Here is a 114,837-nt window from a genome sequence, read left to right on the forward strand (position 1 = left end):
TACATCATCGCGCTGCCGTTCTTCGGCATCATCTCCGAGGTCATCCCGGTCTTCTCCCGCAAGCCGATGTTCGGCTACATGGGCCTGATCGGCGCGACCATCGCCATCGCCGGTCTGTCCGTGACGGTGTGGGCGCACCACATGTACGTCACCGGCGGTGTGCTGCTGCCGTTCTTCTCCTTCATGACGTTCCTCATCGCCGTGCCAACCGGCGTGAAGTTCTTCAACTGGATCGGAACGATGTGGAAGGGGTCCTTGAGTTTCGAGACCCCGATGCTCTGGGCGACCGGCTTCCTGATCACCTTCACCTTCGGTGGTCTGACCGGTGTCATCCTGGCCTCGCCGCCGATGGACTTCCACGTCTCGGACTCGTACTTCGTGGTGGCGCACTTCCACTACGTGGTGTTCGGCACGGTCGTCTTCGCGATGTTCGCCGGGTTCCACTTCTGGTGGCCGAAGATGACCGGCAAGATGCTGGACGAGCGGCTCGGCAAGATCACGTTCTGGACGCTGTTCATCGGCTTCCACGGCACGTTCCTGGTCCAGCACTGGCTGGGCGCCGAGGGCATGCCGCGTCGTTACGCCGACTACCTGGCGGCCGACGGCTTCACCGCCCTGAACACGATCTCGACGATCAGCTCGTTCCTGCTCGGCATGTCGATCCTGCCGTTCCTCTACAACGTGTGGAAGACGGCCAAGTACGGCAAGCCGGTCGGCGTCGACGACCCGTGGGGCTACGGACGCTCGCTGGAGTGGGCGACGTCCTGCCCGCCGCCGCGGCACAACTTCCTCACCCTTCCGCGGATCCGCAGTGAATCCCCGGCGTTCGACCTGCACCACCCGGAGATCGCCGCTCTCGACCAGCTCGAGAACGCGCCTCACGGTGAGAAGGCTCTGGCCGGTGGCAAGGAGGCTGGCAAGTGAAGGTCCAAGGCTGGATGTTCATGTGGCTGAGCGTCTTCGTCCTCGCCATGGCGGTCGTCTATGGCGTGTGGTCGAAGGAGCCGGCCGGTACCACGGCGCTCTTCCTGGCCTTCGGTCTGTGCATCATGATCGGCTTCTACCTCGGCTTCACGGCCAGGCGGGTCGACGTAGGCGCCCAGGACAACAAGGAAGCGGACGTCGCTGACGACGCCGGCGAGGTCGGGTTCTTCAGCCCGCACAGCTGGCAGCCGCTCGCCCTCGGCATCGGCGGCGCGCTCGCCTTCCTGTCGATCGCGATCGGCTGGTGGCTGCTGTACTTCTCGGCCCCGATCCTCATGGTCGGCCTGTACGGCTGGGTCTTCGAGTACTACCGCGGTGAGAACCGCACCCAGTAGCACGCCCGGCGCGTTCTGGAGCCCGGACACTCCGTCAGGAGGGTCCGGGCTCCTGCTTTTGCCGCACTTCCGGTCCCCCGTAAGAGTTACTCGGCGCGCCGCCGCTGACATACGTCCATAACGTGACGGTATGAACCACTCTCCGCGCACCCGCACCGTCGTCAGCTGCACGCTGCTGGTGATCGCCCTAGGCGCGGGCGGTACCGCTTGCGGCAGCGGCGGCAACCCGCTCTCCGCGAAGCCGTACGACGCGACGGACCAGATCTCCTTCAACGGCCCCACCGACGACGGCAAGAAGGTCGACCCGGACAAGCCCCTGGAAGTGACCGCGTCGGACGACGACGGCCGCATCACGGACGTCACCGCCATGGACGCCCAGGGCCGCTATGTGACGGGCGAACTCAGCGCCGACGGCACTCGCTGGCACAGCACCTCCCCGCTGGCCGCCAGCGCCCACTACACGGTCCGGGTGAGCACCGAGGACGACGACGGCGCGCCCGGCCGCAAGGTGCTCGCCTTCGACACCAGCAAGCCCACCGCCAAGAAGCCCCTGACGGTGAAGTTCGGGCCGGAGGGCGGCAAGTACGGCGTCGGACAGCCCGTCACGGCCGAGCTGAACAAGCCGGTCAAGGACAAGGCGCAGCGGGCGATCGTGGAACGCGCCCTGCGGGTCGACTCCGTACCCGCCGTGCAGGGCGCCTGGTACTGGGTGGACGACAAGGAACTCCACTACCGGCCCAAGGACTACTGGCCCACCCACGCCACCGTGAAGGTCCGCAGCGAGCTGGACGGCGTGAAGATCAGCGACCGCCTCTGGGGCGGCGCCTCCAAGCCCCTGAAGCTCAGCATCGGCGACCGCGTCATCGCCGTCACGGACGCCTCGTCACACTCCATGACCGTCTGGAAGAACGGCAAGGAGATCAACGAACTCCCGGTCACCACGGGCAAGCCCGGCTTCGAGACCCGCAACGGCGTCAAGGTCGTACTGGGCAAGGAGTACTTCGTACGTATGCGCGGTACCACCGTCGGTATCGCCGAGGGCTCCTCGGACAACTACGACCTGCCCGTCTACTACGCGACCCGCGTCACCTGGAGCGGCGAGTACGTCCACGCGGCTCCCTGGTCCGTCGGCTCCCAGGGCTACGAGAACGTCAGCCACGGCTGCACCGGCATGAGCACCAGCAACGCCGAGTGGTTCTTCGACAACATCCGCCAGGGCGACGTCGTCAAGGTCGTCAACTCCGACGGCAACGAAATGGAGCCCTTCGGCAACGGCTTCGGCGACTGGAACGTCAACTGGAAGAAGTGGCGGGGCGGCAGCGCCCTCATCGCCAACACCCCGGACGCACCGAGTCCGGAGGACACGGCACGTCTCAGGCCGGCAGCGGTGTGACCCACCTGGGGGCGCGGGGCTGTGACATTTGCGGCTCCGCCGCGTGGGCGCGACAAGCCACAACGGGCCCGCAGCCGCCGTACAACCGCGCCCCCGAGCTCCTAGGCGCTCAGAGCCTTCTTGTCACGCAACAGGGACGCCAGAGCAGCCGCGAACTCCACCGGGTCCACAGGCAACGTCACAGCCGCCTCGGCCCGACTCCACGTGGCGAGCCACGCATCCTGAGGCCGCCCGATCAGCAGAAGCACCGGCGGGCAGTTGAACACCTCGTCCTTGATCTGCCGGCACAGCCCCATGCCCCCCATCGGCGCGGACTCACCGTCGAAGACACAGACGTCGATCCCGCCCTTGTCCAACTCCGAGAGGACCGCCGCCGGGGTCGCACACTCCAGGAACGAGACCAACGGCGCATCCGGAGCCGGCCGCCGGCCCACCGCGAGCCTCACCTGCTCGCGCGTGTTGGAGTCGTCGCTGTAGACCAGCACCGTGGCAGTCGACTGCATTGTTCCTCCGCGTCTTCGATCGGGAACCCGGGGGGCCGCTGCGGCGGATGCTACTCCCTTGAACACGCCGTCAACACCTGTTGGAACACCGCTTCGATGGGCCATACGGGCAGTACACACGGTGCGGACACTCCGAACGGCACCCCCCGGAGTGAGGGCGGGATAAGCGACCGACATAATGTCGGTCGTGGCGACAGCAACGACAGTAGAAACCGGGCACGCGCACCCGTCGGTCAACCGGCCGAACCTCACCAGCGTCGGAACCATCATCTGGCTGAGTTCCGAGCTGATGTTCTTCGCGGCCCTCTTCGCGATGTACTTCACCCTGCGATCGGTGACCGGTCCGGATCATTGGAAGGAGATGGCGAGCCATCTCAACCTTCCGTTCTCCGCGACCAACACCACGATCCTGGTGCTCTCCTCCCTCACCTGCCAGCTCGGTGTCTTCGCCGCCGAGCGCGGGGACGTGAAGAAGCTCCGGGGCTGGTTCATCGTCACGTTCGTGATGGGTGCGATCTTCATCGGCGGTCAGATCTTCGAGTACACGGAGCTGGTGAAGGAGGACGGACTCTCGCTCTCCTCGGACCCGTACGGCTCGGTGTTCTACCTGACCACCGGCTTCCACGGCATGCACGTGACGGGCGGCCTGATCGCCTTCCTGTTCGTCCTCGGCCGCACCTACGCGGCCAAGAGGTTCACGCACGAGCAGGCGACCGCGGCCATTGTCGTGTCCTACTACTGGCACTTCGTCGATGTCGTCTGGATCGGCCTCTTCGCCACGATCTACCTGATCAAGTAGGCGGGCCCGCTCCCGCGTGCGTCCCGTGGACGCACTTTCCAGAAGCATCGACGCAGAAGATCCTGACACCGGGGTAATCCGTGAAAAAGCTCTCCGCACGACGACGCCATCCGCTGGCGGCTGTCGTCGTCCTACTCCTCGCGCTGGCGGCCACTGGGGGGCTGTACGCCGCGTTCGCTCCCGCGAGCAAGGCGCAGGCCGATGAGACCGCCCAGTCCCTTGCCATCGACGAGGGCAAGAAGCTCTACTCCGTAGGCTGCGCAAGCTGCCACGGCACCGGCGGTCAGGGCACCTCCGACGGTCCGAGCCTGGTGGGCGTGGGCGCCGCCGCGGTCGACTTCCAGGTCGGCACCGGCCGTATGCCGGCCCAGCAGCCGGGCGCGCAGATCCCGAAGAAGAAGGTCATCTACACGCAGGCCGAGATCGACCAGCTCGCCGCGTACATCTCCTCCCTCGGCGCCGGCCCGTCCGTTCCCACGAAGGCCGAGTACGGCCCCGACGGCGCCGACATCGCCAAGGGTGGTGAGCTCTTCCGCACCAACTGCGCCCAGTGCCACAACTTCACCGGCAAGGGCGGTGCGCTGACGCACGGCAAGTTCGCGCCGGACCTCGAAGGTGTCGCCCCCAAGCACATCTACGAGGCCATGCAGACGGGCCCGCAGAACATGCCGTCCTTCCCCGACACCACGCTGTCGGAGAAGAACAAGAAGGACATCATCGCGTACCTGAACGCGGTCAACGGCGACGACACCGAGAGCCCTGGTGGCCTCGAACTGGGTGGCCTCGGGCCGGTCAGTGAGGGCCTCTTCGCCTGGGTCTTCGGACTCGGCGCGCTGATCGCGGTCGCCGTCTGGGTCGCCGCTCGGACCGCAAAGGCCAAGAAGTCATGAGTAGCCAAGACATTCCAGAAGAGAACCTGCCCGCTGAGCAGGACGCGCACGGCGCGGTAGGCGTCGCGAACGAGCAGGACCCGTTCGCCGACCCCGGACTGCCGCCCCACGAGCACCGGGTGCAGGACATCGACGAGCAGGCCGCCAGGCGGTCCGAGCGCGTCGTCGCCTTCCTGTTCACGGTGTCCATGCTCGCCACCGTCGGCTTCATCGCCTCCTACGTGGCGATCCCGCACGACAAGGCGATCTTCGTCTTCCCGATCGGTCACATCAACGCGCTGAACTTCGCGCTCGGCCTGACCCTGGGCCTCGCACTGTTCTCGATCGGCGCGGGCGCGGTCCACTGGGCCCGCACCCTGATGTCCGACGTGGAGATCGCCGACGAGCGGCACGCGATCGAGGCCACGCCCGAGGTCAAGGCCAAGGTGCTGGCCGACTTCAAGCAGGGCGCCAAGGAGTCCGCGCTCGGCCGTCGCAAGCTGATCCGCAACACGATGTTCGGTGCGCTGGCCCTGTTCCCGCTCTCCGGCGTCATGCTGCTGCGCGACCTCGGCCCGCTGCCCGGGACCAAGCTCCGCCACACCATCTGGTCCAAGGGCAAGCTGCTCGTCAACATGAACACCAACGAGCCGCTGCGCCCCTCCGACGTCGCGGTCGGCTCGCTGACCTTCGCCAAGCCCGAGGGCCTGGAGGAGCACGACGAGGAGTTCCAGACCGAGATCGCCAAGGCGGCCCTGATGATCGTCCGGCTCCAGCCGGACAACATCAAGGACAAGCGCGAGCTCGAGTGGTCGCACGAGGGCATCGTGGCGTACTCGAAGATCTGCACCCACGTCGGCTGCCCGATCTCCCTGTACGAGCAGCAGACGCACCACGTGCTGTGCCCCTGCCACCAGTCCACCTTCGACCTCTCCGACGGTGCCCGAGTGATCTTCGGCCCCGCCGGGCACGCCCTGCCGCAGCTGCGCATCGGCGTGAACGACGAGGGCTACCTCGAGGCGCTCGGCGACTTCGAAGAGCCCGTCGGTCCTGCATTCTGGGAGCGCGGATGAGCACCAACGAGAGCACCGCAAGCAACGAGCCCCGGCGCGGCAAAGCCCCGGCGGGCGAGCGCGTCGCCGACTGGGCGGACGGCCGGCTGGGGATCTACGGGTTGGCCAAGGCCAACATGCGCAAGATCTTCCCCGACCACTGGTCGTTCATGCTGGGCGAGGTCTGCCTCTACAGCTTCATCATCATCATCCTCACGGGTGTGTACCTGACGCTGTTCTTCCACCCGTCGATGAACGAGGTGGAGTACCACGGCAGCTACATCCCGCTGCAGGGCCAGATGATGTCCGAGGCCTTCAACTCGACCATGCACATCTCCTTCGATGTGCGCGGTGGTCTGCTGATCCGGCAGATCCACCACTGGGCCGCGCTGATCTTCCTTGCCGCCATGTTCGTGCACATGATGCGCGTGTTCTTCACGGGCGCGTTCCGCAAGCCGCGTGAGGTCAACTGGCTGTTCGGCTTCCTGCTGTTCGTCCTGGGCATGTTCACCGGCTTCACCGGTTACTCGCTCCCGGACGACCTGCTCTCCGGCACCGGTGTCCGCTTCATGGAGGGCGCGGTCCTGTCCGTGCCGATCGTCGGCACGTACCTGTCGTTCTTCCTCTTCGGCGGCGAGTTCCCGGGCGGCGACTTCGTCGCACGGTTCTACTCGATCCACATCCTGCTGCTGCCGGGCATCATGCTCGGGCTCGTGGTCGGCCACCTGATCCTGGTCTTCTACCACAAGCACACGCAGTTCGCGGGCCCCGGAAAGACGAACAACAACGTCGTCGGCATGCCGCTCCTGCCGGTCTACATGGCCAAGGCCGGAGGCTTCTTCTTCCTGGTCTTCGGTGTCATCGCGGCCGTCGCGGCGATCGCCTCGATCAACCCGATCTGGGCCATGGGTCCCTACCGGCCGGACATGGTCTCCACGGGCGCCCAGCCCGACTGGTACATGGGCTTCTCCGAGGGCCTGATCCGTGTCATGCCGGGCTGGGAGATCAACGCCTGGGGCCACACGCTCGTCCTGGGCGTGTTCATCCCGCTGGTGATCTTCCCGCTGGTCCTGGTCTCGATCGCGGTCTACCCGTTCATCGAGTCCTGGGTCACCGGCGACAAGCGCGAGCACCACATCCTGGACCGTCCGCGCAACGTCCCGACGCGTACCGCGTTCGGCGCCGCGTGGATCTCCTGGTACTTCGTCCTGCTCGTCGGTGGCGGCAACGACCTCTGGGCCACGCACTTCCACCTGTCGATCAACGCGATCACCTGGTTCGTCCGCGTCGGCTTCTTCGTCGTGCCGGTCCTCGTGTTCATCGCCACCAAGCGGATCTGCCTGGGCCTCCAGCGCCGGGACCGCGACAAGGTGCTGCACGGCCGCGAGTCGGGCATCATCAAGCGCCTGCCGCACGGTGAGTTCATCGAGGTGCACGAGCCGCTCAGCCAGGACGCGCTGCACACGCTCACCGCGCACGAGCAGTACGTGCCGGCCGCGATCGGCGCGACGGTCGACGAGAACGGCGTCGAGCGCAAGGTCAAGGGCTCCGAGAAGCTGCGCGCCAAGCTGAGCGAGGCGTACTACGGCGAGGAGTCCCAGATCCCCAAGCCGACCGTCGAGGAGTACAAGGAGATCACGAGCGGCCACGGCCACCACTGATCGCTGAGGCGTCGCCACGCCACAGTCGAAGGGCCCCGTCCGAACACCGGACGGGGCCCTTCGCCGTGCCGCGCGCTGGATAGGGTGGGGCACGTCTTGTGAAGCACCTTCTACGACACCCAGGAGCGGCCGTATGAGCGCTGTGACCCCCGCTGGAGGCGACATCGCGGCGGGCCGTTCCTGGCCCGAGGTACTGAACTCCCTGCTGTACGGCAAGGACCAGGACGCCGACGCCACCTTCTGGGCGATGGACCAGATCATGCGCGGCGAGGCGACGGACGCGCAGATCGCCGGGTTCGTCGTGGCGCTGCGGGCCAAGGGCGAGACGGTCGAGGAGATCACCGGTCTGGTGCGCGCGATGTACGCGCACGCCAACGTGATCGAGGTGTCCGGCAAGACGGTGGACATCGTCGGCACCGGCGGCGACGGCGCGAAGACGGTGAACATCTCCACGATGTCCTCGATCGTGATCGCCGGCACGGGCGCGAAGGTCGTCAAGCACGGCAACCGGGCCGCGTCCTCCGCGTCCGGCGCCTCCGACGTCCTGGAGCGGCTCGGCGTCAACCTGGAGCTGACCCCGAAGCGGGTGGCCGAGGTCGCCGAGGAAGCCGGGATCACCTTCTGCTTCGCGATCAAGTTCCACCCGGCCCTGCGTCACGCGGGCGCCGCGCGCGGCCAGCTGGGCATCCGCACAGTGTTCAACGCGCTGGGCCCGCTGACCAACCCCGCCAGGGTGCGGGCCCAGGCGGTCGGGGTCGCTGATCCACGGATGGCGCCCATCATCGCGGGCGTCTTCGCCGAGCGGGGCAACTCCTCCCTGGTGTTCCGCGGCGACGACGGCCTCGACGAGCTGACGACCACGGCCACCTCCCGGGTGTGGATCGTCCGCGACGGCAAGGTCACCGAGGAGTCCTTCGACCCCCGTGACGTGGGCCTTCCGCTGGTCCCGGTGGAGGCGCTGCGCGGCGCCGACCCCGAGTTCAACGCCGGCGTCGCCCGCCGGCTCCTGGACGGCGAGACGGGCCCGGTGCGGGACGCCGTACTCCTGAACTCGGCGGCCGCCCTGGTGGCCCTGGAGCCGGGTGACGAGCCGCTGGCGGACCAGCTCCGGGCCGGGATGGAGAAGGCGGCGGAGTCGATCGACTCGGGCGCCGCCAAGCGGACCCTGGAGCGCTGGGCGGCGGCCAGCAACGCGTAGCGGTACGGCGGTCGTCGTCCCGCGATCCGGACACGGGTTGCGGGACGACGATCACCTCACGTAAGTTTTTGGACCAGGTCATGAGTGACAGTCATGAGGCCCCGGCCGACTGTCCGGCAACCCTCCGTCCGTGGCGGGGTGCCCCGGGTGAAGACCAGGCCGTAGGCAGCGAGGTCTGCGGCAAGCGCGGGCCCCTCGAAAGACACCAGGGGTCCTGGTCTCGAGGGAGTTCTCTGTGAGCAAGCGAATGCGATAGGGCGCCGAGCCCCGCCTCCGCATACCCCCTTCACCTTTCTCCTGCGCCGGAGCCATGTCCGCCCGCGCAGTGAATTCGCCTGCCTCTCACGGGAGTTCGCCATGTCTGTCGCCACCGCTGCCGCCGCCACCTCCGTCTGTGCCCCGCTGCCCGTCCTGGGCCGGGACGTCACCGTCCCGCTCGTCACGGGCGGCGAAGTCACCTACGCGGCGCTCGACTACGCGGCCAGCGCCCCGGCCCTCCAGCGCGTCTGGGACGACGTGGCGGCCTACGCCCCGTACTACGGCAGCGTCCACCGCGGCGCCGGCTACCTCTCGCAGCTCTCCACCGACCTCTTCGAGAACGCCCGCCGGACGGTCGAGGAGTTCCTGGACTGCCGCCCCGACGACCAGCTGATCTTCACCCGCTCCACCACGGACTCCCTCAACCTCCTCGCCGCGGTCCTGCCCGCCGACTGCCAGGTCTTCGTCTTCGAGACCGAGCACCACGCCTCGCTGCTGCCCTGGCAGGACGCCCGCGTCACCTACCTCAACGCCCCGCGCACCCCGGCCCAGGCCGTCGAGACCCTGGAGCGGGCCCTCACCGCCCGTGACCCCTACGGCCCGGCCCTGGTCTGCGTCACCGGCGCCTCGAACGTCACCGGCGAGCTGTGGCCGGTCCGTGAACTGGCCGCCGCCGCGCACGCGCACGGCGCCCGGATCGTCCTGGACGCCGCCCAACTCGCCCCGCACCACCCGGTGTCCGTCCAGGACCTCGACGTCGACTGGATCGCCTTCTCCGGCCACAAGCTGTACGCGCCCTTCGGCTCCGGCGTCCTGGCCGGCCGCGCCGACTGGCTCCAGGCGGCCGACCCCTACCTCGCGGGCGGCGGCGCCAGCCGCAAGGTCAGCCGGCGCGAGGACGGGGGAGTGGACGTGGAGTGGCACGACACCGCCGCCCGCCACGAGGCCGGCTCCCCGAACGTCATCGGCGCCTACTCCATCGCGTCGGCCTGCAAGGCGCTGACCGAGGCGGGCTTCGACACGCTGGTCGCGCGCGAGCAGCACCTGATCGAGACAGTGCGGGTGGGTCTGGCGGAGGTCCCGGAGGTGCGCGTCCTGTCCCTCTTCGGCGATGACGCCCCGCGCGTGGGCGTCATCTCCTTCGTCGTCGACGGCTGGAACAGCTCCCACTTCGCCGCCGCCCTCTCCGCCGAGTACGGCATCGGCGTCCGCGACGGCCTCTTCTGCGCCCACCCGCTGCTGCGCACCCTCCTGGGCACCGACCCCCAGACCCAGGGCGAATGCGGCGCTCCCGAGGCGGCCCCGGGCGAGAAGTCCCTCAACGCGATCCGGGTGAGCTTCGGCGCGGGCACCCCCGACGAGCACGTCGAGCGTTTCATCGGTGCCGTGAAGGAACTGGTGACGGCAGGCGCCAAGTGGACCTACCACACGGAGAACGGCCGCTGCGTCCCGGCGGTGTGAGTGGTTTTCGCCGGGAGGCGGTCTTCAGGTGGTCAGGAGTCCAACCCGATCGCGAAGGCCGCCTCCAGGTCATGCTGGGAGTACGTCCGGAACGCCACGTGCGTGTCCGTGCCCTCCACACCGGGGATCTTGCTGATCCGCCCGGGGATGACCTCCGCGAGGTCCTCGTGCTCCTTGACCCGAACCATCGCGATCAAGTCATACGTACCCGTCACGGAGAACACCTCGCTCACAGATTCCAGCGAGGCAATCGACTCCGCGATCTCGGGGATCCGGTCCACGCTGGTCTTGATGAGGACGATCGCGGTGATCACGGCTGGTTCTCTCCCTCGGGGGCCGGAGCTGGGGCGGCCTTCACTCTAGTCGTACGGCGGAATCGGGCCCACGCGTAACCGAAGCCCAGCGAGAAGCCCACCAGGTGCGCCAGATACGCCACCCCGGGCCCCTGCTCCGCCCGCCCCGCCGCCACCCACTGCAGCGCCGCCCAGAACGGCAGCACGACCCACGCGGGGAACCGCATCGGCAGAAAGAACAGGAACGGCAGCAGGCTGGTCACCCGCGCCCCGGGGAACAGGTACAGAAACGCACCGAGGATCGCCGAGATCGCCCCCGACGCTCCCACCAGGGACTGCTCGGAGGAGGAGTTGGCGGCCGCGTACCCCAGCAGGGCGAGGTAGCCGCAGACGAGGTAGAAGAGCGTGAACCGCACGCGGCCCATCCGCTCCTCGGTCATCACACCGAAGACGTAGAGGAAGAGCATGTTGCCGAGCAGGTGGACCCAGCCGCCGTGGATGAAGAGGGCCGTGGCGGGGGTGAGGACGGATCCCGCGGGGTCCGCGACGAGGTCCGCCGGGACCACGCCCCAGCGGTGGAAATAGGCGCGCTGCGCGGCGAGCAGCGCGTCCCCGGAGCCGTAGGCCGGATTCAGCCCCGAGGCCGGGCCGACCGCGAAGACCAGACAACAGACCGCGATCAGCCCGTACGTGACCGGTGCCGACGGCATCCGGCCGGTTCTGAACGTCCTGCCGACCGTCGCGCTCCAGTTGCTGATCATGGACACAGAGCATGGCGTAACGGGACGCACACGCACAGACCGCCTCGCCGCCGCGGACGGACGGGCGGCGAGTACGCGCCAGGCCGTAGGGTTACGAGCCACACGCACCGGGGAAGCCGGGCGTCACGGACACTAGAAGGAAAGCGGACAGTCACGATGACGGTTCCCCTCCCCACCGCAGCCACGCGGTGGCGCTGCACTCTGTGCGGCAACCTCACGCGTTTCGACGTGACGCGCTCGTCGAAGGTCGTCGAGTACGTCCACCTCGACCTCGCCGGCGAGCCGAGGGTCGAGGAGCGCGAGGTGGTCAGTGAGACCATCGAGTCGGTGCGCTGCCGCTGGTGCAACGCCGTGGATCAGGTGGAACTCGTGGACAGGCCCGGCGCCGGTTCCTGACAGGGCCGGCCCCGCACAGGTGATGGGGTGTGACGGATGGTGGAGAGCGCAGGCGGGGGGCCGGGCGACGGCACCGCTGAGGTGCTCGACCGTCCGCTGCCCGACGGTGTGCGCCGCCGGGTCGTGCAGATCGTCTCGGACGGGTTCGGCGGCCTGACCGTCGCCGAACTGCCCGCGCAGCTGCGGCAGTACGCGCGGTTCGCCCCCAACCGGCGGGCCAAGTTCGCCGGGAACGCGATGGCGGCCGCGCTGGAGACCGACCCGCTGTTCCGGCAGCGGATCGGGGAGAAGCTGAGAGAGGCCCAGGCGGAGCTCGCGGGCGCCCTCGACTCCGGCTCGCCGCCCCCGGCCGCGGACCCGCTCGATGTGGCGGCCGCGGCCTATGTGCTGCGCCCCACGGGCTGGGTCAAGCTCGTGACGGCCGCCGGCGAGGAGGCCCAGCGGGCCGATGCCGAGCGGGCCGACGAGGAGAGCCGGGCGGAGCTGGAGCGGCTGCGGGCGGAACTGGCGCAGGCGCGGGACGCGACCCGGACCGAGACCGAGCGGCTGCGCGCCGATCTGGAGTCCGCCAGGAAAGAAGCGGAATCGCTTCATCGCAAGCTGCGCGCGGCCGTCAGTGACGTCCGGCGCGGCGAGGCGGCCCTGCGCAAGGTGCACGCCGAGGCGGAGATCCTGCGCGCCGAGGGGCAGACGCAGCTGTCCGCCGCGGAGAGCGAGGCGCGGCGGCTGAAGGCGCGGCTCACCGAGGCGGAGGCCTCCCTGGAGGCCACGCGCAAGGCGGCGCGCGAGGGGCGCAGTGTCGAGGACATGCGCGTGCGCCTGCTGTTGGACACCGTACTGGAAGCAGCCCAAGGGCTGCGCAGGGAGCTGGCGTTGCCGCCGGTGTCCGTGCGGCCCGCGGAGACCGTGGACGCGGTCGAACCGGGACGAATGACCCCGAAAGACATCGCCGCGCGGGCGCTGTCCGAGCACGACCCCGCGATTCTCGACCAGTTGCTCGCCCTGCCCCAGGCGCACTTGGTCGTCGACGGCTACAACGTCACCAAGACCGGCTATCCGCAGATGCCGCTGGAGAAGCAGCGTCTGCGGCTGCTCGGCCAGCTCTCGCAGCTCGCCGCGCAGACCGGCGCCGAGGTGACGTGTGTCTTCGACGGGGCCGAGCTGGCCGCGCCGGTGCTGCTCGCGCCGCCGCGCGGGGTCCGCGTGCTGTTCTCCAAGCCGGGTGTCACGGCCGACGAGTTGATCCGCCAGCTGGTGCGCGCCGAGCCGCCGGGCCGGCCCGTCATCGTCGCCTCCACCGACCGTGAGGTGGCCGACGGGGTCGCCAAGGCGGGGGCCCGGCCGATCGCTTCGGCGATGCTCCTGAAGCGGCTGATCTGAGCGGCTGATCCGAGGGCCTGGCCGGCGCCTGTCCCGAAGGTCAAGCTTGCAGGTTTAACGCCCGAATTGGCGTAATCATCACGCAACGTAGCGTCAATCGACCATGACTGCATGTGAGTTGAGTGCAAAGAATGCACTCTGTGACAAACATTTTTCACGTGAGGATTTGAACTGATCACAAGAAGGTCACTAGGGTCTGGGCTCGAACCTCCGAACGGGTGATCACTCTGAAGAAGGAGCCCGCGTCCGTGGCGTCCCATCGTCGACCCAAGCAGCCGAGTCGGGCACGTGTGACCGTGCTCACTACCGCAGCTGCTGCCGCCGTTGCCATCAGCGCCCAGGCCGCGAACGCCGCGCCGAGTGAGAAGCCCACGAAGAACGAGGTCAAGGAAAAGGTCGACAAGCTCTACGAGCAGGCCGAGCAGGCCACCGAGAAGTACACGGGTGCCAAGGAGAAGCAGGAGAAGCTCCAGAAGGAGATCTCCACCATCCAGGACAACGTCGCCCGCGGCCAGGAGGAGCTCAACGAGCTCCGCTCGTCCATAGGCCTGGCGGCCGCCGCGCAGTACCGCACCGGCTCCATCGACTCCTCCCTCCAGCTCTTCCTCTCGTCGAACCCGGACGACTACCTGGACAAGGCGTCCACCGCCGACCAGTTGAGCGCCCAGCAGGTCGAGGCGCTGAAGAAGATCCAGGAGAAGCAGCGCGAACTCGCCCAGGAGCGCGCCGAGGCCTCCGACAAGCTCAAGGACCTCGCCTCCACCCGCACCGAACTGGGCAAGAAGAAGCAGGAAGTCCAGAGCAAGCTCGCCGAGGCGCAGAAGCTGCTCAACACCCTGACGGCCGCGGAGCGTTCGGCGCTCGCCGACGCCGACGCGCGGGCCAGCCGCAGCTCCAGCGAGCGGGTGGACCTCGGCAACAGCACCTCCGCCAACAGCCGGGCCGCCGCGGCCTTCGCCGCCGCCCAGTCCAAGCTCGGCACCCCGTACGTCTACGGCGCCTCCGGCCCCTCGTCCTTCGACTGCTCGGGCCTGACCTCCTGGGCCTACGCCCAGGCCGGCGTCGGCATCCCGCGCACCTCGCAGGCCCAGGCCAACGCCGGTACCCGCATCTACAACCAGAGCGACCTGCGCGTCGGCGACCTGGTCATCTTCTACGGCGACCAGCACCACGTCGGCCTCTACGCCGGCAACGGCCAGGTGATCCACGCCCCGCGCACCGGCACCGTGGTCCGTTACGAGTCGATCGGCAACATGCCGTTCCAGTTCGGCGTCCGGATCTGATCCGGTTCGGCGTCCGGTCGTGACCGGAAGCGATCGACCGTAAGGCCGCGACGCCGCACCGCCCGAACGGGCGAATTACGACAACTCCAGCTGACCCCGCGCCCCGCCCATGACCTGCGTCTTGGGCGGGGCGTCACGTTGTGTGGTCGCGGAGGTCTTTGGTGGGCCCCCGGTAGCGGGGCTACTGTCTGCCGCGTTTCCTCGTCCGCCAGCGGAAGGAGTGCGGCTTCCCGTGGGGTCCCATCGCCGACTTGCATCGCCGTCCGGGTTCAACCGGGGCGCCGGCACCGCCCTGTGCGCGCTGTCCGCCGCGGCCGCCGCCCTCGGCGCCGTACCGGCGAGCGCCGCTCCGCACACCGACACCAAGGCCGAGGTGGACCGCCTCTACGAGCAGGCGGAGGAAGCCACCGAGGCCTTCAACAAGGCCGACGAGACCTCCGACACGCTGCGCCGCGAGGTGGCCGACTCCCAGGACCGCATCGCCCGCCAGCAGCAGCGCATCAACTCCATGCGGGAGACGCTCGGTTCGCTGGCCGGCGCCCAGTACCGGTCCGGCGGCGTCGACCCGTCCCTCGCGCTGCTCTTCTCCGACGACCCGGACGACTACCTCGACAAGGCCTCCGTCCTGGACCGGATCACCGTCCACCAGACCGGCGAACTCAGGGAACTCGAGTCCGCCATGCGCGAACTCGCCCAGGAGCGCTCCGAGGCGACACAGAAGCTCGCCGAGCTGGAGAAGAGCCGCAAGGCCGTCGCCACCCACAAGAAGACCGTCGAGAAGAAGCTCGCCAAGGCCCGGCACCTGCTCAACTCCCTGCCGTCCACGGAACGCGCCGCCTACGACCGCGCCTCCCGCTCCGGCCGCGTGGAGATCCCCGACCTCGGCGACGCGGCCCCCTCCTCGGCACGCGCGGCAGCCGCGGTGGCCGCCGCCCGCACCGCGCTGGGCAAGCCCTACGTGTGGGGCTCCAGCGGCCCCTCCGGCTTCGACTGCTCGGGCCTGATGCAGTGGTCGTACGCGCAGGCCGGCGTCCATCTCCCGCGCACCTCGCAGGCCCAGCGCTACGCCGGCCACCAGGTCCCGCTCTCCCAGGCGCAGCCCGGCGACCTGGTCACCTACCGGTCCGACGCCAGCCATGTCGCGATGTACATGGGCAACGGCCAGGTGATCCACGCGCCCTACCCCGGCGCGCCGGTGCGCTACGACCCGGTCGGCATGATGCCCGTCTCGTCGGTCACGAGGGTCTGACCACACCCGGCGCCGCGGCCGTACGATCGTAAAGTGGCTGGTCGAGGGCGGGCGTCGGGATCCGGAGCGGTGGCGCTCGTTCTGCTGCTCGTCTGCCTGGTGGGCTGCGGTGGCAAGCCCGCCGCCACCACCGACCGCAAGGACCTCCAGCGAGTTCTGGACCGGCGCGCGAGTGCCGTCATGGAGCGCGACCGCACGGCCTTCCTGAAGACGGGCGCGCTCAGCTGGTTCGAGAACCTGCGCGGGGTGCCGCTGGCGAGCTGGTCCTACCGCGTCACCGCCCTGCACCGTTCAGGCGACACCGCCACCGCCGACGTCGACCTGCACTACCAGGTCCAGGGCTACGACAAGGCCCCCGTCACCGCCGGCCGCACCCTGACCCTCAGCCGGGGGCAGGACGGGCAGTGGTACGTGGACGCCGAGGCGCCCGCCAAGAAGTCCGCCCAGCAGCTGTGGGACCAGGGCGAGGTGGCGGTCGTGCGCGGGGCGCACAGCCTCGTCCTGGGGGTCGGACAGACCAGCGAGGCGCTGCACCGGTACGCGGACCTCGCCGATCGCGCCGTACCGGCCGTGACGGGGGCGTGGGGCCCGGACTGGGCCGGGCACGTCGTCGTGCTCGTACCGAAGTCGCTGGACGGCATGGCGGGGCTGCTGGGCTCGCCCGCGTCCTCCTACCGGGGGATCGCGGCGGTCACCACCGGCGAGGTGGGCGGCGCGCCGAACGCGCCCGCGGACCGGGTCATCGTCAACCCGGACGCGTACGCCGTCCTCGGCGCCCTCGGCAAGCAGGTCGTGCTCACCCACGAGACCACCCATGTGGCCACCCGCGCCCACACCAGTGCGGCCACCCCGCTGTGGCTGTCCGAGGGGTACGCGGACTGGGTCGGCTACCGGGGCACCGGCCGCACCCCGGAACAGGCCGCGCCGGAGCTGGCGCGCGCGGTGGCCGACGACGAGGTGCCCGAGGCGCTGCCCACCGACCGGGACTTCGGCTTCAGCGGCGACGCGACCAAGCTCGCGCAGGCCTACGAGGGCGGCTGGCTGGCCTGCCGGCTGATCGCCGGGGAGTGGGGCGAGCCGAAGCTGGGGGAGTTCTACCGGGCCGTGGGCGACCACAAGGCGCGGGCGGGGTCGGTCGAGGGGGCGCTGAAGAAGGTGCTGGGGACCACGCTGGAGGAGTTCACGGACGCGTGGCGGGCGTACCTTCGGGATCAACTCGGCTGACGGGGCCGGGCAGTGGGGCCGGCTCCTCGCGGGGGACCGTGGCGCGCCACAGGGCGCGGGCCGCGAGGATCGTGGCGAGGACCAGGAGGCCGTTGCGGGCCGCGAGCAGGGTGATGCCCGTGGGGGTGCTCTGGACCACGTCGGAGAACCAGATCGGGAACTCCAGGACCGTCACGAAGCTCGCCAGCAGGACCAGGACCGCGGGCGTGCCCATCCGGCTGCCGCGGAAGCAGACGCTGACCGCCGCGAGGCCGATCAGCCAGACCATGTACTGGGGGCTGATCACCCGGCTCGTGACGGTGAACATCAGCACGGCGACGAAGGCCGCGTCCGCCACCGTGGCCGCCTCGAAGCGGGTGGCCGTCAGGCGCCACAGCAGCAGCCAGCCGAAGATCATGCCGGTGAGCAGGAGGGCGGCCGTGCTGACCGCCTGCACATACGGGCCGACGAACTCCACCGAGCCGTAGTTGAGCAGCACCTGGCCGCTCCAGCCGTGGTGGCGGGCGACGTGGAAGACCAGCGAGCCCAGCGACTCCACCTCGGTGCCGCGGTCGCGCTGGAAGGTGAGGAAGGCGAACGGGCCGGGCATCGCCACCGCGAACAGCGCTGCGATCGCCGCGATCGTGCCCACGGCCCAGGCCCACACCCCGCGCCTGCGGACGGCGACCAGGAGCAGCAGCGGCCACACCTTCAGCATCGCCCCGAAGCCCACCAACGCGCCCATCACGCGCGGGTGCCGGGTGCCGGCCAGCACCGCGGCGACCGCGACGGCGGTGACCATCACGTCGTAGCGGGAGTAGACGGTCGGGCCGAGCAGCGGTACGCCCACCACCCACACCCAGGCACCGCGCAGCGACTTGCCGGGGCGCAGGCCCGCGTACAGCAGCAGGGCGAAGGCGGCCAGGTCGGCGACGAAGGCGAGGACGAAGAACGCGTGCGCGTAGCCGAGGAAGGGCAGCAGCGCGGGCGAGAGGATCGGGAGCGCGGCGGCGGGCGGGTACTGCCAGGTCACGTCGTCCAGCGGGAAGGTGCCGGTGCGCAGCACGTCGTACCAGCCCTGGTAGATGACGGACACGTCGCTGGTGACGTCCGGGCCGGGGAAGACGTAGACCTTGAACACGAAGAGGAGCAGCAGCAGCCTGGTCAGGGCCCAGATCCCCAGCAGCCCCACCAGGGACCGCCTCGCGCCCGTCGTCTTCACGTGATCCCCTGCCGTCCGCTGCCCGCATTGAGGGGAACATGATGGCCCGCTCTTCTGTGAGCGTGCCACAAGCACGGCCGCGCCCGGCCGGGGGCGGGCGGTTCGGTAGGGTCTGCGGCGATGCACAAGACCTTGATCGTGACCAACGACTTCCCGCCCCGGCCCGGCGGCATCCAGGCGTTCCTGCACAACATGGCGCTGCGCCTGGACCCGGAGCGGGTCGTCGTCTACGCCTCGACCTGGAAGCGCGGCCGGGAAGGCGTGGAGGCGACCGCCGCCTTCGACGCCGAGCAGCCCTTCACCGTCGTGCGGGACCGTACGACGATGCTGCTGCCGACGCCGGGGGCGACCCGGCGGGCGGTCGGGCTGCTGCGGGAACACGGGTGCACGTCGGTGTGGTTCGGGGCGGCGGCGCCGCTCGGGCTGATGGCGCCGGCGCTGCGCAGGGCGGGCGCCGAGCGGCTGGTGGCCACCACGCACGGGCACGAGGCCGGGTGGGCGCAACTGCCGGCGGCGCGTCAACTGCTGCGCCGGATCGGGGAGTCGACGGACACGATCACCTTCCTCGGCGAGTACACGCGCTCGCGCATCGCGACCGCGCTGACGCCCGAGGCCGCCGCGCGGATGGTCCAACTCCCGCCGGGCGTCGACGAGAAGACCTTCCACCCCGGCTCGGGCGGCGCCGAGGTGCGGGCCCGGCTCGGGCTGACCGAGCGGCCGGTGGTCGTGTGCGTCTCGCGGCTCGTGCCGCGCAAGGGGCAGGACACGCTGATCCGCGCCTTGCCGAGGATCCTGGCCGCCGAGCCGGACACCGTCCTGCTGGTCGTCGGCGGCGGCCCGTACGAGAAGGACCTGCGCACGCTGGCGCACGAGACCGGCGTCGCCGACTCGGTGCGTTTCACGGGCGCGGTCCCCTGGTCCGAACTGCCCGCCCACTACGGCGCGGGCGACGTCTTCGCCATGCCCTGCCGGACCCGGCGCGGCGGCCTCGACGTCGAGGGGCTCGGCATCGTCTACCTGGAGGCGTCGGCGACGGGACTGCCGGTCGTGGCCGGCGACTCGGGCGGCGCCCCGGACGCGGTGCTCGACGGGGAGACCGGCTGGGTGGTGCGGGGCGACTCCGTCGAGGAGACGGCGGAACGGATCGTCGCGCTGCTGGGCGACGCGGAGTTGCGCCGCAGGATGGGGGAGCGGGGGCGCCGGTGGGTCGAGGAGAAGTGGCGCTGGGACTTGCTGGCGGAGAAGCTGAAGGAACTCCTCTAGACGGATGCGGCGCGGGTCCTCGCCGAGGACACCGCGCCATGACACACCGTCAAAGGCCCTGCTACTTCTGGTAGATGGCCTCGATCTCGTTCGCGTAGTCCTTCGCGACCACATTGCGCTTGAGCTTCAGCGACGGCGTCAGGTGGCCCGACTCCTCCGAGAACTGGGAGGAGAGAATGCGGAACTTGCGCACGGATTCCGCCTTGGACACCGCGGCGTTCCCGTCGTCGACCGCGTCCTGGATCGCCGCGACCAGATCGGGGTCGTCGTGCAGCGACGCCGCGGTGGAACCCGCCGGCTTGCCGTGCTCAGCTGCCCAGCGGTCCAGGAACTCGTCGTCGATCGTGATCAGCGCGCCCACGAAGGGCCGCCCGTCGCCGACCACCATGCACTCCGCGACCAGCGCGTGCGCGCGGATCCGGTCCTCGATCACGGCCGGCGCGACGTTCTTGCCGCCCGCGGTGACGATGATCTCCTTCTTGCGGCCGGTGATCCTGAGGTAGCCGTCCTCGTCGAGCGTGCCGATGTCGCCCGTGTGGAACCAGCCGTCGGTCAGCGCCTCCGCGGTCGCGCCCGGGTTGTTCCAGTACCCCGAGAACAGGTGCTCGCCGTGCAGCAGCACCTCGCCGTCGTCCGCGATCCTGATCACCGAGCCGGGCAGCGGCTGGCCGACCGTGCCGATCTTCGTACGGTCCCAGGGGTTGAAGGCGGTGGCCGCGCAGGACTCGGTCAGGCCGTAGCCCTCCAGGACCGTGAAGCCGATGCCGCGGAAGAAGTGCCCGAGCCGCTCGCCCAGCGGGGCGCCGCCGGAGATGGCGTACTCGCCCCGGCCGCCGAGGACCGCGCGCAGCTTGCTGTAGACGAGCTTGTCGAAGGTCTTGTGCTTGATCTTCAGACCGAGCGACGGGCCCGCCGGCGTGTCCAGCGCCTTGCTGTACGCGATCGCGGTGTCCGCCGCCTTGTCGAAGATCTTGCCCTTGCCGTCCGCCTGCGCCTTGGCGCGGGCCGAGTTGTAGACCTTCTCGAAGACGCGCGGGACGCCCAGGATCAGCGTCGGGCGGAACGAGGCGAGCTCGTCGGTGAGGTTCTTGATGTCCGGGACGTTGCCCAGCTTGATCGGCGCCATCATCGGCGCGATCTGCACCAGCCGGCCGAAGACGTGCGCCAGCGGCAGGAAGAGCAGGACGGAACACTCGCCGGTGCGGAACAGCGGACGCAGCCGCTCCACGATGTTCCCGCACTCGGCGAAGAAGCTGCGGTGGGTCAGCACACAGCCCTTGGGGCGGCCCGTGGTGCCCGAGGTGTAGACGATGGTCGCCGGGTCGTCGGCCTTGGCCAGCGAGCCGCGCTCCTCGACCGTCGCGTCGCTGACGTCCTTGCCGAGCCGGCCCAGCTCCTCGATCGCGCCGGCCTCGATCTGCCAGACCTGCTTGAGGGCGGGCAGCCGGTCACGGACCGACTCCACGGCGGCCGCGTGGCCGTCAAGCTCCACGACACAGGCGGTCGCGCCCGAGTCGGACAGGATCCACTCCACCTGTTCCGGCGAACTGGTCTCGTACACCGGCACGGTGACCGCGCCCGCGCTCCAGATCGCGAAGTCCAGCAGCGTCCACTCGTAGCGGGTGCGGGACATCAGGCCGACCCGGTCGCCCGGCTGCACGCCCGAGGCGATGAGCCCCTTGGCGGCCGCGTGCACCTCGGCCGCGAAGGCCGTCGCCGACACGTCCTGCCAGACACCGCCGACCTTGCGGGCGATCACCGCGACATCGGGATGCTGCGCGGCGTTTCTCCGGACGATGTCGGTGAGATTGCCGTCCGCAGGGACCTCGTACAAAGCCGGAAGGCTGAACTCGCGCAAGACTGCTGCTCCTCATAGGGCGCCGGCGCCACGACGTTGTGCGATGCGACGGTGCGGTCCAAGACTGGACTGCCCGGACGTTACCCGCCGGTATGGCTGCTGCGACAGGGGGTCGGGGGGAGATGTTCGCCGTGTCACACAGATTGGTGTTCCAGTCCGTACGGTAGTCCACCCGCAAACTGACTGGCCAGTAACCGCAAGGCCCGTCGCCACTGTTCACGTTCACCGCACACGCTTACCCTTGATCGTCATGGCACCCACACCAGCCGGTAACAGCAGGACACGCGTTCATGTGGTCAGTGACGTGCACGGCAACGCCCGTGACCTGGCCAGAGCCGGCGAGGGTGCCGACGCGCTGATCTGTCTGGGCGACCTCGTCCTCTTCCTCGACTACGCCGACCACTCGCGCGGCATCTTCCCCGACCTGTTCGGCGAGGAGAACGCCGACCGCCTCGTCGAGCTGCGCACCGCCCGCCGCTTCGAGGAGGCCCGCGCGCTCGGCGCCCGGCTGTGGAGCGGCATCGGCACCGACCGGCGGACGGCGATCGAGAAAGCGGTGCGCAAGCAGTACGCCGAGATGTTCGCCGCGTTCCCCACACCGACGTACGCCACCTACGGCAATGTCGACATGCCGCCACTGTGGGCGGAGTACGCCGGCCCCGGCACCACCGTGCTCGACGGCGAGCGGGTCGAGATCGGCGGACGGACCTTCGGTTTCGTCGGCGGCGGCCTGCGCACCCCCATGAGCACCCCCTACGAGATCAGCGACGAGGAGTACGCGGCGAAGATCGAGGCCGTGGGCGAGGTCGACGTGCTGTGCACGCACATCCCGCCGGAGGTCCCGGAGCTGGTCTACGACACCGTCGCGCGCCGTTTCGAACGCGGCAGCCGGGCGCTGCTGGACGCGATCCGCCGTACCCGGCCCCGGTATTCGCTGTTCGGCCATGTCCACCAGCCGTTGGTGCGGCGGATGCGGGTGGGGGCGACCGAGTGCGTGAACGTCGGGCACTTCGCCGGGAGCGGGAAGCCCTGGGTACTGGAGTGGTGAGAGACCGCAGGTAGGGGGTGAAGTAGGGCGGCCGACCGCACGGTAGCCTTCACGCTGCACGCACAGCCGCATGACGACGCCCTGCCGGTCCGCATCTGGAGGAGCCACAGCGATGGCGGAACACACCAGTTCGAGCATCACGATCGAGGCGGCACCGGCCGATGTCATGGAGGTGATCTCCGACTTCGCCCGCTATCCCGACTGGACCGGCGAGGTGAAGGAGGCGGAGGTCCTCGCGACGGACGGTCAGGGGCGGGCCGAGCAGGTACGGCTCGTCATGGACGCGGGGGCCATCAAGGACGACCAGACGCTGGCGTACACGTGGACCGGGGCGAACGAGGTCTCCTGGACGCTGGTCAAGTCCCAGATGCTGAGGTCGCTCGACGGCTCGTACATCTTGAAGGCGGCGGGTGACGGTTCGACGCAGGTCACGTATCTGCTGACGGTCGACGTCAAGATTCCGATGCTGGGGATGATCAAGCGCAAGGCCGAGAAGGTCATCATCGACCGGGCGCTGGCCGGATTGAAGAAGCGCGTGGAGTCGGGGGAGAAGTAGGGTCCTCGCCGCAGGGCCCCTTGGCCGGTCTCCGTTACCGTTCACCATCATGCGTACCCTCCTGATCACCGGCCCTGGCGGCAGCGGACGTACGACTGTCGCCGCTGCCACCGCGCTCCGCGCCTCCCGTGAGGGCGTTCGCACCCTTGTCCTCAGCGCCGACCGGACCGACACCCTCGGTGCTGTCCTCGGCACGGCGACGGGACCGGTTCCGACCACCGTCGCCCCGGACCTCACCGCCTGGCGGCCCGACGCCACCGCCCGTTTCCGGGACGACCTCGGGGCCTTCCAGGAACGTGCCGCGAATGTTCTCGATCTGCTCGGGGCCTCGCGGCTCGAGGCGGAGGAGGTCACGCCGCTTCCCGGGGCCGAGGAACTCACCCTGCTGCGCGCGTTGCGCGATGCCGCGCTCGCCGAGACGCACGACCTGCTGGTCGTCGACCTTCCGGCCGCCCCGCAGGCCCTCGCGCTGCTCGCCCTGCCGGAGGAGCTGCGGCGTTATCTGCGGCGGCTGCTGCCGGCCGAGCGACAGGCGGCCCGTGCGCTGCGGCCCGTGCTGGGGCGGCTGGCCGGGGTGCCGATGCCCTCGGAGTGGCTGTACGAGACCGCCGGGCGCTGGGATCTGGAACTCGGTGCCGTCGAGGCGGTGCTCGCCGACCGGGACACCGTCGTACGGGTGGTCGCGGAACCCGGGCCCGCCGGCGCGGATGCCGTGCGCGACACCGTTCTCGCCCTTGCGCTGCGCGGGCTGCGGCCCGATGTGCTGGTCGCCAACCGGGTGCTGCCCGAGGCCGCCGCGGACGCGCTGCCGGGTCTGGTCGTCCAGCAGCGCAAGGTGCTGGAGGAGTGGCAGGAGTCGTACGAGGTGCGGGCCGTCCGGCAGTTGGGGCACGACCCGCGGGGTGCGGACGATCTCGTCGCCCTCGCCGTTCCCGGGGTCGGCGACACCGTCTCCGCCGTCGAGTGGCCCGTCGAGGACCGGCTCGCCGACGACGGTGTCCTCGTCTGGCGGCTGCCGCTGCCCGGCGCGATACGCGATGAACTCGACCTCATCCGGCGCGGTGACGAACTCGTCGTCGCCGCGGGCAGCTTCCGCCGGATCGTGCCGCTGCCCTCGGCCCTGCGCCGGTGCACCGTCGACGGGGCCTCGCTGCGCGAGGGGGAACTGCGGATCCGGTTCGCGCCGGACCGCAATCTGTGGCCCGAGAGGCCGTGAACGACTTACGCCCGTTCGGGTAACGTCGTAGAGACGAACCGTAGTCAGGAGTCCGTCATGAGCGAAGAGCTCCCTCCGTCCCAGGCCGGTACGGAGGACGTGGACGAGGTGAGGGCCACCGACGCCGACGCGTGGGCGACCGCCTGCGCCGAGGATCTCGCCGCGGAGAAGGCCCGCCGCCGCGTCCAGTACGGCCAGCCGCCGGTCTCGGCCGCCGAGGAACTGCGCAAGCTCGTCGACGCCGTCGGCGACAAGCTGTCGTCGCTCAACTCACCGTTGCTCGGCGCGGTCGCCGGACCGGCCGCCCAACAGGTGGTGAAGCAGGTCGTCCAGCAGGCGAAGGCCGCGGTCGAGCCGGTCATCGAACGCAACCCGGACGTCTTCGACCACCTCGCCGCCGCGGGCAACGAACTCCTCGCCGCCTACCGCTCCGCGGTCCAGGCCCAGGAACAGCGCTGGACGGCCCGCACGACCGACCTCCACAAGGACCTCGACGAGCAGCGCGACGAACGTCACGAGGAACGGGGCGAAGACGGGGACGGTACCGGCCCCGGCCAGCGCATCGACCTAGACTGATTGCCCCCTCAGGTACGGTGGCCCATAGCGGGGCTCGACCGAAACTGAGGGATTCATGGGACTCACCATCGGCGTCGATATCGGCGGCACGAAGATCGCGGCCGGCGTGGTCGATGAGGAAGGCAACATCCTCTCGACGCACAAGGTGCCGACCCCGAGTACGCCCGAGGGCATCGTGGACGCCATCGCCTCCGCGGTGGAGGGCGCTCGGGCCGGGCACGAGATCGTCGGCGTGGGTATCGGTGCGGCCGGTTACGTGAACAGGCAGCGCTCCACCGTCTACTTCGCGCCGAACATCGACTGGCGCCAGGAGCCGCTGAAGGAGAAGGTCGAGGGCCGCGTCGGCCTTCCCGTCGTGGTCGAGAACGACGCCAACGCGGCCGCGTGGGGCGAGTACAAGTTCGGTGCCGGCAAGGGCCACCGCAACGTCATCTGCATCACGCTGGGCACCGGCCTCGGCGGCGGCATCATCATCGGCAACAAGCTGCGCCGCGGACACTTCGGTGTGGCCGCCGAGTTCGGCCACATCCGGATGGTGCCGGACGGACTGCTGTGCGGCTGCGGCTCGCAGGGCTGCTGGGAGCAGTACGCCTCCGGCCGCGCCCTCGTCAGATACGCCAAACAGCGCGCCAACGCCACCCCCGAGAACGCCGAGATCCTGCTCGGCCTCGGTGACGGCAACCCCGACAGCATCGAGGGCAAGCACATCTCGATGGCCGCCCGGCAGGGCGACCCGGTCGCCGTCGACTCCTACCGTGAGCTCGCCCGCTGGGCCGGCGCCGGTCTCGCCGACCTCGCCTCGCTCTTCGACCCCTCCGCCTTCATCGTCGGCGGCGGCCTCTCCGACGAGGGCGAACTGGTCCTCGACCCGATCCGCAAGTCGTACAAGCGCTGGCTGGTGGGCGGCAACTGGCGCCCGGTCGCCGACGTGATCGCGGCTCAGCTCGGCAACAAGGCGGGCCTCGTCGGTGCCGCGGACCTCGCCCGGGAGCCCGACCCGATCATGTGACGCCGGTCCGGTGACATCGCTGTCCGCACGGCCGCGCCCGCCGAGCCCGTACCCCGGGACGGCGGGCTTCGTCGTATGTTGGCGACCATGGCGATTTCGACCCCGCTGCTGCCCAACTCCCGGACCGAATCGGACGGTTCCGCCGTCATCCGGGTCCTCAGCTACAACATCCGCTCGATGCGCGACGACACCGCGGCCCTGGCCCGGGTGATCGGTGCCTGCGCCCCGGACCTGGTGCTGGTCCAGGAGGCCCCCCGGTTCTTCCGCTGGCGCAAGAAGCTGGCCCGGCTCGCGGCCGCCTCCGGGCAGGTGGTCCTCACCGGCGGGGGCACCGCCGCGGGACCGGCGATCCTGTGCAACCTCCGTGCCACCGTCGAGCGCACCGAGGACGTCCTGCTGCCGCTCACCCCCGGCCAGCACCGGCGCGGGTTCGCCACCGCCGTCGTCCGCTTCGGCGGCGCGCGGCTTGGCGTACTGAGCTGTCACCTCTCCCTGCAGAAGGAGGAGCGGCACGAGCAGAGCGGCATGCTCCTGGACCGGCTCGCCGGGCTCGGCACGGACCACGCGATCGCGGGCGGCGACCTGAACGAACGCCCGGGCGGTCCCGCTTTCCAGCGACTGGCCGAGGGGCTCCAGGACTGCCGGACCACCGTCCCCTGGGGCGGCGAGTACACGTTCAACCCCGTCACCCCCTTCCAGCGGATCGACGCGATCTTCGCCACGAAGGGTGTGGAGGTGCTGGGTTGTGGGGTTCCGCTCGGCCAGCCGGGGGTGACCGAGACAGACCTGAGGGCGGCCACGGACCATCTGCCGGTCCTGGCCGCCCTCCGGATCCCCGCGAGCTAGTTGTACTTGTTCCGAAGAGTTCCCTCGACGTGGTCGTCAGGGGAATCCTGGTGGGTCCCCGTGGGCTAGACGACCGCGCCGCGCCCCGGGTCCCCCTCGTCCTCGTCGTCCGTCTTCATCCGCATCACCAGCGTGGCGAACCCGCCGAGGAAGCCGCCGATGCCGACCGTGGTCAGCCACCAGGTCATCTCCCAGCCGAGCAGGACCGCGAGCAGGAGGAGCAGCGGGCCGCCGATCACCCCGAGCCAGGCGAACTTGGCGGTCACGTCGGCGGCGGGCAGGGGCGGCGGCTCCGGCGGGACGAAGTGGCCCTCGTCGTCCTCGTCGAAGTCCGACTCGGCCGGCTCGGGCGCCGGGTAGTCGCGCGGGCCGACGCCGGGGGCGAAGGAGACGGAGCCGCCGAGGGGCTCCGCCGGCTTCTTCTCCTCCTCCTTCGACGGTTTCGAAGAGGGCTCGGCCGACGGCGCGTCATTGGTCTCCGGCTCCAACAGGGCCAGATCCTCGATGGACTTGAAGGGTTTGGCGCCCGGCGGATCCTTGGGCTCTTCGCCGTACCCCTCGACGATCGCCGCCCACGCGGCCGCCTCGTCGAACGGGACGCCCTGCTCTTCGGGTTCGCGGTCCTCGCGATCCGAGTCGTGCTCAGCCACCTGCGGCCGTCCCTTCCTTGCCGACACTGGGTGCGAGCCGGCCGATGAACGCGAGGCTCTCCTCGAAGATCCGGTCCGCGTCGTGGTCCAACGTCGCGACGTGGTAGCTCTGTTCCAGCAGGATCTCCGTCACGTCCCGTGAGGAGACGCGGCCGAGGATCCGGGCCGAGTCGGCCGGCGGCACCACATGGTCCTGCGGGCTGCGCAGCAGCAACAGCGGCTGGGTGACCTGGGGCAGCTCGCGGTCGACCTGCTTGAACAGGTTCCGCAGGGCGTACGCGGCGTGCAGCGGCACCCGGTCGTAGCCCAGCTCCTCGCCGCCCTCCTTCGCGATGTCGCTGGCGATGCCCTTCGTCGACGGCACGAGATGGCGGACCACCGGAAGGGCGTGGGCCGCGGCGCCGTGCATCTTGTTCGCCGGGTTGACGACGATCACGCCGCTGATCGCGTCACCGTGCTTGGCCGCGAGGCGCAGCGCGAGGGTGCCGCCCATGGACAGGCCGGCCACGAACACCTCGGCGCAGCGCTCGCGCAGGGCCCGCAGCTCGCGGTCCACCTCCGCGTACCAGTCCTGCCAGCCGGTGAGCTGCATGTCCTCCCAGCGGGTGCCGTGGCCGGGCAGCAGCGGCAGCGAGACCGTGAGGCCGTGCGCGGCGAGATGCTGTGCCCAGGGGCGCAGCGACTGGGGGGAACCGGTGAAGCCGTGGCAGAGCAGGACCCCTGCCTCTCCGCCCTCGTGGCGGTACGGCTCGGCTCCAGGAAGGACCGGCACCTTCGGTCTCCTGTTCATGAGAGTGGCGGTTCATGCAAGTGGCGGTTCGTCGAAGGGACGTGAAGTCCAGGTGATTCACCGTACGCGACCGCACTGACACCGACCAGGGTCGTCGGCTCCTTTGGCGGCAGGCCGCGTTAAGGTCTGATCTACAGACACAGGAGGCAGTCGGTTGTTGTACGGCACGATGAAGGTCGCCATCGGGGGGCCGCTGAAGGTCGCCTTCAGACCCTGGGTGGAAGGCATGGAGAACATTCCGGCCGAGGGCCCCGCGATCCTGGCGAGCAACCACCTGTCCTTCTCCGACTCGTTCTTCCTGCCCGCGGTCCTGGACCGCAAGGTGACCTTCATCGCGAAGGCCGAGTACTTCACCACCCCCGGCGTCAAGGGCCGGCTGACGGCCGCGTTCTTCAAGGGGGTCGGCCAGCTTCCGGTGGACCGTTCCGGCGCGCGTGGCGCGGGCGAGGCGGCGATCCAGAGCGGTCTGGACGTGCTGGCGCGCGGTGAGCTGTTCGGGATCTATCCGGAGGGCACGCGCTCGCCCGACGGCCGCCTCTACCGCGGCAAGCCCGGTGGCCTCGCGCGCGTGGCGCTCGCCTCCGGCGCGCCGGTGATCCCGGTCGCGATGATCGACACCGAGAAGATCCAGCCGCCGGGCAAGGTCATGCCCAAGCTGATGCGCCCGGGCATCCGCATCGGCAAGCCCCTCGACTTCAGCCGCTACCAGGGCATGGAGCACGACCGCTTCGTCCTGCGCGCCGTGACCGACGAGGTCATGTACGAGATCATGAAGCTCTCCGGCCAGGAGTACGTCGACATCTACGCGACGGCCGCGAAGCGCCGCCTCGCGGAGGCGACGAAGGCCGGCAAGGAAGCGGAGAAGGCCGCAAAGGCGGCCCTGACCCAGGCCGAGAAACAGAAGACGGCAGCGACCAAGACGGAGTCGGACGCGACGGCGGCCGAGCTGGCGGCGAGTACGGCGGCAGCGGCTGTGACGCGAGCCGACACTGTGGCACCGGACGAGACCGACCCGGACAAGTCCGTCGCGAGTGCGGCAGCGGGCGAGCCGACAGCAGCCGAGGCCGGGGCGGACGAGTCCGCAGCCGATACCGGCGCAGCGGCGGAGGATTCGGCGCGAGCTGATACGACGGCGGTGGGCGAGCCGGCAGCAGGTACGGCCCAAGCGGGCACTGCGGCAGCGGGCGAGGCCGAGGAGGGCAAGCCCGCAACGCACGCGGACGGGTCGGCAGCAGCGGCAGAGGCTTCGGCGCACGCCGACGCTGCGGCAGCGGACGAGACCGAGTCGGGTAAGCCCGCAGCGGTCTCGGCGCAGGCGGGCGAGTCTGCAGCGGGTACCGCCCAGGCGGGCACGGCAATGGTGGGCGGGCCGGCAGAGGGTGCGGCGCGAGCCGATGCTGCGGCAGCGGACGACGCCGAGGCGGGTAAGTCCGCAGCGGGCACGGCGGCAGCGGGCGGGCCGGCAGAGGCCTCGGCGCAGGCCGACACCGCGGCAGCGGGCGAGGCCCAGGCTGGTCAGCCCGGCGCGGGCACCGCGCAAGCAGGCGAGCCCTCGGCTGATGACGCGGCAGCCGGCACAGCCGCAGTGGACGAACCGGCAGCGGACACGGCGGCACCGGCGGCCGCGCGCGAGCTGTCGACGGACGCACCCGCACCAAGCGAGCCGTCGACGGACACACCGGCAGCCTCCAAGTCGTCAACGGACATGCCCGCAGCCTCCGAGTCGTCGGCAGACACGCCCGCAGCCTCCGAGCCGGCGGTAGACGGACCCGCAGCCTCCAAGCCGGAGGCAGACGCGCCCGCAGCCCCCAAGCCGGAGGCAAACGCACCCCTGCCCGCCAAGCCGTCGGCAGACAAACCCGCGGGGGTCGATCGGCGGAAGTCCGGGTCCTAAGGGTCCGGACACGGCAGGCTGGGGGCGTGTGGGCGGTTGCGCAAGGGCGTGTGGGAGTGCGTGGAGGGGGACGGGGCATGGCCAGGCGTGAGCAAGTGATGAGGATGTCGGTCGAGCAGCCGCTGTGGCGTGCGCTGACCGCCTACCGGGTGCTCACGATGCTGTACGCGGTCGGCCTGTTCGCCACCGCCTACGACGAGTACGACCGGCCCGGGATCGCCATCGCCTACTTCGCCGTCCTGTTTGTTTGGACTCTCGCCACGCTGCCCCGCGTGCAGAACGCGGTCGCCTGTACCAAGCGCTTCCTCGCCGTCGACCTCTCCATCGCGCTCATCGGCATCCTGCTCACCCCGCTCGTCGCCGACGACCACCACGTCAGCAGCGGTGGCCCCACCCTGCCGTCGATATGGACCGCCGGCTCGGTGCTCGCGTTCGCCATCAAAGGCGGGTGGCGCTGGGCCGCCTTCGCCTCCACGCCCGTCGCCGCCGCCAACCTGATCGAGCGCGGCTCCCCGGCCCGCGACACCGTCCACAACGTGATCCTCGTCTGGGTCGCCTCCATCGCCATCGGCTACGTCGTCGAGGTCGCCCGCGCCTCCGAACGCACCCTCGCCCGCGCCCTGGAGATCGAGGCCGCCACCCGGGAACGCGAGCGGCTCGCCCGGGACATCCACGACGGCGTCCTCCAGGTGCTGGCCATGGTGCAGCGGCGCAGCCTGAGCCTGGGTGGCGAGGCGGCCGAGCTGGGCCGGATGGCCGGCGAGCAGGAGGTCGCGCTGCGCATGCTGGTCTCCGGCGGCCTGGTACCCGTATCGCATGCTTCGGAGGACGCGGCCCAGGGAGCGGTCGTACGAGCCGTCGAGGCGCCCGAGGAGGAGGACGACGGGCCCGTCGACCTGCGTACCCTGCTCGCGCCCTACGCCGCCGCGAAGGTCGGCTTCGCCGAGCCCGGCGCGCCCGTGCTGCTGCCCGCGCCGGCCGCCAGGGAACTGGCCGCGGCCGTCGGGGCCGCCCTGGACAACGTCCACCGGCACGCCGGCGAGGACGCGCGCGCGTGGATCCTCGTCGAGGACGAACCCGCCGAGGTCGTGGTGACCGTACGGGACGACGGACCCGGCATCCCCGAGGGCCGGCTCGCCCAGGCCGAGGGCGAGGGCCGGATGGGGGTCGCCCTCTCGATCCGCGGCCGGCTGCGCGAACTCGGCGGCAGCGCCGAACTGATCTCGGTGCCCGGCCAGGGCACGGAGGTCGAGCTGAAGGTGCCCAAGAACCGGAAGACGGACCGCACGACGGACGGGAAGGCGGAGCGGCGATGAGTGAGCAGGGCCCGATCAGGGTCATGGTGGTCGACGACCACCCGATGTGGCGCGACGCCGTCGCCCGCGACCTGGCCGCGTCCGGCTTCGAGGTGGTCGCCACCGCGGGCGACGGCGACCAGGCCGTACGCCGTGCCAAGGCCGTCGGCCCCGACGTCCTGGTCCTCGACCTCAACCTGCCGCTCAAGCCCGGCGTCCAGGTCTGCAAGGAACTCGTCGGCCACAACCCCGCCCTGCGCGTCCTCGTCCTGTCCGCGAGCGGCGAGCACGCCGACGTCCTGGAGGCCGTGAAGTCCGGCGCGACCGGCTACCTCCTCAAGTCCGCGTCGACCGAGGAACTGCTGGACGCGGTGCGCCGCACGGCCGTCGGCGACCCAGTGTTCACGCCGGGCCTGGCCGGACTCGTCCTCGGCGAGTACCGCCGCCTCGCCTCCGACCCGGCGCCCGCCGCGGGCAGCGACCAGCCCAAGGCCCCGCAGCTCACCGACCGGGAGACCGAGGTGCTGCGCCTGGTCGCCAAGGGCCTGAGCTACAAGCAGATCGCGGAACGCCTGGTCATCTCCCACCGCACGGTCCAGAACCACGTGCAGAACACCCTCGGCAAGCTCCAGCTGCACAACCGGGTCGAGCTGGTCCGGTACGCCATCGAGCGCGGTCTGGACGACGAGTAGCGGCGCCCGCAGCCGTCGTCGAGCGGTCGAACAGACCGACGCTTCAGCGGAATTGACCTTCCCACCCATCCCGCTGTGACCTGGATCACCATTAGCGTGGCTGTCACAGGAAACTGCGGCGAAGGGAATCTTCCATGCGCGTCGGAGTACTGACCGGAGGCGGCGACTGCCCCGGGCTCAACGCCGTCATCCGGGGCATCGTCCGCAAGGGCGTGCAGGAGTACGGCTATGACTTCGTCGGCTTCCGGGACGGCTGGCGCGGTCCACTGGAGAACGACAGCGTGCGTCTCGACATCCCCGCCGTACGCGGCATCCTGCCCCGCGGCGGCACCATCCTCGGCTCCTCCCGCACCAACCCGCTCAAGCAGGAGGACGGCATCCGCCGGGTCAAGGAGAACCTGGCCGAGCAGGAGGTCGAGGCCCTCATCGTGATCGGCGGCGAGGACACCCTCGGCGTCGCGGCCCGACTGTCCGACGACCACGGCGTCCCCTGTGTGGGCGTACCCAAGACCATCGACAACGACCTCTCCGCCACCGACTACACCTTCGGCTTCGACACCGCGGTCGGCATCGCCACCGAGGCCATCGACCGCCTGCACACCACCGCCGAGTCCCATATGCGCGTCCTGGTCTGCGAGGTGATGGGCCGCCACGCGGGCTGGATAGCGATCCACTCCGGCCTGGCCGGCGGTGCCAACGTCATCCTCATCCCGGAACAGCGCTTCGACGTCGACCAGGTGTGCGCCTGGATCACCTCCCGCTTCCAGGCCACGTACGCCCCGATCGTGGTCGTCGCCGAGGGCGCGATGCCCAAGGACGGCGACATGGTGCTCAAGGACGGGACGCTGGACTCCTTCGGGCACGTCAGGCTCTCCGGGGTCGGCGAGTGGCTGGCCAAGGAGATCGAGAAGCGCACCGGCCACGAGGCACGCACCACCGTCCTCGGGCACATCCAGCGCGGCGGCACGCCCAGCGCCTTCGACCGCTGGCTCGCCACCCGCTTCGGCCTGCACGCCATCGACGCCGTCCACGACGGCGACTTCGGCAAGATGGTCGCCCTGCGCGGCACGGACATCGTCCGCGTCCCGATCGCGGAGGCCACGGCCAAGCTGAAGACGGTGGATCCGGCGCTGTACGAGGAGGTGGGGGTCTTCTTCGGCTGACCTCTTCCTCCGGCGGGCTCCCTGTGGGCTTCCGACCGGCTCCCGCTGACCGGCACGGGTGGGTTATGGGCCATATATTCGAAATATTCGGAATGTCGTGCCCATAACCCACCGGAACGGGAGCGGTCGTGGAGGTCCTTGCCTTCGGTGTCCAGGCCGACGAGCGGCCGCTGATCGAGAGCGCGTTCGCCGGTCACCAGGAGATCCGCTGTCTGAGCGTCTTCCTCGACGAGGACACCGCCCCGATCGCCACGGGCCACGAGATCATCTCCACCAGCGTCAACGCCGACCTCAATCCCCGTGTCCTGGAGACCCTCGCCTCCGGCGGCACCCGGATGATCGCCCAGCGGTCCACCGGCTTCAACAACATCGACCTGGACGTCGCCGAACGCCTCGGCATCACCGTCGCCCGCGTCTCGTACTACTCGCCGTACTCCGTAGCCGAGTTCGCCTGGACCCTCGCCATGGCCGTCAACCGCCGGATCGTCCGGGCCGCCACGCGCACGCGTGACTTCGACTTCCGGCTGGACGGGCTGATGGGCCGGGACATGCACGGCCGGACCGCCGGCGTCCTCGGCACCGGCAAGATCGGCGAGGCGTTCGCCCGGATCGCCCACGGCTTCGGCATGGACCTGCTCGGTTGGGACGTCGCCGAGAACCCGGAGTGCGTGCGGCTCGGCATGAAGTACGTCCCCAAGGAGCGGCTGCTCGCCGAGTCCGACCTGGTCACCCTGCACGTCCCGCTGCTTCCGGAGACCCAGCGGCTCATCGACGCCGACGCCCTGAAGGCGATGAAGGACGACGCGATCCTCATCAACTCCAGCCGCGGCGGCCTGATCGACACCGCGGCCCTCGTCGCCGAACTGCGCGAGGGCCGCTTCACGGGCGTGGGACTCGACGTCTACGAGGCGGAGGCGGGCCTGTTCTTCCTCGACCGGTCCCTGGAGGCCGTCGACGACGACACCCTGGCCCGCCTGGTCACCTTCCCGAACGTCCTGGTCACCTCCCACCAGGCGTACTACACCGAGGACGCCGTCGGTCAGATCATCGAGGCCACCGTCCGCAACGTCCTCGACTACACGGCCGGCCGCCGCTCCGAGAACGTCCTCGTGCCGCGCAGCTGACCGATCAACTCCCGCACCACCGCAGCCCCGTTGAGCGTCAGCACCGACTCCGGGTGGAACTGCACGCCCGCGAATCCAGGGGCCCGCAGCGCGTGCACCTCGCCGTTGGCGGCCCGGCTCACCTCGATGCCGTGCGCGGCGAGTTCGGTCAGCTCCTCGTCGTCGCAGCGCGCCACGAAGCTGTTGTAGAAGCCGACGGTCTCGGTCCGCCCGAACAGGTCGATCGCCGTCTGCGCACCCTGGTACGGGACTTCCTTCCGTACGATCTCCAGGCCCAGCTCGGCCGCGATCAGCTCGTGCCCGAGGCAGACGCCGAGCACGCCGTGCCGGCGGTCCCGCAGGACCCGGGCGGTCAGCTCGCGCAGGAAGCGCATCTTGGGGTCGGCCGTGTCGGAGGGGTCGCCGGGACCGGGGCCGAGGACGACCGGACCCTCGTGCGCGAGCACCGCCTCCCGCAGCCTCGGCTCGTCGTACCGCCGGACGGTGACGTCGAGCCCGCCGGAGCGCAGCACGTGCGCGAGCATCGCCGTGAAGGTGTCCTCGCCGTCGACGACCAGGGCGTGTCCCGCCAGGGCGTCCGTCCGCTCCTGCATCCGCAGCCAGAACGGCGCGAGGAAGGCCCGGCGCCCGTCGAGCGCGGCACGCACGCGTGGATCCTCGGCGAGACTCACGCGCGCGTGCTCCTCGCGCGGCCGTGAAGGACGTACGCCCAGGGCCGCCAGCACCCCCGCCGCCTTCGCGTGGGTCTCCGCGACCTCGCTCGCCGGGTCCGAGCCCCGCACGAGGGTCGCGCCGACCGGCACGCGCAGGCGTCCGTCGGGGGAGATGTCGGCGGTGCGGATGAGGATGGGGGAGTCGAGGGTCTGGGCCCCGCCGGAGTCCCGGCCGAGCAGGGCCAGCGCGCCCGCGTAGTAGCCGCGGCCTCCGACCTCGTGCCGTTCGATGACCCGGCAGGCGTTCTGCACCGGCGACCCGGTGACGGTCGCCGCGAACATGGTCTCCTTCAGCACCTCCCGCGCGTCCAGGGACGACTTGCCGCGCAACTCGTACTCCGTGTGCGCGAGATGGGCCATCTCCTTCAGCCGCGGTCCGATCACGACCCCGCCCATGTCGCCGACGGTGCACATCATCTTGAGCTCCTCGTCGACGACCATCGACAGCTCCTCGATCTCCTTGCCGTCGGCGAGGAAGCCCAGCAGGTGCTCGGGGGTGGGGCCCTCGGCGAGATAGCGGTACGTGCCGCTGATCGGGTTCATCACGACCGTGCCGCCGGACATCCGCACATGCACCTCGGGGCTCGCGCCGACCAGCGTGCGGTCCCCGGTGTGCACGACGAACGTCCAGTACGCGCCCCGCTCGCCCTCGAGGAGCCGTCGGAACAGCGCGAGCGCGTCGGCCCGGCCGAACCCCGGGATCACGCCCTCGTACGTCCGCCGGATCACGAAGTTGGCGCCCTCGCCGCTGCCGATCTCCTCGTGCAGCACGCGCCCGACGATCCCGGCGTACTCCTCGTCGGCCACGTCGAAGCCGCCGTCCTCGACGCGGACGTCGTGCGCCGGGAGCTGGGTGAGCGCGTCGGCGAGCGGGATCCCGTACGACTCCTCGGGGGTCAGGACCGCCAGGGGTGTGCCGTCGTCGCGGACGTCGAAGCCGCGTTCCCGGATCTGGCGGAACGGGATCAGTGCCAGGCCCTCGTCGGGGAGGTCGGCGAGGCGGTCGTACGTGGCGACCGGGCCGAGGAACACCTCCACGGTGTTCTCGTCGTGGCCCGGTGTGCGGCGGCGCAGCAGGGCGAACGGGCGGTCGTCGTGCAGCAGTCGGGTCAGGTCCATGGTTCCTCTGCCATCTGTCGGTGAGGAACGACCCCGGAAACGCCGAAGGCCGCCCTCGGGCGGCCTTCGCGAAGTCTTGCGTACGCGCAGTCAGTGGGCCGCCGGATGAGCGGTCCACCACCAGTTCTGGATCGAGTGCGCGAGCATGCGCGGAACCCTACACCACCCCACCACCTTCACAGGAGCCACTCAGCCCGTTCATTGACGTGTTCATGATCTGCGGTGACGCTGGAGGCTCACCGTGTGAAGGGGGACACATGAATCGCTTCCGCATGTCATGCGTCACTGCGGTCGTCATGGCCATGGGGTTATCAGGCATCCAACCGGCCCTCGCGCAGGCCGCGTCCACGCCCGCGAAAGCCGTCTCGGTCGCCGACGCCGAGAAGTCCGTGACCAGCATCGACCGCACCGAACAACGGGCCGGCGCCCCGCTCGACACCAGACCGGTCGACGCCCAGGGCAGACCCCTCGCCGCCGCCGAGCCCGCGCGTGTCGTCTGGCCCGAGCCCGGCGCGGACACCGTCACGGTGGGGACCGAGCCGGTCCGCGCCGCCGACACCGCCGTCTCGGTCACCGCGCCCCGCAGCCGCTCCGCCGCCCCCGACACGGTCGACGTCCGGGCGTACGACAACACCAAGGCCCGCCAACTGGGCGGCCACGCAACGGCATTCACCCTCAAGGCGGCCGAGCCGACCGACCGGGTCGGCGTCCGCGTCGACACCACCGGCTTCCGTCAGGCCTTCGGCGCCGACTTCGAGACCCGGCTGCGACTGGTCGCCAGGCCCGCGTGCGCGCTGACCACGCCCCGGGCCGCAGGGTGCGAGCGGAGCGCGCCGGTCAAGAGCCGGATCGACCTGACCACCCACACCCTCTCCGCCGAGGTGGCCGCCGACCCGGACACGGTCTTCGTGGTCGCCGCCGCCCCGAACGGCGAGACGGGTTCGGCCACCGCGACCACGCTCTCCTCGTCCAGCAAGTGGCAGGTCGGCCTCAACTCCGGTGACTTCTCCTGGTCGTTGCCGCTGCCGCAGGTCCCCGCGATCGCGGGCGACGCACCCGACATCAACCTCGGCTACTCCTCGCAGGCCGTCGACGGCATGGTCGCCGCCGAGAACAACCAGCCCTCCTGGGTGGGCCAGGGCTGGGACCTCGCCCTGCCCTACATCGAGCGCCGCTACAACGGCTGCGCCGACGACGGCGGTGACACCGGCGACCTGTGCTGGGCGGGCGACGAGTACCGCATCTCCCTCCAGGGCACCTCGTCCTCGCTGGTCAAGGACACGGCCGCGGGCGGCGACAGCTGGCGCGCGCAGGAGGACCCGGGCTGGCGGATCCAGCGCAGGACGGGCGCGGAGAACGGTGACAACGACGGCGAGTACTGGGTGGTGACCACCCCGCAGGGCACCCGGTACACCTTCGGCCGCGGCAAGCAGGCCACCACCGGCACCGCCACCGACTCCGTCTACACCGTCCCGGTCTTCGGCGACGACGAGGGCGAGCCCTGCCACAAGAGCGATGTCGAGGACTCGTACTGCACACAGGCCTGGCGCTGGAACCTCGACGGTGTCGTGGACGCGCACGGCAACTCCAACACGTACTTCTACACACAGGAGTCCAACCGGTACGCCCGCAACGGCGACCCGGACAAGTCGACTTCGTACGTCCGCGGCGGTCACCTCAAGGACATCGTCTACTCGCAGCGCTCCGGCGCCGAGGACCAACAGGCCCCCGCCCGGCTGCACTTCACCACCGGCCTGCGCTGTGTCGAGGCCGCCGACGGCAGCGGCGACTGCCCGGCCTTCGACGCCGACCACGCGAGCTCGTATCCCGACGCACCCCTCGACTCCCTGTGCGCGAGCGGTGACTGCACGGGCGAGGAGCAGAAGTCGCCGACGTTCTTCACCGACAGCCTGCTGCGCGGCGTCACCGCCCAGCGGTCGAACGCCGACGGCGGCTGGACGGACGTGGACCGGCTCGACTTCACCTACGACTATCCCGAGCCCTCCGACGGCACCAGCGCCATGCTGTGGCTGGCCAAGGTCCAGCAGACCGGTCTCGCAGGGGACGGCGAACTCAAGCTGCCCGCCGTGGAGTTCACCGGCAAGGAGTACGCCAACCGCGCCGACGCCGACCCGGCGGCGGGCGCCCCCGAGATGCGCAAGCTGCGCATCACGCAGTTCGTCGACGAGCTGGGCCGGCAGGTCGACGTCACCTACGGACAGCCCGACCCGTGCCCGGTCGACGACCTGCCCGAGGGCCGCTACGACTCCAACACCCAGGACTGCTTCCCGGGTTGGCGCGCCAACGGCGAGTCCTCCGGCTTCGGCGTCTGGCACAAGTACCTCACCACCAAGGTCACCGTCCGTGACAACGGCGGCGGTTCACCTCCGCAGACCACCGAGTACCGCTACCGGGGCACCCCCGCCTGGCACCACGACGACGACCCGGTCACCAAGGCCGAGCGCCGCTCCTGGAGCGACTGGCGCGGCTACGGCAGCGTCGACGTCGCCAAGATGACCGACCCCGGCTACCGGGGCGAGAGCTCCAGTCGCGCCGCCCAGATCACCCGGACCCTGCACTTCCGCGGGATGGACGGCGACTCCAAGGCCGACGGCTCGACCAAGTCCGTCGAGGTCACCGACTCGCAGGGCACCGCGCTGAAGGACCTGCCGTATCTGCGGGGCAAGGAGCGCGAGAGCCAGCAGTTCCAGGTGGACGGCTCCGGCGCCATCGCCTACGAACTCGGCGGCACCCTGCACGGCTACACCTCCGCGCACACCACCCCGGCCAAGGAGGGCGAGACCGACCCCGAGAAGGACGCCCACTTCGTCGTGGAGAACGACGCGGTGACCCGCGAGACGGTCACCGCCGACGCGGGCCAGCGCTCCACCCGTACCACCAGTCTCAAGACCACCTACGACACCTACGGCCAGGCCACCGAGGTGGTCGACACGGCCGGGGACGACGTGCGGTGCACGAAGACGTCGTACGACCGCTCGGCCGCCACCCTCGACGGCTGGATGCTCGCCTTCCCCTATCGCGTCCGCGCCTATTCGGGCACTTGCGCGGAGCCGAAGGCGCTGATCAACGGCAAGGACCAGTACTACGACGGCTCCGGCGAACTCGGCGGGGCGGTCACCGAGGGCGACCTGACCCGGTCGGTCGCCGCGGTCACCGCCAGCGGGCCCGACGCGGTCGGCGACACCTCCGCCACCTCGGCGACCTTCGACGCCTACGGGCGCACGCTCACCGAGACCGACGGGCGCGGGAACACCGACCGCACCGTCTACGCCCCGGCCGCCGGCCGCCCGGCCACGGTCACCGAGACCAACGCGCTCGGCCAGGCCGAGACCACCACCCTCGACGCCGACCGCCAACTCCCGGTCGCCGTCAAGGACTCCAACGGCAACACCCAGACCAACGCCTACGACCAGCTCGGCCGGCTCGTCTCCGTGCACGAGGCCGACCAGGCCGCCGACGACCCGCCCGCGCAGACCTTCGCGTACGCCCTGGACCAGGAACACCGACGGCCGCCGCTGGTGACGACCCGTCAACTCCAGTCCGGGAACACCTACTTGACCAACTGGAAGTACCTGGACTCGCTCGGCCGCGACCGGCAGAGCCAGGAGGTCTCGCCCGCCTCCACCGACGACGACAGGAAGACCGTCGTCATCGACACCCGGTACGACGACATCGGCGACATCGCGGCCGAGTCGCTGCCCGCGGTCGCCGCGGGCGCGCCGGGCGACGCGCTGCTCACCGTCCCCGCCGACCAGGTCGACGAGACCCGGCGCACGTACGACTCGATGAGCCGCGTCATCCGCTCCGCGCGCTACGGCGACGGGCGGGAGCTGTGGGCGACCAGTGTCGTCTACTACGGCGACCACGTCCGTTCCACCCCGCCCGCCGGCGGCACCGTCACCACCGTGTGGACCGACGCCCGCAGCCGGCAGATCCGCCAGCAGGAGGGCGCCGACCCCAAGCAGACGACCACCTACACCTACACCCCGGCCGACCAGGTCGCCACGGTCACCGACCCCGCCGGACACACCTCGTCCAGCACCTACGACCTGCTCGGCCGCCGGGTCTCCGGCGACGACGCCGACGCGGGCAGGTCCCGTACCGCGTACGACGCCAACGGCAATGCCATCGCGGTCTGGGACGCCGAGGCGCTCGCCGCCGGCGGCGCCACCCCGACCCTGTCCACCGACTACGACGCCCTCGACCGCCCGGTCGCCCGCTGGGACGGCGCCTCCGGCTCCGGCGAGAAGACCGCCACCTGGAGCTACGACTCCACCGGCATCGCCAACGGCGTCGGCCAGCCCGCCTCGATGACCACCCACCGCGACGGCAAGGACTACACGATCGCCGTCGACGGCTACGACGAGCGGGGCCGCGCCACCGGCCGCACCTGGACCTTCCCGGCTGGCCTCGGCGGCGCCCTGCACAAGTCGTCGTACAGCGTCGACTACGGCTACGACGACGCCGACCACACCGTCAGCGTCGAGTACGAGAACGCCGTCATCGGCGCCCCGAAGGAGAAGATCACCACCGGCTACGACGCCCTCGGCAACCCGGACACCCTCACCGGCGTCCAGACCGACCCGCTGACCGGCAAGGACGTCACCGTCCCGTACGTCTCGGGCACCGGCTTCGCCGCCGACGGCAAGCTCGCCTCCCGCGACTACGCCAACCCGCACCACGACCTGCGGCGCGCGTACGCCTACGAGAGCGACACCCAGCGCCTGTCCCGCGTCCAGACCCTGACCACCGGACTCACCGGCGACCAGGAGGCGCGGCAGGACGACACCTACGCCTGGGACCAGGCCGGCAACCTCACCTCGGTCACCGACACCACCGGCCACAAGGACGTCGCCACCTGCTACGGCTACGACGACCTGGCCCGCCTCGGGCACGCCTGGACGACGTACGAGACCGACTGCTCGGACGCCGACTCCAGGCTCACCCACGACGGCCCGGCCGGCTTCAACCAGTCCTGGACCTACACCGCCGACGGCAACATCGCCTCGCAGCGCAGCCTCCTGGACACCGACACCTACGAGTACGACGACCCCGACCACCCGCACGCGGTGACGAGTCAGGGCGCGAGCCACTACGCCTACGACGAGAACGGCGCCCTCAAGAAGAAGACCGAGGGCCTGGTCCCGACGTCGTACGAATGGAACGCGAACCAGGAACTCACCCAGGTCACCAAGGCCCTCCTGGAGAAGACCGACTTCGTCTACGCCCCCGACGGCACCCGCATGGCGCGGATCGCGCCCGGCGGTGTCGCCACCCTCTACATCGAGGGCCAGGAGATCACCGTCGTCCTCGGCATCGGCAAGGGCACCCGCCTCTACACGGAGGACGGCATCACCGTCGCCGTCCGCCAGCCGACCGGACTGCTGACCTGGCAGCTCAACGACATCCAGGGCTCCGCCCAGGTCTCGGTCCTCGCGGGCACCTCGCTCGCGACCAGGACGTACTACAACCCGTACGGCGAGATCCGCGCCGGCTCCGCGCCACCACCGTCCGACCACGGCTTCCTCGGCAAGGTCAAGGACCCCACGACCGGCCTCAACGCCCTGGGCGCCCGCTACTACGACGCCGACCTCGGCCGCTTCATCTCCACCGACCCGGCCGTGGACAGCTCCTCCACCCAGTCCCTCAACCCCTACGCCTACGGCAGCAACAACCCGGTCGTCTACATCGACCCGACCGGCCTGTGGTCCCTGTCCGGCGTCTGGAACTCCGTCAAGGAAGGCGCCTCCGCGGCCTGGGACTGGGCCAAGGAGAACAAGGGCCTGATCGCGGACGTCGCCGTCGGCATCGGCGTCGGCATCGCGGTCGGCGCGCTCTGCTCGACCGGCGTGGGCTGTCTGCTGGTCGCCGGAGCCGTGGCCGGGGCCGCGGGCGCCGCCGCCGGATACGGGGTCGACGTCGCCGAGGGCAAGACCGACTTCTCGCTCGGCGGCCTCGCCACCCGGGTCGGTGTCGGTGCCGCCGCGGGTGTCCTGGGCGGGGCCATCGGCAAGGGTGTCGCGGCCGTCGCCCCGAAGGTCGTGGGCGCCATCGCCAAGACGGCCGTCGGCAAGGCCGTCGCGTCCGGCAGCTCCAAGGCCGCATCCGCCATCACCGGCAAGGCCGCCACCGCCGGACGGGCCATCGCCAACTCCCGGGCCGGCAGCAGGGTCGCCGAGCTGGGCAAGGCGGCGGCCGACGGGATCAAGTCGCTGGCCGGACGCGGCGCGCCCAAGGGCAATGTCGTCGACATCCCGCTCACCAAGGCGACCACCCAGGCCGAGATCGACGCCATCCACGAGTACGCCAAGCGCACCAACGAATGGCTGGCCAAGAACGGTCCCAAGGTCATCCAGCCGACCAAGGGCACCCCGCTCGGGGCGTCCTCCAGGGCGGCCGCCCGCGCCGAGCGCCTCCGCGCCGCCCGCGCCGGCAGCCCGTACACCGGCCAGGCCGGTCACGTGCCCGACTCGGCGGTCTCCGGCACCGGCCAACCGCCCGCCGGCTGGCTCGACATGCCGGGCAAGTCCAACAGCATCGCGGGTGGTGTACTGGGCCCCCGGGTCGGAGTACTGCTCCGAGGATTCACGGTCAACGGAGGACCGCCACTGTGATGCCGCACGCCGAGGAACTCCCGTCGCTCGCCGACCACGTCGGGCCCCGGCCCGACCGGTCGGCGGCGACGGGCACGCCCGCCGAGCACTTCCCCGCCGCCCACCGCGAACTCCTGCTCCGGCTCAACGGGTTCACCGTGCACCACGGCGCCTTCCGCCTCCTCGGCATCGGCCGCGAGGAGCCCGCGCTCGACCTCGCGGCCTGGAACGCGCCCGAGACCTGGCGGTTCGCCTGGGACGACCGGCTCGACCCGTTCGTGATCTTCGGGGAGACCGCCTTCGGCGACTCCTACGCCTACCGCCGCCTCCCCGGCGGCGGCCTGGCCCCCGAGGTCCACTTCCTGGAGGGCGTCCTGCTGCGTCCCGAGATCATCGCCCCGAGCTTCGAGGCCTTCCTCGCCGACGAACTGCTGCGCAACGCCAAGGAGCCCTACGACGACCTCGTCGTCGGGGCCGTCGACCACCTCGGCCCGATCGCGCCGGGCAGCCACTGGGTCTACGTCCCCTCCGTCGCCCTCGGCGGCGAGGAGGACGTGGAGAACATCTCGGTGCTCCCGGCGACGGTCGCCATGACCTTCGCCGGCGACATCGCCACCGCCATGGAGAGCGGCGAACGGGCCGCCACCGGAGTGGAGCCGTACACGGACGAACAGGGGCGTCCCAGGCTCCGGGTGCGCTTCGAGGAGTGATCCGAGAAATGAGGGGAGAAGCGAGGGGAGAAGTGAGGTGACGGACGAGCGGAACACGTCTCAATTGATGAGCAGAGGAAGGGGCGCCCGACACGACCGCGTAATGTTTACGACGTGACCGTGAACGCTAAGACCAGCGCGAGCGCTGGCAACACCTGGCGAGATCTGCCCGCGGCGCAGCAGCCCGAGTACCCCGACACCGAGGCTCTGCGCGCAGTGATCGCGGACCTCGAGTCGTATCCGCCGCTCGTCTTCGCGGGCGAGTGCGATCAGCTGCGCGCCCGGTTGGCTGCCGTCGCCAAGGGAGAGGCGTTCCTCCTCCAGGGCGGCGACTGCGCCGAGGCCTTCGACGCGGTGTCCGCCGACCACATCCGCAACAAACTCAAGACCCTGCTCCAGATGGGCGCCGTGCTGACGTACGCCGCCTCGGTGCCGGTGGTCAAGGTCGGGCGCATCGCCGGCCAGTACTCCAAGCCGCGCTCCAAGGGCACCGAGACCCGTAACGGCGTGACGCTGCCCACGTACCGCGGCGACTCGGTCAACGGCTTCGCCTTCGACGAGAAGTCCCGCATCCCGGACCCCGAGCGCCTGAAGCGGATGTACAACGCCTCCGCCTCGACGCTCAACCTGGTCCGCGCGTTCACCACCGGCGGCTACGCGGACCTGCGCCAGGTGCACGCCTGGAACCAGGACTTCGTGAAGTCCTCCCCGTCCGGCCAGCGCTACGAGCAGCTCGCGCGCGAGATCGACAGCGCGCTGAACTTCATGCGGGCCTGCGGCACGGACCCGGAGGAGTTCAAGACCGTCGAGTTCTACTCCTCGCACGAGGCGCTGCTGCTCGACTACGAGTCCGCCCTGACCAGGGTCGACTCCCGCACCGGGCAGCTGTACGACGTCTCCGGGCACATGGTGTGGGTCGGTGAGCGCACCCGTCAGCTGGACGGCGCGCACATCGAGTTCGCCTCGCGGATCCGTAACCCGATCGGCATCAAGCTGGGCCCGACGACGACGGCCGAGGACGCGCTCCAGTACATCGAGCGCCTCGACCCGGACCGCGAGCCCGGCCGGCTCACCTTCATCGTGCGGATGGGCGCGGACAAGGTCCGCGACAAGCTGCCCGAGCTGGTCGAGAAGGTCACCGCGTCCGGCGCGACCGTCGCCTGGATCACCGACCCGATGCACGGCAACACGTACGAGGCGGCCTCCGGTCACAAGACCCGCCGCTTCGACGACGTGCTCGACGAGGTGAAGGGCTTCTTCGAGGTCCACAAGGGCCTGGGCACCCACCCGGGCGGCATCCACGTCGAGCTCACCGGTGACGACGTCACCGAGTGCGTGGGCGGCGGCGACGAGATCTTCGTCGACGACCTCCACCAGCGCTACGAGACGGCCTGCGACCCCCGGCTCAACCGCAGCCAGTCGCTTGACCTGGCCTTCCTCGTCGCCGAGATGTACAGGGACCAGTAACCGTTTCGCCTGTTACAGCAGTGTGCCGTGGGGCGGGGATCACATACGATCCCCGCCCCACGGCACTTTTGCGGCACCTGCGCGGCGGGTAAGGTTAGGTTAGCCTCACCGATTGTCGGGATGGCACGACTGATTTCGAACCCGCCCGGGAGGTGACCCGCGTGTACGTCTGCAACTGCTTCGGTGTGACCGAGGCGCAGGTCGCGAAGCACGCGGAGGGCGGTGCCTGCACCCCCCGGCAGATAGCGTCGGCCTGCAAGGCGGGCACCGACTGTGGGTCGTGCGTACGCCGTATCCAGGCGCTGCTGGGCCGGGGCGCCTGTCCGCGCCGCGAGCCGGTCGACCAGGGCGAGCCGATGCTCACGGGACTGGCCGCGACGGCGTTGGCCGCGCAGGCCGAGCTGGAGGACGCGGCCTAGGTCCGCGGGACGCGGCCCAGGTCCGGGCGGTTCTCAGCTGGGCTGCTCGATCTGCTGCGCGATGTAGAGCGCCTCACCGAGCTGCTCGATCAGCTGGAGCTGGGTGTCGAGGTAGTCGATGTGGTGCTCCTCGTCCTCGAGGATGTCCTCGAAGATGTTCGCGGACGTGATGTCGCCCTTCGTGCGCATCACCTCGATCCCGCGCTTGAGGCGGTCGATCGCCTCGACCTCCACTTGCCGGTCCGCCTGGAACATCTCGGTGACCGTCTGACCGACCCGGACGTGGAACAGCCGCTGGTAGTTCGGCAGACCGTCGAGCATCAGGATGCGCTCGGTGATCTTGTCCGCGTGCTTCATCTCGTCGATGGACTCTTCACGCGTGTACTTGGCGAGCTTGGTCCAGCCGTTGTTGTCCTGGATGCGGTAGTGCAGCCAGTACTGGTTGATCGCGGTCAGCTCACCGGTGAGCTGCTCGTTCAGGAACTCGAGGACCTCGGGGTCGCCCTGCATCGCAGAGGCTCCTTCCAAAACAAGGGGAACTGGCGGGTTGCGCCGCATCCTTGCACCGCGCACGGAAGATCGTCCAGTAAGTCTTCACTTAGTAAGTAAGGGCATGCTTAGTCCGATTTCAGGCGGATTGAGCGGATGCTGGTCCGATGCACCGTCTCCGGTCTGTCAGGATGGAGGGCATGGGTCAGTCGGTGCAGCGGGGAAGTGGCGAAGCGGCCTACTCCGAGCTCCCACCGGGTCAGCGACTGCAACGCGGCTGGCCGGTCACCCACTACGGCCCGGTCCCCAAGTTCCGGCCCGAGCGCTGGGAGTTCCGGGTCTTCGGCGCCACCGCGGACGGCGAGAAGCGCTGCTGGAACCACGAGGAGTTCTCCGCGCTGCCGTACGACACCGTCGTGGGCGACCTGCACTGCGTCACGAAGTTCAGCATGCTCGGCGCCGAGTGGGGCGGTATTCCCGCCCGGGCGATCCTGGAGATCGCCCCGCCCGCGCCGACGGTCACCCATGTGATGGTCTGGGCGGAGTACGGCTTCAGCTCCAACCTCCGCCTCGCGGACTTCGCCGCCGAGAGCACGATCTTCGCCACCCACAAGGACGGCGAGCTGCTGACCGCGGAGCACGGCTTCCCGCTGCGCCTGGTCGTCCCCCATCTGTACGCATGGAAGGGGCCCAAATGGGTCCGCGGCGTGGAGTACATGACCGCCGACCGCCGGGGCTTCTGGGAGGAACGCGGCTACCACAACATCGGCGACCCGTGGCGGGAGCAGCGGTACTCCTACCAGGAGGAGCCGGAGGACGGCCCGGAGGTCTGACGCCCGGCGTCCTCGCCGTGGTCAGTGGTGGTACTGGTGCACCACCGCGTGGCCCTTGCCCCGGCCGATCATCCACTTGTTGACCGGCACGGTGACCACGAAGGCGATCACCAGGGACAGCGCCAGCGAGACCCAGAACAGCGCGTCGGCCAGCTCCGCGTCCATCGCGTCCGGCCACAGCACGATCACGCCGTTGTCGATCAGCTCCATGACGGCGATGGACAGGGTGTCGGCGGCCAGCGCCACCCGGAACGCGGCACGCAGGCCGAGGCCCGCCTTCAGCACTCCGCGCAGGGTGAGCGAGTAGCCGAAGAAGAACGCCAGGACGATCGCGAGGACGGTGGTCGGCAGGTTGCCCCAGCCGAACGCCGTGCCGATGACCATGCCGAGCACCTCGCCGATGGCACAGCCGGTGAGGCAGTGGAGGGTGGCCTGGACAGCGGTCTGCCAACTGGCGGCGCCGGTCGGCTGGTGCTGGTGGCCGTGTTCGTGCTGGTCATGGCCGTGGTGCTCGTCGTGGTGCTGGTCGTGGTGTGCGTGCGCCTCGTGATCCATGGGTGCCCCCAATGCCAGGTAGCGGTTCCTGCCTCACGCAGGAACCGTATACCCCCAGGGGGTATTCCCCAACAGGCTGCGCCGGTTACGCGTCCCGGAGTTTCTTCAGCCGCTCCACGTCCGCCGCGTGCCCTTCCTTGCCGCCGGGCGTCTCGATGACCAGCGGGACACCCTCGGTCGCGGGGTGGGTCATGAGCGCCCGGAACGGGTCCTCGCCGATGTGGCCGGAGCCGATGTTCTCGTGCCGGTCCTTGTGCGCGCCCACGACGTCCTTGGAGTCGTTGGCGTGGATGAGCTTGAGCCGGCCCTCGCCGACGGTGTCCACCAGCAGATCGAGGGTCTGGTGCATACCGCTCGGCCCCGTCAGGTCGTGCCCGGCCGCGAAGATGTGGCAGGTGTCCAGACAGACGCCCAGCTTCGGATGGGCGTCCAGCGCCTCGAAGTACGGCCCGAAGTCCCAGGTCCGCGAGCACAGCGAGAAACCCTGCCCGGCCGTCGACTCCAGCAGCAGGAACGGGTCGTCGTCGTGGGTGAGTTCGTCGAGCAGCGGCAGCATGTGCTCGCGCACCTGCCGCAGGGCCACGGACCGCTCCCGGCCGCCGGTCGCGCTGCCCGTGTGGACGACCACGCCGAGCGCCCCGATCTCCCGCCCGCGGCGCAACGAGTGCCGCAGCGACTCCACCGACTTCTCGACCGTGGCCTCGGTGTGCGAGCCGAAGTTGATCAGATACGGGGCATGGACGTACGCCGGGATCGCCTCGGCCTCGCAGGCCGCGCGGAACTCCTCGTCCTGGCGCGGACTGCCGGCCGGAGTGGCCCAGCCGCGCGGGTTGGCGACGAAGACCTGCACGGTCTCGGCCTGCAACTCACGGGCGTAGGACAGCCCCACGGAGTTCAGACCGCCGGCCACGGGCACATGACCGCCGACGGGGTTGCGGGAGGGGAACGGGCTCTTCACTGGTCCAGGGTGTCATGCGGTACGACCCGTTCCGGCACCGCGTCCTGAGGCGGGCGGCCCTCGTCCCGCGCCGGGCCGCCCGCGACGGTCAGCGGATCTCGATGGTGATCGTCGACCCCTTGGGCGCCGTCTCCCCGCCCTCCACGGACTGGCTCTTGACGGTGTCGCCGAACAGGCCGAGCAGACCGCGGTCCTCGTCGACCTGGAACCCGGCGTCCTCCAGAGCCTGCTTCGCGTCGTCGACGCTGTCACCGGTGACGTCCGGGACCTCGACCTGCTCCGGGCCCTTGGAGATCGTCAGCGTCACCGTGTCGCCCTCGCCGGCCTGGCTGTCGGCCTCCGGCGTCTGCGCGGCGACCTGGCCCTTGTCGTACTCGGAGTTGACCTGCTCGGCGGCGACCTTCACCTTCAGGCCCGCGTCCTCCAGGTCGGCCTTCGCGTCCTCCAGGTCCTCGCCGGTGACGTCCGGGACGTCCACAGCGCTGCCCTTGCTGACGGTCAGCGCGATCGCCGAACCGGCGTGCCGCTCGGTGCCCTCCGCCGGGTCCGTGGAGATCACGGAGCCCTTGGGGACGTCGTCGTCGAACTCCCGGGTGACCATGCCCGGTTCGAGGCCGGCCGTCTTCAGCAGGGCCTTCGCCTTGGCGAGGGTGGAGCCCTTCAGCTCGGGGACCGGCACGATCTCCGGGCCGTCGGAGACGGTCAGGGACACCGAGGCGTTGTCGCGGATCCGGGTGCCGGGCACGGGGTCCGTGCTGATGACCCTGCCGCGCTTCACCGTGTCGCTGTAGGCGTGCTTGACCGACCCGAGGTCCAGGCCGGCGTCGTCCAGCTGCTTGCTCGCCTGGGCCTGCGTCTTCGCCAGGACCGCCGGGACCTTGGTGAACTGGCCGGAGTTGATGTACCAGAGGCCCGTGCCGACGCCGAGGACCAGCAGGATCGCGACGACGATCGCGAGCGGCCCGCGCCGGACCCCGCCGCCCGTGCGCCGCCGGGGCGGCAGCGGCGGGGGAGAGGCCAGCACGCTGGTGCGGTGCACGTCCCGCTGATCCTCGTCCTCGTTGACCGGCAGCAGGCGCGGCACGGTCAGCGAGCGCGGGATGACGCTCGTACGGTCCTCGGCGATGCCCCGGTCCGCCGCGAGCGCCTGCGGCGGGATCGCGTCGAGCTGGTCCTCGCGGAGCGCGGCGCGCGTCTCGCGGGCGTGCGCGAGCAGCGCCACCGCGTCGTAGGGGCGCAGTTCGGGGGTGCGGGCGGTGGCCGAGGCGACCAGCTCGTCCAGCTCGTACGCCAGACCCGGCACGACGGCCGAGGGCGGCGGGACGTCCTCGTGGATGTGCTTGTAGAGGACGGTGGCGGGGGAGTCGCCGTAGTGCGGGCGCTCGCCGGTCAGCATCTCGTACAGGACGACACCGCATGCGTACACGTCGACCCGGGGGTCGGCGGTACCGCGCTCGATCTGTTCCGGCGCGAGGTAGGAGACGGTGCCGAGGACGGCGCCGGTGGTGCTGGTGACCGTGTCCACGGAACGGACGAGCCCGAAGTCGGCGACCTTGACCCGGCCGTCGTCCCCTATGAGCACGTTCTCCGGCTTCATGTCGCGGTGCACGAACCCCGCGCGGTGCGCGGCGCCGAGCGCGGCGAGGACCGGCTCCAGGATGTCCAGGGCGGCGCGCGGCTGAAGTGCCCCGCGCTCGCGCAGCACGTCGCGCAGGGTGCAGCCGGCGACGTACTCCATGGCGAGATAGACGTACGACCCGTCGGCGCCCTGGTCGAAGACCTGTACCACGTTCGGGTGGGCCAGCCGGGCGACCGACTTGGCCTCGCGGATGAACCGGTCGACGAAGGAGACGTCGGCGGCGAGCGCGGGGTGCATCACCTTCAGCGCGAGCACGCGGTCGAGGCGGGTGTCCACGGCCCGGTAGACCGTGGCCATCCCGCCGACCGCGATCCGCGCGTCCACGCGGTAGCGCCCGTCGAGCACCTGCCCGACCAGAGGGTCCTGAAGGGTCGTATCCACGCAGGTGAGTGTACGAGCCGGGACCGACAGGCCTCTCGGTTCGGGCGATTTCGGGGCGTGACTGCAGCCGAGCTGTGACGGACGTCGCACCGGATTCCGGCCATGGTCGAACGTGTGTTCAGAACGCGGGCCGCTCCGGATCCAGCCGCGCAAGCCCCTCGGTGGGGGACGAGGCGTCCGCGAAATGCCGCCGGGGAATGCGCCCCGCGAGCCGGGCCAGCCGCCCCGCCTCCACCGCGTGCCGCATCGCCTCGGCCATCAGCTGGGGCTCCTGCGCCCGCGTCACCGCCGAGGCGAGCATCACACCCGCGCACCCCAGCTCCATCGCCAGCGCCGCGTCCGAGGCGGTGCCGGCGCCCGCGTCCAGGATCACCGGCACGCGCGCGTGCTCGACGATCAGCTGGAAGTTGTGCGGGTTGCGGATGCCGAGCCCGGAGCCGATGGGCGAGCCGAGCGGCATGACCGCCGCGCAGCCGACGTCCTCCAGCTTGCGGGCGAGCACCGGGTCGTCGTTCGTGTAGGGCAGCACCGTGAAGCCGTCGTCGACCAGGGTCTCGGCCGCGTCGAGCAGCTCGATCGGGTCGGGCAGCAGAGTGCGCTCGTCGGCGATGACCTCGAGTTTGACCAGGTCGGTGCCGAGCGCCTCGCGCGCGAGGCGGGCGGTGAGGACGGCCTCGCCGGCGGTGAAGCAGCCGGCGGTGTTGGGCAGCACCCGGATGCCGAGCCGGTCCAGGACGGACAGCACCGAACCGTGCACCGAAGGGTCCACACGGCGCATCGCGACCGTCGTCAGCTCCGTCCCGGAGGCCACCAGCGACCGCTCCAGGACGTCCAGGCTGGGGGCGCCGCCGGTGCCCATGATCAGGCGGGACGTGAAGGACGTACCGCCGATGACGAAGGGGTCGTCGGCCATGGGTCAGCCTCCTTGGACGGCGGTGAGGACCTCGACGCGGTCCCCCTCGGCGAGGGACGTCGAGGACCACTGCCCGCGCGGGACGACGGTTTCGTTCAGGGCGGCGGCCACTCCCGAGGGGGCCGGGGTGAGGGCGCGTACGACGGTGTCGAGAGCCGTGCCGGGGGCGAACTCCCGGGGCTCCCCGTTGACGGAGATGTTCATGCGGGCTGCTCCAGGAGCGCGAAACGCTTCGGGGTGAAGGGGCGGGCCTCGTCCGGGAGTTCACCGGCGGCGAGGGCGTGCGCCAGGGCGTCGCCGGTGACCGGGGTCAGCAGCACGCCGTTGCGGTAGTGCCCGGTGGCCAGCAGCAGCCCGGCGAGGGCGGTCGGGCCGAGCAGCGGGGCGTTGTCGGGGGAGCCGGGGCGCAGTCCCGCGCGGGTCTCCGTCAGCGGCAGCTCGGTGATGCCGGGGACCAGTTCGTGCGCGTCCCGCAGCAGCTCGTACACCCCGCCCGCGGTGACCGTGGTGTCCCAGCCCAGCTCCTCGCTGGTGGCGCCGACGACCAGCTCGCCGTTCTCGCGGGGCACCAGGTAGACCTGGCTGCCGCGGACCATCGCGCGGACGGTACGGCTCAGGAAGGGCGCGTAGCGCTGCGGCACGGTGAGCCGCAGCACCTGGCCCTTCACCGGACGCACCGGCGGCAGCACCTCGTCCGGCACCCCCGCGAGCCGCCCGCTGAGGCTGCCGGCGGCCAGCACGACCTGGTCCGCGTCCAGTTCGGTGCCGTCCGCGGTGGTGACCCCGGCGGCCCGGTCCCGGACGACCCGGAGGCGCTCGGTCCACGTGCGGTGGAAGGTCACTCCGGCCCGCTCGCAGGCGGTCACCAGCGCGCGTGCCAGGCGCCGGGGGTCGATCTGGTGGTCGCCGTCGACGCGGAGACCGCCGCGCACGCCCGGCGCGAGCATCGGCTCCAGGCGCCGGCAGTCCCGCCCGGACAGCCACTCCGACTCCAGGCCCGACTGGCGTTGCAGGGCGTGCAGTTCGCGCAGGTGGGCGCGGTCGTCGGCGTCCAGCGCGACGGCGAGCGTGCCGCAGCGGCGGTAGCCGAGGTCCTGGCCGGTGAGGTCGGTCAGCTCGGCTGTGAACGCCGGGTAGCGGCGCGCCGAGGCGAGGTTCAGGCCGAGCAGGGTCTGCTCGCCGTAGTGCAGCTCCGTGACGGCGGCCAGCATGCCGGCGGCCACCTGGGCGGCCCCGCCGCCCGGTTCGGGATCCACGACGGCCGTCGCGAAGCCGCGCTGCGCGGCCCGCCACGCCGTGACCAGGCCGATGATTCCGCCCCCGATGACGAGGACGTCTGACGTACGTGACGACATGGGCGTCCAGCCCCTCCCTTCGCCGGCATGACCCGGATCAGGTTCGTACGGTCGGAGGCCGCCAGCCTCCCTCTCAGCCCGGTGCGTCCGGGCTCCCGCGAGTGCTTGTACGTTGACCAGCCTAGCCCTTGATTCCGCGCCTCTGTAAGGGAGCCTTCCGCCATGGCCCGCTCGCTGGACGGCCTCGTCCTCGCCCCCGTCGCCGACCAAGCCGCAGGTCAGGTGGGTACCCGCACCCGGTTCGCCTACCACGAGAAGGACGGCGAGATCTGGGCCGAGTACGCGGGCGGTGACGTCGTGCGCGGGCACCTCGTGGGCACTCGGTCAGGTGACCGGCTGGACTTCCGGTATGTGCAGTTGAGGACCGACGGGACGACGGCCTCGGGGCACTGCGTGTCGACCGTCGTGGAGCTGCCGGACGGGCGCGTGCGCCTTGAGGAGACCTGGGAATGGGAGTCGGCGGCGGGCACCGGGACGAGCGTTGTGGAGCAGGTCACTGAGCACGACCACTGACTGACGATTTGTCAGGTGTCTATGGTGATCAGGTGAGCGAGCAGACGCGGGACGAGAGCACGGCACCGAAGCGGCGCGTGGTCGTCGTCGGCGCGGGCATGGCCGGGGTGCAGACCGCGGTCGCCCTCAGGGAGCAGGGCTTCACCGGCGATGTCACCCTCCTCGGCGCCGAACCCCATCAGCCCTACGACCGGCCACCGCTGTCCAAGGCCGTCCTGCTGGGCAAGGCCGAGGGCTCCGCCTTCGACGTCGACTTCGAGGCGCTCGGCATCGAACTGCGCCTGGGCCGCGAGGTGCTGGGCGTCCGCCCCGCCGACCGGGAACTCGACACCGAGGCCGGGCCGGTCCCGTACGACGTCCTGGTCCTGGCCACCGGCGCCGAACCGATCCGGCTGCCCGGCACCGACGGCGTGCCCGGCGTGCATCTGCTGCGCACCCTGGACGACGCCGAGCGGCTGCGCCCGGTGCTCGCCCGGCAGCACGACATCGTGGTCGTCGGCGCGGGCTGGATCGGCGCGGAGTTTGCCACCGCCGCGCGCGAGGCGGGCTGCGCGGTGACCGTCGTCGAGGCCGCCGACCGGCCGCTCGCGGGCGCGCTGCCCGCCGAGGTCGCCGCGCCGATGGCCGCCTGGTACGCCGACGCGGGCGTCACGCTGCGTACGCACGCACGCGTGGAGCGCGTCGAGCCCGGTGAGGTGGTCCTCTCCGACGGCTCCCGGCTGCCCGCCGGCGCCGTCGTGGTCGGCATCGGCGCCCGCCCCGCCACCGGCTGGCTCACCGGCTCCGGCATCGCCCTCGGCGCCCACCGCGAGGTCCTCGCCGACGACCGGCTGCGCACCTCGACGCCGGACGTCTACGCGGTCGGCGACTGCGCGTCCTTCCCCTCGGGGCGGTACGGCGAGCGCCTGCTGGTCCACCACTGGGACAACGCCCTCCAGGGCCCGCGCACGGTCGCCGCGAACATCGTGGGCGAGGCGCCCGTGGTCTACGACCCCGTCCCGTACTTCTGGTCGGAACAGTTCGGCCGCTTCGTCCAGTACGCCGGCCACCACCCGTCGGCCGACACGCTGCTGTGGCGCGGAGACCCGTCAGGACCCGCCTGGTCGGTGTGCTGGCTGCGCGAGAACCGCCTGGTCGCCCTGCTCGCGGTGGGCCGGCCGCGGGACCTGGCGCAGGGGCGGCGGCTGATCGAGGCGGGGGCCGTCATGGACCCGGAGCTGCTCGCGGACGCGGGGCGCCCGTTGAAGGCCGCGCTGGTCTGAGGCCGTTGGAAAACCGCAGGTGGAGGGCGCCTGGCTTCCGACTGTCAGTCCGGGATGGCAGGCTTGTCGTCGTGACCGAGATTGACGCAAAGATCGATGCTCTCGTCCCCGCGTGGCTCACGCTCCCCGACATCGCCGAGCAGTTCGGCGTCGAGGTGACGCGTGTGCGGCAGCTGGTCAAGGACGGCCAGCTCATCGCCGTACGCCGTGGTGAGAACCGCGCGCTGCACGTCCCCGCCGCCTTCATCGACGAGGCCGAGCAGAAGGTCGTCAAGGGCCTGACCGGGACCTTGACGCTGCTGCGGGACGACGGCTTCACGGACGAAGAGATGCTGGAGTGGCTCTTCACGCCCGACCCGAGCCTGCCGGGTACGCCCGCGCAGGCCCTGAGCGAGAACCGCGGTACGGAGGTGAAGCGCCGCGCCCAGGCGCTCGCCGTCTGACGGGCAGTACTGATCGACGGGCCGGGGCGGGCAAGGGGCCACGGCCGTGGCCGACCGCAGCCTCGGGGCGGAGTGGCGACCTCGTCCGACGGTCGCCGCTCCGCCCCGCATGCCGCCGAACCCCCGGAGGGACCCGCACATGTCCGACACCGCACGCGCCGAACTCGCCGACGCCCGTGTCTACCTCTGCACGGACGCCCGCAAGCGCCAGGGTGATCTGCCGGAGTTCCTCGATGCCGCGCTGGCCGGCGGTGTGGACATCGTGCAGTTGCGCGACAAGGGCATGGAGGCGGCCGAGGAGCTGGAGCACCTCGCGGTCTTCGCCGAGGCCTGCGCCCGGCACGGCAGGCTCCTCGCGGTGAACGACCGCGCGGACGTCGCCCATGCCGCCGGCGCCGACGTCCTTCACCTGGGCCAGGGCGACCTCCCGGTCCCCGCGGCCCGCGCGATCCTCGGGGACGACGTCCTCATAGGCCGCTCCACACACGCGGATGCGGAGGCCGAGGCCGCCGCCGTCCAGGAGGGCGTCGACTACTTCTGCACCGGCCCCTGCTGGCCGACCCCCACCAAGCCCGGCCGGCACGCTCCGGGCCTCGACCTGGTCCGGCACACCGCCGCCCTCGGCACCGACCGCCCCTGGTTCGCCATCGGCGGCATCGACCTCGGCAACCTCGACGAGGTGCTGGCGGCGGGCGCCCGCCGGGTGGTCGTGGTGCGGGCGATCACGGAGGCCGACGATCCCGGGGCAGCGGCGGCGGAGTTCGCGAAGCGGCTGCGGGAGGCGTGACGGGGGGCGGGTGACCGGGCGGACGGTCCGTGGGGGGACCCGGGGCCGCCCGGCTGTTGCCCGATCGCCCACCCGACTTGCCCGTCCGACGTGCCCGCCCGGCTGTCCGTTCGGTTGTCCGATGGGTGGACAACAGGCAGACAATCCGGGCAAATATCCGGCATCCGGTTGGGTGACCGCCGCCCCCTGGTTAACCTGCGGGTATGGCTCTCGGAACCGCATCCACCAGGACGGACCACGCACGCACCGTGCGCGACATCCTGGCGTCCGGCAAGACGACGTACTCGTTCGAGTTCTCGGCGCCGAAGACCCCCAAGGGGGAGCGGAACCTGTGGGGCGCGCTGCGGAGGGTCGAGGCGGTCGCCCCGGACTTCGTCTCCGTGACGTACGGCGCCGGCGGCTCCACCCGCGCGGGCACCGTCAAGGAGACGCAGCAGATCGAGGCGGACACCACGCTGACCCCGGTCGCCCACCTCACCGCGGTCAACCACTCCGTCGCCGAACTGCGCAACATCATCGGCCAGTACGCCGACGCGGGGATCCGCAACATCCTCGCGGTGCGCGGCGATCCGCCCGGCGACCCGATGGCCGACTGGGTGCCGCACCCGCGAGGTCTGACCTACGCCGCCGAACTGGTGCGGCTCATCAAGGAGTCCGGCGACTTCTGCGTCGGCGTCGCCGCCTTCCCGGAGATGCACCCGCGTTCCGCCGACTGGGACAGTGATGTCGAGCACTTCGTCGACAAGTGCCGGGCCGGCGCCGACTACGCCATCACGCAGATGTTCTTCGAACCGGAGTCGTACCTGCGCCTGCGCGACCGCGTCGCCGCCGCAGGCTGTGCCACCCCCGTCATCCCCGAGGTGATGCCGGTCACCAGCGTGCGGATGCTCGAACGACTTCCGCAGCTCAGCAACGCGGCGATCCCCTCCGTCCTGAAAGAGCGGATCCTCACAGCAAAAGACGATCCGGCCGCTGTACGCTCCATTGGGATCGAATTCGCCACGGAGTTCTGCGCGCGGTTGCTGGACGAAGGCGTGCCAGGACTGCACTTCATCACGCTCAACAACTCCACGGCGTCCCTGGAAATCTACGAAAACCTGGGCCTGCACCACCCCCCGCGGGCCTAGACCGGCCGCACGGACATACGACACACTGCGTAGCGGCCACTGGGAGAGGGGCGTACATGGGCTGGACGGTCCTCTACATCGCGTTCGGCATCGTCGCGCTATGGCTTCTTGGCGAGGTGCTGCTGCAGTACAAGGCACGGTTGCGCTGGCGACTGCTCGCCTTCGTCGGCTTCCTCGGCGTCGTGCTCGGGGTGCTGATCCCCTCGGTGATCGTCATCGGACTGGGTGCCGCCGCGTTCGCGGTCGGGCAGACCTACGTCACGCTGTCGTTCCGCCGCGGCTTCGCCTCCGGCTGGGCGGTCAGCCGACCGGGCGCAGGCGACGACTCCAAGCGCCGCCGCGGCGAGCCCGATCTGGACCCGAACCTGGAGGTCGGCGACCTCCAGTCGGCCGACGGCGGCTACGGCGACGGCGGTTACGCCGACGACCGGGCGGCCTACCGCCAGGACGCCGACGACTTCGACCGCGACGACGTCTTCGCCCCCGCCCGCTCCGCGCAGCCCACGGCCGCCGAGTCGACCGCGGTCTACGAGCCGCAGCCGCTGCCCGACGACACCGGCTCGTACGGCGTGTACAGCGACGCCGCGTACGCCGCCGCCAACAACGGCGACCAGTCCGGCGCGTACCCCGGCCAGGACCAGTACGCGACGGCAGCCCAGGGCGCCGAGCAGAACTACGCGTACGACTACTCCGGTTACGACCAGCAGCAGTACGGCTACGACACCACCGGGCAGCAGCAGTACGCCGCCTACTCCGACCCGTACATCGGCACCCAGGCCTACGGCGGCAACTACGACGCCGGCTACGACCAGTACGGCCAGCAGCAGGGCTACAGCCAGGACCAGTACGGCAACACCGGCTACGGCACGGACACCCCGGGCAACGGCGTGTGGGTCCCGCAGCAGCGCACCGACGAGTCCTACGGCGGCGAACTCCCGCCGGAGCAGGGGTACGGCTACCAGGACAACGGCCAGGGCCAGCACGACGGCCAGGGTCAGGGCCAGCAGCAGCACGGGTACGACGAGCAGCAGTACCGTTTCTGACCTCTCGGCGACGACCGCCGTAACTCACTGAGAGTTACGGCGGTTTCTGCTGTCGTCGGTCGAGCGCGGAACTCACTGAGAGCCCCGGAACTCCGGTCCCTCCACGATCAGTCCGGCCACCAGCGCGCCCGACATGCCCGCGTGCGCGAGCCCGCCGCCCGGGTGCGACCAGCCGCCGACGGTGAACAGACCGGGCAGGGCGGTGGTGTTGGCCGGGTGCAGCAACGCACCGCCGGCCGCGGCCAACGCGGGCGCGGGTACGCCTCCACCTGCCACGCCGGTCGCCTCCGCCAGGTGAGCGGGGGTGCGGACCTCATGCCACAGCAGGCGCTCTCGCAGCTGCGGTACGGCCCGCTCGGCGACGTCGATCAGGTGCTGGGCGTGCTGCTCGTACCCCTCGAACTCCGCCCGCGCGGCGTCGAGTTGGGCCGGCACCACTGCCGTGAGCGTGATCGCCTCGTGCTCGGCGTCGGGGACCAGCCCCGGATCGTCGGGGCGCAGGACGGTGACCGTGGGTCTGGTGGCCGGCCCGGACGACGTGCCGGTGTTGGTGACCGCGCCCGTGCCGAACAGCTGGTCCAACTCCCGCTCGCGGTCCTCCGCGTGCACGACGGTCCGATGAGCCGTCCCCTCCGGGCGCCCGCCCCGCAGAGCCAGCAGGACCGAGAGTCGGCTCGGCAGCCCGCGCTGCGGTGGAACCTCGCCGTCACCCCGACCCGCCGTACCCCGCACCCGGTCCAGCACGTCGGGAGCGACCCCGGCGACCACGAAGTCGGCCTCCGCCACCGAGCCGTCCGCCAGCTCGATCCCCGCCGCCCGGCCGTCCTTCTCCAGGATCCCGGTGACCTCGGTGCCGAAGTGGAACTCGACCCGGCGGGCCAGGCATCGCTCGTACACCGCGCGCGCCAACTCCCGCAGCCCGCCCCGGACGTACCAGGTGCCGAAGGCGTGGTCCAGGTAGGGCAGGACGGCCGCGCTCGCCGGGGCGACCCGCGGATCCAGGCCGTACGCGAGCGCGTGGCTCTCCAGCAGGGCGGTCAGTCGGGGGTCGCGCAGCTCCCAGGTGCCGATCTCGGCGAGCGTGGCCGCCCGCCGGGTGCGCAGCAGCCGCTTGTGCGGGACCGAGGGGTAGGGCTCGCGCTCGGCCAGCACCGGCCAGTCGGACCACAGGGGCTCCTCCAGGAGGGGCCGGCGGGTGCGGTCCCAGGCCTCGCGGGCCCGCACCAGGAAGTCGCCCCAGCGGTCGCCCGCGCCCGCACCGAGTGCCTCGTCCAGGGCGGTGACCGCTCCCGCGCGCGAAGCGTTCGGCAGCGTGACCTCGGTGCCGTCCGCGAAGAGGTGCCGCGCGGACGGATCGACCTGGACCAGCTCGACGCACGCCTCCAGCGGCTCCTTGCCCGTCTTCACGAACAGGTCGCGCCAGACCGCGGGCAACGGCAGCAGACCGGGACCGGTGTCGAAGGCGAAGCCGTCCCGCTCGACGCGGCCCAGCGCTCCGCCGTACGTCTCCCCACGCTCGTACACCGCCACCCGGTGGCCCGCGACGGCCAGCCGGGCGGCGGCCGCCAGCGCGCCCATTCCGGCGCCGATCACCGTGATCCGTCCCATGCCAGCGACTTTATCGACCGCCACTGACAATCCCGGCACGGGCCGTCGGTCCGGCGGCTGGCCAACCGTCAGTCGGGCGGCCGGTCCACCCGTGAGACGAGTCTGCGTTCCTCCCGCCGTTGGGCCCGGCGGCGCAGGTAGCGGCGGATCCGGGAGATCAGGAAGATCAGCACCGTCAGTCCGGCCACCAGCAGCACGGCCGCGATGATCGCCGCCGCCTGTGGATGGAACATCGCGAACGTGACGAGCCCGCCGACCCCGAGATCCTCGGCCAGGCTCACGATCACATTGCTGAACGGCTCCGGCGAGGTGTTGATCGCCATCCGCGTCCCGGCCTTGACCGTGTGGCTGGCCAGCGCCGTCGAACCGCCGACCAGGCCCGCCACCACGTCGTTCATCGACCCGCTCTGCCCGGCGAGCAGCGCGCCCACCCAGGCACCGGCGACCGGCCGGACCACGGTGTGCACCGAGTCCCAGGCCGAGTCGAGGTAGGGGATCTTGTCGGCGACGGCCTCGATCAGGAACAGCACACCGGCGATGACGAGGACCTCGGGGCGCTGCATCGCCTCGGGCACGTCGTCGGTCAGTCCGGTCGCACCGAACACGCCGAGCAGCAGCACCACCGCGTAGGCGTTGATGCCGCTGGCCCAGCCGCTGGTGAAGACCAGGGGAAGTACGGACACGGGGGCGATCGTAACCAGTCGGCGAACCGGCGTCCTGGGGCTGAGTGCGGATGGCTGAGTATGCGTACCTAGTGAGTGAGTTGAGTACGCGCGCGGATGGGGCCCGACCTGCGTGAACGAGAGAGTGGAGACACGGAAAGGGGATCGGCTCCGGCACCGGCGACACGGGGCGCCGGAACGGAGCCGCCCACGATCCGCTCCTTCCGCCGGCGCTGTCGGCGGGAGCGAGGCACGGGGGAACCCGGGGGAACGACCGGAACGGGGTCCCAACAGGGGGAACGGGAAACACGGGGGAGCACGAGAAGGCGCCGGTTCGAGGTGGCCCGCGGGGGACGCGGCCACAGCGGACCGGCGCTTTCGTGTGTCGGGGCTCAGCCAGGGTGGCCGCTGACGCGTCCCTGGAGCAGTCGGGACATCGCCGCGTGGACGTCGTCCAGGGAGCGTTCCGGCTGGAAGGACTGCCAGTCCAGGGCGACCACCAGGACCATGCCGACCAGCGCGGCCGCGGTCAGCCGGATGTCGATTTCGTCGCTGAACTCGCCGCCCGCCACGCCGTCGCGCAGCACGTCCTCGACGACGGTGTTGACCTGCTGGCGCACCACCATGAGCGTGGACTGCCAGGTCCGGTTGGTGCGCCACAGCTCCGCCACGTACAGCTGGGTGAAGGCCGGGTAGCGGGCGATGAAGCCGAGTCCCGCGCGGATCATCGCGTCCAGGGCGTCCACCTTGCTGCCGCCGTCCCGGGCCGTCTGCTCGGCGGCCTCGCGCAGGGAGGCGGTGAGCAGGCCGACGCCGTGTCGCAGCAGCTCCTCGAAGAGGACCGACTTGCTGGCGAAGTTGTAGTAGACCGTGCCCTTGGCGACCCCGGCACGCTCGGCGATCTCGTCCACCGTGGTGGCGGAGAAGCCCTGCTCGGCGATGAGCGTGACGGCCGCCTCGTAGAGCTTCTGTCGGGTGGCCTCGCGGCGGGTGCTGCCGCCCGACGGGATGCTGCTGCTTTCCATGGTCCCGATTCTCACAGGCTCAGCTCCGGGTGCAGACGGTCGAGGGTCCACACCTGGCGGCGGCGGGCCGACAGCGCGGTCAGCGCGAGGGCGCCCGCGGTGAAGGCGACGAGCACCACGCACGCGTGCCACACCGGTCCGAGGCCCCCGCCCGTGATGAGCCTCCTGAGGGCCTCGACGACGTAACTCATCGGCAGGAAGGGGTGGATCGCGTTGAAGAAGTCCGGACTGGTCTGCACGGGGTAGGTGCCGCCCGCGGACGTCAACTGAAGCATCAGGAGGGCGAGTACGAGGATCCGGCCGGCCGCGCCGAAGCGCGCGTTCAGCCACTGCACGAGCGCCGCGAAGCACGCCGTGACCAGGAACAGGAAGCCCACGGTCCCGGCCGCGCGGACCATCTCCAGGCCGATCGCCCAGTGCAGCACGGACATCAGGGCCACCGTCTGGAGGACCCCGATCGCCACCACCGGCAGCCAGCCCGCCAGCGCGATCCGCCACGCCGAGGCACCCGCGGCCAGCGCGCGCCGGTTCATCGGCGCGATCAGCATGTAGGCCACCATCGCGCCCACCCACAGGGACAGCGGGATGAAGTATGGGGCGAAACCGGTGCCGTAGTTGGGCGCCTTGTGCATGTCCTTGGAGACCAGCTGGACCGGGTCGGCCATCACGTCGGTGCGCGCGTCGCGGTCCTGCTGGTCGTAGTCGGGGATCTGCCCGGCGCCGTCGTGCAGCCCGCCCGCGAGCTTCCCGGAGCCGTCGACGAGCTTGTACATACCGCCGTTGAGGTCCTCGGCGCCCGTCTTGAGCTTGCCGACGCCCGCGTCCAGGTCCGTCGCACCCGAACTGGCCGTACCCAGCCCCTTGTTCAGTTTCTCCGCGCCCGCGGCGACCTTCCCCGCACCCTCGTTCAGCTTGTTGATCTTGGCGACGGCGCCGGCCAGGTCCTCGGAGAGGTGCGGCGCCCGGTCGGCGAGCGCCTGGGCCTGCTCCTGGAGTGTGGCCAGGTTCTTGTCGAGCTTCTTCAGGTCGCCGTCCTGGTCGCCGATCAGCGTGTTCAGGTCGTCGGCGACCGTGGCCACCTGGGCGGCGGCGTCCTTGGCCTTCTTCAGGTCGGAACAGGCCGGGTCCGGGAGTACGGGGTTCACGCAGCGCGCCTTGTAGACGTCGCTCAGCGTGTCGGCGGCCGTGTGGGCGCCCTTGGCGGCGATGGGGGCCGCCTTCACCAGGGTGCCGAGGTTCGCGCGGACGGCCTTCGAGGAGTCGGCGACCAGCTGAGCGGTGTCCCCGATGGTCTTCTCGTTGTCCTTGAGGAAGGGCCCCACCTTCGCGTCGACCCCGTTGACCTTGTCGGCGAGCGTCTGCGTACCGTCCGCCACGCGCGCGGAGCCGTCCGCCAGATCACCGGCGCCCTGGTCCAGCTTCTTCAGCCCCTTGGACAGCTTGCCGCTGCCGTCCTTGGCGTCCTTCAGCCCGTCCGCGAGGTCCTGCGAACCTTTCTCCGCCTTCCCGATGCCACCGTTGAGCTGGTCGGCGCCGTCGGCCGCCTTCACGGTCTGGCCGTGGATGTCGGAGAACGAGATGAAGATCTTGTCCAGGAAGGACCGTGACGCCTTGGTGGACGCGGCCTGACGCACCTCGCCGAAGACCGTCCGCGAGATCTGCCCGACGATGTAGTTGTTCGCGTCGTTCGTACGCACCTGGAGCGCGCCCGTCTCGGGGGAGTCGCCCGCGCTGGAGGCGATCCGCCTGCTGAGGTCGGCCGGCATGGTCAGCGACAGGTAGTACGTCCCGTCCTCCACGCCCGCGCGTGCCTCGTCGGCGCTCACCTCGTGCCAGTCGAAGACGTCGCTCTCGCGCAGCCCCTCGGTGATGTCGGCGCCCGCCGTGACCTTCTTCCCGTCGGCGCTCGCCCCCTTGTCGTCGTTCACGAGGGCCACAGGGATGCGGTCGAGCCGGCCGTACGGGTCCCAGAACGACCACAGGTACAGGGCGCCGTACAGCAACGGCAGCACCAGGAGCGCGACCAGGGCGGCGCGGGGCAGCTTGCCCCGGCCGAAGCGGCGCAGCTCAAGAGCGGCGAGTCTCGGCGAGCGCATCGGCCTGCTCCTCCTTCGTGGATGTCTTCGGGGACGATTTCGAGTACGCGTGCGTGGAGGACGACTTCGGGGACGCGTGCGTGGACACCGCGACAGTGCCTTCAGGGGCCTCGCCGCACACGGCCAGGACGGTCGTGCCGGACGCGGCGATCGACCTCAACAGCGCCCAGACCTCCGCTCGTTCGGCGTCCGTGAGCTTGAGGTCGGTGTCGTCGACGCCGAGCAGCCGGGGCCGGCCGACCAGGGCGAGGGCCACGGACAGCCGCAGCGCCTCCAGCCGCTCCAGATCCCGTACGGCCGTCCGGGAGCCCTTGGGCAGGGCCTCCGGGTCCAGCCCGGCGGTGGCCAGAGCGCTGTCGATCCGCAGCCGCGTCTCCGTCGCCCGCTCGGCCCGGGGCCGCAGCAGCCCGCGCAGGGAGTCGCCGAACCGCCGTTGCAGCAGCGCCCGTTCGAGCAGGTGCTCGCCGACGGTCAGCGCCGGGTCGAGGTCGGTGACGCCGGGGACATGGGCGAGCCCGCTGACGTGCCGCACGGCCGCCAACTGCTTCGGCAGCCGCCACTCGCCCACGGTCGCCGAACCCTCCGTAGGCCTCATCCGCCCGGTGAGCGCGAGCAGCAGACACGTACGGCCGGAGCCGGACGGTCCCTCGATCGCGATCAGCGAGCCCGGCTCCGCGTCGAGCGAGACACCGCGGAAGGCCCAGCCGCGCGGGCCCTTCAGCCCGAGACCCCGGGCCGTGACGCCGACACCGGTCACGGTTTCCCCCATTCCCTGCACCCGTCCCCATCCGTACTGCCGTATCGCTTTTGAACTGACTGGTCAGTGCAAAAACTATCCCGAACCTTAGATCGAAGCAAAAGCGCAGGTCAGATCGGATTGTCAGTGGCATACCGCACGATGGACACATACGGCCACACAGCCGTCACGCAGACGACAGGAGGTTCGTCATGGCCAGCTACCACGCAGCCGCCGCCCGTCGGCGCCGCGCCACCGGCCCTGCCCCCTCACTGACCGGACCGGCGAGCGATGTGCACCCCGTACTGCGCCGGACCACGGCCCCACCTGCCGCCCTCGACCTGCTCGCCCAGGCCCGCGCCGGACTCGACGAGGCCGCCGCCCTGGAAACGTCCAACGAGCGTTACGCCACGGCCCATCTCGCCGCCCTGCGCACCGCCGCCGCGGTGCTCGCCGCCCGCGGGCGCCCCGAGCCGACCTCCCGACGGCGGGCCCGCATACGGAGCGCCTGGGAAGTGCTCCCCGAGATCGTGCCCGAACTCTCCGAGTGGAGCGCCCTGTTCGCCTCCGGCGCCACGCGCCGCGCCCGCGCCGAGGCCGGCATCCAGGGCGCGGCCAGCCGCCGCGACGCCGACGACCTGATACGCGACGTGGCGATGTTCCTCCGTCTGGTCGAGCGCATGCTCGTCCTCCAGCCGGTCCTCCCACAGCCACGCCAGGACACCGATCACCAGGAGGCGACTTCGGACGTGAACAGGGAACGCGACTACCCGGACGCGGGATGAGGCCGGGCTCCGATGCCCCCAGGTCCGGCTCGTGAGACGGGTCGTCCGGGGACGCCGTCGGGTGACCGGGGCAGGCATGGGAGGCAATAGGGTGGAGGGCGCCTGAAGCCTCCCGCATGCCCCGGCAGGGGAGGCGTTCCGTTCGCTCCGCCGCGCAAGAGGCGGTGCCGCGCCGAGGAGTCAACTGCCGTGTCGGACCCGATGCGCCCGCCCGTCTCCCACGACCGCCCGCAAACGACGCCGCCGCGCTCCGAGCCCTCCCGTCCGCGCGCCTCCCTCCGTACCGCCGTGGTGTGGGAGGTCCTCCAGGACGCCCTCGACCGGCAGGTCAAGGCCACCGGCCGGGAGGCGCTGGACGTCCTCGACACCGGCGGCGGCAGCGGCAACTTCGCGGTGCCCGTCGCCCGCCTCGGTCACCGCGTCACCGTCGTCGACCCGAGCCCCAACGCCCTGTTCGCGCTGGAGCGCCGCGCCGCCGAGGCCGGAGTCGCCGACCGCGTCCAGGGCGTCCAGGGCGACGCCCACGGGCTCTTCGACGTGGTCGAGCGCGGCGGCTACGACGCGGTGCTGTGCCACGGCGTCCTGGAGTACGTGGACGACCCGGCGGAGGGCGTCCGCAACGTGGTGGCCGCCCTGCGCTCCGAGGGCGTCCTCAGCCTGCTCGCCGCCGGACTCGGCGGAGCCGTGCTCGCGCGCGCCCTCGCCGGCCACTTCAACGAGGCCCGACAGGCCCTCACCGACCCGAACGGCCGCTGGGGCACGGGTGACCCCGTTCCGCACCGCTTCACGGCCGAGCAGCTCACCGCGCTGGTCGAGGGCGCGGGCCTCACGGTCGGTGCCGTGCACGGCGTCCGGGTCTTCGCCGATCTGGTCCCCGGCGTGCTCGTGGACACCGAGCCCGGCGCCCTGGAGGCGCTGCTCAAGCTGGAGGAGGCGGCGGCCGAGCTCCCCGCCTTCCACTCGGTCGCCACCCAGCTTCACGTGCTCGGTGAGACGCGAGGGGCCGACGAGGTCTGAGCGGCCTCCTGTGCCGCGCCGCTGATCAGGTACTTGACTGCACATGGAGTACGCCACAGGCCCCCCGATCGGGCGCTCGTCGCCGTATGATCGAGGGAGACCACCCGGCATGACGGGTCGGCCGCTGGGGAATGGAAGATTCAGCGGACCGGGACGCTCATGGCGGATTCCGGTTGGCCAATTGGCGCAGAGGGGCGGGTTTCACGGGGGCGATTCCCTGCCTATCCTGAAGGGACCCCCCGAGTCGCCCCGGCGACTGCACGATGAGGAGGACTCCGTGCCGCTCTCGGAGCACGAGCAGCGAATGCTCGAGCAGATGGAGCGAGCGCTGTACGCCGAAGATCCCAAGTTCGCGACAGCGCTTGAGGGAAGCGGGCTGCGCACGTACACCCGGCGACGGGTCTACCAGGCGGTCGCGGGCTTCCTCGTGGGTATCGCGCTCCTCATGGCTGGAATGGTCGCCAAGCAGGTCTGGCTCAGCGTGGTGGGATTCCTCGTCATGCTGGGCTGTGCGGTACTCGCCGTGACCGGCTGGCGCAAGGCCCCCAAGCCAGGTGAGCAGCCCGCCGGTGCCCCGCAGGCGCGCCGTCAGGGACGGCAGAAGCGCTCGATGATGGACAGGATCGAGCAGCGCTGGCAACGGCGCCGCGACGAACAGCAGGGCCAATAGCTCTACGAGCCGCTCTTCACTACGCGGTTGAGGGGGTGACCACCGGACGGGTGGTCACCCCCTCACGCACGCCCTGACGCCGGACGCAGCTGGAGGGCGCACGGCACGGTCGGCGGCATGCGGCGGGTACCGGCAGACCGCTGCCGACACCTGTGACGCTGCCCGTGGCACAGGGCTGCCGACAGCAGCAGACGGCCCCGGCCTCCGGAGGGGATCCTCCGTGAAGCCGGGGCCGTCTCGGGCCTCTCGGGCCGTCTCGCTCACACGGACGGCTCAGCCGCCCTGCTGTTGTCCGGACGGGCGCCGCAGCGCGGTCGCCCACCGTTCGGCCCAGCGGGCCTTGAGCGCCGTCCAGCGGTCCGAGGCGTCCCAGAGCGCCCGGACGGCCGAACGGGGCGCCACGACCGCACGCAGCCGGGTGCGCCGGCTCGCCCGGGACCGCAGGGCCACCCGCAGCTTGCGCACATCGTCGGCCAGGCCCGGCACGGCCCGCGGCTGCGGTGCGAACAGCACCTGCTCCACGGCGTGCGCCACCCGGTGCACCGACTCGGCCGGCTCCGGCTCCAACTGCCCCAGCCGCACGATCCGCGCGGCCGCCTTGCGCGGGGTCAGCGCGTCGTCCGGCTCGATGCCGTAGTCCCAGGCGGTGTCCGTGAGCTCGCGCCAGACGGCCAGGACATGCCCGGCGGCCGCTTCGGCGGAGTACTCGGGCACCATCTCGCCCGGCAGGACCGCCACGGCGACACCGTCGGCGGTGGCCGTGCCCCCGGCTCCCGCCTTGCGCCGGCCCTGGGGCAGCCCCGGGCCGGACGAGGCGTGCTGGGCCGAGGCCAGCCGCACCTGGCGCCTTCTCAGCCGCCACAGCATGGGCAGCAGCGGTGCCACGACCGCCAACAGGCCGAGCAGCGTCCAGCCCACGATCTCGTACCAGGGCGGGCCGGCGTCGCCCGGCGTCGACGTGTCCAGCGGGAGCGCGCCCGCGCAGGCCTCCAGCTTCTTGTCCTGGGCGTCGCAGCTCGTGCTCGCCGAGGGCGCCGCCGAGGTGGACGCGCCCGCGGACGTCGAGGGCCGTGCCACATCGGGGAGCGAGCTGCCGGGCGCCTCCGTCTGGGTGTACGAGGGGGTCGTACCGCGGTTCGGGGTCGGCTCGAAGCGGGTCCAGCCCACGCCCTCGAAGTACAGCTCGGGCCAGGCGTGCGCGTCCTTCAGACCCACCGTCACCGAACCGTCCGCCTGCGGCGTTCCGGGGGCGAAGCCCACCGCGACCCGGGCCGGGATGCCCAGGCTGCGGGCCATCGCCGCCATCGCGAAGGAGAAGTGGACGCAGAAGCCCTGCTTGTCCTTCAGGAACTTGGCTATCGCGTTCGGTCCGGTGCCGACGTCCACCTGGGTGTCGTACTCGAAGCCGCCGTCGAGGGTGAAGTAGTCCTGGAGCTTGACCGCCTGCTCGTAGTGGTTCGTCGCCCCCTCGGTGACCTGACGGGCCGTCCTCGCGACCACCGCGGGCACCGAGTCCGGCACCTGGGTGTACTGGCGCTTCAGGGCGGCGGGCGGCTCCGGCGCGTCGGCGAGCTGCTCGGCCGTCGGCTGCACGTCCAGGCTCTTGACCGTGTACGTCTCTCCGCGCGTGGTTTGGCCGTGGTCGCCGACGAGCGTCATGCCCATCGGCTCGTAGCGCCAGTTGCCCGTGATGTCCACGCCGCTGGGCGGGTAGGGCATCGGCAGCCAGTCCTGCGCGTACCAGCCGGCGGCCGAGACGCGGGTCTCGATCTCCGCCCGCTTGACGTTGCCGCTGAGGCCGGTCGGGGTGGGCAACTGGTCGGGTACGGAGGTGATGTGACGCTTGGCCGGCTTCCAGGTGCTGCCGTCGAAGTCGTCCAGCGAGACGATCCGCAGGTACATGTCCGAGAGGTCGTCGCTGTTGGTCTTCAGGGTCAGGACCTGGCGGTCCTCGTCCACGTTCAGACTGTCGCGCAGCGAGACGAGGGGGTTCACCGCGGAGATCGTGCCCCCGCTGCCGTTGCCCGCGCCGACCCCCGTGCCCGCGCCGTCCAGCAGACCGCCGTCCATCGACGGCAGGGCGATGGGCACCACCAGGGCGAGGCCGAGTGCGACCACGCCGATGCGCCGTCCCGCGCGGACCGGCGCCACCGCGCCGGGCTCGCCGCCCGGGGTGCGTGCCGCCGCGCCGAAGACCCGACCCCACTGGGAGAGCCGGTCTCTGCCCTCGGCCAGCAGCAGCATCAGATAGCCGGCCGCCGCGACCAGGAACCACAGCCAGTCGGCGCCGCCCTCGGACAAGCCGGCGGCCACCGAGTACAGCGCGAGCAGCGGCAGGCCGGCCGGGGCCGCGCTGCGGAAGGTCACCGCGAGGGTGTCCACCGCGAGCCCGATCACCAGGACACCGCCGAGGATCATCAGCCGGATGCCGTCGGACTCGAGCGGGGCCGGGATCGCGTACCGGGAGATGTCGTCACCGCCCTGCCGCAGCAGGTCGGCGAAGTGCTGGAAGGCCTGCGGACCGGGCACAATCCCGAGGAGGGCCTGCTGCCGGGCGAAGATCAGGGTCAGCATCATCAGCGTGACCAGGGCCTGCGCGGCCACGGTCAGCGGCCGGGCCAGCGGCACCCGCCGGGTCGCCGCGCCCACGCCGGTCTGCACGGCCAGCAGGAACGCCACCTGGAGGATCCAGGTGGCCGGCTCGACCAGCGGCAGCAGGGCGCAGGACGCCAGCAGCGTGGCCGCCCAGGCGAACACCGCCAGTCGTGCCCGTCCGCTCATGATCCCGTCCCCTCACCGATCGTCCCGCCGGCGGCGGTCAGGCCCGTGCGCTCACGGTCCGCCTGGCGCCACAGCTCGGTCAGCGAGGCCGCCCGCGGCACCAGCACGGCCGTCCAGCCCGCCTCCCGCAGCATCCGCAGCCGGTCCTCGCTCCTGTCCAACGCCCCGGGCACATCGGTCGGTTCCCGCACCCAGGAGTCGCTGTCCAGGACGAAGGCGACCGCACCGCCGCTGCGCTGGCGCATCTTGGCGGCCACCGCGGCCTGTTCCTCGTCGAGGTCGCCGAAGAACGCCACCAGCAGCCCCTCGTTGCCGCCGCGCAGCACGTCGTAGGCGCGGGACAGGCCCGTGCCGTCCGAGTGGTCGATCACCGCGAGCGTGTCCATCATCAGGCCGGCCGCGTCGGCCGTCTCCTGACTGGCGCCCGCGAACCCGTCGGCGCCCTCGCCGGGCACCGAATTGCCGGTGTCCGTCAACAGCCGTACGGAAAAGCCCCGTTCGAGCATGTGCACCAGCACCGACGCGGTGGCCGAGACGGCCCACTCGAAGGCCGAGTCCGGGCCCGCGCCCTCGAAGGCGAGGCCCCGGGTGTCCAGCAGTACCGTGCACCGGGAGCGCTGGGGCTGCTCCTCGCGGCGCACCATCAGCTCGCCGTACCGAGCCGTCAGCCGCCAGTGGACGCGGCGCAGGTCGTCGCCGTAGCGGTACCCGCGCGGGATCACGTCGTCCTCGCCGGCCAGGGCGAGCGAGCGCTGGCGCCCCTCGCCGTACCCCTTGGACTCGCCGGTCAGCCGCACCGGCGGCAGCGCCTCCACGCGCGGGATCACCGTCAGGGTGTCGTACGTCGAGAAGGAGCGGGTCAGCTCGCACATCCCGAACGGGTCGGTCAGGCGCAGTTGGAGGGGGCCCAGCGGATAGCGGCCGCGCAGGTCGGAGCGGACCCGGTAGGACACCTCGCGGCGGCCGCCCGGCTCCACCCGGTCGAGCACGAAACGAGGGCGCGGGCCGAGGACGTAGGGCACCCGGTCCTGGAGCATCAGCAGGCCCGTGGGCAGCCGGGAGACGTTGTCCATCCGCAGATGGACGCGGGCCTCGCTGCCGGCGGGCACGCGCGCGGGGGAGAGCCGGCGGCTGCCGGCCACCCGGTAGCGGGTGCGGTACAGGAACAGCGCGCAGACCAGGGGCAGCGCGGCGAGCAGCAGGCCCACCCGCAGCAGGTCGCTCTGGCCCAGGACGTAGGCGCAGATCGCGGCCGCGATACCGGCCGCGAGGAAGGAGCGGCCGCGGGTGGTCAGACCCGCGAGGGCCGTACGGACGCCGCCCTTCTCGTCGCGCTCGGCGTCCGGATGCCCGGTGCTCCCGGTGGACATCACAGCCTCCGTGGCGGCTGCTGGCCGTATCCGGGCGAGCCGTGGCCGATGCCGTAGCCGCCCTGCTGCTGGGGCGTCGCGGGCACCGGGGTGCGCTGGAGGATCTCCTGGACCACCTGCTCCGCCGTGCGGCGGTTGAGCTGGGCCTGGGCGGTCGGCAGCAGCCGGTGGGCCAGGACGGCGACGGCGAGCGCCTGGATGTCGTCCGGCAGGGCGTACTCACGGCCGCTGAGGGCGGCGGACGCCTTCGCCGCGCGCAACAGATGCAGCGTCGCGCGCGGTGAGGCGCCGAGTCTGAGGTCGGGGTGCGTGCGCGTGGCCGAGACCAGGTCCACCGCGTACCTGCGGACCGTGTCGGCCACGTGGACACCCCGGACGGCCTCGATCAGCTTCACGATGTCGTGCGCGTGCGCCACCGGCTGGAGGTCCTCCAGCGGGGACACGCCACCGTGCACGTCGAGCATCTGCAGCTCGGCCTCCACGCTGGGGTAGCCCACCGAGACCCGGGCCATGAAGCGGTCGCGCTGCGCCTCGGGCAGCGGGTAGGTGCCCTCCATCTCGACCGGGTTCTGGGTGGCCACCACCATGAAGGGGCTGGGCAGCTCGTAGGTCGTCCCGTCGATGGTGACCTGGCGCTCCTCCATGGACTCCAGGAGCGCGGACTGCGTCTTCGGCGAGGCCCGGTTGATCTCGTCGCCGATCACGATCTGCGCGAAGATCGCGCCCGGTTTGAACTCGAAGTCCCGGCGCTGCTGATCCCAGATGGACACCCCTGTGATGTCCGAGGGGAGCAGGTCAGGGGTGAACTGGATTCGCCGTACCGAACAGTCGATGGACCGTGCCAGCGTTTTGGCCAGCATCGTCTTGCCCACGCCGGGGACATCCTCGATCAGAAGATGTCCCTCGGCGAGCAGCACGGTCAGCGAAAGCCGTACGACCTCGGGCTTGCCCTCGATCACTCCTTCCACCGAACTGCGGACGCGCTCCACAGTGGCGGTCAGATCAGTGAGGCTCGCTCGATCGTCATAGGTCGTCACCCGGCCCTCCTCGGCCCGTTCTTTCCACGGGCCGTCGCGCTGTGCTGCGGACCGGCCCACCCCGAACACGGACACCGCCCGGGAAAAGTTCCCTGCGGCGTCACACCCGCATTCTTGCTGCCGTTACCGTTTCGTGTCACTCGACTGTGGACAACTGGCCGCGATATGTCGGGTTTTACCGTGCTTGGCATCCAGCATGCCTGGGATTTACGCCGGGTCGACCTCGCGCAGCAGGCCGGTCTTCACGTCGAACACGAAACCGCGCACGTCGTCGGCGTGCAGCAGGAACGGCGAGGTGCGCACGCGCTGCATGGACTGGCGTACGTCCTGGTCGACGTCCCGGAAGGACTCCACGGCCCAGGCGGGGCGCTGACCGACCTCCAGTTCCAGCTCGGTGCGGAAGTCCTCGGTGAGGGCCTCCAGGCCGCAGCCGGTGTGGTGGATCAGGACGATGCTGCGGGTGCCGAGCTTGCGCTGGCTGATGGTGAGCGAGCGGATCACGTCGTCGGTGACCACACCGCCCGCGTTGCGGATGGTGTGGCAGTCGCCGAGCTCCAGGCCGAGCGCGGCGTGCAGGTCCAGGCGGGCGTCCATGCAGGCCACGACGGCGACGTGCAGGACGGGGCGGGCGTCCATACCGGGGTCGGTGAAGGCGGCGGCGTACCGTTCGTTCGCCTCGACGAGGCGGTCGGTCACGGTGCCGCCGTCGGATATGGCGCCTTCGGTTGCGGTGGCAGCGGATGCGGAAGTCGTCATATCTACGACGGTACTGGTCACAGTCGTTCCGGTCCTGTGGTGAGGAGGGAAAAAGAGCGTCATCACGTGCACTGTGTGAGGTAAGCCACACAGGTGACGGAGCGGAGTCCGTCCGGGTGGTTTATACCGGTTCGCGGCTTCGTCCGACAGCCCGGCCGCGACGCGCAGGCCGGTTGATTGACCGCGGGAGGCCGTGGACTAAAGTGACGCGAAGCGGGAGCCGAGGCGCTCCCTGCTGACTGAAATCCCCAGGAGACCCCGGCGGCAGCGCCGGAATTCTCCCCGCGGGCGGGGACCCGGCGGTGCGGGCCGGCCGCGCCGGACCTGAGAGGGCCCCTTGAGCCAGAGTCGACATGTTCCGGTGATGCTCCAGCGGTGCCTGGACCTTCTGGCGCCCGCCCTGGAGGCGCCCGGAGCGGTGGTCGTCGACTGCACCCTGGGTCTCGGCGGCCACAGCGAGGCCCTGCTGGAGCAGTTCCCCGAGGCCCGTCTGGTCGCCCTGGACCGCGACAAGGAGGCGCTGCGCCTGTCCGGCGAGCGGCTCGCCCCCTTCGGCGACCGCGCCACCCTCGTGCACGCCGTCTACGACGAGCTGCCCGAGGTGCTCGACCGGCTCGGCATCGCGCGCGTGCAGGGCGTCCTGTTCGACCTCGGTGTCTCCTCCATGCAGCTCGACGAGGCCGACCGCGGCTTCGCCTACGCCCAGGACGCCCCGCTCGACATGCGCATGGACCAGACGACCGGCGTCAGCGCCGCCGAGGTCCTCAACACCTACCCGCCGGGCGAACTCGTCCGCATCCTGCGGGCCTACGGTGAGGAGAAGCAGGCCAAGCGGATCGTGTCCGCCGTGGTGCGCGAGCGCGACAAGGAGCCGTTCAGCAACAGCGCGCGGCTGGTCGAGCTGATCCGCGACGCGCTGCCGCAGGCCGCCAAGCGCACCGGCGGCAACCCGGCCAAGCGCACCTTCCAGGCGCTGCGCATCGAGGTCAACGGCGAGCTGTCCGTGCTGGAACGGGCGATCCCGGCCGCCGTCGGCGCGCTCGCCGTGGGCGGACGGATCGCCGTCCTGTCGTACCACTCGCTGGAGGACCGCCTGGTCAAGCAGGTGTTCGCGGCCGGCGCCGCCACCACCGCGCCGCCCGGACTGCCGGTCGTCCCGGAGCAGTACCAGCCCAGGCTCAAGCTGCTCACGCGTGGTGCCGAACTTCCCACCGAGGAAGAGGTCGCCGACAACCGGCGGGCAGCGCCGGCCCGCCTGCGCGGCGCCGAGCGCATCAGGGAGGCCATCGAGTGAGCAGGAAACCCGAACTGAGGGGGCGGGCCGCGCGGCTGGCGCGGCTCTTCCCGGGCAACACGGGCCGCGGCCAGGCGGCGGCCCGCACGCCCTTCGTCCTCCTCGTCGTCCTCCTCCTGGGCGGCGGTCTGATCGGGCTCCTGGTGCTGAACTCGGCGCTCAGCGAAGGCTCGTTCAAGCTGGACGACCTCCAGAGGGACACCAAGAACCTCACGGACGAGGAACAGGCCCTCCAGCGGGACATCGACTCCTACTCCGCCCCCGACGCCCTCCAGCGCCGCGCACGCGAGCTGGGCATGGTCCCCGGCGGCGACCCCGCCTTCCTGAACCGCGACGGCACCGTCAAGGGCGTCCCCTCGGCCGCCGCCGCCCGGGAGCCCGCCGTACAGATCCCGCTGGTGCTGCGCCCGCCGGAGACCATCACGCACTCACCGGCGCCCACCACCTCCCCGGCCACGGCGGCAACCCCCTCGGCGACGCCCTCGGCCACGTCGGCCGTACCGACCTCGACGCCGACTCCGACCACGACCCCCGGCAGGTGACGGAAGTGTCCGACAGGGAACCGCCGCGCCGCCGCGTCCCCGGCCCCGCACGCTCCTCCTCCGGCCGGCCCGTCTCCGGCCAGCGGCGCCCGGGACCCGGCGCCCGCCCGACCCGGCGCCCGGCACCGGCCCGCCCGGCGGCCCCCAACGCACTGCGCCTGGGCAGCCCCCGTCCCCGGCTGCGCATGGTCGGCCTGGCGCTGGCCCTGGTGCTGATCGCCTTCGTCGTACGACTGCTCCAGGTGCAGGCCGTCGACGCGAGCGCGTACGCCGCCAAGGCCGACCAGAACCGGTACGTCGGCCACGTACTGGCCGCCGAGCGCGGCGGGATCACCGACCGCAACGGCGTCGCCCTCGCCGCCAGCGTGGACGCCTACGACCTCACGGCCGACCCGACGATGTTCAACCGCAAGATGCTCGGCATCGACGACGGACCCGAGCAGGCGGCCGCGCTGCTCGCCCCGATCCTCGGCCAGGACCAGGCCACGCTCGTCAAGAAGCTGCGGCCCGCCAACAAGGAGAGCCGTTACGTCCTGCTGGCGCGCCGTCAGACCCCGCAGGTCTGGACGCAGATCAAGGATCTGAAGAGCGCGCTCAACGAGAAGGCGGACACCGACTCCTCCACCGTCAACGTCCTCGCCGGCGTCTTCGCCGACCCCAGCAGCAAGCGCGTGTACCCCAACGGCGACCTCGCCGCCGGGATACTGGGCTGGGTCAACGACGAGGGCAAGGGCGGCGGTGGCGTCGAGCAGCAGCTCAACAAGGTGCTCACCGGCAAGGACGGCAAGATCCGCTACGCCCAGTCCGGCGGCCGTCTGGTGCCCACCGTGGGCTCCACGGAGACGCCCGCCGTGCCCGGCAGCGACGTCGAGCTCACCATCGACCGCGACATCCAGTGGGCCGCGCAGAACGCCATCTCCAAGCAGGTCAAGGAGTCGAAGGCCGACCGCGGTTACGTGATAGTGCAGGACACCCGCACCGGCGAGGTCCTCGCGATGGCCGACTCACCCGGCTTCGACCCCAACGACCTGTCCGACGCGAACCCCGCGGCGCTCGGCAACGCGGCCCTCCAGGACGCCTACGAGCCCGGCTCCACCGCCAAGGTCATGTCGATGGCCGCCGTCCTGGAGGAGAACGTCGCCACCCCGCTGACGCACGTCGTCGTGCCCAACCGGCTGCACCGCGGCGACCGCCTCTTCAAGGACGACATCGACCACGCCACCTGGAACCTGACGCTCAACGGCGTGCTCGCCAAGTCCAGCAACATCGGCACCATCCTGGCCACCGGCCAGCTCGGCAAGACCCAGCCGCAGGCCAACCAGGTCCTCTACTCCTACCTGCGCAAGTTCGGCCTCGGCAGCTACTCCGGGCTCGACTTCCCCGGCGAGACCAAGGGCATCCTCGCCCCGCCCGACAAGTGGTCGACCTCGCAGCAGTACACGATTCCTTTCGGCCAGGGCGTGTCCCTCAACGCGATGCAGGCGGCCTCCGTCTACTCGACGATCGCCAACGGCGGTGTCCGCGTCGAACCCACGCTCGTACGCGGCGAGAAGGGTCCCGACGGACGCTTCACGCCCGCCGCGAAGCCCAAGGAGACGCGGGTGGTCAGCGAGAAGACGGCGAAGACGCTCGCCAAGATGCTGGAGTCGGTCGTGGACGACCAGGAGGGCACCGGCACCAAGGCGCGCATTCCCGGCTACCGCGTCGCGGGCAAGACGGGTACGGCCAACCGTGTGGATCCGGCCACCGGCAGGTACAGCGGCTACACCTCGTCGTTCGCCGGCTTCGCGCCCGCCGACAATCCCCGGATCACCGTCTACTGCGCCATCCAGAACGCCACCAAGGGCAGTTACTTCGGCGGCCAGATCTGCGGACCCATCTACAAGGAGGTGATGGAGTTCGCGCTGAAGACCCTTCAGGTCCCGCCCACTGGGGCCAAGGCCGCGAACCTGCCCGTCAGTTTCACGCCCTGACCGACCGCCCCATGCCCTGATCAGCGCTACCAGCCAGGAACGCTCCGTGACCATGATCACCCCCGATCCCGGGGACCACGCTTCGCCCGCGCCCTCGCTTCGCTCCCGGGCGGGTGCGCCCGGTACGCTCACCGCCGTGCCACACGCTGATCAGTCCCAAACCACCCAGAAGGGCGTTTCCGTGACCTATCCGGGGCCGCCACGACCGGTCCGGGTCTCCGCCACACCCCTCGCGGAGCTCGCCGATCAGCTGAGCGTCGCCACGCCGGACAGCACCGCGGAGGTCACGGGCATCACCCATGACTCGCGCGCCGTCCGCCCCGGCGACCTGTACGCCGCCCTCCCGGGCGCCCGCGCGCACGGCGCCGACTTCGTGACGCAGGCCGTCGGCCTCGGCGCGGTAGCCGTGCTCACCGACCCGACCGGCGCCGAGCGCGCCGCCGCGACCGGCCTGCCGGTCCTGGTGGTCGACGACCCGCGCGGGCGGATGGGCGAACTGGCGGCCACGATCTACGGCCACCCCGGCCGCGACCTGCTCCAGATCGGCATCACCGGCACGTCCGGCAAGACCACCACCGCGTACCTCGTCGAGGGCGGTCTGCAGACCAAGAACAACACCGGCCTCATCGGCACGGTCGAGACGCGCATCGGCGACGAGCGCATCAAGTCCGAGCGGACCACCCCCGAAGCCACCGATCTGCAGGCCCTGTTCGCGGTGATGCGCGAGCGCGGGGTCGAGGCGGTCGCCATGGAGGTCTCCAGCCACGCGCTGGTCCTCGGCCGGGTCGACGGCTGTGTCTTCGACATCGGCGTCTTCACCAACCTCAGCCCGGAACACATGGAGTTCCACTCCGACATGGAGGACTACTTCCGGGCCAAGGCACAGCTGTTCACGCCGGAGCGCAGCAGGCTCGGCGTGGTCAACTTCGACGACGAGTACGGCCGTCGGCTCGCCCAGGAGGCCACGGTCCCGGTCGTCACCTACTCCGCCGAGGGCCACCCGGACGCCGACTGGCGCGCCGCGGACGTCGAGATCGGCCAGCTGGACTCGACCTTCACCGTGATCGGCCCCGAGGGCGAGCGGATCCACGCCAAGGCGCCGCTGCCGGGGCCCTTCAACGTGGCCAACACCCTCGCCGCGATCGTCTCGTTGGCCGCCGCCGGGCTCGACCCGCAGTCCGCCGCCGACGGCGTCGCCGCGGTGCCGGGCGTGCCGGGGCGCCTGGAGCGCGTGGACGCCGGACAGCCCTATCTCGCGGTCGTCGACTACGCCCACAAGACGGACGCCGTCGAATCGGTCCTGCGCGCCCTGCGCAAGGTCACCGAGGGCAGGCTGCACGTCGTGCTCGGCTGCGGCGGGGACCGGGACAAGACCAAACGCGAGCCGATGGGCGCCGCGGTGGCCCGGCTCGCCGACACCGCCGTACTGACCTCCGACAACCCCCGCTCCGAGGATCCCCTCGCGATCCTCGCAACCATGCTCCGGGGCGCGGCGTCCGTGCCGGTACACGAACGCGGTGAGGTCCAGGTCTTCGAGGACCGGGCCGCCGCGATCGCCGCGGCCGTCGCCCGCGCGGAACCGGGCGACACGGTGCTGGTGGCCGGAAAGGGCCACGAGCAGGGCCAGGACATCGCCGGGGTGGTCCGTCCCTTCGACGACCGCCAGGTGCTTCGAGAAGCCATCCAGAAGACCCAGGGATGAACTTGTGATCGCCCTCTCTCTCGCCGAGATCGCAGAAGTCGTCGGCGGGCGGACTCACGACATACCGGATCCGTCGGTGCAGGTGCACGGACCCGTCGTCATCGACTCCCGCAAGGTGGCGGACGGCAGTCTGTTCGCCGCCTTCGTGGGGGAGCACGTCGACGGCCACGACTACGCGGAGGGGGCCGTCCACGCGGGCGCCGTCGCCGTGCTGGCGCAGCGCCCCGTCGGAGTGCCCGCGATCGTCGTCGAGGACGTCCAGACGGCCCTCGGCGCCCTCGCACGGCACGTCGTGCGACGGCTCGGCGCCACCCTCGTGGCCCTCACCGGCTCCGCGGGCAAGACCAGCACCAAGGACCTCATCGCCCAGGTGCTGGCGCGCAAGGCGCCGACCGTGTTCACGCCCGGCTCGCTCAACAACGAGATCGGACTGCCGCTGACGGCCCTGTCCGCCACCGAGGACACGAAGTTCCTCGTGCTGGAGATGGGCGCCCGCGGCATCGGACACATCCGCTACCTCACGGAGTTGACGCCTCCGAGGATCGGCCTCGTCCTGAACGTCGGCACCGCCCACATCGGCGAGTTCGGCGGGCGCGAGCAGATCGCGCAGGCGAAGGGCGAGTTGGTGGAGTCCCTGCCGGCGGACGGCACCGCGATCCTCAACGCGGACGATCCCCTCGTACGGGCCATGGTGTCCCGGACGAAGGCGAAGGTGCTGCTGTTCGGGGAGGGCGACGAAGCGGACGTACGCGCCGAGAACGTGCGACTCACGGACAGCGGACAGCCCGCCTTCAGCCTTCGCACACCCTCCGGGTGCAGCGAAGTGACCATGCGCCTGTACGGTGAGCACCACGTGTCGAACGCGCTCGCCGCGGCCGCCGTCGCCCATGAGCTGGGCATGTCCGCAGCTGAGATCGCCACCGCGCTCTCCGAGGCGGGCTCCCTCTCCCGCTGGCGTATGGAGGTCACCGAGCGCCCGGACGGCGTCACCGTCGTCAACGACGCCTACAACGCCAACCCCGAGTCCATGCGAGCCGCACTGCGCGCGCTCGCGGCCATGGGGAGGGGACGGCGGACCTGGGCGGTGCTCGGCAAGATGGCCGAGCTCGGGGACGAGGCGCTCGCCGAGCACGACGCGGTCGGGCGGCTCGCCGTCCGGCTCAACGTCAGCAAGCTCGTCGCGGTCGGGGGCAGGGAAGCGTCCTGGCTCCAACTGGGCGCATATAACGAGGGTTCGTGGGGTGAGGAGTCGGTGCACGTGTCCGACGCACAGGCGGCGGTCGATCTGTTGCGCAGCGCATTGCGCCCGGGAGACGTCGTGCTCGTGAAGGCGTCCCGTTCGGTCGGCCTGGAGAGTGTCGCTGAGGCGCTGCTCGAGACCGGTGCCGAGGGCGAGGTCGCTGCCCGATGATGAAGCAGATCCTGTTCGCAGGAGTCATTGGCCTCTTCCTGACCCTGGTCGGCACTCCGCTGCTGATCAAGCTGCTGGCCCGCAAGGGCTACGGCCAGTACATCCGGGACGACGGCCCGCGCGAACACGCGAGCAAGCGCGGTACGCCGACGATGGGCGGTATCGCCTTCATCTTCGCGACGGTCGCCGCGTACTTCCTGTCCAAGGTGATCACCGGCTACACGCCCACCTATTCGGGCCTGTTGGTGCTCGGTCTGATGGTCGGCATGGGGCTGGTCGGCTTCCTGGACGACTACATCAAGATCGTCAAGCGGCGGTCGCTCGGTCTGCGGGCCAAGGCGAAGATGGCCGGCCAGCTGATCGTCGGCATCAGCTTCGCGGTGCTCGCCCTGCAGTTCCAGGACGTCCGAGGCAACACCCCGGCCTCCACGAAGCTGTCGTTCATCACGGACTTCGGCTGGACGATCGGCCCGGTGCTCTTCGTGGTCTGGGCGCTGTTCATGATCCTGGCGATGTCCAACGGCGTGAACCTGACGGACGGTCTGGACGGCCTCGCCACCGGCGCCTCCGTCCTGGTCTTCGGTGCCTACACCTTCATCGGCGTCTGGCAGTTCCAGGAGTCCTGCGCCAACGCGACGACGCTGACCAACCCGAACGCCTGCTACGAGGTACGGGATCCGCTGGACCTCGCGGTCATCGCCTCGGCGCTGATGGGTGCCTGTCTCGGCTTCCTGTGGTGGAACACCTCGCCGGCCAAGATCTTCATGGGCGACACCGGTTCGCTCGCGCTCGGCGGTGTCCTCGCGGGTCTGGCGATCTGCTCCCGCACCGAGCTGCTGATCGCCCTCCTGGGCGGTCTGTTCGTCCTGATCACCATGTCGGTGGTCATCCAGGTCGGCTCCTTCAAGCTCACCGGCAAGCGCGTCTTCCGCATGGCACCGCTCCAGCATCACTTCGAACTCAAGGGCTGGTCCGAGGTCCTGGTGGTGGTCCGTTTCTGGATCATCCAGGGCATCTGCGTGATCGTCGGCCTCGGCCTCTTCTACGCGGGATGGGCAGCGGAAAAGTGACCGACTGGCAGGGCACGCGCGTCACCGTCGCCGGACTCGGCGTCTCCGGCCTCCCGGCGGCCAAGGCGCTGCACGCGCGCGGGGCGGAGGTCACCGTCGTCAACGACGGCGACGACGCACGCGCGCGTGAGCAGGCCGCGGAGCTGGAAGCGCTCGGCATCACCGTCCGCCTCGGCGACGGCGCGTCCCTGCCCGAGGGCACCGAACTCGTCGTCACCGCGCCCGGCTGGCAGCCGGACAAGCCGCTGTTCACGGCGGCCCGCGCGGCCGGCGTCGAGATCTGGGGCGACGTCGAACTGGCCTGGCGCCTCAGGGGCCCCGACGCGGCCCCCTGGCTGGCCGTCACCGGCACCAACGGCAAGACCACCACCGTCCAGATGCTGGCGTCCATCCTGAAGGCGGCGGGCCTGCGCACGGCCGCCGTCGGCAACATCGGCGTCTCGCTCCTGGACGCGGTGCTGGGCGAGGAGACCTACGACGTCCTCGCCGTGGAGCTGTCGAGCTATCAGCTCCACTGGGCGCCCTCCCTGCGCGCCCACTCGGCCGCGGTGCTGAACCTGGCCCCCGACCACCTCGACTGGCACGGCTCCATGGAGGCGTACGCCGCCGACAAGGGCCGTATCTACGAGGGCAATCGCGTCGCCTGCGTCTACAACCTGGCCGACAAGGCCACCGAGGAACTGGTGCGCGAGGCGGACGTCGAGGAGGGGTGCCGGGCGATCGGGTTCACCCTCGGCACGCCGGGGCCGTCCCAACTCGGCGTCGTGGACGGCATCCTGGTCGACCGCGCCTTCGTCGAGAACCGGCAGAAGAACGCCCAGGAGCTCGCCGAGGTCTCCGACGTCGACCCGCCGGCCCCGCACAACATCGCCAACGCCCTTGCCGCGGCGGCCCTCGCGCGCGCGTTCGGGGTGCCCGCGACGGCCGTACGCGACGGGCTCAGGAACTTCACGCCGGACGCGCACCGCATCGCCCACGTGGCCGACGTCGACTCGGTCGCGTACATCGACGACTCCAAGGCGACCAACACGCACGCGGCGGAGGCCTCGTTGGCCGCGTACGAGTCGATCGTGTGGATCGCGGGCGGGCTCGCCAAGGGCGCGACCTTCGACGAACTCGTCGCCAAGTCGGCAAAGCGACTGCGCGGCGCCGTCCTGATCGGCCGGGACCGCGCCCTGATCCGCGAAGCCCTGGCGCGACACGCGCCGGAAGTACCCGTCGTCGACCTCGACCGGACCGACACTGGGGCGATGCTCGCGGCTGTCCAGGAGGCCCAGGCGCTCGCCCGCCCCGGCGACACGGTGCTGCTGGCCCCCGCCTGCGCCTCGATGGACATGTTCGCCAACTACAACAAGCGCGGTGACGCGTTCGCGGCGGCGGTCCGCGAACTCGGCGCGGGCGCCTGACGGCGGGTCTCGGCCTCATAGGGTGCTGCGGGACCCTTGGAGGGACGACGGGATGACGCGGATGTTGCTCGGGTTCGGTCGGCGGATGCGAGGAGCCGGTGATGTCCAGTAGCCGTACGGGCCGTCCTCCGGTCCAGCGGGCGGTCCGGCGGCCCACCGCCTCCCGGCCGCCCCGCGACAACCCCGTGCAGCGCCTGTACGACAACGCCAGACGCGCCTGGGACCGGCCGCTGACGGCGTACTACCTGATCCTCGGCGGCAGCATGCTGATCACCGTGCTCGGTCTCGTGATGGTCTACTCGGCCTCCCAGATCACCGCGCTGCAGCTTTCGTTGCCCGGGTCGTTCTTCTTCCGCAAGCAGTTCCTCGCCGCCTGCATCGGCGGGGTGCTGCTGCTGGTGGCCTCCCGGATGCCGGTCAAACTGCACCGGGCGCTGGCCTATCCGATCCTCGCGGGCGCCGTCTTCATGATGGCGCTGGTGCAGGTGCCGGGGATAGGGATGTCGGTCAATGGCAACCAGAACTGGATCTCGCTCGGCGGCTCCTTCCAGATCCAGCCCAGCGAGTTCGGCAAGCTGGCGCTGGTGCTGTGGGGCGCGGACCTGATGGCCCGCAAGCAGGACAAGGGCATGCTGATCCAGTGGAAGCACATGCTGGTGCCGCTGGTCCCGGTCGCCTTCCTGCTGCTCGGCCTGATCATGCTCGGCGGCGACATGGGTACGGCGATCATCCTGACGGCGATCCTGTTCGGCCTGCTGTGGCTGGCCGGGGCGCCCACCCGGCTCTTCGTCGGGGTGCTGTCGATCGCCCTCACCCTGGGCTTCATCCTCATCAAGACCAGCCCCAACCGCATGGCCCGGCTCTCCTGCATCGGCGCGACCGAGCCGAAGACCGGGGTCGCGGACTGCTGGCAGGCCGTGCACGGCATCTACGCGCTGGCCTCCGGCGGAATCTTCGGATCGGGGCTCGGCGCGAGTGTGGAAAAATGGGGTCAACTCCCGGAAGCGCACACGGACTTCATCTTCGCCGTCACCGGTGAGGAACTGGGTCTGGCGGGGACGCTGTCGGTGCTCGCCCTCTTCGCGGCTCTAGGCTATGCGGGTATCCGCGTGGCCGGACGCACGGAGGACCCCTTCGTCAGGTATGCCGCCGGAGGCGTGACCACCTGGATCACCGCTCAGGCGGTGATCAACATCGGTGCGGTGCTCGGCCTGCTGCCGATCGCCGGAGTCCCGCTCCCGCTGTTCTCCTACGGAGGATCCGCCCTGCTGCCGACCATGTTCGCCATCGGGCTGCTGATCGCGTTCGCGCGTGACGATCCCGCTGCGCGGGCGGCGCTTTCCATGCGGCAACCCCGCTTTGGTAGAAAGCGGGCGGGAGGCACCGTGCGGGACCGGGGGCCTCGGAGATGGAACACGATGCGACGGCGTGCCCCGGGGGCGCGTTCGTCCGGAGAGCGGTGAATTTCGGTGCATGTCGTACTCGCCGGTGGGGGGACCGCCGGCCACATCGAGCCGGCGCTCGCCCTCGCGGATGCCCTGCGCAGGCAGGACCCGACCGTGGGGATCACGGCCCTGGGCACCGAGCGCGGCCTGGAGACCACGCTCGTACCGCAGCGGGGCTACGAGCTGGCGCTGATCCCCGCCGTCCCGCTGCCCCGCAAGCCCACCCCTGAACTGATCACCGTCCCGGGCCGGCTGCGCGGCACGATCAAGGCGACCGAGCAGATCCTGGAGCGCACGAAGGCGGACGCGGTCGTCGGCTTCGGCGGTTACGTGGCCCTGCCTGGCTATCTCGCCGCCAAGCGCCTGGGCGTGCCGATCATCATCCACGAGGCCAACGCCCGCCCCGGCCTCGCCAACAAGATCGGCTCGCGCTACGCCGCGAAGGTCGCCGTCTCCACCCCCGACAGCAAGCTGCGGGACGCCCGCTACATCGGCATCCCGCTGCGCCGCACGATCGCCACCCTGGACCGGGCCGCGGCCCGCCCCGAGGCGCGGCAGCTGTTCGGCCTCGACCCCAACCTGCCCACGCTGCTGGTCTCCGGCGGCTCGCAGGGCGCCCGCCGCCTCAACGAGGTGGTCCAGCAGGTCGCTCCCTGGCTCCAGCAGGCCGGCATCCAGATCCTGCACGCGGTCGGCCCGAAGAACGAACTGCCGCACGTACAGCAGATGCCGGGAATGCCCCCGTACATCCCGGTAAGTTACGTGGACCGGATGGACCTCGCGTACGCCGCGGCCGACATGATGCTCTGCCGCGCGGGCGCGATGACCGTCGCCGAACTCTCCGCCGTCGGACTGCCGGCCGCCTACGTCCCGCTGCCCATCGGCAACGGCGAACAGCGGCTGAACGCCCAGCCGGTGGTCAAGGCCGGCGGCGGACTGCTGGTCGACGACGCGGAACTGACGCCCGATTGGATCCGGGCGAACGTGCTGCCCGTGCTCGCCGACCCGCACCGGCTGTACGAGATGTCCCGCGCCGCCGCCGAGTTCGGCCGCCGGGACGCCGACGACCTGCTCGTCGGCATGGTGTACGAGGCGATCGCCGCCCACCGTGCACACCGTTAGGGATCGCACGACTGTGTAGCTGGAGGGCAGGGAGCGTGGCCGGATCGACCACCGCCGAACGCGGTGAACGCCAACAGGAGTCGTCCGGCCCGCCCCTCGTCCGAAGGCTCGGCGGCCCACGGCGAGTTCGTACGATCATCGTTCTCGCCGTCGCGCTGCTCCTCCTCTCGGCCGCGGGTGTCTGGGTGTTGTACGGATCCCACTGGCTGCGCGTTGAACGCGTATCGGTTTCCGGCACCTCGGTCCTGACGCCGGAACAGGTGCGCGAGGCCGCCGATGTGCCGGTCGGGTCACCGTTGATTTCGGTCGACACCGATGCGATCGAGTCACGTCTGCTGCGGAAATTGCCGCGAATCGGCGCGGTCGACGTGGTGCGTTCCTGGCCGCATGGAATCGGGCTGAAAGTGACCGAGCGCACGCCGGTTCTGATTGTCCAAAAGGGCCGAAACTTCATCGAAGTGGACGATGAAGGTGTCCGTTTCGCCACGGTTTCCACTGCGCCGAAAGGCGTTCCTGCACTCGAATTGAGCCTCTCACGCACGGGTTCGTCCGCGGCGAGTCTGCGGCGATTCGGCGAGGACCGGCTGGTGCGCGAGGCGGTCGCGGTGGCCGGTGCCCTTCCCGCCGCCGTCGCGCACGAGACCCGGACCGTCAAGGTGCGTTCCTATGACGAGATCTCGCTGGAGTTGAGCGGCGGTCGGACCGTGGCTTGGGGAAGTGGCGACAAGGGCGCGGCGAAGGCGCGTACGCTCACCGCTCTGATGAAAGCGGCGCCCGGTGCGCGGCACTTCGACGTCAGCGTTCCCACCGCCCCTGCGTCAGCGGGGAGTTGACGCACATCCGCGCAGGCCAGCACCCTGGCTGGGCATCGCTATGGCTGATCACATAGGGTGAAAAGAAAAACGGGAGGTTCGGCGTGTTCGTTGAACGTGCGCCACTTGTCGACTTAGTGTCCTGTTCGGAAGAGTCCAGCGAACAGTCACACTGGTAACCCTAAACTTCAACGTTAGGGTTCGGGTCGGCGATACGGACCGTCCCATTCGGCATCAGTCGTCGGATCGCATCCCCTGCGAAGCGACGACACGTAACTCGAGGCGAGAGGCCTTCGACGTGGCAGCACCGCAGAACTACCTCGCAGTCATCAAAGTCATCGGTGTCGGCGGCGGTGGTGTCAATGCCATCAACCGGATGATCGAGGTCGGTCTCAAGGGCGTCGAGTTCATCGCCATCAACACCGACGCGCAGGCGCTGTTGATGAGCGACGCCGACGTCAAGCTCGACGTCGGCCGCGAACTCACCCGCGGACTCGGCGCCGGAGCCAACCCGGCCGTCGGCCGCAAGGCCGCCGAGGACCACCGCGAGGAGATCGAGGAGGTCCTCAAGGGGGCCGACATGGTCTTCGTGACGGCCGGCGAGGGCGGCGGCACCGGCACCGGCGGCGCGCCCGTCGTGGCCAACATCGCCCGCTCCCTCGGCGCCCTCACCATCGGCGTGGTCACCCGCCCGTTCACCTTCGAGGGCCGGCGCCGCGCCAACCAGGCCGAGGACGGCATCGCCGAACTCCGCGAAGAGGTCGACACCCTCATCGTCATCCCGAACGACCGGCTGCTGTCCATCTCGGACCGCCAGGTCTCGGTGCTCGACGCCTTCAAGTCCGCCGACCAGGTCCTGCTCTCCGGTGTGCAGGGCATCACCGACCTCATCACCACGCCGGGTCTGATCAACCTCGACTTCGCCGACGTCAAGTCCGTGATGTCCGAGGCCGGTTCGGCCCTCATGGGCATCGGCTCGGCCCGCGGCGACGACCGCGCGGTGGCCGCCGCCGAGATGGCGATCTCCTCGCCGCTGCTCGAAGCCTCCATCGACGGCGCCCGGGGCGTGCTGCTCTCCATCTCCGGCGGCTCCGACCTCGGCCTGTTCGAGATCAACGAGGCCGCCCAGCTGGTGAGCGAGGCCGCGCACCCCGAGGCCAACATCATCTTCGGCGCGGTCATCGACGACGCGCTCGGCGACGAGGTCCGGGTCACGGTCATCGCGGCCGGCTTCGACGGCGGCCAGCCGCCGACCCGCCGGGACACCGTCCTCGGCTCGTCCTCGACCTCGTCCTCCTCGTCGTCGGCCCGCCGCGACGAGCCCACTCCGGTACGGCAGTCCGAGAGCCGTCCGTCCTTCGGCTCGCTCGGCAGCGTCACGCCGAAGGAGGAGCCCGAGCCGGAGCCGGTCGCCGACCTCCCGGTCGCCCCGCCGGTCCCGCCGTCGCGCTCCTACTCGGACAGTGCGGCCGAGGAGCTGGACGTACCGGACTTCCTCAAGTGATCCTTCTGACGTGATGGAACAGCGCTCGGCGACGAGCACCGTGAACGGCGCGCACTTCGCCTTCACCGACAGGTGGGGTGGGGTGAGCGCCGTTCCGTACGAGCAGCTCAACCTCGGCGGAGCGGTCGGCGACGACCCCGAAGCCGTACGCGCCAACCGGGAGTTGGCGGCCAAGTCGCTCGGCCTCGACCCGGCCCTGGTGGTCTGGATGAACCAGGTGCACGGGGCGGACGTGGCGGTGGTCGACGGACCCTGGGGTTCCGATGCCGAGATCCCCTCGGTCGACGCGATCGTCACCGCCCGCCGCGGACTCGCCCTTGCCGTGCTGACCGCGGACTGCACGCCCGTTCTGCTGGCCGACCCGGTCGCCGGGATCGCCGCCGCGGCCCACGCGGGCCGGCCCGGCATGATCGCCGGGGTGGTCCCCGCCGCCGTACGGGCCATGACCGAACTCGGCGCCGATCCCGCCCGGATCGTCGCCCGCACCGGACCCGCCGTCTGCGGCCGGTGCTATGAAGTCCCCGAGGAGATGCGCGCCGATGTCGCCGCGGTCGAACCGGCGGCGTACGCCGAGACGAGCTGGGGCACTTCCGCGGTCGACGTGACCGCCGGGGTGCACGCGCAGCTCGACCGGCTCGGGGTGCGCGACCGGGAGCAGTCGCCGGTGTGCACGATCGAGTCGGGCGACCACTTCTCATATCGACGCGATCGCACCACGGGGCGACTCGCGGGATATGTCTGGCTGGACTGATGGGACATGACGGACCGTAAGCACGAACTCGCCGGGAACCTGGCGAAGGTGGAGGAACGTATCGTCGCCGCGTGTGCCGCGGCGGGGCGCAAGCGGGCGGAGGTGACCCTGATCGTGGTCACCAAGACCTACCCGGCGAGCGATGTGCGGATCCTCTCCGAACTGGGCGTCCGGCACGTGGCGGAGAACCGCGACCAGGACGCGGCACCCAAGGCCGCCGAATCCGCGGACCTTCCGCTTACCTGGCACTTCGTGGGGCAGTTGCAGACCAACAAGGTGCGTTCCGTGCTCGGTTACGCCGATGTCGTGCAGTCCGTCGACCGCGCGCGGCTCGTCGGCGCGCTGTCGAAGGAGGCGGTGCGGCGGGAGCGCGAACTGGGCTGTCTGATCCAGGTCGCACTCGACGCGGACGAAGGGGGTCGCGGGCAGCGCGGGGGTGTCGGGCCCGACGGGATCGAGGAGTTGGGCGAAATCGTCTCGCGATCGGAAGGGCTGCGACTGGACGGTCTGATGACCGTCGCGCCGTTGACCGGCCCCTACGCGGGACGCGAACAGGCGGCGTTCGAGCGGTTGATGGATTTGTCGACCGCGCTGCGCCGGAGCCATCCGGCTGCGAACATGGTCTCGGCAGGAATGAGTTCGGACCTCGAAGGGGCCGTGGCGGCCGGAGCGACACATGTGCGCGTCGGTACGGCGGTACTCGGAGTCCGTGCTGGGCTCGGGTAACGTCGCCAGGAAGTCGGACCACAGCAGAAAATATGGTCATTACCGCCGAAGGGCGGGCGTAACGACCTCGTGGATCGCGGGCACTTGGCAGTCGTCAGCCGATCCACCACAGAGCGGAGGACTCAGAGCATGGCCGGCGCGATGCGCAAGATGGCGGTCTACCTCGGCCTCGTGGAGGACGATGGGTACGACGGCCGGGGCTTCGACCCCGATGACGACTTCGAACCCGAACTCGACCCAGAGCCCGAGCGGGACCATCGACGGCACGAGCCGTCCCACCAGTCGCACGTCGCACATCAGTCCCAACGGGACGAAGAGGTACGAATCGTGCAACCGCCCTCGCCTCGCGAGCCGGTGGCGCGTTCCGCTTCGCTACCCGCGGAATCCGGGCGTCCGGCGCGCATCGCGCCCGTGGCGTCCATCACACAAGAGCGCGCCAGCCTGGAGAAGAACGCACCGGTGATCATGCCCAAGGTCGTGTCGGAACGAGAGCCTTACCGGATCACCACGCTTCACCCGCGGACCTACAACGAGGCCCGTACCATCGGGGAACACTTCCGTGAGGGCACCCCGGTGATCATGAATCTGACTGAGATGGACGACACAGACGCGAAGCGACTTGTCGACTTTGCGGCCGGTCTGGTGTTTGGTCTTCACGGCAGCATCGAGCGGGTGACGCAGAAGGTGTTCCTGTTGTCGCCTGCTAACGTCGATGTCACGGCGGAGGACAAGGCTCGCATCGCAGAGGGCGGGTTCTTCAACCAGAGCTGAGACACACCACCGGAAAAAGCAGTAAGCAGTACGTGCAGCACGGAAACAGGGGAGAGGGAAGCGCGGGTCATGAGCGTGGTTCTGGATGTCGTCTACATCGCTCTGATGTGCTTCCTCATCGTGCTCATCTTCCGGTTGGTCATGGACTACGTCTTCCAGTTCGCCCGCTCATGGCAACCCGGCAAGGCGATGGTGGTCGTTCTGGAGGCCACCTACACTGTCACTGATCCACCGCTCAAGCTTCTGCGGCGGTTCATTCCGCCGCTGCGTCTCGGGGGCGTGGCGCTCGACCTGTCCTTCTTCGTACTGATGATCATCGTCTACATCCTGATCTCGATCGTGAGTCGGCTGTGATCGATGTGACCTACCGTCTTGCCGAATGCCGACGACTACGTTGAGGTGAAGAGATGCCGTTGACCCCCGAGGACGTGCGGAACAAGCAGTTCACGACCGTCCGCCTCCGAGAAGGCTATGACGAGGACGAGGTCGATGCCTTCCTCGACGAGGTCGAAGCCGAACTGACCCGCCTGCTGCGCGAGAACGAGGACCTGCGCGCCAAGCTGGCCGCCGCCACGCGCGCCGCTGCCCAGAACCAGCAGAACATGCGCAAGCCCCCGGAGGGTCCCGGCGGTCCGCAGGACCAGGGCATGCAGCAGGGGATGCCGCAGCAGGGCATGCCCCCGCAGGGGATGCCCCAACAGGGCATGCCTCAGCAGGGGATGCGAGGCCCGGGCGGCCCGGTGCCGGCCGGCATATCGGGCCCGCCGCAGCAGCAGATGGGCGGCCCCATGGGCGGTCCGCCCCAGCTGCCGAGCGGTGCGCCGCAGCTGCCCCCCGGTCCCGGTGGACAGGGCGGCCCGCAGGGTCCCGGTCCGATGGGCCAGGGCCCCATGGGTCAGGGTCCGATGGGCCAAGGCCCCATGGGCCAGGGCACGATGGGCGGCCAGCCCATGCAGCAGCAGATGGGCGGCCCGATGGGTGGCCCCATGGGCGGTCCGATGGGTGGCCCCGGTCAGGGCGGTCCCATGGGTGGCCCGATGGGCGGCCCCGGTCAGGGTCCCGGTGGCGACAGCGCCGCCCGCGTTCTCTCGCTGGCCCAGCAGACCGCCGACCAGGCGATCGCCGAGGCCCGTTCCGAGGCCAACAAGATCGTGGGTGAGGCGCGTTCGCGTGCCGAGGGTCTCGAGCGTGACGCCCGTGCCAAGGCCGACGCCCTGGAGCGGGACGCGCAGGAGAAGCACCGCGTCGCGATGGGCTCCCTGGAGTCCGCCCGCGCCACGCTGGAGCGCAAGGTCGAGGATCTGCGCGGCTTCGAGCGCGAGTACCGCACGCGTCTGAAGTCCTACCTGGAGTCCCAGCTGCGTCAGTTGGAGACCCAGGCCGACGACTCCCTCGCCCCGCCGCGCACCCCGGCCACGGCCTCCCTGCCGCCGTCCCCGGCGCCTTCGATGGCCCCGGCCGGCGCGAGCGCCCCGTCCTACGGCGGCAACCAGGGCATGGGCCCCGGCCCCGCCGGCCCGTCCTACGGCGGCCAGCAGCAGATGTCCCCGGCGATGACCCAGCCGATGGCGCCGGTCCGCCCGCAGGGCCCCGGTCCGATGGGCCAGGCACCTTCGCCGATGCGCGGCTTCCTGATCGACGAGGACGACAACTGACCGGCCATGGCCAGTAGTACGCCGTAGTCGGCGGCAGCGTTCAACAGGGCGGGGCCCCGGATTTCGATCCGGGGCCCCGCCCTGTTGTGCGTGTGCGGCGGAGGTGGGCGAGTCGGGTCCAAGGGCGACCGTGCCCACCTGAAGGGGCGCGGGGAACTGCGCGACCAGCCCCCACGCCCCTGCGACCGCCGACGGCGAGGCGGTTACGCCTTGCGCAGGCGGAACACCAGGGACAGTCCCTCGTCGGTGAAGGGCTCGCCGTACGCCTCGTCGGCCTCGCCCTGAGCGAAGTCGGTGGCGAGGACCTCGTCGGCGATCAGGGCCGCGTGCTCGGACAGGGCCGCGATCACCGCGGGGTCGGTCGACGTCCAGCGCAGGGCGATCCGGTCCGCCACGTCCAGGCCGCTGTTCTTGCGGGCCTCCTGGATCAGGCGGATCGCGTCACGGGCGAGGCCCGCCTGCCGCAGCTCCTCGGTGATCTCCAGGTCCAGGGCGACCGTGGCGCCCGAGTCGGAGGCCACCGACCAGCCCTCGCGCGGGGTCTCCGTGATGATGACCTCGTCCGGGGCGAGGGTGACGGTCTCGCCGTCCACCTCCACGGACGCCGTGCCCTCGCGCAGTGCCAGGGACAGCGCGGCCGCGTCCGCGTTCGCGACGGCCTTGGCGACGTCCTGGACGCGCTTGCCGAACCGCTTGCCCAGGGCGCGGAAGTTGGCCTTCGCGGTCGTGTCGACCAGGGAGCCGCCGACCTCGCTGAGGGACGCGAGCGAGCTCACGTTCAGCTCCTCGGTGATCTGCGCGTGCAGTTCGCGGTCGAGGGCGTCGAAGCCGGTCGCGGCCACCAGCGCGCGGGACAGCGGCTGGCGGGTCTTCACGCCCGACTCCGCGCGCGTGGCGCGGCCCAGCTCGACGAGCCGGCGCACCAGGACCATCTGCCGTGACAGCTCCGGGTCGATCGCGGAGAGGTCCGCCTGCGGCCAGCTGGTCAGGTGGACGGACTCCGGGGCGCCCGGCGTGACCGGCACGACCAGGTCCTGCCAGACCCGCTCGGTGATGAACGGGGTCAGCGGGGCCATCAGTTGGGTGACCGTGCCGACGACCTCGTGCAGGGTGCGCAGCGCGGCCTTGTCGCCCTGCCAGAAGCGGCGACGGGAGCGGCGGACGTACCAGTTGGACAGGTCGTCGACGAACGCCGACAGGAGGCGGCCGGCGCGCTGGGTGTCGTAGGACTCCAGCGCCTGGGTCACCTGGTCGGTGAGCGCGTGGAGTTCCGACAGCAGCCAGCGGTCCAGGACCGGGCGGTCCGCCGGGGCCGGGTCGGCCTCGCTGGGCGCCCAGCCGGCCGTGCGGGCGTACAGGGCCTGGAAGGCGACCGTGTTCCAGTACGTCAGGAGCGTCTTGCGGACGACCTCCTGGATGGTGCCGTGGCCCACGCGGCGTGCCGCCCACGGCGAGCCGCCGGCCGCCATGAACCAGCGCACCGCGTCGGCGCCGTGCTGGTCCATCAGCGGGATCGGCTCCAGGGTGTTGCCCAGGTGCTTGGACATCTTGCGGCCGTCCTCGGCGAGGATGTGGCCGAGACAGACCACGTTCTCGTACGAGGACTTGTCGAAGACCAGGGTGCCGATCGCCATCAGCGTGTAGAACCAGCCGCGGGTCTGGTCGATGGCCTCGGAGATGAACTGCGCCGGGTAGCGCGACTCGAACAGGTCCTTGTTCTTGTACGGGTAGCCCCACTGCGCGAACGGCATCGAACCCGAGTCGTACCAGGCGTCGATGACCTCCGGCACGCGCACGGCCGACTTGGCGCACTTGGGGCAGGCGAAGGTGACCTCGTCGATGAACGGGCGGTGCGGGTCCAGCTCCGACTGGTCGGTGCCGGTCAGCTCGGTGAGCTCCGCGCGGGAGCCGACGACCGTGAGGTGGTTGTCCTCGCAGCGCCAGATCGGCAGCGGGGTGCCCCAGTAGCGGTTGCGGGACAGCGCCCAGTCGATGTTGTTGTTCAGCCAGTCGCCGTACCGGCCGTGCTTGACGGTCTCCGGGAACCAGTTGGTGTTCTCGTTCTCCTGGAGGAGGCGGTCCTTGACGGCGGTGGTGCGGATGTACCAGGACGGCTGCGCGTAGTAGATGAGCGCGGTGTGGCAGCGCCAGCAGTGCGGGTAACTGTGCTCGTACGGCAGGTGCTTGAACAGCAGCCCGCGGTCCTTGAGGTCTTCCGTGAGCTTTTCGTCCGCCTTCTTGAAGAAGACACCGCCGACCAGCGGGACGTCCTCGGCGAAGGTGCCGTTCGGCCGGATCGGGTTCACCACCGGGAGGCCGTAGGCGCGGCAGACCTTGAGGTCCTCCTCACCGAAAGCGGGGGACTGGTGGACCAGACCCGTACCGTCCTCGGTCGTCACGTACTCGGCGTTCACCACGTAGTGGGCGGGCTCGGGGAACTCCACCAGGTCGAACGGACGTTGATACGTCCAGCGCTCCATCTCGGCGCCGGTGAAGGTCTCACCGGTCAGTTCCCAGCCCTCGCCGAGGGCCTTCTCGACGAGCTGGGTGGCGACGACGAGCTGCTCCTCGCCGTCGGTCGCGACGACGTAGGTGACGTCGGGGTGGGCGGCGACCGCGGTGTTGGAGACCAGCGTCCAGGGGGTCGTCGTCCACACCAGGAGCGCGGCGCGGCCGGCCAGCGGACCGGAGGTGAGCGGGAAACGGACGTAGACCGACGGATCCACGATCGTCTCGTAGCCCTGCGCCAGTTCGTGGTCCGACAGACCCGTCTCGTCGCGCGGGCACCACGGGGCGACGCGGTAGTCCTGGACCAGCAGGCCCTTGTCGAAGATCTGCTTCAGCGACCACCAGACCGACTCGATGTACTCGGGGTCCATCGTGCGGTAGGGGTCGTCGAGGTCGGTCCAGTAGCCCATGCGGGTCGTGAGCTCGGCGAAGGCGTCCGTGTGCCGGGTCACCGACTCGCGGCACTTGTCGTTGAACGCGGCGATGCCGTACGTCTCGATGTCCTGCTTGCCGCTGAAGCCGAGTTCCTTCTCGACGGCCAGCTCGACCGGGAGGCCGTGGCAGTCCCAGCCGGCCTTGCGGGCCACGTGGTAGCCGCGCATGGTGCGGAAGCGGGGGAAGACGTCCTTGAAGACGCGTGCCTCGATGTGGTGGGCGCCCGGCATGCCGTTGGCGGTGGGCGGGCCCTCGTAGAACACCCACTCGGGGCGGCCCTCGGACTGCTCCAGGGTCTTGGCGAAGATCTTCTGCTCGCGCCAGAAATCGAGCACGGCGTGCTCGAGTGCGGGCAGGTCGACCTGGGCGGGCACCTGGCGGTACGTCGGCGTTGTCATCAGCGAGCTTCCTCCGGCGGACTTTCCGTTCCGTCCGGAGGGACGAGAGCTGTCTTCGTACGCCGTCCTCGGCGCGCTCCCGCGGTACCACCCTCCTTGGTCCCCCGGCGCACCCTGCGCTTCGGCGGACCCCCTCATTGGGGTCGCGATGCCGGTTCTACTGGCCCCTCACGGGCGTTCCTCCGGCGGCTCCGGGGTGATCTTCACGTCGCGCTCGCCCCCGGGCTTCCACCGTCCCCGGGTCGCTCTGGGCTGCGTACGTCGCTACTCGTCCCCATCCACGCTTCTCGCTCCGCCCAGTGTACGGCGCCGCGCGGACACCGGCCGACCGGATTTCGCGGTCCGGCGGCGGGGGTGCCGCGGGCCCGGGGAACGCCCTGGTGTGACCCGAATGGAGCGGTGCGTGTGTTCGCATCCTGGGATGTGCGATCGGGCGGATTACCCCGTGGGGAGCTGGGCACAACGCTTGAAGGCTTGCGGAGCGGCACGCGCGAGCCGGGCGAATCGGGCGGTGCGTCCCGTTGCCGCGGGGCTGAAGTCGATTTATCGTCCCAGCACGATTCGCGTGCAAGATCACAATATGTGAAGGGGCCGCGGCCATGGTGGCGAAGAAGACCGCCGTACAGCAGTCGGCGTCGGGCAGGTCCACGCATGTCTCCGGTGGCGCGGCCAAGGATGTGAGCGGCAAGAAGAGCACGGCCAGGAAGAGCACGGCCAGGAAGGCGGCCAAGGGGGAGGAGCCGGCGAGACCCGGGGCGTCGGCCGGGGCTTCGAGCAGGGCGGACGCGGAAACGGATGCGGATGCGGTGACGGACGCGGCGGTCGGCAGGAAGACGGTGGCCAAGAAGGCCGTCCCGAAGAAGACCGCTGTGAAGAAGGCCGTCACCAGGAAAGCGGTGGCCAAGAAAGCGGTGGCCAAGAAGGGCGTGGCGAAGACCTCGGGGACGAAAGCCGCGGCGACGAAGACTGCGGCGACGAAGAGCGCGGCCACCAAGGCGGTGGCTGCCGAGAAGACCGTCACCAAGAAATCGGCCACCAAGAAGGCGGCTGTGAAGAAGACGGCAGGCAAGGCGCCGGCCGCGAAGAAGGCGGTCGCCACCGAACCGGCGGCCACCAGGGCCGACGGCACGCAGTCCGCAGGTACGAAGCGCAAGAGCACGGTGAGCAGGAGCACGGCCAAGAAGGTGGGCGCGGCGCGGGCCGCGAAGGAGACGGGAGCCACGACGGTGGTTGCGAAGAAGACCCCTGGCACGGCCACGGCGGCGAAGACCGCCGTCCCCAAGGCACGCCTCGCCGCGGCGGCGGAGCCGGGCGAACTGGCGGTGCGTCCCGGAGAGGACCCCTGGACGCCGGAGGAGGTCGAGGAGGCCCGCACCGAGCTGCTGTCCGAGGCGGAGCGGCTGCGCGAGGAGATCTCCTCCAGCGAGCGGGCCCTCGCCGGTCTGATGCGGGACTCCGGGGACGGCGCCGGCGACGACCAGGCGGACACCGGCACCAAGAACATCACGCGCGAGAGCGAGATGGCGCTGGCCGCCAACGCGCGCGAGATGCTGATCCAGACCGATCACGCCCTGGAGAAGCTCGACGCGGGCACGTACGGCCTGTGCGAGAACTGCGGCAACCCCATCGGCAAGGCGAGGATGCAGGCGTTCCCGCGGGCCACCCTGTGCGTGGAGTGCAAGCAGAAGCAGGAACGCCGGTACTGAGGGTCCCGGGAGGCGTGTCGTACCCTCTCCTCAGTCAGGTACCTAGGTTGAGGGACTCACGTGGCAGAGGCGGAGCGCATCATCGGTACGCCGGATACCCCAGAGGCGGCGGGGGCCGAACCGGAGCAGCCGGACCAGCCGGGACGGAGCGAGGCCACGCGACCCAGGGGCAAGCGCCGTATCGCCGTGCTGTTCGCGGTGGCCACCTTCGCGTACCTGCTGGACCTGGGCAGCAAGCTGCTGGTGGTCGCCAAGCTGGAGCACCACGCGCCGATCGAGATCGTCGGGGACTGGCTGAAGTTCGAGGCGATCCGCAACGCGGGCGCGGCCTTCGGCTTCGGTGAGGCCTTCACCGTGATCTTCACGGTGATCGCGGCGGCCGTGATCGTGGTGATCGCCCGGCTCGCCCGCAAGCTCTACAGCCTGCCCTGGGCGATCGCGCTGGGCCTGCTGCTCGGCGGTGCGCTCGGCAACCTCACCGACCGCATCTTCCGCTCGCCGGGCATCTTCGAGGGCGCGGTCGTCGACTTCATCGCCCCCAAGGGCTTCGCCGTCTTCAACCTGGCCGACTCGGCGATCGTGTGCGGCGGCATCCTGATCGTGCTGCTGTCGTTCAAGGGCCTCGACCCGGACGGGACCGTCCACAAGGGCTGAGGGGGCGGGGGCCGAGGGGCCTTGTGGACGGGGCTGTCGGTGCTGTCCGGCATACTCGACGGGTGAGCACCGTTCCCGATATCCGTACCCTGCCCGTGCCCGACGGCCTGGAGGGCGAGCGTGTCGACGCCGCCATCTCCCGCATGTTCGGCTTCTCCCGTACGAAGGCCGCCGAGCTGGCCGCGGCGGGGAAGGTCATGGTCGACGGCTCGGTGGTCGGGAAGTCCGAGCGGGTGCACGGCGGGGCCTGGCTCGAGGTCGAGATGCCGCAGGCGCCCGCGCCGGTGCAGATCGTCGCCGAGCCGGTCGAGGGCATGGAGATCGTGTACGACGACGACGATGTCGTCGTGATCGACAAGCCCGTCGGTGTCGCCGCGCATCCGTCGCCCGGCTGGACCGGGACGACGGTCATCGGCGGGCTCGCCGCGGCCGGCTACCGGATCTCCACCTCCGGTGCCGCCGAGCGCCAGGGCATCGTGCACCGCCTAGACGTGGGCACCTCCGGCCTGATGGCGGTCGCCAAGTCGGAGCGCGCGTACACCTCGCTCAAGCGCCAGTTCAAGGAGCGCACGGTCGACAAGCGCTACCACACGCTCGTGCAGGGCCACCCGGACCCGACCAGCGGCACCATCGACGCCCCCATCGGCCGGCACCCCAACCACGACTACAAATGGGCGGTCACCGCCGAGGGCAAGCCCTCCGTGACGCACTACGACCTCATCGAGGCGTTCCGCGCGGCCTCCCTCCTCGACGTGAAGCTGGAGACCGGCCGCACCCACCAGATCCGCGTCCACATGGCCGCCCACCGCCACCCCTGCGTCGGCGACCTCACCTACGGCGCCGACCCGACGCTCGCCAAGCGGCTCGGCCTGACCCGCCAGTGGCTGCACGCGGTGCGCCTGGGCTTCGAGCACCCCGGGGACGGCGAGTGGGTGGAGTTCGCCAGTGAGTACCCGGCCGACCTCCAGCAGGCCCTGGACAAGGTCCGCGAGGAGACGTACGGATGAGCACGCGCGCGTACGAGGTGCGGGTAGCCGAGGACCCCGCCGACCGGGAGGCGTGCTTCCGGGTCCGCAAGGACGTCTTCGTCGGCGAGCAGGGCGTGCCCGAGGACCTGGAGTACGACGAGTACGACGCCGTGGCCGTGCATGTGCTGGCCGTGCGCGAGGACGGGGTGCCGCTCGGCACCGGGCGGCTGCTCCACGGCGAGCGGGCCGCGGCGAAGACCGGCGGGGACCTCTCGCTCGGGTCCCTGGGGCGGCTCGCGGTGACCAAGGACGCGCGCGGTCTCGGCGTCGGGGTCGCGCTGGTGCGGGCCATCGAGGACGCGGCACGCGCGTGGGGGCTCGCGGCCGTGGACCTGCACGCGCAGACGCACGCGCTGGGTTTCTACGAGCGGTTGGGGTACGAGGCGTACGGGCCGGAGTACCCGGAGGCTGGTATCCCGCACCGGGCGATGCGGCGCGCTCTGTAGCGCGGGGCGGCGAGCGGGGCGGGGTTCCGAACGCGCGTCAGGGTTCCTGACGTGTCCGCGTGACGAACGCGTCAGGGCGCCGAACGCGCTGGTGAGGTCGGTGGCGTGGCACGCTTGGGGCCTGCTGTCCGTCCGTCCACCTGTTCCTACCTGTTCGGAGCGCTGACCGTGGATCAGTTGGCCCTGCTGTTCGTGCTGTTGCTCGGGGCCCTGGTGAGCGTCCCGGTGGGGGACCGGTTCGGGTTGCCGGCGCCGGTGCTGATGACCCTGTTCGGGATCGTGCTCGCGATCGCCGACTTCGTCCCGAACGTGAACATCCCGCCCGAGCTGATCCTGCCCGGACTCCTGCCGCCCCTGCTGTACGCGGCCGTACGACGCACCTCCTGGCGGCAGTTCACGGCCAACATCCGGCCGATCTTCCTGCTGGCGGTCGCCCTGGTGTTCGTCACCACCGCGGTCGTGGCCGCCGTGGCGAGCGCGATCGTGCCCGGGCTGCCGATCGCCGCCGCCGTGGCCCTGGGCGCGCTGGTCGCCCCGCCCGACCCCGTCGCCGCCACTGCCGTCGCCGGTCAACTCGGGCTGCCCCGGCGCCTGGTGTCGATCCTGGAGGGCGAGGGCCTCTTCAACGACGTGACGGCGATCGTGCTCTACCACGTGGCCATCGCCGCCGCCGTGAGCGGCAGCTTCTCGCCCTGGCGGGCCGGTCTCGACCTCGTCCTGTCCGCGGTGGTGGCGCTCGCCGTCGGCCTCGTGCTCGGCTGGGGCGCGAACAAGCTGATGGACCTGCTGGACGACCCGACCCTGCAGATCGGGATGACCCTGCTCGTCCCGTACGCCTCCTACGTGCTCGCGGAGGAGCTGCACGGCTCCGGAGTGCTCGCGGTGCTGACCACCGCGCTGTTTCTCGCCGAGTACGCGACCGACGCCGACGACGTGATGACCCGGCTCGCCGGACACACCTTCTGGAACGTCGTCGACACCCTCGTCACGGGCGTCGCGTTCGGGCTGATCGGCCTCGAACTGCACAACGCGATCCGGACCGCGTCCGGGCGGTGGGGCGAGATGCTCGGCTGGGCCGCGGCGATCGTCGGCGTGGTGGTGCTGGTGCGGCTGGCCTGGCTGCTGCCGGCGACCTGGCTCACCAAACGGCTGCACGCCAGACGTGACCAGGACGAGGACATCCCGACCAGCTGGCGGGAGACCGTCGTCATGTGGTGGTCGGGGATGCGGGGCGTGGCCTCGGTCGCGCTGGCGCTGGCGATCCCGCTCAAGACCGACGACGGCTCACCCTTCCCGGACCGCGACGAGATGGTGTTCATCGCGTTCGGCGTGATCATGGTCACCCTGGTGCTCCAGGGTCTGACCCTGCCCTGGCTCGTGAAGCGGCTGGGGGTGAAGGCCGACACCGAACGGGAGCAGGAGTTCGAGCGGGCCCTTGCCATCCGCGCGGCCAAGGCGGCCAAGGCGCGGCTGAAGGAGATCGAGAAGGACGAGGAGCTGCCGGAGGAACTGTCCGAGCAGATGCTGCGGCGGGCCTTCGAGATCGGCGTGCGGATCAGCCCCGACATGGGGGACGAGGAGCGGCGGGAGGCGCACGAGCAGCGGGTGCGACGGCTGAAGCGTGTGCGGCGCATCCAGGGCGAGATGCTGAGCGCCGCCCGCCACGAGGTGCTCGCGGCGCGCAGCGAGCCGGGCGCGGATCCGGAGATCGTGGACCGGGTGCTGCGCCATCTCGACGTACGCAGCCTGCGCTGACCTTCACAACTCCCGTCCGTATGCCGACCTTCGCCGTTCCGTGCCGACGGCGCCCGGTGCTTCGTACGATCGGATCATGACGCGCAATGTGGTGATCAGCGGCGGAGGTACGGGAATCGGGCTCGCGGCGGCGCGGGCGTTCGCGGCGGACGGGGATCAGGTGCTGCTGCTCGGGCGGCGGGCCGAGGTGCTGGAGAAGGCCGGGGTGCCGGGGGCGCTGGCCTTCGCCGCCGATCTCGCGGAGCCGGCCGAGGTGCGGCGGGTCGCCGCCTTCGTGGAGCGGGAGTTGGGGACCGTGGACGTACTGATCCACAGTGCCGGCGGCACCGGGCAGTTGGAGCCGCCCGTCGACAGCGAGGATCCGCTCGATCGGGTCGCGCACAACTGGACCGTCAACTTCCGGATCAACACCCTGACCGCGGCCCTGCTCACGGAGGCCCTCAAGGACCGGCTCGCCTCACCGGGCGGACGGGTGCTGTTCGTCAGCTCCATCGCCGCCTACCGGGGGTCCGGCAGCGGGGCGTACGCGGGGGCCAAGGCCGCGCTGCACCCGTACGCCCATGACCTGGCCCGGGAGCTCGGGCCGCGCGGGATCACCGCGAACGTGGTCGCGCCCGGCTACATCGAGGACACCGAGTTCTTCGGGGCGCAGATCGACCCCGCCCGGCGCGAGCGGCTCATCGGGGACACCGTGAACAAGCGGGCCGGTACGCCGGGAGATGTCGCGGTGACCCTGCACTGGCTCGCCTCGACGGCCGCCGGGCACGTCACCTCGCAGGTCGTCCAGGTCAACGGCGGGGCCGAGCGCGGGCAGTGAGCCTCAGCCGCGGCCCGTGCGCGGCGGTTCGTGGGCGCGGCGGGTGGCCGCTACGCCCTCGGCGCCGTCGCGGGCCCCGTCGCCGGCACCGTTCGGGGAAGCGGCGCTGCCCGGCGGCAGGGCCGCGTCCGCCGTGTTGACGCGGGGCAGGGCGTAGGGGTGCTGCTCGCCCAGCCAGCGGATCATCTGCTCGCGGACCGTGACCCGTACCGTCCAGATGTCGTCGGCGTCCTTGGCGGTCACCAGGGCCCGTACCTGAAGGGTGTTCGGGGTGGCGTCGGTGACGGCGACGCCGTAGTCGCGGCCGTCCCAGGCGGCGCACTCGCGCAGGATGTCCCGCAGCTTCTCCCGCATCAGCTCCACCGGCGCCGAGTGGTCGAGGTGCCAGTAGACGATGCCGGTCATCTGGGTGCCGCCGCGCGACCAGTTCTCGAACGGCTTCGAGGTGAAGTACGAGACCGGCATGGTGATCCGGCGCTCGTCCCAGGTCCGCACGGCGAGGAACGTCAGGGTGATCTCCTCGACCGTGCCCCACTCGCCGTCCACGACGACCGTGTCGCCGATGCGCACCATGTCGCCGAAGGCGATCTGCAGCCCGGCGAAGAGGTTGGCGAGCGTGGACTGGGCGGCGACACCGGCGACGATGCCGAGGATGCCGGCCGAGGCCAGCAGCGAGGCGCCGGCCGCGCGCATCGCCGGGAACGTCAGCAGCATCGCGGCCACCGCCACCACGCCGACGACCGCGGCCACCACCCGCGTGATCAACGTCACCTGGGTCCGCACCCGCCGGACCCGGGCCGGATCGCGGTGCACGCGTGCGTACCGCGCGTACGACGACTCCACGATCGCCGCCGCGATCCGGACCATCAGCCACGCCGTGGCACCGATCAGCACCAGGGTCAGCGTCTGGCCGATGCCGGCCCGGTGCTCCTTCAGCAGCCGTGCCTGCTCGTAGGAGCCTCTGAGCAGCGCGGCGCAGAGCACGAGCTGGTAGGGCACCCGGCCGCGGCGCAGCAGGCCCCACAGCGAGGTGTGCTCATACCGTTCGTCGGCCTTGCGCAGCAGCAGGTCGGTGACCCAGCCGATGAGCAGCGTCAGCACGACCGAGCCGCCGATCACGATCAACGGACGCAGTACGTTCTCCATGCCTGAGAACGTAACCGGCTGCGCGCGGCTGACACCATGACCCCATGAACATCGTGCTCTTTCACTCCACCTACGGGCTCAGGCCGGCCGTGCGCGCGGCGGCCGACCGGCTGCGGGCAGCGGGCCACGTGGTGTGGACGCCGGACCTCTTCGACGGACGTACATTCGAGACCGTCGAGGAGGGCATGGCCTTCAACGACGGGATCGGCAAGGACGAGTTGCTCAAGCGGGCCGTGCTGGCCGCCGCGCCCTACTCCGAGCGGGGGCTGGTGTACGCCGGGTTCTCGCTGGGCGCCTCCGTCGCGCAGACCCTCGCGCTCGGCGACGAGAAGGCGCGCGGGCTGCTGCTTCTGCACGGCACCTCCGACCTCGCGCCGGGCGTCACCGTCGACGGCCTGCCGGTCCAGCTGCACGTGGCCGAGCCGGACCCGTTCGAGACGGACGACTGGCTGAGCGCCTGGTACCTCCAGATGGGCCGCGCGGGCGCCGACGTGGAGATCTACCGGTACGCCGGGGCCGGCCACCTCTACACCGACCCCGACCTGCCGGACTACGACGAGGAGGCCGCCGAGGCCACCTGGCGGGTGGCCCTCGGCTTCCTCGACAGCCTCTAGCTACACCGGGTCGTACGTCCGCTCGACCTTCTGCGTGCCGCTGCGCGTGCGGTACGAGCGGGCCCAGGACGCGGTCGCCGTCGTGGTGGTGCGGTCGGACAGGACGTAGTAGTCCATCTGCGCGCGGTCGGCGGTGATGTCCAGGACGCCGTAGCCGTGGCGGTCGGTGTCGACCCAGTGGACGTGCCGGTTGGCCAGCTGGATGACCGGCGCGGCGAGCGCGGAGACCGTGCCCTCGGGGACCTTCACCAGGTCGTCGAGGTTGTCGGAGGTCACCGAGGTGACCACGAACTCGGTGGCGGCGGAGGCGGACAGCGGGTAGGTGCCGGCGTTCACCGGCACGTCGTTGGCCCACGCCATGTGGATGTCACCGGTCAGGAAGACGGTGTTGCGGATCGCGTTGGTGCGCAGGTGGGCCAGGAGTTCGCGCCGGTCGTCGGTGTAGCCGTCCCACTGGTCGGTGTTGAGGGCGATGCCCTCCTGCGGCAGACCGAGCAGCTTGGCCAGCGGTTTGAGCAGGTCGGCGGAGAGCGAGCCGATGGCGAACGGCGAGATCATCACCGAGTTGCCGACCAGCCGCCAGGTGGTGTCGGAGGCCTTCAACCCGGCCTTCAGCCAGTCGAGTTGGGCCCGGCCCGTGATCGTCCGGTCCGGATCGTCCACCGCCCCGCTGGCCGTGGACGCCTGCTGCGAGCGGAACGAGCGCAGGTCGAGCAGCGAGAGGTCGGCGAGCCTGCCGAAGCGCAGCCGGCGGTAGGTGGTGCCGGCGATCGCCGGGCGGACCGGCATCCACTCGAAGTAGGCCTGCTTGGCGGCCGCCTGCCGGGCGGACCAGGTGCCCTCGGCGCCCTCGGTGTGGTTCTCCGCGCCGCCCGACCAGGCGTCGTTGGCGAACTCGTGGTCGTCCCAGATCGCGATGACCGGCGCCTTGGCGTGCAGGGCCTGGAGATCCGGGTCGGTCTTGTACTTGCCGTGCCGGGTGCGGTAGTCGGCGAGCGTGATGATCTCGTTCGCCGGCGCGTGCGGCCGCACGACGGTGCCGCGGGTCCCGTACTCCCCGCTCTTGTACTCGTAGATGTAGTCCCCGAGGTGCAGCCAGGCGTCCAGGTCGCCACGGGCCGCGAGATGGCGGTACGAGGAGAAGTAGCCGGCCTCCCAGTTGGCGCAGGAGACCACGCCGAAGCGCAGGCCGGACACGCTCGCGTCGGCCGCGGGCGCGGTGCGGGCGCGGGCGACGGGGGAGTCGGTGCCGCCGGCCGAGAAGCGGAACCAGTAGTCGGTGGCCGGCGCGAGACCGCGGATGTCCGCCTTGACGGTGTGGTCGGAGGCGGCGGTCGCGGTGAGGGAGCCCTTGGCGACGACGTTCGTCAGCGCCTTGTCGGTGGCGACGGTCCAGCCGACCTCGGTGTCCGGGCCGAGCCCGGAGCCGGGGGTGGCCTCGGCGGTCGGCGTCACACGGGTCCACAGGAGGATGCCGTCGGGCAGCGGGTCGCCGGAGGCCAGACCGTGCAGGAAGGCGGGGGCCTCGGTGGCCGCGCGGGCCGGGAGGGCGGCGGCGAGCGGGCCGGCCAGGACGGCGGTGGCGGCCGCGGCCTTGACCACTGAACGGCGGCGCGGGGAGCGCCAGTCGGGGCGCTCGGCGGGTGAGGCTGCGGGATCGGATGATCTGTATCGACTGGTCACGGGCGATCAGGTTACTGACCGGTACGGCGAAGAGCGGGCGAACCGTCAAAAGTTCGCCCGCTCTTCGACTGGAAGTCGGTTCGGTATCAGCCCTTCAGGGCCGCCGTGATCGCGGTGTTGAAGTCCGCCACCGTCATCGGCGCGTTGCCCTGGCCGTCGGAGCCGGTCAGGGCCTTGCCGTCCATCTTCAGGGTCGGGGTGCCCTGGATGCCGTCCTTGTCGAAGATCTTCGACTCCTCGATCGCCCAGCGGTCGTAGGTGCCGTCCTTCACGGCCTTCTGGAAGGCCGTGTTGCCCTTCAGGGCGGAGACCGTGTCGGCGATCTTGATCAGGTAGGCGTCGTCCTTGAACTTGTCCGTGGTCTCCTCGGGGTGCCACTTCGTGGAGTACATCGCGGTCTTGTACTCCTCGAACGCCTCGGGGCTGACGTTCAGCGCCGCGCCCAGGGCGCTGAGCGCGTTCTTGGAGCCCTCGCCGCCCAGGTTGCCGTCGAGGAACGTGGCCCCGACGTACTGGATCTTGAACTTGCCGGCGTCCAGGTCCTTCTTGACGGTCGGGCCGACGGTCTGCTCGAACTGGGCGCAGACCGGGCAGCGCGGGTCCTCGTACATGACCAGGGTCTTCTTGGCGGTGGACTTGCCGAGGGTGACGACCGTGCCGTTCGTGCCCGTGGTGTTGGCCGGCTTGACGAGCTTGTCGTCCTTCGCCGCCTCCCAGTAGCCGGGCTTGTTGCCCTGCACGACCGCGTAGCTGATGCCGCCGGCTATCGCGAGGACGCCGACGATGGAGCAGGCCACGATGACCTGCCGCTTGATCTTGGCGCGCTTGGCCTGGCGCTCGCGTTCCTGGCGCAGCCGCTCGCGGGCCTGCGACTTCGCTGCGGCGCTGTTGCGCTTGCTCATGGTGGTGTTCTCCGTACGGGGAGGCGCACATGTCGTGTGCGGGGATACGTGAAAGGGGACGGGCGGTGCTCAGGTGCTGTGCTGTGGGCCGTACCGGCGGTGGTTCAGGCGACAGCGACCGAGCACGGCGGTCCACGCCGTCCCAGGGAGTGCACGAGGATCCGGTCGAGTGCGGAGGCCGTACGGCGTACGGGGGGCCGCGGCAGGCGGGTGCGCGGCGCGCGGCGCACGGTGACCGCGGCGACGGCCAGCAGCAGCGGGCGGAACGTCGTCGCGGCGACCGCCGCCAGCAGCTGGTCCAGCGCTCGCTCGCCGCGGCGCAGCCAGGCCGCCGCGAGCAGCCCGACGCCGATGTGCGCGCCCAGCAGTAGCCAGGCGGTGGCGGGGTCGGCGTGCGCGAGCAGCGACGTGACATGGCCGGGGTCGGCGCCGGTCACGCGGGCCAGCGGGGCGCCGACCTGGGTGTTGTTGCCGCAGAGCAGGTCCCAGCCGACGGAGCGCAGGGGGCCGGCGACCGGGCCGCCCGCGGGGCCGTAGCAGACGTGCTGACCGGTGGTGAACACCGTGTCGGCGGCCAGCTCCAGCGGGATCAGCAGGGCGGCGATGCCGGCGAAGCCGCGCTCCCGGCCGGCCAGCGCGTAGGCGACCGCGAACACGGCGACGGCGACCGCGGCCACCGTGTTCAGCGGCAGCGGGACCCGCGACAGCAGCACGTGCGACGCGGTGCTGAGCGTCACGACGAAGGCCGTGAACAGCGCCGCGCGAACGGCTCGTGGCTGGGTCCCGGATATGTCCATAGCGGAGAGAGTGTGTCACGTGGCCGGGTAAGGGACCCCTAAAAGATCCCTGTGAGACCACGGACCGTTAGAGACCCGGAATCCGGCCGTTGCGGAACAGGTCCACGAAGATCTGGTGGTCGTAGCGCGCGCGTGCGCCGTAGTCGTGCGCGAAGGACGTCAGCATGTCCGCGAAGCCGTCCTCGTCGGCCGCGATCGCCGCGTCGATGGCACGCTCCGTGGAGAAGGGCACCAGCGACTCGCCCGAGGTGTCGTCCGCCGCCGCGTGCATGGTGGCCGTGGCCCGGCCGAGGTCGGCGACGACGGCCGCGACCTCCTCCGGGTCGTCGATGTCGCTCCAGTCCAGATCGACCGCGTACGGCGACACCTCGGCGACCAGCTGGCCCGCGCCGCCCAGCTCGGTCCAGCCCAGCCACGGGTCCGCGTGCGCCTGGAGGGCGCGCTGGGAGATCACCGTGCGGTGGCCCTCGTGCTGGAAGTAGTCCCGGATCGCCGGGTCGGTGATGTGCCGGGAGACGGCGGGGGTCTGGGCCTGCTTGATGTAGATCACCACATCGTTCTCCAGGGCGTCGCTGTGGCCCTCCAGAAGGATGTTGTACGACGGCAGCCCGGCCGATCCGATGCCGATGCCGCGCCGGCCGACCACGTCCTTGACCCGGTAGGAGTCCGGGCGGGTCAGGGAGGTCTCCGGCAGGGTCTCCAGGTAGCCGTCGAAGGCCGCGAGGACCTTGTAGCGGGTGGCCGCGTCCAGCTCGATGGAGCCGCCGCCGGGCGCGAAGCGGCGCTCGAAGTCACGGATCTCCGTCATCGAGTCCAGCAGCTCGAAGCGGGTCAGCGAGCGGGCGGTGCGCAGCGCGCCCAGCAGCGGGCCGTCGGCGGTGTCCAGCGTGAACGGCGGCACCTCGTCGCTCTTGGCGCCGGTCGCCAGCGCGTGGATGCGCTCGCGGTACGCGCCCGCGTACACCTCGACCAGCTCGGTGATCTGCTCATCGCTGAGCGCCTTCGCGTACCCGATCAGCGCGACGGAGGCGGAGAAGCGCTTGAGGTCCCAGGTGAAGGGGCCGACGTAGGCCTCGTCGAAGTCGTTGACGTTGAAGACCAGGCGGCCGTTGGAGTCCATGTACGTGCCGAAGTTCTCCGCGTGCAGGTCGCCGTGGATCCACACGCGCGTGGTGCGCTCGTCCAGGTACGGTCCGCCCCGCCGGTCGCTGTCCACGTCGTGGTAGAAGAGGGCCGCCGTGCCCCGGTAGAAGGCGAAGGCGGAGGCCGCCATCTTGCGGAACTTCACGCGGAACGCGGCCGGGTCGGCGGCCAGGAGCTCGCCGAAGGCGGTGTCGAAGACGGCGAGGATCTCCTCGCCGCGCTGCTCGTCGTTGAGCTGGGGGACCGACATCGCTGGGTGCCTCCTGGTGCATGGATGTGTACGACAGCGTTTCTGTCGTTTCCAACGGGCGACGGGCCGCGGAAGTGCCCGCGACCCTCGCTGTGAAGGTACGCGGGGCAGGGCCGCGAGTGTCAGTGCCGAGGCATAGGATCCGATGTTGTCCCCCGGACTGTCCGCAGCCTGTCGCCCAGTGTTTTTCCATGGAGGCCACGCCGTGTCAAAGCCGCCGTTCACGCACCTGCACGTCCACACCCAGTACTCGCTGCTGGACGGTGCCGCGCGGCTGAAGGACATGTTCGACGCGTGCAACGAGATGGGCATGACGCACATCGCGATGAGCGACCACGGCAACCTGCACGGGGCGTACGACTTCTTCCACACGGCGAAGAAGGCCGGGGTCACCCCGATCATCGGCATCGAGGCGTACGTCGCCCCCGAGTCGCGGCGCAACAAGCGCAAGATCCAGTGGGGCCAGCCGCACCAGAAGCGCGACGACGTGTCCGGTTCGGGTGGTTACACGCACAAGACGATCTGGGCGGCCAACTCGACGGGCCTGCACAACCTCTTCCGGCTCTCCTCGGACGCGTACGCCGAGGGCTGGCTGCAGAAGTGGCCCCGGATGGACAAGGAGACCATCTCCCAGTGGTCCGAGGGGCTCATCGCCTCCACCGGCTGCCCCTCCGGGGAACTCCAGACCCGGCTCCGCCTCGGTCAGTACGACGAGGCCCTGAAGGCGGCGGCCGAGTACCAGGACATCTTCGGCAAGGACCGCTACTTCCTGGAGCTGATGGACCACGGCATCGACATCGAGCACCGGGTCCGCGACGGCCTCCTGGACATCGGCAAGAAGCTCGGCATCCCCCCGCTGGTCACCAACGACTCGCACTACACGTACGCGCACGAGGCCACGGCCCACGACGCCCTGCTGTGCATCCAGACCGGCAAGAACCTCTCCGATCCCGACCGCTTCAAGTTCGACGGCACCGGCTACCACCTCAAGACCACCGACGAGATGTACGCCATCGACTCCTCGGACGCGTGGCAGGAGGGCTGCCGCAACACCCTCCTGGTCGCCGAACAGGTCGACACCTCCGGCATGTTCGAGGCCAAGAACCTCATGCCGAAGTTCGACATCCCCGAGGGCTACACCGAGGTCACCTGGTTCAAGGAGGAGGTCCGCCTCGGCATGGACCGCCGTTTCAACGGCAACGTCCCCGAGGACCGGCAGAAGCAGGTCGAGTACGAGATGGACGTCATCATCCAGATGGGGTTCCCGGGGTACTTCCTCGTCGTCGCCGACTTCATCATGTGGGCCAAGAAGCAGGGCATCGCGGTCGGTCCTGGCCGAGGCTCGGCGGCCGGTTCGATCGTCGCGTACGCCATGGGCATCACCGACCTCGACCCGATCCCGCACGGCCTGATCTTCGAGCGGTTCCTCAACCCCGAGCGCGTCTCCATGCCCGACGTCGACATCGACTTCGACGAGCGCAGGCGCGTCGAGGTGATCAGGTACGTGACGGAGAAGTACGGCGCCGACAAGGTCGCCATGATCGGCACGTACGGCAAGATCAAGGCGAAGAACGCCATCAAGGACTCCGCGCGCGTGCTGGGTTACCCGTACGCGATGGGCGACCGCCTCACCAAGGCGATGCCCGCCGACGTCCTCGGCAAGGGCATCGACCTCAACGGCATCACCGACCCCTCGCACCCGCGCTACAGCGAGGCCGGCGAGATCCGCGCGATGTACGAGAACGAGCCGGACGTCAAGAAGGTCATCGACACCGCCAAGGGCGTCGAGGGCCTGGTCCGGCAGATGGGCGTGCACGCCGCCGGCGTCATCATGTCCAGCGAACCCATCGTCGACCACGCCCCCGTGTGGGTGCGGCACACCGACGGCGTCACCATCACGCAGTGGGACTACCCGCAGTGCGAGTCGCTCGGCCTGCTGAAGATGGACTTCCTGGGCCTGCGCAACCTGACGATCATGGACGACGCCGTCAAGATGGTGAAGTCCAACAAGGGCATCGACCTCGACCTGCTGGCCCTGCCGCTCGACGACCCCAAGACCTTCGAACTCCTCCAGCGCGGTGAGACGTTGGGCGTCTTCCAGTTCGACGGCGGCCCGATGCGCTCGCTGCTGCGCCTGATGAAGCCCGACAACTTCGAGGACATCTCCGCCGTCTCCGCGCTCTACCGTCCCGGCCCGATGGGCATGGACTCGCACACCAACTACGCCCTGCGCAAGAACAAGCTCCAGGAGATCACCCCGATCCACAAGGAGCTCGAAGAGCCCCTCGAAGAGGTCCTCGCGGTCACCTACGGCCTGATCGTGTACCAGGAGCAGGTGCAGAAGGCCGCCCAGATCATCGCCGGGTACTCGCTCGGCGAGGCCGACATCCTGCGCCGCGTGATGGGCAAGAAGAAGCCCGACGAACTGGCGAAGAACTTCGTCCTCTTCCAGAAGGGCGCCCGCGACAAGGGCTTCAGCGACGAGGCGATCCAGTCCCTGTGGGACGTCCTGGTCCCCTTCGCCGGCTACGCGTTCAACAAGGCGCACTCCGCCGCGTACGGACTGGTCTCGTACTGGACCGCGTACCTCAAGGCCAACTACCCGGCCGAGTACATGGCCGGACTGCTCACCTCGGTCAAGGACGACAAGGACAAGTCCGCGATCTACCTGAACGAGTGCCGGCGCATGAAGATCAAGGTGCTCCCGCCGAACGTCAACGAGTCGGTGCACAACTTCGCCGCGCAGGGCGACGACGTGATCCTCTTCGGCCTCGAAGCCGTGCGCAACGTCGGTACGAACGTGGTCGAGTCGATCATCAGGAGCCGCAAGGCCAAGGGCAAGTACGGCTCCTTCCCCGACTACCTCGACAAGGTCGAGGCGGTCGCGTGCAACAAGCGCACCACGGAGTCGCTGATCAAGGCCGGCGCCTTCGACACCATGGGGCACACCCGCAAGGGCCTCACCGCGCACTTCGACTCGATGATCGACAACGTGGTCGCGGTCAAGCGCAAGGAGGCCGAGGGCCAGTTCGACCTCTTCGGGGGCGGCGAGGAGAGCAGCGAGCCGGGCTTCGGGCTCGACATCGAGTTCACCACCGACGAGTGGGAGAAGGGCTATCTGCTCGCCCAGGAGCGGGAGATGCTCGGTCTGTACGTCTCCGACCACCCGCTCTTCGGCCTGGAGCACGTGCTGTCCGACAAGGCCGACGCGGGCATCGCCCAGCTCACCGGCGGTGAGCACGCGGACGGCGCGGTCGTCACCATCGGCGGCATCATCTCGGGCCTCCAGCGCAAGATGACCAAGCAGGGCAACGCCTGGGCGATCGCCACCGTCGAGGACCTCGCCGGCTCCATCGAGTGCATGTTCTTCCCCGCGACCTACCAGCTGGTGTCGACCCAACTCGTCGAGGACGCGGTCGTGTTCGTCAAGGGCCGCCTCGACAAGCGCGAGGACGTGCCGCGCCTGGTCGCGATGGAGCTCCAGGTCCCCGACCTGTCGAACGCGGGCACCAACGCGCCCGTGATCCTCACCATCCCGGCCACCCGGGTCACCCCGCCGATGGTCAGCCGCCTCGGCGAGATCCTCAGCCACCACAGGGGCGACAGCGAGGTCCGGATCAAGCTCCAGGGCCCGACGAAGACGACGGTGCTGCGTCTGGACCGGCACCGGGTCAAGCCCGACCCGGCGCTCTTCGGCGACCTGAAGGTGCTGCTCGGACCGTCCTGCCTGGCAGGCTGAGTCCACCGCGGCACATGAGCACGCACGAGGGGCGCACCCGGTACCGGGTGCGCCCCTTCGTCATGCCCGCACTGCTGATGTCAGTTGTGGCCGAAGCGCTTCTGCCGGCCCTTGCGCGCGACATCCGCGGGCGTCACCTGGGATATACGCTGCTCGGCCTGTGCCTCCATCGAGGAGCGTTCGGCCTGCTGCTGACCACGCTCCGCCTGCGGCTGCTTGCGGTCCTGTTTCTTGTTCTTGGCCATGGTGATCTACCTCCTGAGGGGGATCTGGGGGCCAGAGTCGGGACCAGATTCACATAGCCTGACAAAGAACGCATTTCGGATAATTACCGTCTGTGACTTGGGGCAACGCCACGCCGAAGATCGAGTTCGGGCCGTTAACCTCCGCGCTGTCGGGCAGACTCGAAGGAAGCCCGAAGCAAACCTCCCGGAAAGAGGGTGGATCGCGTGGACCGCTGCATCGTCCTGGTGGACGCCGGGTATCTGCTGGGGGCCGCCGCGAGTCTGCTCGCCGGGGAACCCTCACGCTCCCGCATCACCGTCGACCACGCCGCCCTCATCCAGGGGCTGCGCGAGCGCGCCGAGTCCGACACCGAGCGCCCGCTGCTGCGCATCTACTGGTTCGACGGCGCCCCCGACCGCGTGCCCCAGCCCGAGCACCGCAGACTGCGCGTGATGCCCCGCGTCACCGTCCGGCTCGGCGCTCTGACCCGCAGCGACGGCCGCTGGGCGCAGAAGGGCGTGGACGCCGCGATGCACGCCGAGCTGACCGAGCTGGCCCGCAACCGCGCCTGCTCCGACGTCGTCCTGGTCACCGGCGACGGCGATCTGCTGCCGGGCATGATGGCCGCCAAGGAGCACGGGGTCGCCGTACACCTGTGGGCCGTGCAGGCCGCCGACGGCGACTACAACCAGTCCGAGGACCTGGTCGCGGAGGCCGACGAGCGGCGCGTGCTCGACCGGGCGTGGATCGTCAAGGCCGTACGGGCCAAGGACCTCGGCGGGGTGTGCGCGCCGCCGCCGGTGCCGCGGCCCGAGATCGCCGCGATCCTGTCCGCGCCGCTGCCGGACGCCCCGCTCGCCCCGGCCGGCGAGCGGCCCGAGGAGGAGGCCGAGCACGCCCCGGCCGCGGCCGACTCGGAGAACGGGGCGCAGGAGCGGGTGCCCGCGCCCAAGGGCGTGCCCACCCCCAAGGACCTCGCCGCGCTGCGCGCCCCCGGTGCCCAGCCCGACCGGCATCCGGCGAGCGCGACCCTGCGCTGGTCCTCCGACAAGGGCTGGGTCGACCGGCCCGTCGCCGAGGCGCCCGACGCGGCCTCGATGCCCACGCTGGCCCAGCTGACCACGGCGGAGCAGCGGTGGGCCGACCGGGAGGAGGACATCACCACGGTCGGCGGCGACCCCTACGAGGTCGGACAGGTGTTCGCCCGGCGGTGGATGGGCCGCCTCGGCGAACAGGTCCAGCTGCAGAAGCTGTCCGGGATGTACCCGCGCGTCCCGCACCGGATCGACGGCGAGCTGCTGCGCTACGCGGCCCGGTTCGGCCTGCTCGCGCACAAGGACGACCAGATCGACGAGCACGACCGGTACGCCATCCGGGCCGGTTTCTGGCGGGAGATCGACGTCCGCACGGCGGCCGAGCACGCCCCCGCGGGTGAGTAGTTCCTTACCGGTGGATTTGCCGTTGTGGGCCAACCCGGGAGCGGGCGGGGCTCGTCGACCCCGTACTCTCGTCCTTTGTGAGTACGCGCGCGGCACAGGCACATCGGCACGGTGGCGATGTCGTGTGCGCGGTGCGCGGACTGACCAAGACCTATCCGGCGGTACGGGGACGGCGCGGCGCGCCCGCGACACCCGCGGTACGGGCCACCGACGACGTACGCCTCGACATCCGCGGCGGTGAGATCTTCGGGCTGCTCGGGCCGAACGGAGCCGGCAAGACCACCCTCGTACGGCAGCTGACCGGGCTGATGCGGCCCGACGCGGGCCGCGTCGAGATCCTCGGGCACGACATCGTGCGGCACCCGGAGCGGGCCGCGCGGATCCTCGCCTACCTCGGCCAGGAGTCGACCGCCCTGGACGAGCTGACGGTGTCCCTGGCCGCCGAGACCACCGGTCGGCTGCGCGGCCTGGAAGCGCGTGACGCGCGGGCCGAGCGGGACGACGTGCTCGACGAACTGGGGCTCACCGCGCTCGCCGGGCGGCCTCTGAAGAAGCTCTCCGGCGGGCAGCGCAGGCTCGCGTGTCTGGCCGCCGCGCTGGTCGGGGAGCGGCCGCTGCTGGTGCTCGACGAACCGACCACCGGGATGGATCCGGTGGCCCGGCGGGCCGTGTGGGCGGCCGTCGACCGGCGGCGGGCCGAGCGCGGCACGACCGTCCTGCTCGTCACCCACAACGTCATCGAGGCCGAGACCGTCCTTGACCGGGTCGCCGTCCTCGACCAGGGCCGGGTCATCGCCTGCGACACCCCGACCGGGCTCAAGGAGCAGGTCGCCGGAGAGGTCCGGGTCGACCTGGTGTGGCGCGAGAAGGCGCCGCTGCACGTCCCCGAGGTCGCCGCGCTGCGCGAGCGGGCCGTCGAGTCCGGCCGCCGCTGGACGCTGCGGCTGGCCCCGGAGGAGGCGCGTACCGTCGTCGCCACGGTCACCGGCGGCAGCGCGTTCGCCGCACTGGACGACTTCACCCTGACCACGCCGTCCCTGGAGGACGTGTACCTGGCGCTGGGCGGCGCCGCGCGGCAGGGGTTGGTGAAGGCGTGAGCGCGCGAGCCGCCGTATCCGTATGGAACGGGGACAGGGCGGGCGAGCCTCGCGCAACGGGCTCTCGGGCCGCAACGGACGCTGAGCAGAAAACGGACGCTGAGCAGAAGGGGAGCCGCGCGACGTGAGTGTCGTACCCGCCGAAGTCCTGCCGGGCAGTGCCCTGGCCGTCGAGGAGGCCGCCCCCGTGGGCGCGGCCGAGCTCGCGCCGCGGGCCCGCCTGTGGCCGTCCCTGTGCGCGATCTACCGGGCGCAGCTGTCGCGGGCGCGGGTCGCGCGGATCCCCCTGTTGTTCGTGGCGACCTTCCAGTCGATCGGGATCATGATCCTGATGCGCGGGGTCGTGGACGGCGGCGGCGAGGCCGAGTCGGTGGTGGCCGGATCCTCCGTGCTCGTCGTGGCGTTCGTCGCGCTGAACCTGCTCGCCCAGTACTTCGGGCAGCTGCGGGCCAGCGGGGGGCTCGACCACTACGCCACCCTGCCGGTGCCGCCGGCCGCCGTGGTGCTCGGGGCGGCCGGGGCGTACGCCTCCTTCACCGTGCCGGGGACCGTGGTGACCGCGGTGTTCGGCTGCGTGCTGTTCGGGCTGCCGCTGACGCATCTGTGGGTGCTCGTCGCGGTGATCCCGCTGGCCGGGGCCGCGCTCGCCGGTCTCGGGGCCGCGCTCGGACTGCTCGCGCCGCGGCCCGAACTGGCCACGCTGCTCGGGCAGTTGGGCATGTCCGCGGCGCTGCTGCTCGGGGTGCTGCCGGCCGACCGGATGCCCGACGCGGTGCGCTTCACGCGGGATCTGCTGCCGTCCACGTACGGCGTCGAGGCCTTCGCACGTACCTTCGGGCCGCATCCCGACTGGGCCTTCGTCCTCGGTGACCTGGCCGTCTGCGGAGTCGTCGGGGTCATCTCGCTCGCCGTCGCCACCTGGGCGTACCGCCGGGCGGCCGTCCGGTGACGCGCCGCACAGACGCGCCTGGCACGATGTCAGGGTGACCGCACCGTTGACTCCGCCTCCGCCGCCGCACGAACACTCCTCGCACGACGCGTGGCAGCCTCCGGGGGCCGCGCCGGGTGGCGATCCCGGTGCCGGGCCGGGGGCCGGTCCCGGTGCCGGGTACGCGGCTTCCGCGCCGCGTGACTCCCTCTGGGACGGTGCCTACGGGCAGGACGGACCCGGGATGAAGGCCGAGCTGCGGGAGGCCGGCATCGTCGCCGTGGCGGTCGCGCTCTCGGGTGTGCTGCTGGGGGTGCTGTGGTGGTGGCTCGCGCCGCATGTGCCGCTCGTGGGGGACGTGGTCGAGAAGAGCTGGGTCGTCTATCTCGCGGACAGCGAGGGAGAGCAGGCGATCGGGGTCGACGGGACGTTCGCGTTGCTCGCGTTGGCGTTCGGGGTCGTGAGTGCGGTGGCGGTGTTCGCGTGGCGGCGGCGTGGGGGTGTGCCGTTGGTTGTGGCGGTGGGGGTCGGGGGACTGCTCGGGGCGTTGCTCGCCTGGCGGGTGGGGGTGTGGCTCGGGCCCACGGACGATGTGATCGCGCACGCGAAGGATGTGGGCAAGGGGGTCACGTTCTCCGCGCCGTTGAAGTTGGGGGCGAAGGGGGCGTTGCTGGCGTGGCCGTTCGCGGGGTTGCTCGTCCACCTGGGGCTGACGGCGTTGTTCGGGCCGCGGGATCCTGAGGTGTATCAGGCGGGGGTTGTGCCTAAGGACGGGTACGG

The 114,837-nt window shown here is 70.8% G+C and carries 99 protein-coding genes, 1 pseudogene and 2 riboswitches (1 of these 102 only partly in view); of the genes and pseudogenes, 68 read left to right on the plus strand and 32 right to left on the minus strand.

Annotated elements, in window-relative coordinates:
- The 3 genes from ACWD5F_RS25290 to ACWD5F_RS25300 all read left to right on the plus strand — a co-directional run.
- Positions 1–924, plus strand: a 924-nt coding sequence (locus tag ACWD5F_RS25290) for a cytochrome c oxidase subunit I (RefSeq protein ID WP_451257592.1), incomplete at its 5' end; no start/stop codon positions are given.
- On the plus strand, positions 921–1,319 hold the full coding sequence (locus tag ACWD5F_RS25295) for a cytochrome c oxidase subunit 4 (protein WP_401727433.1): 399 nt from the start codon (positions 921–923) through the stop codon (positions 1,317–1,319). The genes ACWD5F_RS25290 and ACWD5F_RS25295, both read left to right, overlap by 4 nt.
- Positions 1,320–1,449: 130 nt before the next feature.
- Positions 1,450–2,712 (plus strand): Ig-like domain-containing protein, encoded by a 1,263-nt coding sequence (locus tag ACWD5F_RS25300; RefSeq protein WP_451257594.1) that lies wholly within the window; start codon positions 1,450–1,452, stop codon positions 2,710–2,712.
- 101 nt (positions 2,713–2,813) lie between these two features.
- Here the strand turns inward: ACWD5F_RS25300 and ACWD5F_RS25305 are convergent, their stop codons facing one another.
- Positions 2,814–3,215, minus strand: a complete 402-nt coding sequence (locus tag ACWD5F_RS25305) for a hypothetical protein (RefSeq protein WP_451257596.1) — start codon at positions 3,213–3,215, stop codon at positions 2,814–2,816.
- Positions 3,216–3,393: 178 nt separating this feature from the next.
- Between ACWD5F_RS25305 and ctaE the strand changes: the two genes are divergently transcribed.
- The 6 genes from ctaE to ACWD5F_RS25335 all read left to right on the plus strand — a co-directional run bounded on the left by ctaE (position 3,394) and on the right by ACWD5F_RS25335 (position 10,513).
- Positions 3,394–4,014 carry an aa3-type cytochrome oxidase subunit III gene (gene ctaE / locus ACWD5F_RS25310; protein WP_401727430.1) on the plus strand — a complete coding sequence of 207 codons (621 nt, stop codon included), beginning with the start codon at positions 3,394–3,396 and terminating at the stop codon, positions 4,012–4,014.
- 80 nt (positions 4,015–4,094) lie between these two features.
- Positions 4,095–4,904: a cytochrome bc1 complex diheme cytochrome c subunit gene (qcrC, locus tag ACWD5F_RS25315; protein WP_401727429.1), complete on the plus strand. Its 810-nt coding sequence runs from the start codon at positions 4,095–4,097 to the stop codon at positions 4,902–4,904.
- Positions 4,901–5,956: a cytochrome bc1 complex Rieske iron-sulfur subunit gene (gene qcrA, locus ACWD5F_RS25320; RefSeq protein ID WP_401727428.1), complete on the plus strand. Its 1,056-nt coding sequence runs from the start codon at positions 4,901–4,903 to the stop codon at positions 5,954–5,956. Before qcrC ends, qcrA begins: the two co-directional genes overlap by 4 nt.
- On the plus strand, positions 5,953–7,596 hold the full coding sequence (gene qcrB / locus ACWD5F_RS25325) for a cytochrome bc1 complex cytochrome b subunit (RefSeq protein WP_401727427.1): 1,644 nt from the start codon (positions 5,953–5,955) through the stop codon (positions 7,594–7,596). The genes qcrA and qcrB overlap by 4 nt, the downstream gene beginning before the upstream one ends.
- A 133-nt stretch (positions 7,597–7,729) precedes the next feature.
- Positions 7,730–8,794 (plus strand): anthranilate phosphoribosyltransferase, encoded by a 1,065-nt coding sequence (trpD, locus tag ACWD5F_RS25330; RefSeq protein ID WP_401727426.1) that lies wholly within the window; start codon positions 7,730–7,732, stop codon positions 8,792–8,794.
- A 76-nt stretch (positions 8,795–8,870) separates the two neighbouring features.
- Positions 8,871–8,987, plus strand: a riboswitch (SAM riboswitch).
- 164 nt (positions 8,988–9,151) lie between these two features.
- Positions 9,152–10,513, plus strand: coding sequence for an aminotransferase class V-fold PLP-dependent enzyme (locus tag ACWD5F_RS25335; protein WP_451257600.1), 1,362 nt, complete (start codon positions 9,152–9,154; stop codon positions 10,511–10,513).
- Positions 10,514–10,545: 32 nt separating this feature from the next.
- Here ACWD5F_RS25335 and ACWD5F_RS25340 read toward each other — a convergent pair whose 3' ends face one another.
- Entirely contained in the window at positions 10,546–10,827 is a 282-nt protein-coding gene (locus ACWD5F_RS25340; protein WP_124004215.1) for an Lrp/AsnC family transcriptional regulator, read from the minus strand.
- A complete protein-coding gene (locus tag ACWD5F_RS25345) occupies positions 10,824–11,567 on the minus strand; it encodes a rhomboid family intramembrane serine protease (protein ID WP_451257602.1) in 744 nt (247 codons plus the stop codon). The genes ACWD5F_RS25340 and ACWD5F_RS25345 overlap by 4 nt, the downstream gene beginning before the upstream one ends.
- 156 nt (positions 11,568–11,723) lie before the next feature.
- On the opposite strand from ACWD5F_RS25345, the gene ACWD5F_RS25350 reads away from it, so the two are divergent.
- From ACWD5F_RS25350 to ACWD5F_RS25370, 5 genes are all read left to right on the plus strand, one after another.
- Positions 11,724–11,963 (plus strand): hypothetical protein, encoded by a 240-nt coding sequence (locus ACWD5F_RS25350; RefSeq protein WP_401727423.1) that lies wholly within the window; start codon positions 11,724–11,726, stop codon positions 11,961–11,963.
- A 36-nt stretch (positions 11,964–11,999) separates the two neighbouring features.
- Positions 12,000–13,343 carry an NYN domain-containing protein gene (locus ACWD5F_RS25355; protein ID WP_451257604.1) on the plus strand — a complete coding sequence of 448 codons (1,344 nt, stop codon included), beginning with the start codon at positions 12,000–12,002 and terminating at the stop codon, positions 13,341–13,343.
- A 248-nt stretch (positions 13,344–13,591) separates the two neighbouring features.
- Positions 13,592–14,626, plus strand: a complete 1,035-nt coding sequence (locus ACWD5F_RS25360) for a C40 family peptidase (RefSeq protein ID WP_401727421.1) — start codon at positions 13,592–13,594, stop codon at positions 14,624–14,626.
- 232 nt (positions 14,627–14,858) lie between these two features.
- A complete protein-coding gene (locus tag ACWD5F_RS25365) occupies positions 14,859–15,875 on the plus strand; it encodes an NlpC/P60 family protein (protein WP_451257606.1) in 1,017 nt (338 codons plus the stop codon).
- Positions 15,876–15,908: 33 nt separating this feature from the next.
- Positions 15,909–17,099 carry a hypothetical protein gene (locus tag ACWD5F_RS25370; RefSeq protein ID WP_451257608.1) on the plus strand — a complete coding sequence of 397 codons (1,191 nt, stop codon included), beginning with the start codon at positions 15,909–15,911 and terminating at the stop codon, positions 17,097–17,099.
- On the opposite strand, the gene ACWD5F_RS25375 is transcribed toward ACWD5F_RS25370, so the two are convergent.
- Positions 17,056–18,300, minus strand: a complete 1,245-nt coding sequence (locus ACWD5F_RS25375) for a glycosyltransferase 87 family protein (protein ID WP_451257610.1) — start codon at positions 18,298–18,300, stop codon at positions 17,056–17,058. The two genes, ACWD5F_RS25370 and ACWD5F_RS25375, sit on opposite strands and share 44 nt — an antisense overlap.
- A 120-nt stretch (positions 18,301–18,420) precedes the next feature.
- On the opposite strand from ACWD5F_RS25375, the gene ACWD5F_RS25380 reads away from it, so the two are divergent.
- Positions 18,421–19,563 carry a glycosyltransferase family 4 protein gene (locus ACWD5F_RS25380; RefSeq protein ID WP_451257612.1) on the plus strand — a complete coding sequence of 381 codons (1,143 nt, stop codon included), beginning with the start codon at positions 18,421–18,423 and terminating at the stop codon, positions 19,561–19,563.
- A gap of 61 nt (positions 19,564–19,624) precedes the next feature.
- Here the strand turns inward: ACWD5F_RS25380 and ACWD5F_RS25385 are convergent, their stop codons facing one another.
- Positions 19,625–21,421, minus strand: coding sequence for an AMP-dependent synthetase/ligase (locus ACWD5F_RS25385; protein ID WP_451257614.1), 1,797 nt, complete (start codon positions 21,419–21,421; stop codon positions 19,625–19,627).
- 250 nt (positions 21,422–21,671) lie between these two features.
- Here ACWD5F_RS25385 and ACWD5F_RS25390 point away from each other — a divergent pair, with 250 nt between their 5' ends.
- The 6 genes from ACWD5F_RS25390 to ACWD5F_RS25415 all read left to right on the plus strand — a co-directional run bounded on the left by ACWD5F_RS25390 (position 21,672) and on the right by ACWD5F_RS25415 (position 26,672).
- Positions 21,672–22,469 carry a metallophosphoesterase family protein gene (locus ACWD5F_RS25390; RefSeq protein ID WP_451257615.1) on the plus strand — a complete coding sequence of 266 codons (798 nt, stop codon included), beginning with the start codon at positions 21,672–21,674 and terminating at the stop codon, positions 22,467–22,469.
- A gap of 112 nt (positions 22,470–22,581) precedes the next feature.
- Positions 22,582–23,025, plus strand: a complete 444-nt coding sequence (locus ACWD5F_RS25395; protein ID WP_401727414.1) for an SRPBCC family protein — start codon at positions 22,582–22,584, stop codon at positions 23,023–23,025.
- A 49-nt stretch (positions 23,026–23,074) separates the two neighbouring features.
- Entirely contained in the window at positions 23,075–24,241 is a 1,167-nt protein-coding gene (locus ACWD5F_RS25400) for an ArsA family ATPase (RefSeq protein ID WP_451257618.1), read from the plus strand.
- Positions 24,242–24,298: 57 nt separating this feature from the next.
- Positions 24,299–24,817, plus strand: a complete 519-nt coding sequence (locus ACWD5F_RS25405) for a DUF5304 domain-containing protein (protein WP_451257620.1) — start codon at positions 24,299–24,301, stop codon at positions 24,815–24,817.
- 55 nt (positions 24,818–24,872) lie between these two features.
- On the plus strand, positions 24,873–25,826 hold the full coding sequence (locus ACWD5F_RS25410; protein ID WP_124004228.1) for an ROK family glucokinase: 954 nt from the start codon (positions 24,873–24,875) through the stop codon (positions 25,824–25,826).
- A gap of 87 nt (positions 25,827–25,913) precedes the next feature.
- Positions 25,914–26,672, plus strand: a complete 759-nt coding sequence (locus ACWD5F_RS25415; protein ID WP_451257622.1) for an endonuclease/exonuclease/phosphatase family protein — start codon at positions 25,914–25,916, stop codon at positions 26,670–26,672.
- A 65-nt stretch (positions 26,673–26,737) separates the two neighbouring features.
- Here the strand turns inward: ACWD5F_RS25415 and ACWD5F_RS25420 are convergent, their stop codons facing one another.
- Both ACWD5F_RS25420 and ACWD5F_RS25425 read right to left on the minus strand, forming a co-directional pair.
- Positions 26,738–27,322, minus strand: coding sequence for a hypothetical protein (locus tag ACWD5F_RS25420; RefSeq protein WP_451257624.1), 585 nt, complete (start codon positions 27,320–27,322; stop codon positions 26,738–26,740).
- Positions 27,315–28,094 (minus strand): alpha/beta hydrolase, encoded by a 780-nt coding sequence (locus ACWD5F_RS25425; RefSeq protein ID WP_451258268.1) that lies wholly within the window; start codon positions 28,092–28,094, stop codon positions 27,315–27,317. Before ACWD5F_RS25425 ends, ACWD5F_RS25420 begins: the two co-directional genes overlap by 8 nt.
- Positions 28,095–28,281: 187 nt before the next feature.
- On the opposite strand from ACWD5F_RS25425, the pseudogene ACWD5F_RS25430 reads away from it, so the two are divergent.
- From ACWD5F_RS25430 to ACWD5F_RS25450, 5 genes and pseudogenes are all read left to right on the plus strand, one after another.
- Positions 28,282–29,037 (plus strand): annotated as a pseudogene (locus ACWD5F_RS25430) (lysophospholipid acyltransferase family protein); the annotation flags it as partial.
- 1,046 nt (positions 29,038–30,083) lie between these two features.
- Complete coding sequence (gene macS / locus ACWD5F_RS25435; RefSeq protein WP_451257626.1) at positions 30,084–31,322, plus strand: MacS family sensor histidine kinase; 1,239 nt, start codon at positions 30,084–30,086, stop codon at positions 31,320–31,322.
- On the plus strand, positions 31,319–31,993 hold the full coding sequence (locus tag ACWD5F_RS25440; protein WP_401727407.1) for a response regulator: 675 nt from the start codon (positions 31,319–31,321) through the stop codon (positions 31,991–31,993). The genes macS and ACWD5F_RS25440 overlap by 4 nt, the downstream gene beginning before the upstream one ends.
- Before the next feature lie 134 nt (positions 31,994–32,127).
- Positions 32,128–33,156 carry a 6-phosphofructokinase gene (locus tag ACWD5F_RS25445; RefSeq protein WP_451257628.1) on the plus strand — a complete coding sequence of 343 codons (1,029 nt, stop codon included), beginning with the start codon at positions 32,128–32,130 and terminating at the stop codon, positions 33,154–33,156.
- A gap of 128 nt (positions 33,157–33,284) precedes the next feature.
- A complete protein-coding gene (locus ACWD5F_RS25450) occupies positions 33,285–34,280 on the plus strand; it encodes a 2-hydroxyacid dehydrogenase (protein WP_451257630.1) in 996 nt (331 codons plus the stop codon).
- Here ACWD5F_RS25450 and ACWD5F_RS25455 read toward each other — a convergent pair.
- Both ACWD5F_RS25455 and ACWD5F_RS25460 read right to left on the minus strand, forming a co-directional pair.
- Positions 34,232–36,112 (minus strand): anthranilate synthase family protein, encoded by a 1,881-nt coding sequence (locus ACWD5F_RS25455; protein ID WP_451257632.1) that lies wholly within the window; start codon positions 36,110–36,112, stop codon positions 34,232–34,234. The genes ACWD5F_RS25450 and ACWD5F_RS25455 overlap by 49 nt on opposite strands.
- A gap of 90 nt (positions 36,113–36,202) precedes the next feature.
- Positions 36,203–36,259, minus strand: coding sequence for a trp operon leader peptide (locus ACWD5F_RS25460; protein ID WP_356123226.1), 57 nt, complete (start codon positions 36,257–36,259; stop codon positions 36,203–36,205).
- Positions 36,260–36,369: 110 nt separating this feature from the next.
- On the opposite strand from ACWD5F_RS25460, the gene ACWD5F_RS25465 reads away from it, so the two are divergent.
- The 4 genes from ACWD5F_RS25465 to ACWD5F_RS25480 all read left to right on the plus strand — a co-directional run bounded on the left by ACWD5F_RS25465 (position 36,370) and on the right by ACWD5F_RS25480 (position 45,322).
- A complete protein-coding gene (locus ACWD5F_RS25465) occupies positions 36,370–42,747 on the plus strand; it encodes an RHS repeat-associated core domain-containing protein (RefSeq protein WP_451257634.1) in 6,378 nt (2,125 codons plus the stop codon).
- Positions 42,747–43,436, plus strand: a complete 690-nt coding sequence (locus ACWD5F_RS25470) for a hypothetical protein (RefSeq protein ID WP_451257636.1) — start codon at positions 42,747–42,749, stop codon at positions 43,434–43,436. The genes ACWD5F_RS25465 and ACWD5F_RS25470 overlap by 1 nt, the downstream gene beginning before the upstream one ends.
- Before the next feature lie 114 nt (positions 43,437–43,550).
- Positions 43,551–44,903: a class II 3-deoxy-7-phosphoheptulonate synthase gene (locus ACWD5F_RS25475; RefSeq protein ID WP_401727400.1), complete on the plus strand. Its 1,353-nt coding sequence runs from the start codon at positions 43,551–43,553 to the stop codon at positions 44,901–44,903.
- Between the two features lie 152 nt (positions 44,904–45,055).
- Entirely contained in the window at positions 45,056–45,322 is a 267-nt protein-coding gene (locus tag ACWD5F_RS25480; RefSeq protein WP_451257638.1) for a (2Fe-2S)-binding protein, read from the plus strand.
- Positions 45,323–45,355: 33 nt separating this feature from the next.
- Here the strand turns inward: ACWD5F_RS25480 and bfr are convergent, their stop codons facing one another.
- The gene (bfr, locus tag ACWD5F_RS25485; RefSeq protein WP_019062355.1) at positions 45,356–45,832 is read right to left on the minus strand and encodes a bacterioferritin; all 477 of its coding nucleotides are present in this window, start codon (positions 45,830–45,832) and stop codon (positions 45,356–45,358) included.
- A gap of 179 nt (positions 45,833–46,011) precedes the next feature.
- On the opposite strand from bfr, the gene ACWD5F_RS25490 reads away from it, so the two are divergent.
- Entirely contained in the window at positions 46,012–46,644 is a 633-nt protein-coding gene (locus tag ACWD5F_RS25490) for a sulfite oxidase-like oxidoreductase (RefSeq protein WP_401727398.1), read from the plus strand.
- Positions 46,645–46,665: 21 nt separating this feature from the next.
- Here the strand turns inward: ACWD5F_RS25490 and ACWD5F_RS25495 are convergent, their stop codons facing one another.
- The 6 genes from ACWD5F_RS25495 to thiO all read right to left on the minus strand — a co-directional run bounded on the left by ACWD5F_RS25495 (position 46,666) and on the right by thiO (position 52,445).
- Complete coding sequence (locus tag ACWD5F_RS25495) at positions 46,666–47,199, minus strand: DUF4396 domain-containing protein (protein ID WP_451257640.1); 534 nt, start codon at positions 47,197–47,199, stop codon at positions 46,666–46,668.
- 85 nt (positions 47,200–47,284) lie between these two features.
- Positions 47,285–48,157: a deoxyribonuclease IV gene (locus ACWD5F_RS25500; protein WP_451257642.1), complete on the minus strand. Its 873-nt coding sequence runs from the start codon at positions 48,155–48,157 to the stop codon at positions 47,285–47,287.
- Positions 48,158–48,245: 88 nt separating this feature from the next.
- On the minus strand, positions 48,246–50,177 hold the full coding sequence (gene pknB, locus ACWD5F_RS25505; RefSeq protein ID WP_451257643.1) for a Stk1 family PASTA domain-containing Ser/Thr kinase: 1,932 nt from the start codon (positions 50,175–50,177) through the stop codon (positions 48,246–48,248).
- Positions 50,178–50,295: 118 nt separating this feature from the next.
- On the minus strand, positions 50,296–51,090 hold the full coding sequence (locus ACWD5F_RS25510) for a thiazole synthase (RefSeq protein WP_124004243.1): 795 nt from the start codon (positions 51,088–51,090) through the stop codon (positions 50,296–50,298).
- A gap of 3 nt (positions 51,091–51,093) precedes the next feature.
- A complete protein-coding gene (gene thiS, locus ACWD5F_RS25515; protein WP_401727394.1) occupies positions 51,094–51,294 on the minus strand; it encodes a sulfur carrier protein ThiS in 201 nt (66 codons plus the stop codon).
- Positions 51,291–52,445 carry a glycine oxidase ThiO gene (thiO, locus tag ACWD5F_RS25520; RefSeq protein ID WP_451257645.1) on the minus strand — a complete coding sequence of 385 codons (1,155 nt, stop codon included), beginning with the start codon at positions 52,443–52,445 and terminating at the stop codon, positions 51,291–51,293. The genes thiS and thiO overlap by 4 nt, the downstream gene beginning before the upstream one ends.
- A riboswitch (TPP riboswitch) is annotated at positions 52,443–52,554 on the minus strand. (Overlaps the previous gene by 3 nt.)
- 53 nt (positions 52,555–52,607) lie before the next feature.
- Here thiO and ACWD5F_RS25525 point away from each other — a divergent pair.
- From ACWD5F_RS25525 to ACWD5F_RS25550, 6 genes are all read left to right on the plus strand, one after another.
- Positions 52,608–52,958 (plus strand): hypothetical protein, encoded by a 351-nt coding sequence (locus ACWD5F_RS25525; RefSeq protein ID WP_451257647.1) that lies wholly within the window; start codon positions 52,608–52,610, stop codon positions 52,956–52,958.
- 32 nt (positions 52,959–52,990) lie between these two features.
- Positions 52,991–54,220 (plus strand): NAD(P)/FAD-dependent oxidoreductase, encoded by a 1,230-nt coding sequence (locus tag ACWD5F_RS25530; RefSeq protein WP_451257649.1) that lies wholly within the window; start codon positions 52,991–52,993, stop codon positions 54,218–54,220.
- Positions 54,221–54,291: 71 nt separating this feature from the next.
- On the plus strand, positions 54,292–54,663 hold the full coding sequence (locus tag ACWD5F_RS25535; protein ID WP_401727390.1) for an Rv2175c family DNA-binding protein: 372 nt from the start codon (positions 54,292–54,294) through the stop codon (positions 54,661–54,663).
- Between the two features lie 139 nt (positions 54,664–54,802).
- Entirely contained in the window at positions 54,803–55,450 is a 648-nt protein-coding gene (gene thiE, locus ACWD5F_RS25540) for a thiamine phosphate synthase (protein WP_451257652.1), read from the plus strand.
- A gap of 203 nt (positions 55,451–55,653) precedes the next feature.
- The gene (gene metF / locus ACWD5F_RS25545) at positions 55,654–56,577 is read left to right on the plus strand and encodes a methylenetetrahydrofolate reductase [NAD(P)H] (RefSeq protein ID WP_451257654.1); all 924 of its coding nucleotides are present in this window, start codon (positions 55,654–55,656) and stop codon (positions 56,575–56,577) included.
- 56 nt (positions 56,578–56,633) lie between these two features.
- Positions 56,634–57,620 (plus strand): SCO2102 family sporulation regulator, encoded by a 987-nt coding sequence (locus tag ACWD5F_RS25550; protein ID WP_451257656.1) that lies wholly within the window; start codon positions 56,634–56,636, stop codon positions 57,618–57,620.
- A 72-nt stretch (positions 57,621–57,692) separates the two neighbouring features.
- Here the strand turns inward: ACWD5F_RS25550 and ACWD5F_RS25555 are convergent, their stop codons facing one another.
- From ACWD5F_RS25555 to ACWD5F_RS25575, 5 genes are all read right to left on the minus strand, one after another.
- Entirely contained in the window at positions 57,693–59,228 is a 1,536-nt protein-coding gene (locus ACWD5F_RS25555; protein WP_451257658.1) for a phytoene desaturase family protein, read from the minus strand.
- Between the two features lie 68 nt (positions 59,229–59,296).
- Entirely contained in the window at positions 59,297–59,911 is a 615-nt protein-coding gene (locus ACWD5F_RS25560; RefSeq protein WP_401727385.1) for a DUF4126 domain-containing protein, read from the minus strand.
- 371 nt (positions 59,912–60,282) lie between these two features.
- Positions 60,283–60,915: a TetR/AcrR family transcriptional regulator gene (locus ACWD5F_RS25565; RefSeq protein WP_401727384.1), complete on the minus strand. Its 633-nt coding sequence runs from the start codon at positions 60,913–60,915 to the stop codon at positions 60,283–60,285.
- 11 nt (positions 60,916–60,926) lie between these two features.
- Positions 60,927–63,011: a YhgE/Pip family protein gene (locus ACWD5F_RS25570; RefSeq protein ID WP_451257660.1), complete on the minus strand. Its 2,085-nt coding sequence runs from the start codon at positions 63,009–63,011 to the stop codon at positions 60,927–60,929.
- Positions 62,983–63,780: an ATP-binding cassette domain-containing protein gene (locus ACWD5F_RS25575; RefSeq protein WP_451257662.1), complete on the minus strand. Its 798-nt coding sequence runs from the start codon at positions 63,778–63,780 to the stop codon at positions 62,983–62,985. The genes ACWD5F_RS25570 and ACWD5F_RS25575 overlap by 29 nt, the downstream gene beginning before the upstream one ends.
- 179 nt (positions 63,781–63,959) lie before the next feature.
- On the opposite strand from ACWD5F_RS25575, the gene ACWD5F_RS25580 reads away from it, so the two are divergent.
- The 3 genes from ACWD5F_RS25580 (at position 63,960) to ACWD5F_RS25590 (ending at position 66,219) form a co-directional block, all read left to right on the plus strand.
- On the plus strand, positions 63,960–64,532 hold the full coding sequence (locus tag ACWD5F_RS25580; protein WP_451257664.1) for an SAV_6107 family HEPN domain-containing protein: 573 nt from the start codon (positions 63,960–63,962) through the stop codon (positions 64,530–64,532).
- A 189-nt stretch (positions 64,533–64,721) separates the two neighbouring features.
- Positions 64,722–65,549, plus strand: a complete 828-nt coding sequence (locus ACWD5F_RS25585; RefSeq protein WP_451257666.1) for a methyltransferase — start codon at positions 64,722–64,724, stop codon at positions 65,547–65,549.
- A 277-nt stretch (positions 65,550–65,826) separates the two neighbouring features.
- Positions 65,827–66,219 (plus strand): DUF3040 domain-containing protein, encoded by a 393-nt coding sequence (locus tag ACWD5F_RS25590; protein ID WP_401727379.1) that lies wholly within the window; start codon positions 65,827–65,829, stop codon positions 66,217–66,219.
- Positions 66,220–66,492: 273 nt separating this feature from the next.
- On the opposite strand, the gene ACWD5F_RS25595 is transcribed toward ACWD5F_RS25590, so the two are convergent.
- The 4 genes from ACWD5F_RS25595 to ACWD5F_RS25610 form a co-directional block, all read right to left on the minus strand.
- Entirely contained in the window at positions 66,493–69,000 is a 2,508-nt protein-coding gene (locus ACWD5F_RS25595; protein ID WP_451257668.1) for a transglutaminase TgpA family protein, read from the minus strand.
- Complete coding sequence (locus tag ACWD5F_RS25600) at positions 68,997–70,370, minus strand: DUF58 domain-containing protein (RefSeq protein ID WP_451257670.1); 1,374 nt, start codon at positions 70,368–70,370, stop codon at positions 68,997–68,999. The genes ACWD5F_RS25595 and ACWD5F_RS25600 overlap by 4 nt, the downstream gene beginning before the upstream one ends.
- On the minus strand, positions 70,370–71,407 hold the full coding sequence (locus tag ACWD5F_RS25605) for an AAA family ATPase (RefSeq protein ID WP_451257672.1): 1,038 nt from the start codon (positions 71,405–71,407) through the stop codon (positions 70,370–70,372). Before ACWD5F_RS25605 ends, ACWD5F_RS25600 begins: the two co-directional genes overlap by 1 nt.
- A gap of 207 nt (positions 71,408–71,614) precedes the next feature.
- Positions 71,615–72,163, minus strand: coding sequence for a beta-class carbonic anhydrase (locus ACWD5F_RS25610; RefSeq protein ID WP_401727375.1), 549 nt, complete (start codon positions 72,161–72,163; stop codon positions 71,615–71,617).
- 337 nt (positions 72,164–72,500) lie between these two features.
- On the opposite strand from ACWD5F_RS25610, the gene rsmH reads away from it, so the two are divergent.
- From rsmH to ACWD5F_RS25690, 16 genes are all read left to right on the plus strand, one after another.
- Entirely contained in the window at positions 72,501–73,457 is a 957-nt protein-coding gene (gene rsmH / locus ACWD5F_RS25615) for a 16S rRNA (cytosine(1402)-N(4))-methyltransferase RsmH (RefSeq protein WP_451257674.1), read from the plus strand.
- Entirely contained in the window at positions 73,454–73,999 is a 546-nt protein-coding gene (locus ACWD5F_RS25620) for a septum formation initiator family protein (RefSeq protein WP_451257676.1), read from the plus strand. Before rsmH ends, ACWD5F_RS25620 begins: the two co-directional genes overlap by 4 nt.
- Before the next feature lie 5 nt (positions 74,000–74,004).
- Positions 74,005–75,972 carry a peptidoglycan D,D-transpeptidase FtsI family protein gene (locus tag ACWD5F_RS25625; protein ID WP_401727372.1) on the plus strand — a complete coding sequence of 656 codons (1,968 nt, stop codon included), beginning with the start codon at positions 74,005–74,007 and terminating at the stop codon, positions 75,970–75,972.
- A 181-nt stretch (positions 75,973–76,153) separates the two neighbouring features.
- Positions 76,154–77,674 carry a UDP-N-acetylmuramoyl-L-alanyl-D-glutamate--2,6-diaminopimelate ligase gene (locus ACWD5F_RS25630; protein WP_451257678.1) on the plus strand — a complete coding sequence of 507 codons (1,521 nt, stop codon included), beginning with the start codon at positions 76,154–76,156 and terminating at the stop codon, positions 77,672–77,674.
- A 4-nt stretch (positions 77,675–77,678) separates the two neighbouring features.
- The gene (locus tag ACWD5F_RS25635; RefSeq protein WP_451257680.1) at positions 77,679–79,085 is read left to right on the plus strand and encodes a UDP-N-acetylmuramoyl-tripeptide--D-alanyl-D-alanine ligase; all 1,407 of its coding nucleotides are present in this window, start codon (positions 77,679–77,681) and stop codon (positions 79,083–79,085) included.
- Complete coding sequence (gene mraY, locus ACWD5F_RS25640; protein ID WP_451257682.1) at positions 79,082–80,155, plus strand: phospho-N-acetylmuramoyl-pentapeptide-transferase; 1,074 nt, start codon at positions 79,082–79,084, stop codon at positions 80,153–80,155. Before ACWD5F_RS25635 ends, mraY begins: the two co-directional genes overlap by 4 nt.
- On the plus strand, positions 80,137–81,561 hold the full coding sequence (gene murD, locus ACWD5F_RS25645) for a UDP-N-acetylmuramoyl-L-alanine--D-glutamate ligase (RefSeq protein WP_451257684.1): 1,425 nt from the start codon (positions 80,137–80,139) through the stop codon (positions 81,559–81,561). Before mraY ends, murD begins: the two co-directional genes overlap by 19 nt.
- Before the next feature lie 101 nt (positions 81,562–81,662).
- Positions 81,663–83,024: a putative lipid II flippase FtsW gene (gene ftsW / locus ACWD5F_RS25650; protein WP_451257685.1), complete on the plus strand. Its 1,362-nt coding sequence runs from the start codon at positions 81,663–81,665 to the stop codon at positions 83,022–83,024.
- 6 nt (positions 83,025–83,030) lie between these two features.
- A complete protein-coding gene (gene murG / locus ACWD5F_RS25655) occupies positions 83,031–84,128 on the plus strand; it encodes an undecaprenyldiphospho-muramoylpentapeptide beta-N-acetylglucosaminyltransferase (RefSeq protein WP_124004270.1) in 1,098 nt (365 codons plus the stop codon).
- Positions 84,129–84,163: 35 nt separating this feature from the next.
- Positions 84,164–84,961: a cell division protein FtsQ/DivIB gene (locus tag ACWD5F_RS25660; RefSeq protein WP_451257687.1), complete on the plus strand. Its 798-nt coding sequence runs from the start codon at positions 84,164–84,166 to the stop codon at positions 84,959–84,961.
- Positions 84,962–85,238: 277 nt separating this feature from the next.
- Positions 85,239–86,444, plus strand: coding sequence for a cell division protein FtsZ (ftsZ, locus tag ACWD5F_RS25665; RefSeq protein WP_401727363.1), 1,206 nt, complete (start codon positions 85,239–85,241; stop codon positions 86,442–86,444).
- Positions 86,445–86,457: 13 nt separating this feature from the next.
- Entirely contained in the window at positions 86,458–87,195 is a 738-nt protein-coding gene (gene pgeF / locus ACWD5F_RS25670; RefSeq protein WP_451258270.1) for a peptidoglycan editing factor PgeF, read from the plus strand.
- A 6-nt stretch (positions 87,196–87,201) separates the two neighbouring features.
- Positions 87,202–87,921 (plus strand): YggS family pyridoxal phosphate-dependent enzyme, encoded by a 720-nt coding sequence (locus tag ACWD5F_RS25675; protein ID WP_451257689.1) that lies wholly within the window; start codon positions 87,202–87,204, stop codon positions 87,919–87,921.
- 129 nt (positions 87,922–88,050) lie between these two features.
- Positions 88,051–88,692 (plus strand): cell division protein SepF, encoded by a 642-nt coding sequence (locus ACWD5F_RS25680; protein ID WP_124004274.1) that lies wholly within the window; start codon positions 88,051–88,053, stop codon positions 88,690–88,692.
- Positions 88,693–88,761: 69 nt separating this feature from the next.
- A complete protein-coding gene (locus ACWD5F_RS25685) occupies positions 88,762–89,046 on the plus strand; it encodes a YggT family protein (protein ID WP_007448661.1) in 285 nt (94 codons plus the stop codon).
- 53 nt (positions 89,047–89,099) lie between these two features.
- Positions 89,100–90,347: a DivIVA domain-containing protein gene (locus ACWD5F_RS25690; protein ID WP_401727360.1), complete on the plus strand. Its 1,248-nt coding sequence runs from the start codon at positions 89,100–89,102 to the stop codon at positions 90,345–90,347.
- Positions 90,348–90,550: 203 nt separating this feature from the next.
- On the opposite strand, the gene ileS is transcribed toward ACWD5F_RS25690, so the two are convergent.
- Positions 90,551–93,688 carry an isoleucine--tRNA ligase gene (gene ileS, locus ACWD5F_RS25695; RefSeq protein ID WP_451257692.1) on the minus strand — a complete coding sequence of 1,046 codons (3,138 nt, stop codon included), beginning with the start codon at positions 93,686–93,688 and terminating at the stop codon, positions 90,551–90,553.
- Between the two features lie 599 nt (positions 93,689–94,287).
- Between ileS and ACWD5F_RS25700 the strand changes: the two genes are divergently transcribed.
- The 6 genes from ACWD5F_RS25700 (at position 94,288) to ACWD5F_RS25725 (ending at position 100,094) form a co-directional block, all read left to right on the plus strand.
- The gene (locus tag ACWD5F_RS25700) at positions 94,288–95,394 is read left to right on the plus strand and encodes a TraR/DksA C4-type zinc finger protein (RefSeq protein ID WP_451257694.1); all 1,107 of its coding nucleotides are present in this window, start codon (positions 94,288–94,290) and stop codon (positions 95,392–95,394) included.
- Positions 95,395–95,454: 60 nt separating this feature from the next.
- On the plus strand, positions 95,455–96,048 hold the full coding sequence (gene lspA / locus ACWD5F_RS25705; protein ID WP_451257696.1) for a signal peptidase II: 594 nt from the start codon (positions 95,455–95,457) through the stop codon (positions 96,046–96,048).
- A 62-nt stretch (positions 96,049–96,110) separates the two neighbouring features.
- Entirely contained in the window at positions 96,111–97,055 is a 945-nt protein-coding gene (locus tag ACWD5F_RS25710; protein ID WP_451257700.1) for an RluA family pseudouridine synthase, read from the plus strand.
- Positions 97,052–97,522, plus strand: coding sequence for a GNAT family N-acetyltransferase (locus tag ACWD5F_RS25715; protein WP_451257702.1), 471 nt, complete (start codon positions 97,052–97,054; stop codon positions 97,520–97,522). Before ACWD5F_RS25710 ends, ACWD5F_RS25715 begins: the two co-directional genes overlap by 4 nt.
- A 168-nt stretch (positions 97,523–97,690) precedes the next feature.
- Positions 97,691–99,277, plus strand: coding sequence for a Na+/H+ antiporter (locus ACWD5F_RS25720; RefSeq protein ID WP_451257704.1), 1,587 nt, complete (start codon positions 97,691–97,693; stop codon positions 99,275–99,277).
- Between the two features lie 76 nt (positions 99,278–99,353).
- Entirely contained in the window at positions 99,354–100,094 is a 741-nt protein-coding gene (locus ACWD5F_RS25725; RefSeq protein ID WP_401727354.1) for an SDR family NAD(P)-dependent oxidoreductase, read from the plus strand.
- Between the two features lie 3 nt (positions 100,095–100,097).
- On the opposite strand, the gene ACWD5F_RS25730 is transcribed toward ACWD5F_RS25725, so the two are convergent.
- On the minus strand, positions 100,098–101,240 hold the full coding sequence (locus tag ACWD5F_RS25730; RefSeq protein ID WP_451257706.1) for a mechanosensitive ion channel family protein: 1,143 nt from the start codon (positions 101,238–101,240) through the stop codon (positions 100,098–100,100).
- A 44-nt stretch (positions 101,241–101,284) separates the two neighbouring features.
- Here ACWD5F_RS25730 and ACWD5F_RS25735 point away from each other — a divergent pair, with 44 nt between their 5' ends.
- Positions 101,285–101,854, plus strand: a complete 570-nt coding sequence (locus ACWD5F_RS25735) for a dienelactone hydrolase family protein (RefSeq protein ID WP_451257708.1) — start codon at positions 101,285–101,287, stop codon at positions 101,852–101,854.
- Here ACWD5F_RS25735 and ACWD5F_RS25740 read toward each other — a convergent pair whose 3' ends face one another.
- From ACWD5F_RS25740 to ACWD5F_RS25755, 4 genes are all read right to left on the minus strand, one after another.
- On the minus strand, positions 101,855–103,537 hold the full coding sequence (locus tag ACWD5F_RS25740; RefSeq protein ID WP_451257710.1) for an alkaline phosphatase D family protein: 1,683 nt from the start codon (positions 103,535–103,537) through the stop codon (positions 101,855–101,857).
- Positions 103,538–103,623: 86 nt separating this feature from the next.
- On the minus strand, positions 103,624–104,439 hold the full coding sequence (locus tag ACWD5F_RS25745) for a thioredoxin domain-containing protein (RefSeq protein ID WP_451257712.1): 816 nt from the start codon (positions 104,437–104,439) through the stop codon (positions 103,624–103,626).
- 104 nt (positions 104,440–104,543) lie between these two features.
- Positions 104,544–105,236 (minus strand): hypothetical protein, encoded by a 693-nt coding sequence (locus tag ACWD5F_RS25750; protein ID WP_451257714.1) that lies wholly within the window; start codon positions 105,234–105,236, stop codon positions 104,544–104,546.
- Between the two features lie 67 nt (positions 105,237–105,303).
- Positions 105,304–106,629 (minus strand): DUF2252 domain-containing protein, encoded by a 1,326-nt coding sequence (locus ACWD5F_RS25755; protein ID WP_451257716.1) that lies wholly within the window; start codon positions 106,627–106,629, stop codon positions 105,304–105,306.
- A 205-nt stretch (positions 106,630–106,834) separates the two neighbouring features.
- On the opposite strand from ACWD5F_RS25755, the gene dnaE reads away from it, so the two are divergent.
- Complete coding sequence (gene dnaE, locus ACWD5F_RS25760) at positions 106,835–110,368, plus strand: DNA polymerase III subunit alpha (RefSeq protein WP_451257718.1); 3,534 nt, start codon at positions 106,835–106,837, stop codon at positions 110,366–110,368.
- Positions 110,369–110,448: 80 nt separating this feature from the next.
- On the opposite strand, the gene ACWD5F_RS25765 is transcribed toward dnaE, so the two are convergent.
- Complete coding sequence (locus ACWD5F_RS25765; RefSeq protein ID WP_401727346.1) at positions 110,449–110,613, minus strand: hypothetical protein; 165 nt, start codon at positions 110,611–110,613, stop codon at positions 110,449–110,451.
- Between the two features lie 204 nt (positions 110,614–110,817).
- Between ACWD5F_RS25765 and ACWD5F_RS25770 the strand changes: the two genes are divergently transcribed.
- The 4 genes from ACWD5F_RS25770 to ACWD5F_RS25785 all read left to right on the plus strand — a co-directional run.
- Positions 110,818–112,032 carry an NYN domain-containing protein gene (locus ACWD5F_RS25770; RefSeq protein ID WP_451257720.1) on the plus strand — a complete coding sequence of 405 codons (1,215 nt, stop codon included), beginning with the start codon at positions 110,818–110,820 and terminating at the stop codon, positions 112,030–112,032.
- 122 nt (positions 112,033–112,154) lie between these two features.
- Positions 112,155–113,129 carry an ABC transporter ATP-binding protein gene (locus ACWD5F_RS25775; protein WP_451258272.1) on the plus strand — a complete coding sequence of 325 codons (975 nt, stop codon included), beginning with the start codon at positions 112,155–112,157 and terminating at the stop codon, positions 113,127–113,129.
- Positions 113,130–113,253: 124 nt separating this feature from the next.
- Positions 113,254–114,078, plus strand: a complete 825-nt coding sequence (locus ACWD5F_RS25780) for an ABC transporter permease (RefSeq protein ID WP_401727344.1) — start codon at positions 113,254–113,256, stop codon at positions 114,076–114,078.
- A 34-nt stretch (positions 114,079–114,112) separates the two neighbouring features.
- Positions 114,113–114,837 carry the 5' portion of an AAA family ATPase gene (locus ACWD5F_RS25785; RefSeq protein ID WP_451257722.1) on the plus strand. It continues 16 nt past the right edge of the window, so 725 of the gene's 741 nt are visible here — the first part of the coding sequence; its start codon is at positions 114,113–114,115; the stop codon falls past the right edge of the window.

The organism is Streptomyces sp. NPDC002499, assembly GCF_053595415.1.

What these genes read in the sequence shown, in the direction of transcription:
- ACWD5F_RS25745 (WP_451257712.1), bottom strand. Translation starts at nt 104,439, where the DNA reads ATGAGCAAGCGCAACAGCGCCGCAGCGAAGTCGCAGGCCCGCGAGCGG.
- ACWD5F_RS25405 (WP_451257620.1), top strand. Translation starts at nt 24,299, where the DNA reads ATGAGCGAAGAGCTCCCTCCGTCCCAGGCCGGTACGGAGGACGTGGAC.
- ACWD5F_RS25600 (WP_451257670.1), bottom strand. Translation starts at nt 70,370, where the DNA reads ATGTCCACCGGGAGCACCGGGCATCCGGACGCCGAGCGCGACGAGAAG.
- qcrB (WP_401727427.1), top strand. Translation starts at nt 5,953, where the DNA reads ATGAGCACCAACGAGAGCACCGCAAGCAACGAGCCCCGGCGCGGCAAA.
- ACWD5F_RS25730 (WP_451257706.1), bottom strand. Translation starts at nt 101,240, where the DNA reads ATGGAGAACGTACTGCGTCCGTTGATCGTGATCGGCGGCTCGGTCGTG.
- ACWD5F_RS25725 (WP_401727354.1), top strand. Translation starts at nt 99,354, where the DNA reads ATGACGCGCAATGTGGTGATCAGCGGCGGAGGTACGGGAATCGGGCTC.
- thiO (WP_451257645.1), bottom strand. Translation starts at nt 52,445, where the DNA reads ATGTCGTCACGTACGTCAGACGTCCTCGTCATCGGGGGCGGAATCATC.
- ACWD5F_RS25445 (WP_451257628.1), top strand. Translation starts at nt 32,128, where the DNA reads ATGCGCGTCGGAGTACTGACCGGAGGCGGCGACTGCCCCGGGCTCAAC.
- ACWD5F_RS25495 (WP_451257640.1), bottom strand. Translation starts at nt 47,199, where the DNA reads ATGGATCACGAGGCGCACGCACACCACGACCAGCACCACGACGAGCAC.
- trpD (WP_401727426.1), top strand. Translation starts at nt 7,730, where the DNA reads ATGAGCGCTGTGACCCCCGCTGGAGGCGACATCGCGGCGGGCCGTTCC.
- ACWD5F_RS25410 (WP_124004228.1), top strand. Translation starts at nt 24,873, where the DNA reads ATGGGACTCACCATCGGCGTCGATATCGGCGGCACGAAGATCGCGGCC.
- thiS (WP_401727394.1), bottom strand. Translation starts at nt 51,294, where the DNA reads ATGAACATCTCCGTCAACGGGGAGCCCCGGGAGTTCGCCCCCGGCACG.
- ACWD5F_RS25455 (WP_451257632.1), bottom strand. Translation starts at nt 36,112, where the DNA reads ATGGACCTGACCCGACTGCTGCACGACGACCGCCCGTTCGCCCTGCTG.
- pgeF (WP_451258270.1), top strand. Translation starts at nt 86,458, where the DNA reads ATGGAACAGCGCTCGGCGACGAGCACCGTGAACGGCGCGCACTTCGCC.
- ACWD5F_RS25765 (WP_401727346.1), bottom strand. Translation starts at nt 110,613, where the DNA reads ATGGCCAAGAACAAGAAACAGGACCGCAAGCAGCCGCAGGCGGAGCGT.
- ACWD5F_RS25510 (WP_124004243.1), bottom strand. Translation starts at nt 51,090, where the DNA reads ATGGCCGACGACCCCTTCGTCATCGGCGGTACGTCCTTCACGTCCCGC.
- ACWD5F_RS25685 (WP_007448661.1), top strand. Translation starts at nt 88,762, where the DNA reads ATGAGCGTGGTTCTGGATGTCGTCTACATCGCTCTGATGTGCTTCCTC.
- ACWD5F_RS25345 (WP_451257602.1), bottom strand. Translation starts at nt 11,567, where the DNA reads ATGATCAGCAACTGGAGCGCGACGGTCGGCAGGACGTTCAGAACCGGC.
- ACWD5F_RS25595 (WP_451257668.1), bottom strand. Translation starts at nt 69,000, where the DNA reads ATGAGCGGACGGGCACGACTGGCGGTGTTCGCCTGGGCGGCCACGCTG.
- metF (WP_451257654.1), top strand. Translation starts at nt 55,654, where the DNA reads ATGGCTCTCGGAACCGCATCCACCAGGACGGACCACGCACGCACCGTG.
- ACWD5F_RS25470 (WP_451257636.1), top strand. Translation starts at nt 42,747, where the DNA reads ATGCCGCACGCCGAGGAACTCCCGTCGCTCGCCGACCACGTCGGGCCC.
- murD (WP_451257684.1), top strand. Translation starts at nt 80,137, where the DNA reads ATGGGCAGCGGAAAAGTGACCGACTGGCAGGGCACGCGCGTCACCGTC.
- thiE (WP_451257652.1), top strand. Translation starts at nt 54,803, where the DNA reads ATGTCCGACACCGCACGCGCCGAACTCGCCGACGCCCGTGTCTACCTC.
- ACWD5F_RS25395 (WP_401727414.1), top strand. Translation starts at nt 22,582, where the DNA reads ATGGCGGAACACACCAGTTCGAGCATCACGATCGAGGCGGCACCGGCC.
- ACWD5F_RS25335 (WP_451257600.1), top strand. Translation starts at nt 9,152, where the DNA reads ATGTCTGTCGCCACCGCTGCCGCCGCCACCTCCGTCTGTGCCCCGCTG.
- ACWD5F_RS25680 (WP_124004274.1), top strand. Translation starts at nt 88,051, where the DNA reads ATGGCCGGCGCGATGCGCAAGATGGCGGTCTACCTCGGCCTCGTGGAG.
- bfr (WP_019062355.1), bottom strand. Translation starts at nt 45,832, where the DNA reads ATGCAGGGCGACCCCGAGGTCCTCGAGTTCCTGAACGAGCAGCTCACC.
- ACWD5F_RS25490 (WP_401727398.1), top strand. Translation starts at nt 46,012, where the DNA reads ATGGGTCAGTCGGTGCAGCGGGGAAGTGGCGAAGCGGCCTACTCCGAG.
- ACWD5F_RS25755 (WP_451257716.1), bottom strand. Translation starts at nt 106,629, where the DNA reads ATGTCGGTCCCCCAGCTCAACGACGAGCAGCGCGGCGAGGAGATCCTC.
- ileS (WP_451257692.1), bottom strand. Translation starts at nt 93,688, where the DNA reads ATGACAACGCCGACGTACCGCCAGGTGCCCGCCCAGGTCGACCTGCCC.
- ACWD5F_RS25735 (WP_451257708.1), top strand. Translation starts at nt 101,285, where the DNA reads ATGAACATCGTGCTCTTTCACTCCACCTACGGGCTCAGGCCGGCCGTG.
- ACWD5F_RS25305 (WP_451257596.1), bottom strand. Translation starts at nt 3,215, where the DNA reads ATGCAGTCGACTGCCACGGTGCTGGTCTACAGCGACGACTCCAACACG.
- ACWD5F_RS25750 (WP_451257714.1), bottom strand. Translation starts at nt 105,236, where the DNA reads ATGGACATATCCGGGACCCAGCCACGAGCCGTTCGCGCGGCGCTGTTC.
- ftsW (WP_451257685.1), top strand. Translation starts at nt 81,663, where the DNA reads ATGTCCAGTAGCCGTACGGGCCGTCCTCCGGTCCAGCGGGCGGTCCGG.
- ACWD5F_RS25700 (WP_451257694.1), top strand. Translation starts at nt 94,288, where the DNA reads ATGGTGGCGAAGAAGACCGCCGTACAGCAGTCGGCGTCGGGCAGGTCC.
- ACWD5F_RS25400 (WP_451257618.1), top strand. Translation starts at nt 23,075, where the DNA reads ATGCGTACCCTCCTGATCACCGGCCCTGGCGGCAGCGGACGTACGACT.
- ACWD5F_RS25465 (WP_451257634.1), top strand. Translation starts at nt 36,370, where the DNA reads ATGAATCGCTTCCGCATGTCATGCGTCACTGCGGTCGTCATGGCCATG.
- qcrA (WP_401727428.1), top strand. Translation starts at nt 4,901, where the DNA reads ATGAGTAGCCAAGACATTCCAGAAGAGAACCTGCCCGCTGAGCAGGAC.
- ACWD5F_RS25675 (WP_451257689.1), top strand. Translation starts at nt 87,202, where the DNA reads ATGACGGACCGTAAGCACGAACTCGCCGGGAACCTGGCGAAGGTGGAG.
- ACWD5F_RS25525 (WP_451257647.1), top strand. Translation starts at nt 52,608, where the DNA reads ATGGCCCGCTCGCTGGACGGCCTCGTCCTCGCCCCCGTCGCCGACCAA.
- ACWD5F_RS25440 (WP_401727407.1), top strand. Translation starts at nt 31,319, where the DNA reads ATGAGTGAGCAGGGCCCGATCAGGGTCATGGTGGTCGACGACCACCCG.
- ACWD5F_RS25550 (WP_451257656.1), top strand. Translation starts at nt 56,634, where the DNA reads ATGGGCTGGACGGTCCTCTACATCGCGTTCGGCATCGTCGCGCTATGG.
- ACWD5F_RS25555 (WP_451257658.1), bottom strand. Translation starts at nt 59,228, where the DNA reads ATGGGACGGATCACGGTGATCGGCGCCGGAATGGGCGCGCTGGCGGCC.
- ctaE (WP_401727430.1), top strand. Translation starts at nt 3,394, where the DNA reads ATGTCGGTCGTGGCGACAGCAACGACAGTAGAAACCGGGCACGCGCAC.
- ACWD5F_RS25570 (WP_451257660.1), bottom strand. Translation starts at nt 63,011, where the DNA reads ATGCGCTCGCCGAGACTCGCCGCTCTTGAGCTGCGCCGCTTCGGCCGG.
- ACWD5F_RS25575 (WP_451257662.1), bottom strand. Translation starts at nt 63,780, where the DNA reads ATGGGGGAAACCGTGACCGGTGTCGGCGTCACGGCCCGGGGTCTCGGG.
- ACWD5F_RS25355 (WP_451257604.1), top strand. Translation starts at nt 12,000, where the DNA reads ATGGTGGAGAGCGCAGGCGGGGGGCCGGGCGACGGCACCGCTGAGGTG.
- ACWD5F_RS25610 (WP_401727375.1), bottom strand. Translation starts at nt 72,163, where the DNA reads ATGACGACTTCCGCATCCGCTGCCACCGCAACCGAAGGCGCCATATCC.
- mraY (WP_451257682.1), top strand. Translation starts at nt 79,082, where the DNA reads ATGATGAAGCAGATCCTGTTCGCAGGAGTCATTGGCCTCTTCCTGACC.
- ACWD5F_RS25300 (WP_451257594.1), top strand. Translation starts at nt 1,450, where the DNA reads ATGAACCACTCTCCGCGCACCCGCACCGTCGTCAGCTGCACGCTGCTG.
- ACWD5F_RS25580 (WP_451257664.1), top strand. Translation starts at nt 63,960, where the DNA reads ATGGCCAGCTACCACGCAGCCGCCGCCCGTCGGCGCCGCGCCACCGGC.
- ACWD5F_RS25380 (WP_451257612.1), top strand. Translation starts at nt 18,421, where the DNA reads ATGCACAAGACCTTGATCGTGACCAACGACTTCCCGCCCCGGCCCGGC.
- ACWD5F_RS25690 (WP_401727360.1), top strand. Translation starts at nt 89,100, where the DNA reads ATGCCGTTGACCCCCGAGGACGTGCGGAACAAGCAGTTCACGACCGTC.
- ACWD5F_RS25350 (WP_401727423.1), top strand. Translation starts at nt 11,724, where the DNA reads ATGACGGTTCCCCTCCCCACCGCAGCCACGCGGTGGCGCTGCACTCTG.
- ACWD5F_RS25390 (WP_451257615.1), top strand. Translation starts at nt 21,672, where the DNA reads ATGGCACCCACACCAGCCGGTAACAGCAGGACACGCGTTCATGTGGTC.
- ACWD5F_RS25715 (WP_451257702.1), top strand. Translation starts at nt 97,052, where the DNA reads ATGAGCACGCGCGCGTACGAGGTGCGGGTAGCCGAGGACCCCGCCGAC.
- ACWD5F_RS25415 (WP_451257622.1), top strand. Translation starts at nt 25,914, where the DNA reads ATGGCGATTTCGACCCCGCTGCTGCCCAACTCCCGGACCGAATCGGAC.
- macS (WP_451257626.1), top strand. Translation starts at nt 30,084, where the DNA reads ATGGCCAGGCGTGAGCAAGTGATGAGGATGTCGGTCGAGCAGCCGCTG.
- ACWD5F_RS25565 (WP_401727384.1), bottom strand. Translation starts at nt 60,915, where the DNA reads ATGGAAAGCAGCAGCATCCCGTCGGGCGGCAGCACCCGCCGCGAGGCC.